The following is a 110,694-nucleotide window of genomic DNA, read 5'->3' as shown; positions in this document are numbered from 1 at the left end:
TCGCTCTGTCGCGTGCAGGCGAGAGTGGACCAATCGAGTCCGGCAAGTTGAGAAATAGACGGTTAAGGTAAATCTCATCCTCATGTTGTGATCTCCATGAGTTCTACTTCTTTTCCGTGGCTAAGCGGATTGCTTCCAACCTACGAAAATCTGGCTTGGCGCGGGAGACTTCTTCAATAGTCCCGTCTGGGTACTTGAGTGTTACAAAATTCCCTTTCTTTTTTCTTTCGGACCAATTGAGTAAGCTATAAATCCTGAATGTGATTCCGGTTCAAACGAGATTATTTGCGCGCTTGGTGCCTGATACATTAAATAATAATCGTATCCTTCTCCGAGCAGCCTGATATCTCTTTTGTGCCCGCCAATGAATCCCTCGTAGAGTCAAGGATAATAACTCTCCTTAATAGTTAAATTTCCATTTATTTTTATGTTCGCCCCCCCACGGGGAGATGCGTTGTCATCAAAGATCACGACGATCCCGCCGCCGGCACCGAAGGCAACATGCTCCCCAAAGCGCTCAGGCTCCCGGTAGGTAACGCCAAAGGTCACATTGCTCAGACGCCACTCACAGGCGCCACCGCCATCCTTGGGCAACTTGGCTTCATAGATATCGCTTTGGCCCTGTTGTACAGGTTCGATCTCCATGTGCTGATAGCCGTCACGCTGGTAGGGATCTCCATAAGCGCTATGGTCGGTGAACGTGCACAGAGTTGAGCGGTATATGACCTTCACGGTTTCCGCTTTCAATTCCGGGGGGACCGTGATTCGGACAGTGACCTGCTCACTGTTCGCGGGTGGGGCCAGGCTCTGATCGGTGGCGCAACCGATCAGGCTGGTCAGCATGGCGAATAGAGCGACGCAGATGCGCTGCGGTATGCGGACTTGCTTATGCTCAGCCATGGGTCATCTCCACATAGAGGTTGTCTTCGGCCACTGCTTCGAAGCGTTCCAAGGCTTGACACCCGAAATCTGCCGGATGGTTGAGGGGGAAATGCCCTTGACGACAAGATAGGATATCAAGGGCTCCGTCGAGATCAGACAGCCCATGGTTATTTCTGTTTTTCTGCCGCTAAACGAATGGCTTCCAGTTTTGAAAAACTAGGATCCCGATTAGTAGCAACTGCTGCTTTCTCGCCGGGATAGGTAAATATTTCTGAGTTATCATCCCCCTTTGCCCTTGGTCCGGCTGAATAAAGAACATAGCTGCTGTGAACAATGGGCTGGAAGTAAATCTGCTTGGCCTGTAGTGCTTGGTACATTAGGTAGATATCATGCTTTCCGAACAGGCTGGCCGTTTTCTTATATTCACCTAGGAACTCTTCATCTACCCAGGGGTAATACTGCTCCTTGATGATGAGGTCGCCATCAACTTTTAAGTTGGCTCCGCCGCGGGGGGATGCGTTGTCGTCAAAAATCACAATGACCCCCCCCCCAGCACCGTATCTAATATTTTCTCCCAAACGAGTTGGGTCTCGGTACATAACCCCAAAGGTTACGTTGCTCAACCGCCATTGGCATTCACCGCCACCATCCTTGGGCAGCTTGGCTTCGTATATATCGCTTTGGCCCTGACGTATAGGTTCGATCTCCATATGTTGGTAACCATCGCGCTGGTAAGGCTCGCCGTAGGCAGTGCGATCAGTAAAAGTGCACAGCGTTGAGCGATACATGACCTTCATCGTTCTCGCCTTAAGTTCATCTGGTACCTTGACTTGGACTGTGACCTGCTCACTGTTTGCGGGGGGAGCCAGGCTCTGATCGGTGGCGCAGCCGGTCAGGCTGGTCAGCATGGCGAATAGAGCGACGGAGATGCGCTGCGGTATGCGGACTTGCTTTTGCTCAGCCATGGGTCATCTCCACATAGAGGTTGTCTTCAGCCACTGCTTCGAAGCGCTCCAGTGCTTCTGGACCACCTTCGCTCTGTCGCGTGCAGGCCAGGGTGGTGCCTACCAAACTCTGCAAGCTGAGAAATAGACGATCACGTACTAACTCGTCATCCGTAGCCATCGGCATGATCTCTACTTCTTTTCCGTGGCTAAACGGATGGCCTCTAACTTCTGAAATCTTGGTTCGTAATCTCCATTTTCTAACGTACTCCCGTCGGGGTAAGTGAATTTGGTAGAGACACCTTTTTTCTTAACTCTTGGTCCTGCTGAGATAACTATATATGCTGAGTGGAATTCGGGTTCGAAGTATATGAGTTTGGCTGTTTTTGCCTCGTACAACAAATATATGCCGCCAGGCCCCGTCAGGTTTATGCTTTTTTTGTACTGTCCAATAAACTCCTCGTCGACCCAAGGGTAATAGCTCTCCTTGATCGCTAAATCTCCATCGACTTTTATGTTTGCTCCCCCAAGGGGGGAGGCGTTGTCATCAAAAATCACCACAACCCCGCCGCCGCTGCCGTAGACAACGTTCTCCCCAAAGCGCTCAGGCTCCCGGTAGGTAACGCCAAAGGTCACATTGCTCAGACGCCACTCACAGGCGCCACCGCCATCCTTGGGCAACTTTGCTTCATAGATATCGCTTCGGCCCTGTTGTACAGGTTCGATCTCCATGTGCTGGTAGCCGTCGCGTTGGTAGGGATCACCGTAGGCGCTATGGTCGGTGAATGTGCACAGGGTTGAGCGGTACATGACCTTCACGGTTTCCGCTTTCAATTCCGGGGGGGCCTTGATTCGGACAGTGACCTGCTCGCTGTTCGCGGTGGGAGCCAGACTCTGATCGGTGGCGCAGCCGGTCAGGCTGGTCAGCATGGCGAATAGAGCGACGGAGATGCGATGCGGTATGCGGACTTGCTTGTGCTCAGCCATGGGTCATCTCCACATAGAGGTTGTCTTCAGCCACTGCTTCGAAGCGCTCCAGTGCTTCTGGACCACCTTCGCTCTGTCGCGTGCAGGCCAGGGTGGTGCCTACCAAACTCTGCAAGCTGAGAAATAGACGGTCCCGGACCAACTCGTCGTCAGGCATTTTGTCGCCGTACTTGACCATCTGTGCTTCCAACTGGCGGCGGGCTTCCTGGCGCTCCTGCATGCGTGAGGGGTTGATGGACTCAACCAGTTGGCCATAGATGTAGGGCTGGTATTTACCCATGAAGTGGTTGCGTATCCCCAGCACGTTGCCGCGCTTGACATTGCGCCCTCTGGGGAAGTAACGATCCCGAGCTTCAGGTGTGAGGGAGGCGGTGTAGCGCTGTTGTGCGGCGCGGGCCTGTTCGCTGTCCGTTTCATTCAGACTCGGCACCAGGAACAGCTTGGCCTTCACCCGCAAAGTACGGCTGATGGTGGTGTGGTAGGGCGCGCCCAGTCCCTCGCGCATCTTGAGGAAGGGGTTGTCGGAGCCCCGCACCTGCATATGTTGGTTCGTCTGGTAGAAGGCGACGATTTCACCATGGTGATAGAACGGGTCCTGCCCCTTGATGAGTGGATCGGTCAGAAGCTGGCCGACTGACCAGGCAGTACCCAGGGTCGTGCCCAGCGGCCCGTAGAGCTTGTACAGCGAGTTCTCCAGGTCGGCTTCGGGCGGTACTTCGGGAATCAGGTCGGTATCGTTAACATGGCGGAAATGCCGTACGCCCTCCAGGCAGGCCACCGCTTGCAGGGTGAAGGTGCGCGGCATGCCGTAGGTATATAGGATCGGATTCAAATCCTTCAGGGAGGCCGCATGGATCAGTCCTAGTGCGCCCCCCAGGCTATGGCCGCAGATGAATAGCTCCCGGTCACGAGCTGCGCCCCCAACTCTGCCTCCCAGAACCGTAGAAAAACGCCTTCGAGCGATCTCATACGCATCACGGAACCCGAGATGCACACTCCCTCTTGGGGTCAGCTCGGCGCACGGCACCTTAGGCTCACAATTGGCCTGTACCTCCGGCCTTACTGGACGGAAGGTGACGTCGGTGGCCAGATCAGGGAAGGGGAAATTCATTTCAGTACCACGCCACCCTACCAGCACTTGCGAAGCACTGATCGCATAGAACAATTGCGTGTTGCCTTCGGGAGCCACTCCTTCGGCGGTATCCAGAGGTCTGGCATTGGTGTAACGCTCATTGAAAGGTACATCAGTCACGACACAGGGCGGATTCGTATACCCATCTCTAACCCGAGGTGTGCGCGATAGGTCCAGGCACTGCTGCTCGAAGAACTCTTGTACAGAGCCGTATTCCTTCGGCTTATAGGTGCTGTAGGCCAATACGCTCATCAGCCCCAGGTTGTAGGCCGTGACCAGGCTGTAGTCGCGTTGGTGGTGCAGTACCAGCGACCAGGCGCGGAACGGGCAGACCTCCAGTACGTGGCGGCGATCCAGTCGCTCATAGGGCTGGCGATAACCCACGTCGCTGCCCAGGGTGTACCCACCGAATTTTTCGTCGGGGAAGTGATAGGCCGGTAGTGGCTCCCCTTTGGGCAGCGGTGGGTCGAGCCGGGGCAGCTTGTCGCAGAGTTGACCGATGCGCACGTGGTGATAGTCATGCCCCGCCGCGAGGGCCTGCGCTTCGATGGGGGAGTACCCCTTGCGCTGCGGACCGTGCAGCGGAGTGGGATCACCGATGATGGGCCGCTTGGGTTCCGCGCGCTTGGCGCGCAAGCGGCGGGTTTGTAACACTTCGGCGAGTGGGTCGGCGTCTATGAACAGGGTGAGGGGGATCGGATGCAACCCCTCTATTCGGATCACGCCCTCGGCGTTGGTCTGGCCTCGGTACTCGGGCACGACACCTGCTCGTGTGGCGTCGTTCCGCGCTCGATAGGGAAGGTTGGGCAGCGCTTCGCCGTGTTCGTCCAACAGTTGTATTTCGACCCAATGCTGTATTTGCGGACAACCCAAGACGTCCTTGTTGGGGCATAGCGTATCCGTGCGGTGCGTTGTGTCGTTTCTGTCCATCGCCCTATCCCTTTGCTGGTTGCCATAGCAGCGGTGCTTCGAGCCGATAACGGTCGAGCACCGACCGAAGGGCGATGGGAACAGCCTGCTCAGCGGATGTCTGTCGGACTTGTCTGGAAATTCGAGGTGACTTGGCGTCGGACTGGAGGGGCTGTCTTTCCCAGCACAGAAAAGCTCGCGCAGGTGCATGGCTGACGCCGGAATAGGCTGCGCGAATCGATCTTCAGAACTTGGCGGCGAACGAGGGTGGACGGCGACGCTTCAGTCCAGCCGTTCGGCGTAGGTGGTGACGAGGTAGGCGACGGCCTCGCTGTCCGCCGGGTTGCGGTAGCTGTGCGGCTGGTCGGCGTAGAACAGGATGGAGTCGCCGGTGCCGAGCAGGAAGCGTTCTTCGTTGACGCTGATTTCCAGCACGCCCTGGGCGACCACCAGGTTTTCCTGGGTGCCGGGGGCGTGGCCGGTGGAGTGTTCGGTGGCCAGGCCCTTCAGGCGCAGTTCGTAGAATTCCACCTGGCGCGAGACGTCGAAGGGGAACAGCGCGCGGCTGACGAAGGCTCCGTCGCTGCTGACCAGGCGCTTGCTGTCGCGCGCCGGCAGCACGGCCACGCCGTCGAAGGCGCGGTCGTCGAGGAAGGCGGCGACCGAGACCTTGAGACCCTGGGCGATCTTGCTCAGCACCTTGATCGACGGCACGCTGCGGCCGGACTCTATCTGCGCGAGCATGGTACGGCTGACGCCGCAGAGGCGAGCGAGGCCGTCGAGAGAGAGGTTGCGCTTGGCGCGCAGGCGCAGCAGGTTGCTGGCGACGCGTTCGCCGATGGGATCGTCCGGCGCGCCGGGCGTGTTTTGCTCAGCGTCGAACGCCACGGCGGGCAGGTCCGTGGCGAGCGGCAGGCCCATGGATCAGGCCTCGCGGCGGCCGCTGTCGCGGCTCTGCTGGACAATCTGGAAGGCATCGTAGCCGGCGCGCTGGGCATACAGCATCCACATCAGCTCGGCCTGGCGACGGGCCTGGCGGCGCGTGCGGTGGCGGGCGAGATCGATGATGTTGTCGGTGCGGTCCATGGCGGCTCCAGAAGGCTTGCAAGCAAGCCGGTTGCGGTGAGTTGGAGCTACCTTAGCCGTGATCCTGTTAGAACCAGAAATACTGAATTAGTATTTGGTAATTACTTAATAAGCTATAACGGACGTGAAGGGAAATCCGCCTGGACCGCCACGGACACCGCGTCCGGCCGCCAGAATTCCTGGTCGAACTCCACCAGCAAGCCGTCTTCGGCGTAGTTCAGCCGCTCCAGCACCAGGTTGCTGGCGCCGGACGCCAGTTGCAGCAGTTCGGCGTGGTCGTCGTTCACCGTGCCCAGACGCAGATTGAGCGTGCAGCGCGTCTGTACCTTGCCGAAGCGTTCGCGCAGCACGGTGGTCAGCGAACGGTCCAGGCGCGCGTCGAGCAGGTCCGGGCACCAGCTGGCGAGGAGGGTGTTGATCTCCACCAGCACCGGGCGGCCGTCGATCAGCCGGCGACGGTGCAGGCGGAACACCGGTTCGTCCGGCGATGGCAGGTTCATCCGCGCGGCAAGCCAGGCCCCGGCGCGGCGGCGCTCGGCGCTCAGGCATTCGGTGTGTGGCTCGCGGCCCTGCAGACGCACATAGTCCATGAAGCTGACCAGCCGGGTCGGATCGTAGTCGATGCGCGGCGGGCTGAGGTACCAGCCGCGACGGTTCTCGCGGTAGATCAGCCCCTCGGTTTCCAGTTGCTGCAGGGCCTGGCGCAAGGTCACGCGGGTGCACTCGAAGTGCTCGGCGAGGTCGCGCTCGGGTGGCAGCTTCTGCCCGGCGAGGAAGCGCCCCTGGGCAATGTCCGCGGCCAGCTGGTCGCGGATGCGCGCGTAGTGCGGCGGGATGGCCTGGTAAAGCATGGCGAGCCTCAGGAATGCCCGGCGGCGAGTGCCGGCGGTTCGTCATGCAGTTCCCGCTGCCAGGCCAGCAGACCGTAGATCGCCAGCACCACGAAGCCGGCGTAGAGCCCGGCGGTGAGGTACAGCGCCTTGTAGAAGAATACGCCGGTGTAGAGCACATCGAGGATGATCCACAGCCACCAGCTGGCGACGTATTTGCGCGCGGCCCAGAAGCTCGCCACCAGGCTGAAGGCGGTGAGTGCGGCGTCCATCCAGGGCAGGGCGGCGTCGGTGTGGGTGTGCATCGCCCAGCCCAGGGCGAGCGCACCGACAGCGCCGGCCAGGCAACTGTAGAAAGCCGTTGTCAGGGGCAGGCGTTCCACGCGCACCTTGCCGTGGTCGCTGCCGCCCTTGCTCCATTGCCACCAGCCGTAGAACTGCAGGACCACGAAGACCAGTTGCAGGAGCATGTCGGAGTAGAGCTTCACGCTGAAGAATATCCACGCGTAGAGCAGCACCGCCACTACGTTCACCGGCCAGCACCAGCGGATGCGCCGGGCGGTGAGCCAGACGCCGAGCACGTTGACGATCACCGCAATGATTTCCAGAGCAGACATTGCCGCTTACCTCAGAAGTTGACGCTCGCCGTCAGGCGAGCCGTACGCGGCGCACCCTGGAACAGGTAGCCGTCGCCGAAATATTCACCGACATCGCGCCAGTAGCGCTTGTCGAACAGGTTGTCGACGCTTAGCCGCAGCGTGGTCGGGTAGTCACCGATCCGTGTGCTGAAGCGTGCGCCGGCGTCGTAGACGGTGTAGCCGCCGACCTCCACTGCGCCGTCGCGGTCGGCGTACTTGGCGCCGCTGTAGCGTGCCGCGCCGAGCAGCGACAGCCCCGGCACTTCGGCCAGCGCGTAGTCGGCCTGCAGGCTGGCGCGCAGGCGCGGGACGTTGATCGCCTGGTGGCCTTCGTAGTCGTCCGTGCCGCTATTGACCACTCGTGAGCGGATGGCCGCAACGCTGCCGCTCAATTGCAGCGCGGAGGTTACCCGGCCACTGGCGGACAACTCCAGCCCGCTGTTCTTCTGCTGGCCCTGCTGCACGTAAGTGAAGGTGCCATCGCCGTTGGGACGGGCGAACTGATAGGCCTGGTGGATCTGGAACAGCGCGGCGCTCCAGTCGAAGCCGGGCAGTTCCTGCTTGATGCCGAACTCGACCTGGCGCGACGAGGTGGGCGCCAGGGTGTCGCCGGCGTTGCTGGCGAACCAGGGGGCCTCGCCGCCCAGCGACAGGCCCTTGCTGTAGCTGCCGTAGATCGAGATATCCGCGCGTGGCTTGAAGATCACCGCGCCATTGGGCAGGAACTCCGAGCGGCGGGTATGCCGGGTGGTGTCGCCTTCGCTGTCGAAGGTGCGTTCGTCCAGGCGGACCTGGCGACCGCCCAGCACGACTTGCCACTGGTCATTCAGAGAGACACGGTCGCTGGCGAACAGGCCGTACTGGCGGCTGTCGAGGTGGCGGTAGCTGTGGCCGGGCTCGCCATCGAACGGCTCCACCGCACCGATGCCGCTGTAGATATTGCCGGTGCCGACCCACTCGTTGAGCTCCGGGCGGCTGTCCAGCACCCGGCGGAAGGCCGAGGTGCCGACGGTCAGCTCGTGACGCAGCCAGCCGGTGGCGAACTGGCCGTGCAGGGCGGCTTCCAGCTCGTCGTTGCGGCGGGTGTCGTCCGGGCTGCGGAAGTCGTAGAGGTCGTAGTCGCCTTCCGGACTGAAGTAGTTGGGCACTGCCGAATCGGCGCAACTGGCGGCGCCGTAGCAGCCCCAGGGGAAGGCGCTGTAGTCGTCGATCACCACCTTGCTGCGCGAGGCGCTGAGGGTGCCGGTCCAGGCTTCGTCGAATCGGTACTCGAAGCGCGTGTTGAGGTTCAGCGATTCGATGCGTACCGGGTCGGCCCAGCTCTGGTAGCCGATGCGGTCGTGCGGGCCGATGCCGTGGGGCAGCTCGCTGCCGCCGAGCAACTGGTAGCCCGGCGCCGAGGGCTGGCGACGGTTCTGGTACTCGGCGTCGAACTGCCAGAGGGCGTTGGGCGAGAGGTTCCAGTCCAGGGCCAGGGAGGCAAAGTCGCGATTGCCGTCGGTGTGGTCGATGTAGGAGCGCAAATCTTCATGAGCCAGGTTCACCCGCACGCCGACGGTCTGCTCGCTGTCCAGCCAGGCGCCGACGTCGGTGGCCAGGTAGCGGCCGCCTTCGGCGTCAGTGCCGAGGGTCACCGAACGCACGTCCTGTGGCCGCTTGGTGACGTAGTTGATCACCCCGCCGGGTTCGGACACGCCGCTCTGCAGGCCGGACAACCCTTTGAGCACCTCGACCTGCTCCTTGTTCTCCAACGCTACGTTCTGCTCGCCGGTGATGGTCCGGCCGTTGATCTTGTAGCTGCTCGCGGCATTGAGCGAGTAGCCGCGGATCTCGAAGTTTTCGTAGTAGCCCACCGGCGCGTAGGCCTCGCCGGTGGAGGCGTCGTTCTTCAGCACGTCGCTGAGCAGGCGTGCCTGCTGGTCCTTGAGCAGTGCCTGGTTGAAGACCGAGATGGAGGCGGGCGTGTCCAGCAGTGGGGCTTCGCCGAAGCCGCCCACCGAGGCGCGATTGCTCGCGTAACTCTCGGTGTCATGGCCGATCACCGTGACGGTGTCCAGGGTGGTTTCCTCGGCCTGGCCCGGGCCGCTGGCCAGCAGCACGGCCAGGGTCAGCAGGCTGAGGGGAAATCGTGTGCGCGCAGGGCGCGGCAGGTACTGCATGGAACGCTCCTGAATATCGCCGGGGCGTGCGCCGGGAATGCACGGGGCCGAGCCCCTCCCGCGCGAAACGGATGGCCTTGGATGTGAGACGTGATTGCCCGTGAACGAGCTGTCAGGCCGGAGCTGCTCCGGTGGTCAATGGCAGGGAAGGCTCTGCGGCCCACTCCTGCAGCGAGCCGTCGTAGATGGCGACGCGCGTTTCCCCGGCCAGTGTCAGCGCCAGGGCGAGGGCGGCGGCGGAGATGCCGCCGCCGCAGTACAGCAGTAAGGGCGGTTCGGCCTGACGCAGCCCGGCGATGGCTTGTTCCAGTGCCGCGCCGCGCCGGTAGCAGCCATCGTCGTCGAACAGATTGCGCGCCGGCAGGTTGCGGCTGCCGGGGATGTGCCCTCGGCGGGCGTAACGGGTGACGGCGCTGCCGTCGAACAGGGCGGCGGACAGGGCGCAGACCAGCGTGCCGTCCGCTTTGCCGGCCACGACTTCTTCCACGCCGTGACGGTCGATCCAGAAGCCTTCCCGGTACTTCGCCGGGGTCGACAAAGTGCCGCTTTCCGCCTCGGCGGATTCGCCTTGTTGCAGCGAAAAACCGACAGCGATCCAGGCGCGCAGACCGCCATCCAGCACGGCTGCATCGATGCCCAGGCTGCGCAACATCCACCACAGGCGCGCCGCCCAGAAGCCGTCGCTGCGGTCATAGATCACGATCAGCGAATCGTCGTGAAGGCCCAGCTTCCGCAGGGCGTCCTTCGCCCGTTGCGGATCAGGCAGGGCGAAACTGAAGGGCGCTTGCGGATCGGCCAGCTCGCTGAGCAGGTCGGCATGGCGTGCGCCGCGGATGTGCCCTGCGAGCCAGCCGGCGTGGCCGCTCTCGACTCGGTAGTCGCCGTCGAACCCGGGTGCGGCCAGCTCCACACTGGCGTCCAGCAGGCACAGGCGCGGGTCGTCCAGCAAGGCGGCGAGCCCGTTGGCGCTGATCAGGGGTTCGCTCATCTCAATCCACCTTCGCCGCCAACTGGCGAACATGGTCCAGCAGGCGTTGGCCTTCGCGGCCGAGGAACCAGCGGGTGTGGCCGATCAGGTAGTTGTCGTAGGCCAGCGAGGCGCTCTCGGCCGAGCCGAGGATGCCGTGGAAGTAGATGACTTCGGACAGCGCGAAGTCCGCATGCACCAGTGGCAGCAGCGCGGCCAGCGCGAGCCGGTCGTCACGGCTCAGCGGGCGAACGCTGGCGTAGCCCACCAGCAGCGCGTCGAGGGCGTCGAGATCGGCTTCGGCGGCGCGGCCCTGGTCCAGTTCAAGCCAGGGCACCAGGTTGCGCTCGATGGCGGTGGCCAGGTCGAACAGCGCGAAGCTGCGATCGCTCAGACCGAAGTCCAGCACCGAGACAACCTGCGCGTGCGGGCCCTCTTCGCTCCAGAGCAGGTTGGAGGCGTGCCAGTCGTTGTGTGTCCACAGTGCTGGCTGGCGTTGCAGGTAGGGCAGCAGTTCACGTTGCAGCGGCAGGTGCAGTTCGCGGAGGGATTCCTTCCATGGGCGCGCATGCAGGTACTCGGCGAGGGCGGGAGTCCGCTCGAGCGCTGCTTCGATGGCCGCCAGCGGGTCCGGCGCACCGAACAGGTTCAGGTTGCTCAGCAGCACGCCGGCACTGCGCGAGGGCGCGTCGAAACCTTCGGCGGCGCGGTGCAGTTTCGCCAGCGCGGCGCCGGCAGCGAAGGCGTGGGCGTTGTGCTGGAACGGCGTCCAGGACAGCGCGTCGCGGTACAGGTCCAGGCCTTGGGCCTTCTCGTGGACTTCATAGGTCCAGCCGTCGCGTTCGATAGCGCTGCGGCCCTGCCGATCACGCAGTACCTGCGCCACTGGCGCACCGCGTCGGGCCAGGTGATCGAGGAAGGCGTGTTCCTCCGCCAGCCATGCCGCCGTGCGCACGCGGGGCGAGTGACGTTTGACGAACAGCGTGCCGCTGGGGGACTCCACCAGCGCGGCGGCGGAGAAGGGCCGGGGGCTGTGCCAGGTCAGACGCGCCTCGTCGCCGGCGGCGGGAAAGTCAGCGAGCAGCGCGCGCACTTCCGCAGCGGTCAGCGCCGGCCAGTCGGGCTCCACCGGGTCCAGGCCCATGCCGTGGCTCAGGCGTTTCGTCATGCTGGGTTCTCCACTTGCCAGGCATTGCTGGTGGCGCCGCGCCAGATTTCCGGATCGCGCAGCACACCATAGTCATGCAGCCACTGGGCGTAGGGCTGCAGCAGTTCTTCGCGCTGCTCGCCCCAGCGGCCGTGATGCAGCCAGCTGGGCGCGATGCGCCGCAGGGATTCTGCCAGCATCTCGCGGGGAAAGTAGGGAATGGTGCGTTCATAGACCGGCAGCGCAGCCTCGGGCTCGGCCGCCGCCGCGAGGAATCCGCGTGCAGTGACGGCGAGGAAGCGCCGGGCAATGTCGGCATTGGCGTCCAGCCAGTCTTCACGGGCGCCCAGCAGATAGCTGTGGTAGGGCGGCGCGCCGATCTCGTCCACCGGCAGCACCACGCGGCGCTCCTCGGCGATGGGGCTGGGCAACAGCGCTTCCCAGGCCCAGTAGCCGCCGAAGCTGGCGTCGGCGAGGCCGGCGGCCAGGTCCTCCGGGCGCAGCTCGCGGAAGCCGGCATCGACCAGTTCCACTGCATCCGGGTCGCCGCCATCGCGGGACACCAGGTGGCGCACCATGGCCAGGCCGCGTGGCGTGGGGTTGAGTGCCAGGCGCTTGCCCTGCAGGTCTCGGGGGCGGCGGATGCCGCTGTCGGTGAGGGTCTGGATCGATTCCAGACCGCGATGGTTGATCGCCGCCACGCCGATCAGTGGCTGGCCCAGTTCGCGACGCACCAGCAGACGATTGCTGGGGAACACGCCGAACGCGGCGGCGCCACGCACCAGGTGCTCCAGGGTGTCGCCGTGGTAGGGGTCGTGCACCACCAGCTCCACGTCCAGCCCCGCGTCGCGGTACCAGCCGCGCTCACGGGCGAGGTAGAAGCCGGCCGAATTGGGCCAGGGGTGGAAGTATTCGAGCATGACCCGCAAGGCAAACATGGAACCTTTCTCCGATACGGCCAGCGGCCGGCGACTGCGATGGGGCGTATTGAAGGGTAGCGCAATTGGTATATACCAATATGAATTTCACTGGTTTTTATAATTGGATGGAATAACAGGGTCGTTGGCAGATGGTGCGGGTGCCGTGGGAGACGACAACCCGGTGATTTGTACCAATCGCTCTGGCACGGGCGTCGCGGGTTATGACCTCATGCGATTTAGATATTTATGGTTATAAGAAGTCGGCGATAAAGTAACGCCTTCATCTAAGGCAGTCCGCAAGCAGGACCTCATGAGCCAATCCCCCTGGGGCGCGACGCCCGTACTGACCTTGCCCCAGGGCGAGAAGCAGCCGCTGTCCATTCGCGCCAAGGCGCTGGTGTTCTCCGATCCGCGTTCGCGCCAGCTGCTGGAGTTCCTCGACCGTGTCGGCCCCAGTGAGGTGCCGGTGCTGATCAATGGTGAGACCGGCACCGGCAAGGAGTTGGTGGCGCGCTACATCCACAGCGTCAGCGGTCGCAAGGGCGCTTTCGTCGCGGTGAACTGCGGCGCGATCAACGAGAACCTCGCCGAGAGCGAGCTGTTCGGCCATGAGGCCGGCGCCTTCTCCGGTGCCACGGGCCGACGTGCCGGCTGGTTCGAAGAGGCCGACGGCGGCACCCTGTTCCTCGACGAGATCGGCGACCTGCCGATGCCGCTGCAGGTCAAGCTGCTGCGTGCCCTGCAGGAGCAGGAGATCGTCCGTGTCGGTTCGCGCAAGCCGATCAAGGTGGATATCCGCCTGGTCACTGCCACCAACGTTGACCTGGAACAGGCGGTGGACGCCGGCAATTTCCGCCTCGACCTGTTCTACCGCATCAACGTTGCCCAGGCCCGCGTGCTGCCGCTGCGCGAGCGCCCGCTGGATATCATGCCGCTGGTGGAGCACTTCCGCCGGCTCTACGCCCAGCGCCTGAAGATTGCCGAGCCGATGTTCTCCGAAGCCGCCGTCAGTGCGCTGCTGGACTATGCCTGGCCGGGCAACATCCGCGAACTGGAGAACGTCGTGCACCTGGCGCTGCTGGTAGCGGGGGAGAAGGTGGTGCGGCCCGAGCACCTGAAGTTCTCCGCCGCACTCTCGGGCCAGCGGATCGGTGCGGGCGCGCCGACCGGTCTGCCGCAGGAGATCATTCGCGACCAACTGCAGCGCCTGTTCGACGTGCCGGGTGAAACCCTGCTGCACGACCTCGAAGACCTGATCGTTCGCGAGTCCTTCGCCCACTGCGGCTTCAACCAGCTGCGCACCGCCGCGCTGCTGGGCATCAGCCGCAACGCCATGCGCACGCTGCTGGTCAACCACGGCCTGCTCAAGGGCCGCGCCAAGGCCTGATCAGTCGCGACGGCGCTGGCGCGCGCTGGCCGCGGCAGCATCCCGGCGCAGCAGCGGCAGCAGTTCTTCGCCCAGGTGGATCGCCTCTTCCAGGTGCGGGTAGCCGGAGAGGATGAAGGTGTCGACGCCCAACTGGTGATACTCCTCGATGCGCTCGGCGACTTCCTCGTAGCTCCCCACCAGCGCCGTGCCCGCGCCACCCCGTACCAGGCCGACACCCGCCCAGAGATTCGGCGAGACCTCCAGGTCGCGCACGCCGTGCGCACGGCCCTGGGTCAGGCTGATCTGCCGCGATTGCCCCACCGACTCATAGGCTGCCAGCTGTTGCTGGGCTCGCTCGATGGCATCGCGGGGAATCTCGTCGAGCAGGCGCCCGACATGGGCCCAGGCCTGGCACGAATCCGCGGCGGCGAACACGTGCAGGCGCAGGCCGAAGCGCAGCTCGCGGCCATGGCCGGCGGCCAGTTCGCGCATGCGCAGGATGCGCTCGCGGATCATCGCTGGCGGCTCGCCCCACATCAGGTAGCTCTGCGCATGGCTGGCGGCGATACGCTCGGCTACCTCCGAGGCCCCGCCGAAACAGATGGGCGGTAGCGTGGCTTCGCGGGCGATCGGCACCGGGCTGCCGGTGCGGTAGTGCCGACCATGGTGCTCGCGGCCGGCCCAGGTGGCGCGGAACACGTCGAGGAATTCGGCACTGCGGGCGTAGCGCTCGTCGTGTTCGAGGAAGTCGCCCAGGGCGCGCTGCTCGAAACGGCTGGAGCCGCTGACCAGGTGCAGCAGCAGGCGGTTGTCGCTGAGCTGTTGCAGGGTGGCGGCCTTGTGCGCGGTGTAGGCGGGCAGTTCGACGCCGGGACGCAGGGTCAGGAGGAACTTCAGCCGGCGGACTTCCTGGACCATCAGCGCGACGATCAGCCAGGGATCTTCGAAGCCGCTGGCGGTCGGCACCATGATGCCGTCGAAGGCCGCCTGCTCGGCGGCGCGCACCACCTGACGCAGGTAGTCGAGGGTCGGCGCGCGCTCGCCCTGCTGGAACAGCCCGACCTTGGGCAGGCCGCTGCTGGTGAGGTGGTGCCCGTCGCCGTTGGTAGGCAGGAACCAGTCGATCTCGATGCGTCGGCGTTTGGGTTCAGCGGCCAATCCGGGTGTCCTTTTCAGCTTCGTGGCGCAGCAGCGGCAGGACCCGTTCGCCGAAGCGCAGGACCTCGCGCACCGCGTTGGGTGCCTGCAGGATGATCTGGTGGAGGCCGGCGCCGTGCAGTTCGCACAGGCGGCTGGCGACCTGGGCGTAGCTACCCACCAGTACGGGCGGTTCGCCTGGTGCGGGCAGCCACAGGTTCAGGTGGATCTCGCTGCGCCGGGCGGGGTGCTCGGCGCGCTCGGCCAGCAGCTCGACCACCGTGGCATCGGCGCGGCGGCGTTTGCCCCGGGGCGGGGCGGCGAACGCCAGGGCCTGGCGGGCAGCCTCGTCCCACGCCTGCTCCTCGCTGTCGCGGGCGATGATCCCGAAGCTGGCGATGTGGCCCAGTGTGCGGCCGGCAACCTGTGCCGCGTGGTTCAGGCGGGCGATGGCGTCGCCCAGCTGCGCGACGCCGCTGCCCTGGAGGAAACAGAAGTCCGCGCGGCTGGCGATGCGCTCGGCACCGAGGCTTTCGTCCAGCAGGAGCGGCGTGGGAGGCAGGTCGCGCAGGCCGAGTCCCGCGTTCTCCAGGTGGAAGTAGCGGCCGTTGTGGTCCAGCGGCGTGGCGTGCGCATGCAGCAGGTGCTGCAGGATGTCGAGGAACTCGTCGATGCGTTCATGCCGCTGGTCGCGGTTGAGTACCTCGCCGAAGGCCCGGCGCAGGCTGCCGCGATCACTGTCGGGCAGGTGCAGGCGCACGCGCCCGGCGGATAGCGATTGCAGGCTTTGCAGCGTCGCCGCCAATGCTGCCGGGAGCATGGCCTCGGCCGGCAGGCTCAGGGTCAGGCCGAGCTGCCGGGTGTGTGCGCACAGCGCTGCAGCGACCATCAGGCTGTCCGGCTGGCTGGGCCCGCCGGGCAGGTAGAGGTCGTCGACGCCGGCGTATTCCACGGCCTGGGCCAGTTGCACCCATTCCGACGGTTGCGCCTGCCAGTCCAGACCGCGCCGGGTGCCGCTGGCGCAGAGCTTCCAGGCGAAGCGCAGGCTCATCCGGCGACCGCCAGGCGTTCGCTGGCGCTCGTCCAGCCCAGCGCCGGGGCGATGTCCCGCGCCAGTTGCTCCAGGCGTCGCAACACCTGGGCCTGGCTGGAGCTTTCCGACTGCACCACGGCAATGAAGTAGTCCGCGTAGGGCAGCAGCGACGGGTCGTTGCGCACGCTGGCGATCACCTCCTCGGGATGGCCGTGGTGGACGTTGAGCAGGTGCAGGTGGCTGTCCAGGTCGGCGGCTTCGTCGATCAGGCCCTCACGGATGAGGCGGGGCACGTGCAACTCGATGTCCGCTGCGAGTTCCGCGCGGGACTGAGCCTTGTCGTCAGCGGGAAACACCGCGCGGACCACACCGATGCGCGGCCGCCGGGTTTCGTCCTGCCAGGCGCCGAGATAGGCGTCAGCCAATGGCTTCTGCACGGTCAGTGGGTCATGGGTGGCGGTGCCGAGCAGCAGGCCGTTACCTTGCTCGGCGGCGTACACCGCGCCGGCCTCGCTGCCGTGGGAATGCCAGAGCCGTTCCCGCAGCGCGGCCGCCGGTGGATGCAGGCGAAGCTGCGCCTCGCCGGGCAGCGGCGCGCCGAGCAGGGCGGCCTGCAGCGCACGTTGAGAGTGCTGGAAGTCGTCCTGGCGGCGCTGCGCATCGCGGCCGAAGGCGTTGAACATGTCCAGGTTGGCGCCGCCGCTGCCCAGGCCAAGTTGTACGCGCCCGCCCGACAGCGCGTCGAGCACGGCGGCATCCTCGGCCAGGCGCAGGGAGTCCTCCAGCGGCAGGGTAACCACGGCGGTACCCAGCTCGATGCGCCGCGTGCGTGCGGCAATGGCGGCGAACAGCAGCAGCGGCGAGGGCAACTGGCCGAAGCCGCCGCTCAGGTGGTGCTGGGCGATCCAGCCGCCGTCGAAGCCCAGTGCTTCGGCGAACTCGAACTGCTCCTGCAGGTCGCGGTAGACCTGGCGCGGATCATTGCCGAAGGCATGGGTGAGGAAGCCGAGCTTGAACGGCTTCCGCGGTTTCAGTGCGCTCATGCCGGTATCTCCTGTGCGAGTGCGCGCTGCTGGCGCGGTTGCCAGCCCAGCGCGGGGGCGATGTCGCGGGCGACGGTTTCCAGGTGGCGCAGGGCTTCGGCGAAGCCGGTCGAGGTGGTCTGCACCTGGACGATCAGTTGGTCATCGGCGCCCAGCGGTGCATCCGCACGCAGCTGCTCGGCGATCTTCGCCGGGTCGCCGTGCAGCACGCCGAGGGCGTCGAGCACCGCTTCGAAGCCCTGTGCCGGGTCGGCGTGGCCGATGCCGATGCGGCGCTGGCGTTCGACGTAGGTGAGGATGTCCTGGCGCAGGGTCGAGCCCGCTGCCGCGGCGTCGGCACCGGGGAACACGGCGCGCACGAGGGCGACCCGGGGCGTTCCGGCGTGGGCGGGATTCCAGGCCTGGCGGTAGCGTTCGACCACCTGCGAACGCGGCTCCGCACCGGCGTTAGGGTTGGGCGCGAGGATCAGCCCATTGCCGCGGGCGGCGACCTGTTCGACGCGGGACGTCGCCTCCCACAGGCGTTGTTCCAGGCCATTGGCGGCGGGGCGCAGCACGCGCCCTTCGGCATTCAGCGGCTCGCCGGCCAGCGCCTGGCGCAGGCGCTCCAGGCGCTGGTCGTACTGCGCGTGGCGGCCCTCCAGGCGCTGGCCGAAGGCGGCGAAACTGTCCGGGTCGAAGCCGGCGCCCAGGCCCAGTTGCAGGCGGCCCTGGCTGATCAGGTCGAGCACCGAGGCGTCTTCGGCCAGGCGCAGGGCATTCTCCTGGTTGAGCACGACGATGCCGGTGCCCAGCTGGATGTGCCGGGTTCGCTCGGCTGCCGCGCTGAGCAGCACCAGCGGGGAGGGCAGGCGGCCGTTCTCGCTGGCGAAATGGTGCTGGGCCAGCCAGCCGCTGTCGAAGCCCAGCGCTTCGGCGGCCTCGAACAGTTCCAGGGTCTGCTGGTACAGGCGCGGCTCGAACTGCGGGGCGTACACGCGGTTGAGGAAGCCCAGGCGGAAGCGGCTGCGGAGAGTGTGGCGGCTCATGGTTGGCGCTCCTGGTCGATCTGCCCGAGCAGCGGGGTCAGCGCAGCGCCAAGGCTTTCGCTGGCAGCCGGTGCACCGGGCAGGGCGTTGAACGGGCTGAGGGTGAGGTAGCCCTTGGCGACCCATACCGCTTCGTCCTCGGCGTTGTTCGCGCCCGGCGGCGGCGACCAGGCGAAACCGATGCCCGGCTTGCCGGCCAGCTTCGCGTCGAGCTTGCCGAGGTCTTCGGTGTAGAGGGCGTGGAAGGGCACGTAGCTGCCGATGCGGGTCAGTCGCGCGCCCTGGAGTTTTTCCAGCGGCGGCAGGTTGAGGTTCAGGCCCACGCCTTTGGGCAGCAGCGCACCGTCGGCTGGTCGGTGCTTGTCCAGCGCGTCCACCAGGCGGGTGACAATGGCGGCGATGCGCAGGCTGTCCTGTTCCTTCAGGTCGGCGCTGACCGCCAGGGCGGGCACGCCGGAGAGCACTGCGACGCTGGCGGCGTTGAAGGTGCCCGAGGCGCTGTTGAGGGCGCCGAGGTTGTTGCCGGGATTGGGCCCGACGATGACCAGGTCGGGGTGCGGCAGGACATTCTCCAGCCCCAGCAGCACGGCCATGACCGGCGTGCCGCTGATGCGGATGTCCACCTGCTGGCCGGAGCAGCTCGCGGTTTCGCAGAGGCCCTTTTCGGTGGTGGTGAGGTAGTAGCTGTCGGGATAGGCCGGGTCGTCGTCACGGCCGACTTGTGTCTCGCGCCCGAAAAAGAAGGCACCGCCCCGCGCGCTCTGGTCGCTGTAGGGCGCGGCGATGCGCACGGTGTGCCCGTCGGCCTTGAGCGCGGTGTACAGCGCGCGGATGTTCGGGTGGCGGTAGCCGTCGTCGTTGCTGAGCAGAATGTTCAGCGCGAACGCCGGCTGCGCGAGGGCGCAGCCGGCAGCCAGCAGCAGGGGCGCGAACCTCATGCCGCACTCCCGGCGAAACGGTTGGCCGGGCGCACCAGGCCGAGGTTCTCGCGCAGGGTCGTGCCTTCGTACTCGCGGCGCAGCAGCCCGCGTTCCTGCAGCAGCGGCACCACCTCGTCGACGAAAACCTCGATGCCGCCTGGCAGGTAGGGGAAGAACACGTTGAAACCATCGCAGGCGCGAGCCTGGAACCAGGCATCGAAGGTGTCGGCGATGTCCTCGGCGGTGCCGATCACCGGGTTGCCGCCGGCCAGGCGCAGGTACAGCTGGCGGATCGTCAGGCCCTCGTTGCGCGCCAGTTCCAGCACCTTGTCGCGGCGGCTGCCGCGCTGGCCGGCCGGGGTTTCCGGCAGCGGGCCGTCGAGGTCGTGGGCGGAGAGGTCGATGTCCTCACCGAGGGTGTCGGCCAGCAGGCGCAGGCCGAGCACCGGGTCCACCAGGCTCTGGAATTCCTCGAACAGCGCGCGGGCTTCCTCACGGGTGCGGCCGATGAAGGGGGTGACGCCGGGGAGGATCTTGATGCCGTCCGGGTCGCGGCCCAGCGCGGCGGCGCGCTGCTTCACGTCGGTGTAGAACGCCTGGGCGGCGGGGATGGTCTCGGCCATCGCGAAGATGACTTCCGCCACGCGGGCAGCCAGCGCCTTGCCAGCATCCGAGGCGCCGGCCTGTACCAGCACCGGGTGGCCCTGCGGTGGGCGTGCCACGTTGAGCGGGCCGCGCACCGAGAAGTACTCGCCCTTGTGGTCGAGCACGTGCAGCTTGGCCGGGTCGAAGTACTGCCCGCTGGCCTTGTCCCGCAGGAAGGCGTCGTCTTCCCAGCTGTCCCACAGGCCCTTGACCACGTCGTGGAACTCCTCCGCGCGGCGGTAGCGTTCGGCGTGGTCGATGTGCGCCTCGCGGCCGAAGTTCCAGGCTTCGTCCGAGACCACCGAGGTCACCAGGTTCCACGCGGCGCGGCCCTTGGACAGGTAGTCGAGCGAGGCGAACTTGCGGGCGATGTGGTACGGCTCGTTGTAGCTGGTGGTGGCGGTGGCGATCAGGCCGATGCGGCTGGTGACGGCGGCCAGCGCGGCCATCAGGGTCAGCGGCTCGAAGTGCTCGCCGCGCGCGGTGCGGCTCAGGGCGTCGAGGTGGTGGCCCCAGAGGGCGACCACGTCGGCGACGAACAGCGCATCGAAACGGCCGCGCTCGGCGGTCTGCGCCACCTGCTTGAAGTAGTCGAAATCCAGGCTGGCGTCGGCCTGGGCCTTGGGGTGGCGCCAGGCGGCGACGTGGTGGCCGCTGTTGGCGAGGAAGGCGCCGAGCTTGAGCTGGTCGGTACGGCGGGTCATGTCTTGTCTCCCGTTCGGGCGGGCGCCGCCGGGGCGCCCGCTGGCTTGCGCCGGGTCAGAAGTTGTAGGCCAGGCCCGTGTACCAGTAGCCGCCGGTGGTGCCGTAGGGCGAGAAGTTGCCGTACGGGAAGGCGCCGGAGCTGCTGGGCAGGTGGGTGCGCTCGGGGTAGACGTTGAACAGGTTGTTCGCCCCGGCGGTGAGGGTCAGGTTGCGAGTCAGGTGGTAGTCGACGTTGAGGTCGGTGATCCACTGCGGGTCGAAGGTGCGGTCGTAGACTTCGGCGGTGCCGTACTGGGTGTACTCGCCGTAGCGGGTCAGGTTCAGGCTCACGTCGAACTGGCCGATGCTCCAGTCGGCGCCCAGCAGCAGGCGCGATTCGGGCTGGCCATGCTTGAGGTTGCCCTGGCGCTGGCGGTCGTAGCCGCCGTCCGGGCCGAGGGCGGACTGGGCCACGGAGGAGGCGTGGATCTTGTCGATCTCGGTGGTGTTCCAGTTGAAGCCGGCGTTGTAGCGGATGCTGCCGTAGGCGCCCAGCTCCTGGCGGTAGTCGCCGACGATGTCGACGCCACGGGTGGTGGTGTCCAGCGCGTTGGTGAAGTAGGTGACGTACTGGTTGGGGTTGAGGCCGGCGTCCACCAGGATGTTGCGGATGGCGTCGGTGCCGCCCAGGTAGCCGGTCTGGGCGATGCGGTCGCGGATCTTGATCTGGTAGGCGTCGATGGTCAGGCTGCTGGCCGGGGTCGGTTGCAGGGTCAGGCCGACGCTGTAGTTGGTGGATTTTTCCGGTTTGAGCGTGGACGCGCCCAGGGCCTTGGCGACGTCCGAATCCACCGCCACGTTGCGGTAGTCCAGCAGGTTGCCGTTGACGCTGCTCTGCGAGGTCGAGCTGTAGATCTGCTGGGCCAGCGATGGCGCGCGGAAACCGGTGCTGGCGGTGCCGCGCACGGCCAGGATCGGGGTCAGCTGGTAGCGGGTGGAGAGCTTGCCGTTGGTGGTGACGCCCGAACCGTCGTTGTAGTGCTCGTAGCGCCCGGCGAGGTCGACGTGCCACTTGTCGGTGAAGTCCTGGCCGATCTCGCCGTAGCCGGCATAGCTGGTGCGGCCCTTGGAGGCAGCGTCAGCCGGGGTGGTGCCGGCGCCGGAGATGGTGCCGGGGGCGACCAGCGCGCCGTTGGCGCCGTACTGGTAGTCGCCATAGCCGTAGGAGGCGTACTCGCCCTTGCCGATCTTGTAGTTCTCGTAGCGGTGCTCCAGGCCCCAGGAAACCTGCGTCGGCTTTGCCAGGCCGAGGTCGAAGGCGCGGGTCAGGTCGAGGTTGCTGGTCCACTGGCTGAAGGTCTTCACGCCGGTGTCGACGTTGGTCGGCGAATCCGCGCCGTAGCTGAGGTTGTAGGTGTCGGTCAGCGTGGCGCGGGCGTGGTCCTGGCCGTAGGTGGTGGACAGGTCGTAGTCCCAGCCGGCTGCTTCGCCCTTGCCGCCGAAGGCGAACTGGAAGTCGTTCTCGATGAACCGCAGGTTGTCCTCGATGCCCTCGGGGTAGGGCGTCGGGATGCCGTTGAAGCTCGCCGGCTGGTGGAACGCCAGGGGCTTGGACGACTCGCGGTTGGTGTAGGTGGAGAAGGAGTACAGGGTCAGCGCGTCGTTCACCGGCAGCTCGGCGTTGTAGCCGAGGCTGAAGTTCTCCACCTTCGGCAGGCCGGTGCCGTAGTAGGTGTGCTTCTGGCTGGTGTTGCCGGCGGAGTCGGTATAGGGCGCGTTGTCGGAGCGGTCGGAGACGTTCTGGTGCTTGTAGTCCAGGGCGAAGTTGACGAAGCCCTCGTTGCCCAGCTCGAAGCCGATGTTGCCGCTCTGGCGGGCGGTCTCGCCGTCGCCATTCTCGTAGTTCTGGCCGTAGGTGGTGGCCAGGCGGCCGCCGTGGTCGGTCTGTTTGAGTACCACGTTGATGACCCCGCCAATGGCGTCGGAGCCGTACTGCGCGGAGGCGCCGTCACGCAGGACTTCGACGTGGTCCACCAGGGCGGTGGGGATCATGTCGAGGTCGACCGGTTGCGAGCCGGAGTTCAGGTAGGTGCCGTTGTTGAGCAGGGCGCTGTTGTGCCGGCGCTTGCCGTTGACCAGCACCAGCACCTGGTCGCCGTTGAGGCCGCGCAGGCTGATCGGGCGGACCACCGAGGTGGAGCCGAAGCCGGACGAGGCCGGCAGGTTCAGCGACGGCAGCACGCGGCTCAGGGCGCGGGTCAGGTCGCCCTGGCCGGTGGCTTCCAGCTGCTTGCTGGAAATGACGTCCACCGGCGCCGGGCTGTCGGCCAGGGTGCGCGCCTGGCCGCGGTTGCCGACCACCACCACGGTGCTCAGGCGGTTGTCGGTGGTGCTGCCGCTGGTGTCAGCCTCGGCGGCGAGCGCCGGCAGGGCCTGGGTGACGGCGAGGAACAGAAGGCTGTGGGTGAACAGCGTGCGGGCGGTCGATGCGCTCCGGGCACGGGTGACTCGGTTCATGGGTACGCTCCAATGGTGGCTCCCGGCTGGCGCCCGTCTGGGTGGCCGCTGCGGGTTATCGTGTCGACGGCGGTGTGCCGTGTTGGCGAACGGCTTGTTGCTGGGAGGGACTGGTCGCGTTCAGTCGGAAGGCAGGCTCAAGCTCATGGCGCTGACAAGGCAAGCGCTGTGCCATCCTGGAAAGGCCTTGTGTTTCATGGGCTTGCGCGGCGTGTCGGAAATTCCCTGCTGGGTTTGCAGCAGCGCCGCTCCAGGCTGTTGCTTTTCTCCCAGCCGGTGGCGCGGTGGTGATGCTCGTCGGCGCGATGCTGCATTTGCAGCAAGGGGCGCGCAGGCTGGATCGGGCGTCGGGCGGAGCGCTGGCACAGGCCTTGCTCTGTCGCTGCTTTCCCTTGTTCGCCTTAATTGCCTGGAGAGACAGACGCATGCCCGGACCTGGCCCGCGCAACCTGATTACCGATATCCCCGGCCTGTTGGTCGGCCATGCCACCGATGAGCGCGTGCAGAGCGGCGTCACCGTCCTGCGCCCCGACGGGGTGTGGACCGCCAGCGTGGACATCCGCGGTGGCGGTCCTGGCGGCCGCGAGTCCGCCGCACTGGAACCGGAGAACATGGTGGGGCAGCTGCATGCACTGGTGTTTTCCGGCGGCTCGGTGTTCGGCCTGGGCGCGGCCGACGGGGTGAGCGCGGAGCTGTCCGCGCGCCAGATCGGCCTGCACCTGAAGGCCGGTGCGCCGGCTATTCCCATCGTGCCGGCAGCCGTCCTGCACGACCTCGCCAATGGCGGTGACAAGGGCTGGGGCATCGATCCGCCGTACCGCGAGCTGGGCCGCGAGGCGCTGGCCAACCTGGATGTGGAGTTCGCCCTGGGCGCGGTGGGTGCCGGGCGCGGTGCGATGGCCGGGGTGCTGCCTGGTGGCCTGGGTTCGGCCTCGCTGGACCTGGGCGATGGCCTGCTGGTGGGCGCACTGGTGGTGGCCAATCCCATCGGCAGCGTCTACATGCCCGACGGCGAGACTTTCTGGGCCTGGCCCTGGGAGCAGGGCGGCGAGTTCGGTGGGCGCCTGCCGGCACAGCGGATGGACTGCAGCGAGCCGATGCCGGAACTCTCACGGCTCGACTCCATGGGACGCCTGCAGGCCGGGGCCAACACCACCCTGGCCGTGGTGGCCTGCAATGCGCGGTTGACCACCGCCGAGTGCAAGCGGCTGGCAATCATGGCGCAGGACGGGATCGCCCGCGCGGTTCGTCCGGCGCACCTGCCGTTCGATGGCGACAGCCTGTTCGCCATGGCGTCGGGTGACATCGAACTGGTGGACGGACAGCGTCGTCAGGTGGAGCTGTCGCGCATCGGCTCGGCCGCGGCCGATTGCGTCGCGCGCGCCATCGCCCGCGGCGTGTACCTGGCCCGTTCGGGACGCTGATTCCAGACTGTCCCGGCGGGGGCGGGCCAGGCCCGCGATCGCGCCCATGGGGCGCTCCTGCCGGGGCGGTCAGTGGTCGGACAGGTACGGATTCTCGGCCAGCGCACGCTCCACCCGACGGGCCGCGCGCGCGGCTTCCTGGGGCAGTCCGAGGGCGCTGTAGACCCGCTGCAGATGGCGGTTGCCGGGCACGTCCTGGGCGTCGTAGCGGCGCCGCAGCTCCAGTGCCTGCTGCGCTGGCAGCCATTCCCCCGCGCGCAGCTGGGCATCCAGCTCGATCAGTGCAAAGAGATCGCGCTGGGCATGGCTGCCGCCGATTTCGCCCAGGCGCGGCAACGCCTGCCCCAGCCGCCGCGCCGCCAGCGCGTACTCGCCACGGGCATGGGCGTACAGGCCTTCGGCGGCGGGCAGGGTCACGTCGGCCCAGGCCGCCCGGCTGAAGTCCGGCGCCTGGCGTGCCTGCTGGCGTAGCGCCTCGAGCAATTCTCCGGCTTCTTCCTGCCCGGCGCGGGCCAGGCCGTAGAGGTACTGCAGGCTGAGGAAGGGCTGCACGACATCCGCCCGGCGTTCACGCAGGTAAGGCAGCAGTGCTTCCCAGCGCGGGCCGACATCGATGCCGGCGAACTCCAGGCGGGCCAGCAGCGAGACGGCGCCGATCTGGTCCTGGGAGTACTCCGGGAAGATGCCCCAGACATGCCGGTCGTAGATGTCCAGCACGCGCTGCGGGTTGCCGCGCGCCAGGTGGAACAGCGCCAGGTGCCACCAGTTGTGCGTGTACATGAAGGAGTTGAGCCCCTGCCAGCCGGCACTGGCTTCTTCGAGAAACTGGGTGCCTTCCTCGATGCGCCCACGGGTCAGCAGCACGTGGGCGAGGGCGTGTTGTGCCCAGGGTTCCTCGGGCAGCAGTTGCAGGGCATAGCGCGCCGCCGCTTCGGCTTCCTCCAGCAGGTGGCACTGTTCGTAGGCGAAGGCCAGCATGCCGTAGGCCTGGGGTACCTCGTCCGCGCCTTTTACGGCCTTCAGGGCGATTCGCAGCATCGCCGGGGCGTTGCCACGGTTGAATTCGAAGTACTGGTTGAGCTTGGCCGCCAGCAGGTCGCGCGGGTGCTCGTCGAGCAGCAGTTCGCTCAGGCGTAGCGCCTCGGGCAGATCGTCCGCGCTCCAGGCCGCGAGCAGCGCGGTGTAGCGCTCGGCGCGGGGAATGCCGGGGCCCGCTGCCCAGGCCCGTTGCAGGTAACGCGCGGCAAGGCGGGGTGCCTGCGGCGATTCGGCAAACATCATCAGCAGGCCGGCGAAGGCGTTGGCCAGTACCGAGGCGGGGTCGCCGTCGGCGCCGGCGAGGATGTTTTCCGCGCGGGTCTGGTAGGCGAGCACGCCGCCAGTGAAGTCGTCGATGGCCCGTCGGGTGTCGTCGCGCTCGCTGTCGATGGGGTTGCCGAGATAGTCCTGAGTCATGCGCTGCTGCTCCACGGTAGAAGATGCAGGCTAGTCGCAAAGCCTGTGCCAGTCGCGCAGGCCGCGCGGGACGTGGAGCGGCGGGCAGCGACTGCTGCTTTTCGGGCAATGCGCCGGTCGCACTGTGTGATTTGCACCAGCGGCCTGCCGCCGGAGCGCCGCAAGCCCCGCAGCGGCGGGCCTGTGGGGCCATGGCACAGCGCTTGCTCAAGCCCCTGGCAAAGCCGAATCGCGGCGATGATCCTGCAGGAGCTTCCATGTCCAGTCCCACTCTCCGCCTCGCGCCACGGCGCCCCCGTCACGCCCGGCTGCTGGCCGGCCTGCTGGCGGCCGGCCTGGCCATGGCGGGTGCCGCCGCGGCGGAGCCGACCCGTGGCGGCCAGCTTGACCTGGTGGCGCAGCCCGAGCCGCCGTCGCTGTCCCACGCGGTGGTCAGCCACGTCGCGACCCAGTACGTCGGCGGCAAGATCCTCGAAGGGCTGATCACCTTCGACACCGACCTCAAGCCGCAGCCGGTGCTGGCCCGCAGCTGGACGGTATCGCCGGACGGCCTGACCTACACCTTCGACCTGCAGCCGGGCGTGAAATGGCATGACGGCCAGCCGTTCAGCGCCGACGACGTGGTGTTCAGCTTCCAGGACTTCTACCCGGAAGTGGACAAGCGCATGGCGAGTATCTTCGGCGAGTACGTGCAGAGCGTGCAGGCCAAGGGCGCCGAGCAGGTGGTGTTCCAGCTGAAGAAGCCCTTCTCGCCACTGCTGTCGGCGCTGGGCAGCGGCCTGCGGCCCATCGTGCCCAGGCACCTGTATGCCGGCACCGACTTCCGCAGCAACCCTTACAACCTCAAGCCTGTCGGAACCGGCCCGTTCGTCTTCCAGGAGTGGAAGCGCGGCGCCTACATCCGCCTGGCGCGCAACCCGGACTACTGGCACAAGGGCCTGCCGTACCTCGACGGCATCGTCTACCACGTCATCCCCGATGCCGCCGCCCGCGCGGCGGCCTTCGAGCGCGGCGAGGTGCAGGTGTTGCGCAGCGGCGATGCCGATTACGCCGACCTCAAGCGCCTGTCGCAGTTGCCGGGCGTGGCGGCGTCGGAGAAGGGCTACGAGCTGTATCCGGGGCTGGCCTTCCTGCAGATCAACACGCGCAAGCCGGGCCTGGACAACCCCAAGGTGCGCCAGGCGATCCTGTATTCGCTGAACCGTCAGTTCATCGTCGACAACATCTTCTTCGGCACCGGTCACGTGGCAGCCGGGCCGTTCCTCGGCGCGTTCCACGACCCGAAGCTGCGGCAGTACGACTATGACCTGGCCAGGGCCAAGGCGCTGATCGCCGAATCCGGCGTGGACGTCAGCACGCTGCGCGTGCGCCTGCTCAACGGCGAGAAGGGGGGCGCCTGGGAGCGCCTGGCGGAGTACACCAAGCAGGCGTTGCAGCCGCTGGGCATCAAGGTGCAGGTGGCGACCTCCGACGCCGCCACCTGGTATCAGCGCGCCAGCGACTGGGACTTCGACCTGACCTACAACTTCATCTTCCAGATCGGCGATCCCTACCTGACCACCGCCTACCTGTACCGCACCGACTACATCCTCAAGACCTCGCCCTTCGCCAACATCACCGGCTACAGCGACGCCGCCGCCGATGCGCTCTGGCAGCGCATCGCCAACACGCCCGAGGGCCCGGAGCGCCAGACCGTGTATGGCGAGCTGGAGCGCAAGCTGAACGATGACCTGCCGATTGCGCCGATCTTCGAGATGCGCTTCCCGACGCTCTACCAGCAGCGCGTGCACAACCTGATCCGCAGCGCCACCAGCCTCAACGACAGCTACGCCGAGGTCTACCTGGAGCCTGCCAAGCCATGAATGGGTTGCTGTACGCCGGCGCTCGCCTGGGGCGGGCGCTGGCACTGATCGTCGCGGTGCTGGTGGGCGCCTTCCTGCTGCTGCGTCTCGCGCCCGGCGATCCCGCGCTGCTGATGGCCGGCGAGGCGGGCAGCGATGACGCCGACTACATCGCCCGGCTGCGCGGCGAGATGGGCCTGGACCTGCCGCTGCCCGTGCAGTTGTGGCGCTACCTTGCGCAGATTGCCCACCTTGACCTGGGCTACTCCTACCGCAACCAGGAGAGCGTCTGGCAACTGATCGCCGAGCGCCTGCCGGCCACCTTGCTGCTGATGGGGTCGGCCTTTGCCGTGTCACTGACGTTGGGTGTTGCCCTCGGCGTGCTCGCCGCGCGCAGTCAGCAGGGCAGCGGCCGGCTCGACCGCTTCATCGGCCGCGCCGTCTGGGTGCTGTTCGCCACACCGCCGTTCTGGCTGGCGCTGCTGCTGGTGCTGCTGTTCTCGGTGCAGTTGGGCTGGCTGCCGGCCTTCGGCATGCAGAGCGTTGGCGCGGACCTGAGCGGCTGGGCCTGGTGGGCGGATCGCCTCGGGCACCTGCTGCTGCCGTGCCTGTCGCTGAGCTTCCTGTCGCTGGCGATGTACGTCCACCTGACCCGCAGCGCCATGCTCGACATCCTGCCCCAGGAGCACGTGCGCCTGGCCCGCGCCAAGGGGCTGTGCGAAGGACGCATCCTGCTCGCCCATGTGCTGCGCAATGCGCTGGTGCCGGTGGTGACCTTCGCCGGTCTGCAACTCGGTCAGCTCGCCAGCGGCGCACTGCTGATCGAGGTGGTCTACGCCTGGCCGGGCATTGGCCGGCTGCTCTATGACGCGCTCAGCCAGCGTGACTACGCACTGCTGCTGGGGGTGTTCCTGGTGATCTCCTGCCTGGTGGTGGCGTTCAACTTCCTCACCGATCTGCTCTGCCGCCTGCTGGACCCGCGCATCGGCGCGGCGGGGGAGGTGCGATGAACGCCCTGCTGCGTCCCGGCGCCATACTCGCCGCCGGTTTCCTGATTCTGCTGGCCGTTTCGGCCCTGCTGGCGCCTTGGCTTTGCTCGGCCTCGCCCTGGGAAATGCTGGCGCGCCCGCTGATCCCTCCCTTCAGTAATGCCAGCCACTGGCTGGGCACCGACATGCTCGGCCGCGACATCGCCACCGGCCTGCTCTATGGCGCGCGCACGTCGCTGACCGTCGGGCTGCTGGCGACGCTGGCGACGTTGTTGCCGGCGCTGCTGGTCGGCGCCACCGCCGGCTACTTCGGCGGCTGGATCGACGAGCTGCTGATGCGTGTTGCCGAGTGCTTCCAGATCATCCCGCAACTGGTCCTGGCGGTGGTGCTGGTGGCTTTGATGGAGCCCTCGGTGGGCTCGGTCGTGCTCGCCCTGGCGCTGGTGGCCTGGCCGCCGGTGGCGCGGCTGGTACGCAGTGAATTCCAGAGCCTGCGCCAGCGCGAATTCGTCCAGGCGGCTCTGGTGCTGGGGCAGACGCCGGCGCGCATCGTCTTCGTGCAGATCCTGCCGAACGCGCTCTCGCCGCTGCTGGTGAGCCTGACCTTCATCCTTGCCGCCGCAATCCTCACCGAAGCGGCACTGGCCTTCCTCGGCCTGGGTGATCCGGAGGCGATGAGCTGGGGCTACATGATCAACGCTTCGCGCAACCTGCTGCGCGAAGCACCCTCGATGAGCCTGCTGCCGGGCGTGGCGATCCTGCTCACGGTGCTGTCCGTGCAGCGTGTCGGCGAGGCGCTGCGCGAAGCCGTGCAGGCACCTGGAAGCCAGGGAGGACGCCCATGAGTGGCAATCTGCTGGAGGTGCGCGACCTGCGCATCGACCTGCCCGCAGGCGGCGACCGTGCCAGTGCGGTCAGCGATCTGTCCGTCGACCTGGCCGCCGGTGACGTGCTCTGCGTGGTCGGCGAGTCCGGCTCGGGCAAATCGATGCTGGCCAACGCCATCCTGCGCTTGCTGCCGGCCCACCTGAAACCGGTGCGAGGCAGCATCCGCTTTCGCGGCGAAGACCTCGCCGCGCGCAGCGAGGCGGGCATGCGCGAGCTGCGCGGCAAGGACATCGCCATGGTCTTCCAGGAACCCATGAGTGCGCTCAACCCGCTGATGAGCATCGGCCGACAGATCGACGAAAGCCTGCGTGCCCATGGCGTTGCGCAGGCCGCGAAGCGGCGCGAGCGGGTGCTCGACCTGCTCGGCTATGTCGGCCTTCCCGAACCGGAGAATCTTTATCACGCCTATCCCTTCCAGCTCTCCGGCGGCCAGCGCCAGCGGGTGGTGATCGCCATTGCCCTGGCGCTCGAGCCGGCGCTGCTGATTGCCGACGAGCCGACCTCGGCGCTGGACGTCAGCACCCAGGCGCAGGTCCTCGAATTGCTGCGGCGCATCCGTCGCGAGAAAGGCATGGCGGTGCTGCTGATCACCCACGACTTCGCCGTGGTGGAGGCCATCGCCGACCGCGTGCTGGTGATGGAACAGGGCCGCGTCGTCGAGCAGGGCGCACTGCGCGAGGTGCTGGATGCACCGCAGCATCCGTATACCCGGCAGTTGCTGGCGGCGCTGCATCACGGCCCGCGCGGCCCGCGTCGCTTCGATGCGGATGCCGAGCCGTTGCTGGAAGTGGCTGGCCTGCACAAGCACTACGACAGCCGCCAGGGCTTCTGGCGCCGGCGTCGCGTTACCGCATTGGCCGACGCCTCGTTCAGCCTGCGTCCGGGCGAGTGCCTGGGTATCGTCGGCGAGTCCGGCTCGGGCAAGACCACCCTGGGCCGCGCGCTGGTGCGCCTGCTGCGCCCGGACGGCGGGCAGATCCTGCTGCGTGGCCGGGACCTGGCGTCGCTGTCCCAGCGCCGCCTGCGTCCGCTGCGCCAACAGGTGCAGATGGTCTTCCAGGATCCGTTCGCCTCGCTCAATCCGCGCCAGCGTGTCGGTCGGCAGATCATGGCCGGGCCGCTGGCCCATGGTGTTTCCGCCGCCGAGGCGGAACGCCGCGCGCGGGAGCTGCTGGGGCAGGTCGGCCTGCCGGAAACCGCCTTCGAACGCTATCCACGGGATTTCTCCGGCGGGCAGCGCCAGCGCATCGGCATCGCCCGCGCACTGGCCCTGCAGCCCAGGGTGCTGGTGGCTGACGAATGCGTGTCGGCGCTGGATGCGCTGGTGCAGCAGCAGGTGCTGGAGCTGCTGGAAAAGCTGCAGCGTGAGCTGGGCCTGAGCCTGGTCTTCATCACCCATGACCTGCAGGTGGCCGCGCGCCTGTGCGATCGCATCGCGGTCATGCAGGGCGGTCGCATCGTCGAGTTGGGCGAGGCGCAGCAGGTGCTGCACACGCCGCAACATGACTACACGCGCCGGCTGCTGGCCGCGCATCCGTTGCGCCACGTGGAGGAACCCGCATGACGGCGCCGCGACAGATGGCGCTGGGCGCTTTCCTCATGGCCACCGGGCACCACCTGGCTGGCTGGCGACACCCGCATGCGCATGCCGGCGGAGGGCTGGACGTGGCGCACTACCAAGCGCTGGCGCGCACCGCCGAGCGTGGCTGTTTCGATGCGATCTTCCTGTCCGACACCCTTGCCATGCTGCCCGGAAAGCTCGATGCGCTGAGCCGCATGGCGCGCACCGAGCACTTCGAGCCGCTGACGCTGCTGGCGCATCTTGCCGTCAGCACCCGGCACATCGGGCTGGTGGCCACCGTCACGTCCTCGTACAACGATGCGGCGAACGTGGCGGACACCTTCGCCACCCTGGAATCCCTCAGCGGTGGCCGCAGCGGCTGGAACCTGGTGACCTCAAGCAACGCCGAGGAAGCCGGCAACTTCGGTCGCGACCGCCACTTCGAGCACGCCTGCCGCTACCGCATGGCGGAGGACTTTCTCCTGCGCGTGCGTGAGCGCTGGGCCGCCCGTGGTGTCGCGCCGGTGCAGGTGCTTGCAGGGGCGTCGGAGGCTGGCCGGGAATTGGCGGCACGACAGGCCGACGTGCTGTTCACCGCGCAGCCGGAACTGGACGATGCCCAGGCGTTCTACCGGGACATCAAGCAGCGGGTGGCGCGCCATGGCCGTGACCCGGCTGCGCTGAAGGTGATGCCCGGCGTGCTGCCGATCCTCGGTGCCAGCCGCGCGGAGGCCGAGGAGCGCCGTGCGCAGTTGCGTGAGCTGGTGCAGCCGGTGGTCGGGCTGTCGCTGCTATCGGATGTGGCCGGCGGTTTCGATCTTTCGCACGTGCCGCTGGACGCCCCGTTGCCGGCGTTGCCGCCGACCGAATCCGGTGTCAGCCGCCAGCACCTGCTGCTGGAGCTGGCGCACCGTGAAGGCCTGAGTATCCGCCAGCTCTACCAGCGTATCGCCGATGCCCGTGGCCACCGTGTGGTCGCCGGCACCGCCGTGGACGTCGCCGATCAGTTGCAGGCGTGGTTCGAGTCCGCTGCGGCGGACGGTTTCAACATCATGCCGCCTTACCTGCCCGGCGGTCTGAATGATTTCGTCGCGCAGGTGGTGCCCCAACTGCAGCGTCGCGGCTTGCTCCGCCGGCGCTACAGCGGCAATACCTTGCGTGATCACCTGGGCCTGGCCCCTTCGAAGGAGATTGCCTTGCATGGCTGAACACTGGACCCAGCAACTGCCCCGCGTGCGCGGCGAGCAGGTCGAAATCCGCCCCGGCCGGCGTATCAGCCTGGCGCACAGCCTGGGCCACCGGTATCCGCGCACCGTGGTGTTCTTCGCCCACGGCGGTGGCGGCAACAAGGACCAGTGGCGCGAGCAGTGGCGCGAGCTGGAAACCGAGGGCTACAGCCTGGTGGCCTGGGATCTGCTGGGCCACGGCGCCAGCGACAAGCCGCGGCGCACGGCGGAGTACGCCTGGAACGAACTGGTCGCCGACCAGGTGGCGGTACTGCGGCGCTATGCCGGTGAGCGCAATGTTCTCGCCGCGCACTCCTTCGGTACCGGACTGAGCGTTAGCAGTCTGCTGGCGTTGCAGGCCGAAGGGCAGGGCGCGCTGATCGATTCGGCGTTGCTGCTGGGCACCCAGCTCAGTCGTCCGCTGGGGCGTGGCGGTCTGCTGTCGCTGCCGGCGTGGCTGCTGGAATGGTTCCGTCCCGTCCTGTCGAAGGGCTTTCGTGAGCGCGCCTGGCACGCTGACGCCGATCCCGAACTGGTGGACTACGAGGAACGGCTGACCCGCGACAACCGCCTCGATGTGTTCAAGGCGCTGATCAGCCAGGCTTCCTGGCTACCGGAGGCGGAACTGGATCGCCTGCTGCTGCCGGTGCGGATCGTTTCCGGCGACAGCGATGGTCTGACACCCGCCGAGCGCGCCCAGGCCTTGCACCAGCGGCTACCCAATTCTCAGTTCGAGGTACTGGAGAACTGTGGCCACCAACTGATGCTGGAGAAGCCGCAGATCGTCAACCGCCACTTGCGCGAACTGCTCGCCACCCCCTGATCCGGACCTTGTTGAAATGACCGAGACACGCTCGCAACTCACCCGGCAGATCATCGACGCCGGGCGTTTTCTCTACGCCCGCGGCTGGTCGCCGGCCACCAGCAGCAACTACTCGGCGCGCCTGGCGGCCGACCGCGCATTGCTCACCATTTCGGGCAAGCACAAGGGCCAGCTCGGCGAGGACGACGTGCTGGAAACCGACCTGGCCGGCAACAGCCTGGAGCCGGGCAAGAAGCCTTCGGCGGAAACCCTGCTGCACACCCAGCTGTACGCCTGGCGCGCGGAGATCGGCGCCGTGCTGCACACCCACTCGGTCAATGCCACCGTGCTCTCGCGCCTGACCGCCGGCGACCGCCTGGCGCTGGAAGACTACGAGTTGCAGAAGGCCTTCAGTGGCGTCACCACCCACGAAGGCCGGGTTACCGTGCCGATCTTCGACAACGACCAGGACATCGCCCGCCTGGCGGCCAAGGTGCAGCCCTGGCTCGAGGCCCACCCGGATTGTCCTGGCTATCTGATTCGCGGCCATGGCCTGTACACCTGGGGGGCGCGCATGGGCGATGCGCTGCGCCAGGTGGAGGCGTTCGAGTTTCTCTTCGAGTGTGAGCTGAAGGTGCTGAGTCTGCGCCGAGGGCGAGGCTAGGAGGCTTCGACGGTGGCGGGACGGAAGCCCACCACCCGATTGCGCCCGCCGTTCTTCGCCTGGTACAGCGCGCTGTCGGCGGATTGCAGCAGTTCGGCCCAGCTGGCCGGGCTGAACTGCGATGTGCTGGCCACGCCGATGCTCAGGGTCAGCACGCCCAGCGGGCCGTGTTCGTGCGGGACTGCGAGGGCCTGCAGAGCGGTGCGGATATGTTCGGCCAGCGCCAGGGCGTCGGTTTCGTCGCTGTCGCCCAGCAGCACGACGAACTCCTCGCCGCCGAAGCGTGCCGCACAGTCGCCCGGACGCCGCGCCCAGTCGGCGATCACCCGTGCGACGGTCTTCAGTGCCGCGTCACCGGCGGGGTGGCCGTAGTGGTCGTTGTAGGCCTTGAACTTGTCGATATCCATCAGCATCACGGCCAGCGAAGCACCGCTGCGCTGGTAGCGTGACCACTCGTGGCTGGCGCGCAGGTCGAAGGCGCGGCGGTTGTTCAGGCCGGTCAGCGGGTCGGTGCTGGCGGCCTCCCGCAATTCGGCTTCCTGGCGGTCGCGCTCACGCATCTGGCGCAGGGCGAGCAGCGCCAGGCCGATCACCGCGCCGATCAGGGAAATGCCCAGCAGGCCGATCAGACTGGCCCGCCAGTACCAGTCTTCGTAGATCTCGCGGGACGGCAGGGCAACGCTGAAGACCAGCGGGTAGCCGTCCACCGGGCGGAAGTCGTGCCAGCGTTCCTGCCCGTCGCTGCTGGTGTCGAAGAAGTTCTCCTGTCCGTTGCTGCGGTAACGGTCGAAGGATTCGGTCAGCGTCGCGACGGGCTCCGTATCCGGCCAATGCGCCAGCAGTGTGCCGTCGCGCATGTGCAGGCTGACCGTGCCACCATCGCCCAGGTTGAGGTCGCTGAACAGTTCGCGGAAGTAGGCCAGTTCCAGGTTCGCACCGACCACGCCGGCGAAGCTGCCGTCTTCGCGCTCCAGGCGGCGGCTCAGGGCGATGCTGTTGCTCGCGTTGCTGGAGTAGGGAATGTACGGGTGACTGAGGAAGGGCGCATCGGTACGCGAAATGCGCAGCGCCTGGAAGTACTCGCGGCCGGAGAGGTCGATGCGCGCTGGCACTTCCTTGCCGAAGCTGTAGGTGGCGATACCGTCGGCGTTGGTCAGAAAAACCGTTCCCATGCCGCGGGTCGGTGCGGTGTAGGCCCGGAGCAGCAGGTTGCGGGTGTCCATGGACAGACCGCGTATCTCGGGCTGCGCGTGGGCGCGGACCACCGCCTGCAGCGTCATGTCGTAGAGGTCGAGGTTGCGCTGGATGTCGCGCTGCACCAGCAGGGCGATGTTGTGGCCGTTGGCGCTGGCGACTTCCAGGGCGTCGTGGCGCATTTCCAGAATGGCCCAGGTTGACAGCGCGCCGATCGCGCCGGTCAGGCCCAGGCTGGCGAGAAGCAGGGTACTCGAACGGCGGATCGGCATGCCGGTATCCATACAAAGGCGCAAGTGGAGGCGGCCGCACATCGGTGCGTGCCTCAAGGCATATAGCAGCAATCGGCCGGGTTGTCCGGTATTCCCCGGTCGGAGCGCAGCATGCGCGCGATCGCGGGGATGGCCCTCTCCAGCCACTGTTTCCGGGTTTGCGGGCAAAAAATGCTGCCCGGGTGGGCTGCCGCAAGTACCCGCCTTGCGCAGTGCACGGCGCCTCGGTCAGCATGCCGACCGCCTTTCGCCAAAAAAGACTGTCGCCTTATGCGCCGCCTGCCTTCGCTCACCGCCCTGCGGACCTTCGAATCTGCTGCCCGTCACGCGCACTTCGGCCGCGCTGCCGCCGAGCTGTGCGTTACCGACAGCGCGGTCAGCCACCAGATTCGGCAACTGGAAGAGCAACTGGGGGTGACGCTGTTCGAGCGCCAGGGTCGCCAGGTGCAGCCCACCGCCCAGGCGCGGCGCCTGCTGCGCAGCCTGCAGCAGGCGTTCGAGTTGATCGGCACGGCGTGCGACGAACTGCGTGATCCGGGCTCGCAGGCGCAGTTGCACATCGCGGTGACGGTCGAACTGGCGCAGAAGTGGTTGGTCGGCCGGCTGGCGGACTTCGCCGAGCGATACCCGGAGATCGTCCTGCACCTGCACGAGCAACCGCTGGAGGCGCCGGGCCCGGCCGCCGAGATGGACCTGGCGATCACCTACGGCACCGGCCCGGCCGACGCCAGCACCTACTTCGTGCGGCCGCTGCCGACCCTGCAGTTCTTCCCGGTGTGCAGCCCCGGCCTGTTCAACCAGTCACCGCTCAAGCACCCGCGCGACCTGGCCCGCCACTGCCTGTTGCACGACGATCAGGATGGCAAGTCCTGGACTGCCTGGCTGACCACCCACGCCAGCGACATCCGCCCCAGTCGTCATGTCTATCTCGGTCATGCCGGGCTGACCATGGAAGCGGCGGTGCGCGGGCAGGGTGTCGCCATCGGTGACAACCTCACCAGCGCCGAGGACCTGGCCAGCGGCCGGCTGGTGCGCCCGTTCGCTGCGCAGATCACCTCGTTGGGGCAGTACGCGCTGGTCTGCGAGCGCCTGCGCCTGGAGAAGCCGGCGGTGGCGGGTTTCATCGGTTGGTTCACCGAGCAGCTGGCCGACTCCTGAGGCGGGTGGGCTTTGCGTAGGGCGCATAACGCCTGGGGCGTTAGCCGCCGTATTGGCGGATAACCCGTGCGGGTTGTTCGCCCAACGGGTGCTGGCGCTCCCGGCGCAGCGACGGCCCTTTTCATCGCACGGAACACCCCTGTAGGAAAGGGCCACGCCCGCGATCGCGGACAAAGTCCGCTCGCCCTGGGCGCACGCCTGAACCACCGTGAGCCCTGCTCACGGATCGCGGGCATGGCCCGTTCCTACAATGTTTTCATCATTCCGCTGGATAAATGATGAATTGAATTCAGCTATTCCGCGATATTCGTCATTGGTGTCTGCCGCTGTGGGGCGGCAACCTTGCGATCATTCCTGTCCCCGATTCCGGAGTACCGCCGATGTCCCGCACTCACTCGACCCTGCCCAAGGCTGACGGTTTCCGCCTGCCCGGCGAATTCGAACCCAAGGCCCGCTGCTGGCTCGGCTGGCCGGAGCGCACCGATGTCTGGCGCAACGGCGGCAAGCCGGCGCAGAAAATCTGGGTCGACGTGGTGACGGCGATTGCCAGCAGCGAGCCAGTGACTGTCTGCGCCTCCGCCGCGCAATACGCCAATGCCCGCCGCATGCTGCCCGAGCCAGTGCGTGTGGTGGAAATGACCTGCAACGACACCTGGTTCCGCGACAGCGGCCCGGCTTTCCTGGTGAATGACGCCACCGGCGAGATGCGCGGCGTGGACTTCCAGTTCAACGCCTACGGGGGCCTCGATGGTGGCCTCTACTACCCCTGGGATAAGGACGATCAGATTGCACAGAAGATCCTCGAGATAGAGGGCTTCGACCGCTATCGTGCGTCGATCATCGCCGAGATGGGCAGCATCCGCAGTGACGGCCTGGGCACCTTGCTGACCACTGAGCAATGCTTGCTCAACCGCAACCGCAACGCCCATCTGGGCAAGCAAGAGGTCACTCGCCGGCTCTGCGACTACCTGGGTGCCGAGCACGTGATCTGGCTGCCGCGTGGCTGCAAGTTCGACGAAACCGACGGCCATGTCGACGATCTGGCCTGCTTCGTACGGCCGGGCGTGGTGGTGATGCAATGGACGGACGATCGCAGCGATCCGCAGTGGGAGATCTACCAGGAGGCCTACGACGTGCTGCGCAGTGCCAAGGACTCCCGAGGCAACGCGCTGGAGGTACACAAGCTGCCGCAGCCCCGCGTGCTGGAGTGGACCGCCGCCGAAGCCGAAGGACTGGACCAGGTGGATGGCAGCTTCGATCGCCAGGAAGGCACGAAGATCTGTGCTTCCTACATCAACTTCTATACCGGCAACTCGGCCATCGTCATGCCGTTCTTCAATGATCCCAACGACCGCATCGCCCAGGGCGTGCTGGCCGAGCTGTTCCCGGAGAAGCGCGTGATCGGCATCGACAACTCGCGGGAAATCCTCCTGGGTGGTGGCAACATCGGCTGCATCACCATGCCCCAGTACGCGGCGCCGGCGCGGCGCGGCTAAGGTTCAGGCCGGCCCGCCGGGCGCGGGCCCTTCCTCGGGGGATCCGGCTGTATCAACCCAGCCGCAACGGATCGCCACCGGCAACCGTGCGATCCGTCAGGCGAATGCTGTCGCGGCCGCCGCGCTTGGATTCATAGAGCGCTGCGTCGCCTTGCTCGATCAGTGCGGCGAGGCTGGCCGGCGGCTGGTCGAACAGGTTGGCGCCGATGCTCAGGGTCACGGCCTGGGGCGTGGTGAAGTTCTGCGTGGCGGTGCTGTGGAACTGCTCGCGCAGCTTGCCGGCCAGCTCCAGCACCTGCTCGCCGCGGACATCGCTCAGCAGGATGACGAACTCGTCACCACCCAGGCGCGCAGCGACGGCGCGTTCGGGCAACGCCGCGCGGATCATCTCGCTCAGCGCCACCAGCAGGCGGTCACCGGCAGTGTGGCCGTGCAGGTCGTTGACCTGCTTGAAGTTGTCGATATCGATCAGCAGCAGCGCGCCGGGGCGCTCCGCAGAGACGTCTTCGAACACGCGGGGTGCACGGACTTCCAGCGCACGGCGGTTGTACAGGGCCGTCAGCGGGTCCCGCGCGGCAAGGCGTGCAATGCGCTTTTCGCGGCGGTAGCGCTCGGTGCCGGTCATCGACAGGGCAATCAGCATGATCGCCATGGCGCCCTCGACCAGGGAGATCTGGATGATCTCGCCGCGGAAGGCGGCCAGGTCGATCAGCGTGCCGGGGATGATCACCGTCGCGCCCTTGGCGAGGTAGAAGGCGCCGTGCACCAGCAGCACGTAGCGCAGTTGCACCGCGCCCACGCTCAGGGACTTGCCGTGGGGCCGCAGCAGGTAGCTGGCGCGCAGGGACAGCAGGGCGACCAGCCAGGAGTTGGCCAGCAGCATCAGCTTGGACCACAGCGGGCCGCCGTCGGGCAGCGCCAGCAGGGCGATCCAGGTAAGCGGGACGAGCAGCCAGCGGCGTGACAGACGCGCCTCGGTGAACTTCGCCACGCCATGGAGGAAGAACCAGTGCGCGAGCACCAGCAGACCGTTGGCGAACCAGATGCCCACCAGCAGGTAGCCGCTCATGCGCAACAGCGCGAGGGTGGAGCCGATGGTGATGGTGGCGAAGCCTGCGCTCCAGAACAGCAGCGAGCGTTCGCGAACGCTGCGCCACTCTATGGTCAGGTACAGCGCTGCAGCCGCGGCGAGGGCGACCGTGATGGTCAACATGGTGGGTGGATCGAGCGCCATTTTCGGACCGTACTGCACTTGCGGTTAAAAAACGTGATTGTAAGCGCCCTTGCTGGCCTTTCGGTATGCCGGTCGGCCTCATCCGGTCGGGTTGGCGTCGGTCCTGTCGCCTGCCTGGTGGGGCTGGCCGGCACCTCTCCAGCTCAGGTCGGATTGCCAGGCCGGCCAATGGCCATCAGACTGCTCGGGTTTTCGAGCGTTCGCTGTGGGGCTGGGAGGCCCGAAACCGTGGAGAAGCCACCGCGCAGGCACTGGAGCCCGCTCTGGTTCCTGATTGTCGTCGCCAGTTACCTGATCGCGATCCTGTTCACCGTGGCCCTGGCTGGGCTCGGCTGGATCCTGTTCTCCGGCGGCCTGGACCTGACTGTCGTGAAGGAGCGCCGCTACCTGCTGCTGGGCAGCGGTGGCCTGATGCTGGCGGTGTCGGCCTACATCCTGCTGATGTCGATCCCGACCAGCTTCCTCTCCACCGTGCGGCGCGACCGTTCCTGACGCTGCCCGCAGCAGGTCCGTGCAGAGCGCCGGGGAGCGCCCGCGCGGGGCATGCGGCCTCTGCTGCCGGCGAACTTCCTTGATCCCGCTCAGGAGGCGCGTAACGTGGGGGGTGTATCGTGCGGCGGCGACTCGCAGCGACAGACTGCCAGCGCCTCAGGAGCCCGTGTCATGCCCGAATCGATGAGTTTCAACCGCGCGCTGGTGGAGAAGTACGACCGTCCCGGCCCGCGCTACACCTCTTATCCCACTGCGCCGCAATTCCACGGGGCCTTCGCCGCCGACGACTACCGCGCGGCGGCCCAGCGCAGCAACCATCCTGGTGACGAGCGCGGGGCCAAACCCCTCTCGGTGTATATCCATATCCCGTTCTGCAAGAGCCTCTGCTACTACTGCGCCTGCAACAAGATCATCACCCAGAAGACCCACCGTGCCGTGGAGTACCTGGACTACCTCAAGCGCGAGATCGCCATGCAGGCCGCGCTGTTCGACGACAGCCGCAAGCTGACCCAGCTGCACCTGGGCGGCGGCACGCCCACCTACCTGACCAGCGAGCAGCTGGGCGACCTGATGGACAGCCTGCGCGAGCATTTCAACCTCGACGAAAGCGACGCCCACGAATTCTCCATCGAGGTCGACCCGCGCACCATCAGCCGCGAGCGTATCGCCGAGCTGCGTGCCCAGGGCTTCAACCGCCTGAGCTTCGGCGTGCAGGATTTCGACGAGCAGGTGCAGGAAGCGGTCAACCGCGTGCAGAGCGAGCAGCAGGTCTTCGATCTGGTCGCTGCTGCCCGCGAGGCGGCGTTCAAGTCGGTTTCGGTGGACCTGATCTACGGCCTGCCGCTGCAGTCCGTGGCGAGCTTCGACACGACGTTGGCCAAGATCATCGCCCTGCGCCCCGACCGCATCGCCGCCTACAGTTATGCGCACCTGCCCGAGCGGGTGCGTGCGCAGCGGCTGATTCGTCGCGAGGACATGCCGCCGCCGGAGCGCAAGCTGGAGCTGCTGGAGCTGACCATCCAGCGACTGACCGAGGCGGGCTACGTCTACATCGGCATGGACCACTTCGCCCTGCCGGATGACGAGCTCACCGTGGCCCGCAGCAACGGCACGCTGCAGCGCAACTTCCAGGGCTATTCGACCCACGCCGACTGCGACCTGATCGCCCTGGGCGTGTCGTCCATCAGCAAGGTCGGCGATACCTACGGGCAGAACGTGAAGGAGCTGTCGCAGTACTACGCGCGGATCAACGAAGGGCTGCTGCCGGTGCACAAGGGCTATCGCCTGACCGACGACGACTGCCTGCGCCGCGAGGTGATCAGCGCGCTGATGTGCCATGGCCGCGTGGACTATGCCCCGCTGGAGGCACGCCACGGCATTCGATTCGGCGAGTACTTCGAGGGATCGCTGCGGCAACTGCAGGAGCAGGCTGGCGACGGGCTGATCGAGCTGCATGACGACGCCCTGGTGCTGTTGCCCCAGGGCCAGCTGATGATGCGCAGCGTGGCGATGGCCTTCGATGCCTACCTGGGCGGCGGGCAGCAGGAGCGTTTCTCCCGCACCATCTGACGCTGGCGACCGCGGCACGAAGGCCCACCTTTCAGGTGGGCCTTTGCGTTTTCAGCGCTTAACGGCGGTCGACCCAGACGGTCTGCGCGTTGCAGAACTCGCGCACGCCGAAGTGCGACAGCTCGCGACCGAAGCCGCTTTTCTTCACGCCGCCGAAGCCGACGCGCGCATCGCTCGCACTGTAGCCGTTGATGAACACGCCGCCGACATCCAGCTCGGCGGTCATCTGCCGGGCGCGGGCGAGGTCGGCGGTGAAGACCGTGGCGGTCAGGCCGAAGTCGCTGTCGTTGGCCAGTTCCAGTGCGTGACGGGCATCCTTCGCCCGGATGATCGAGGCCACCGGGCCGAACAGTTCTTCGCGGAACGAGGTCATCGCCGGGGTGACGTCCGCCAGCACGGTGGGCTGGTAGAAGTTGCCGGTGCCTTCGACCTTGCCGCCGCCCAGCAGCAGGGTGGCGCCTTCGGCCAGGGTGCGCTGCACCTGGTCGTCCAGCTCGTCGCGCAGGTCGAAGCGGGCCATGGGGCCGATGTAGGTCTGCGCCTGGGTCGGGTCGCCCATCACCAGTTCGCGGGTCGCGGCGACGAAGCGCTCGGTGAAGGCGTCGGCGATGCTGTCTTCGATGATGAAGCGCTTGGCCGCGGCACAGACCTGCCCGGCGTTCTGGAAGCGTCCGGCGACGGCCGCCTTGACGGCCACGTCGAGGTCAGCGTCGGCGAGCACGATGAAGGCGTCGGAGCCGCCCAGTTCCAGCACGCATTTCTTCAGCGCGGCGCCGGCCTGGGAACCGATGGCGGAGCCGGCGCGCACGCTGCCGGTGACGGTGACGGCGGCGATGCGGTCGTCGCGGATGGCCTGGGAGACCAGGTCGTTACCGACGTTGATCACTTCGAACACACCGGCCGGGAAGTCCGCCTGCTGGAAGGCCTGCAGCATCAGGTAGGCGCTGCCCATGACGTTCGGCGCGTGCTTGAGCACATAGGTGTTGCCCGCCAGCAGCGCCGGCACCGCGCCGCGCAGTACCTGCCAGATCGGGAAGTTCCACGGCATCACCGCGAGGATCGGACCCAGCGGGCGGTACTCGATCCAGGCGCGCTCGTGTTCCACGCTGGTGGGTTCCGGGGCGAGCATCTGCGGGCCATTGGCGGCGTACCAGTCGCATAGCCCGGCGCACTTTTCCACTTCGCCACGGGCCTGGGTGGTGGGCTTGCCCATCTCGGCGGTGATGGTGGCGGCAAGGGCATCGGCGTTGGCGCGCAGGGCCTGTCCGAGGCGAACCAGGGCGGCAGCGCGCTGTTCCAGTGGGGTGCGCTTCCAGGTGGCATAGCCCTGGGCCGCGCGGGCCAGGGAGTGCTCCAGCGCCTCGGCCGACTCGAAGGCGTAGCTGTCGATCACCACGCCAGTGGCGGGGTTGCGGGAGATCGCGTGGGTCTGCGGGGTGATGCTCATGGCTCGCTCCGGGAAGGTGGGGGGGAGTGAGTCCAGTGTCGCGTTGAATCATGCTTATGAAAACTGAATAATAATGATGATTACGCTCTCGTTTGGAGAATGATATGGACCTGGTCCAGCTGGAAATCTTCTGCGCCGTGGCGGCTCACAAGAGCATCGCCGCCGCTGCCCAGGCCATGCACCGTGTGCCGTCCAATCTCACGACACGGATCAAGCAGTTGGAAGCTGACCTGGGCGCGGACCTGTTCATCCGCGAGAACAACCGCCTGCGCCTGTCCCTCGCCGGGCATGATTTCCTCGTCTACGCCACGCGCATCCTGGGTCTGGTGGAAGAGGCGCGGGTGGTGGTATCCGGCAAGGAGCCCACCGGGCGCTTCCCCATCGGTTCGCTCGAAAGTACGGCGGCGGTGCGCATTCCGCGCCTGCTGGCGCGCTACCATCAGCAGTACCCGAAGGTGGAGCTGGATCTCTCCACCGGGCCGTCCGGCGAGATGATCGACGGGGTGATCGCGGGCGAGTTGATCGCCGCCTTCGTCGACGGGCCGATCAAGCACCCGGCGCTGGAAGGTGTACCGGTGTTCGACGAGGACATGCTGGTGGTCGCGCCGTCACACCATGCAGCTATCCGTCGTGGCCGGGATGCGGATGGCGAGATGATCTATGTCTTCCGCGACAACTGCTCCTATCGCCACCACTTCGAACGCTGGTTCGCCGCCGATGGCGCGGCGCCGGGCGCCATTCGCGAGCTGGAGTCCTACCACAGCATGCTCGCCTGCGTGAGCGCCGGCGGTGGCCTGGCGGTGATGCCGCGCAGCATGCTGAGCAACATGCCCGGCAGCGCCTCGGTCAGCGCCTGGCCCATGGCCGGCGACTTCGCCCGCCTGAACACCTGGCTGATCTGGCGCAGCGACTCGCGTTCGCGGTCGCTGGAACTGTTCCGTCAACTGGTCGACGAGCAGGCCGCAGCGCTGGACATGGCCGGAGGCGTGGCCGCCCAGGCTTAGTGCCGCGGCAACTGGGTAAAGGTGCGTCGAGAGTCCACCGGGCCGATGCGCTCCAGGGTCCGGCGCCCCAGCAGCAGCGGGTAGAGCATGTCCTTGCGATCGCGCAGGGAGAACTCCTCGACCAGCATCTGCTCGCCGATTCGCACCTCCATCGTCACCACCGGACGATGATCGACCCCGCCGGCGCCGCGCAGCCTCACCCGGCGCACCAGCGGGCGTTCGAATTCCTGGCTGAAGGGTTCGCCGGTCTCACGATCCCGGCCGACCACGCGAAACCGTACCCATTGCTGTGTGCCCCGGCGGAAATAACGGATGTCCCGGGCGTCCATCGACGAGGTGAGTGCGCCGGTGTCCAGCTTGGCCTTCAACGGGATCGCGCCGGGATAAATCCGCGCCTCCTCGATCCAGCCGTTCACGGGGCGGTGCTCGGAGCGGGCCTTCAGCGAGGCAACGAAGGTCAGGACCAGCATGGCGAGCGAGAGAGAATTCAACTCCATGGTCATTCTCCAGGGTATCGCGTGGTGGACGATTCCATGGTTGAGCCCGGAACGTTATGGTCGCGTTAAATCCAGGTCGTGGAACCATCAGTCAAATGGCTCATGGCCATCGTTCCGATGAGTGGTCTGCGACGGTGTCGGCGTGCAGAAGTGCCTATGCTGTTTGGCCAGTGAGATGGACTTCGGACGAGGCAGGGTGGCTATGGCCAGGGTTTTGCTCGCGGATTCGACACCGATAGTGCGCGATGCCTTGCGCACGCTGCTGGAGGAAATGGGGCACGCGGTGCTGGGGGAAGCTGTCGACGTGCCCACGGCGTTGAGCCGGGCGCGCGAGGAGCAGCCGGACCTGGTGATCCTTGAGCTGAGCCTGCCCGGTCCTGGCGGACTGGACCTGCTGCGCCGTCTGCGCGCCCGCGATGCGCGGCAGAAGGTGCTGGTCTACAGCCGGCAGAACCCTGCGCACTTCGCGCCGCTGTGCTTCCAGGCCGGGGCCAGCGGGTTCGTCAGCAAGGGCGAGGACACCTCACTGCTGCGCAAGGCCATCGTCGATGTGCTGGCCGGGCGCGGTCACTTCTCCCGCGAGCACATGCAGCCCGGCGGCGGGGACGTGCTGGCCAGCCTGACCCCGCGCGAGCTGTCGGTGCTGCAGCTGATCGCCGAAGGGCATTCGAACGTGCGCATCGCCGAGCAGTTGCGGATCAACTTCAAGACGGTCAGCACCTACAAGGCGCACCTGCTGGACAAGCTGCACGTCGGCTCCAGCGTGGAGCTGGCCGAGATCGCCCGGCGCAACGGGCTGGTGGGTGGTTATCCGCCCGGTGCCACGGTGGCTGATGCCTTGCCGGCGGAGATCAGCCTGCTGCGTGAACTGGTCGACGCGGCGCCAAACCCGATGTTCGTGCGCGGTGTCGACAGTCGCCTGCTGTTCTGCAACCAGCGCTTCCTCGACTTTCATCAGGTCAGCGCTGACGAAGCCCTTGGCACGGCGCTGGCCGACAGCCCCTGGTTGTCGCCGGAGTACCGGGCGACGGTGCCCGATAAGTTCCAGGATTTGGTCGAGAAAGGCGTCCCGGTCAACGCGACCCTGCGTATCGCGTTTTCCGGCCGCCACCGTGTCGTGCATGCCTGGATGGTGCCCTGTCGCAATGCCAGCGGCCAGCCTACTGGCGTGCTGGGGGGCCTGCAGGACATCACCGACAGCGAGGGCGAGCTGCTCGAATGGCGCGACCGTGCCCTGGCTGCCGAGGCACAGCTGCACCGCGTTCGTGAGATCGACACGGCGATGCTGGAAGAGCTGGGCATGCGCTTCTCGGGCCTCGAGTTGCACCCCGCCACCCCGGGCCTGGCTGGCGTCTTCGAGACGCTGCGACGGCTCAAGAGTACGGTCAATCCACGTGAGGACCGTCCTGTGCCGGCGCTGTTCCCCTGTGATCTGAAATCGGTCATCGAACGCTGCCTTGCGGCGTATCCCGCGTGCCGTTTCGACAACCGCTGCAGCGAGCCCTTGCGAGGTTGGCTGGACGCTGAACTGTTTACCCACTGGATCATTGCCGCCCTGGAAATGCTCGGCGAGCCGGAGCAGGTCACGCTGGCTGCGCGAGCGGTGCGTCAGGGGCAATTGCTGGTACGTCTGGAGCTGGACGGGCAGGGCGGTGCCAACAGCCTCATCCTCCAGCAGTACGCCCTGCGTCTGGCGCTGCGAATGAATGCCCGGATGGGCGTTGAGCGGAACGCAGAGCGCCTGGCCATCGACCTGGAACTGGAGCTGGCCCTGGCGGCCGCCACCTGAGTGGCGAAAAACTCTGATGCGCAGGCGGGAAGGACTCTGAGTTCGCTCCGCGACGACCCTTCCTAGCATGACGGCAACTCGAACCTCTACAGGAGTTGCCACCATGAGCCTTCCTCCGAAAACCCTCGCTACACCTCCGTTGCGCCTGCTCTCGAGTATCGCGCTGGCCCTGCTGGTCGCCAGCGGCTCGGCCTTGGCCGGTCCGGCGCAAACACCCGCACGGGGCGTCTCCCAGCCGTTGGTGCTGCTGGCGCACCAGCAACTGCTCGAAGGCGACCTCGCGTCGGCCCAGGCTCTGTTGCGTGAAGCCGGCGCACAGGGGCAGGGCGGTACTCGCGCCCTTGCCGAACAGGGCTTCATCGAGGACGCCGCCGGCCGCCACATGCGTGCCCGGCAGTTCTACGACGCCCTCAAGGGCAGCGACCAGGCCGCGGTGATCGCCGTGCCGTCGGCGGTCAATCTTGCCGCGCTGGCCCGCTTCGAGCAGGCCGGCAAGGCCTTTGCCCAGCTGCAGAAACACTCGCCCAATCCCCAGCTGCAGGCCTATGCCGGCTTCTGGAACCTCTGGCTGAGCGCTCGTCAAGCCAGCGACAGCGGGGCCAAACCGGCCGCCATCAAGGCTCGGGTGGAAAAGCTCGCCCGTGACATCAAGCCGGTAGACGAACACCAGCGTGCCCTGCTCGCGCTGTTCCAGGGCAAGACCGACAGCTCAGCGGTATTCGCCGAGATCGATGGCCAGCAGGCACCGGATGCGGTCAAGCGCGACCTGCGCACCGAGGCCGGGTTGTTCGCCGGCGGCTACCTCGACTACGTCCGCCAGGACCATGCCGGCGCCCTGCGTCTCTACGAGCGTGCGCTGCAGCAGTCGCGCCCGGCGGCCATGGAACGCCCGCAACTGATCCAGTCCAGCCGCGCCCTGCAGCTGTCCTCCCGTTGATTTCCCCTTGCTGAGTCCAGGGGCAGGTCCCCTGGAAGGAGCTTTTCATGAACAGGATTTATCGTCTGGTGTGGAGCACCACGCGTCATGCGTGGATCGCTGCTTCCGAATTCGCCACGGCGCACCGCAAGTCCGGTCGCAGTGCCCTGGTGGGCGCCGTGGCTGCATCGTTGGTGTGCGCACCCGTGATGCCGGCCTTCGCGGCGACGCCCTACAAGAACGGCTCTGCCTTCGAAAAAACCGTTTCCGGCAATCCCGGCCTCTACGTCAATGACGCCAGCAACGATTCGGGCTGCATCTTCGTCCACGACACCGGGGATACCGGCAGCACCGGCTGGAAATACGACAGCAACAACACCAACTGCCTGACCAGCGACAAGGCCAGTCAGACTGCCCGTGTTCTCTTCTATGGCTCTGGCACCCGCACCGACGGCACTGACTCGCTGACGCTGGGCAACGAGCTGTACGTCAACGGTGGCCGCATCGGCCTGAACAACAAGTTCGGCACCAATCCCACCAACTCCATGGCCATCGGTAACATCGGTACCGATGCCAGCGGCAATCCTACCGGCACTCGCGCCACCGCACAGGACTCGGTCGCCATCGGCAACGATGCCGTTGCCAGCCAGCAGAACGCCATGGCCCTGGGCACCGGTGCACAGGCCAACGTCACCGGTGGTGTGGCCCTGGGTTCGGGCTCGGTGGCCGGCACCGTTGCCGGTCAGCCGGGCTACCTGCCCAACGGCGTGAGCCCGGCCCAGGCCGCGGCCATCAACGCCACCACCAGCACCGTGGGCGCCATTGCCGTGGGTGATGCCGCGACCGGCAAGTTCCGGCAGATCACCGGCCTGGCTGCCGGCACCCTGGACAGCGATGCGGTGAACGTTGCGCAACTCAAAGGACTGGTCGGCAATGCCACCGCCGATGCGGTGATGTATGACAACGCTACCCATAACCAGGTGACCCTGGGGGGCGACTCCTACGACAACAGTACCCACCTGGGCGGCACCACCGTCACCAACGTCGCCAACGGCGTAGGCGATAGCGATGCGGTCAACGTTTCGCAGCTACACGACCTGGCCAATACGCCGATCACCTTCGTCGGCAATGCCGGCGCGGTACAGAAGCGGCTCGGCGAGGCGATCGCCATCGAAGGCGCCGCCAGCACGCCCGGCAGCTATTCGGGGAGCAACCTGAGAACCGAGGTGGACGCCAACGGCAACCTGCAACTGCAGATGGCCGACAGCCCTGTGTTCGATTCCGTGACCACCGGCAATACCTTCATCGACAGCAACGGCCTGACCATCGCGGGTGGCCCCAGCGTGACCAGCGGTGGAATCGATGCGGGCAATCAGCGCATCGTCAATGTCGCGCCGGGACAGATCAGCGACGGCTCCTCCGACGCTGTCAACGGCTCGCAGCTGCACGCGACCAACCAGCAGGTGGATCAGAACACCACGAACATCAGTAACCTGAACACGAACATCCAGAACGGCACGGTCGGACCGGTGCAGCGCACCGGCACGGATACCCTGTCGCTGATCGCTGCCGGAGGTGACGCCTACGCGCCGGGTAGCGCGCAAGTGCTGACCAATGTCGCTGCCGGTTCGATCAGCCCCACTTCCACCGACGCGATCAACGGCTCGCAGTTGCATGAGACCAACCAGAACGTCACTAACGTCGACAATCGGGTAGCCAACGTCGACAACCGCGTCAGCAACGTATTCGGTGATGACAGTGACGCCAACGTCGCCGAGAACGGCCGCGGCATCCGCTATGTGCGCACCAACGACAAGGGCCTGCCGGTGGACGATGCCTATGCCAAGGGGCAGGGCTCCACGGCGGTCGGCTATCAGGCCCAGGCGACCGGCGACAGCGCGCTGGCGCTGGGCCGCAATGCCAACGCCAGCGCCGACAACAGCGTGGCGCTGGGGGCCGGCAGCACCACTACGGCCAACCTTGGCCATCCGGCCTATCGGGCGGGTGGATACCCGGTGATGGGCAACCCCACCGGCGAGGTCTCGGTCGGTTCTGCAGGCGCCGAGCGTCGTGTGACCAACGTCGCTGCCGGCGCTGACGAAACCGATGCGGTGAACGTCTCGCAACTCAGGGGAGTCGCCGATCGAACCGACCAGCTGGCCCAGGACGCCCTGCTCTGGGACCCGACTGCCAACGGCGGCAACGGTGCCTACAACGCCAGCCATGGCGGGCGCGGTCCGAGCAGGATCACCAATGTCGCGGCCGGCGATATCAACGCCAGTTCCACCGATGCCGTGAACGGCTCTCAGCTCTACGAAGTGACCACCCAGATCAACAACATCACTCTGGGGGGCTTCAAGTACTTCCACGCCAGCTCGCAGAAACCCGACTCGGTCGCCAGCGGCGCCGACTCGATCGCTGTCGGCCCGGCGGCTCTGGCTTCCGGCACCTCATCCCTGGCCATGGGCGACGGCGCCAATGCCAGCGCCAGCAACGCCAGCGCGATCGGCAGCAACGCCGCTGCCAGCGGTGCAAACGCCACGGCGGTTGGCACGGGCTCCAGTGCGACTGGCGGCTCCTCGGTGGCCCTGGGGAATGGTGCCTCGGCCAGCGGCGAGCGCAGCTCGGCGATCGGCGCCGGCGCCAGTGCCGAGGCTGCCAACAGCGTGGCCCTGGGCGCCGACTCGGTGGCCGACCGCGACAACAGCGTCTCCGTGGGCAGCGTCGGCAATGAACGGCAGATCACCAACGTCAAGGCCGGTGAGGCTGACACCGACGCAGTCAACGTTTCGCAACTGCGCGAACACGGCGATGCGATCAACAGCACCATCACCAACGTCGACAACCGCGTGACCCAGGCGAAGACCGACATCACCCAGCTGCAGAACGGCACCGATGGCATGTTCCAGGTGAACAACAGCAGCGACCTGCCCAAGCCACGTCCCACGGGCACCGATGCGGTGGCCGGGGGGGCCGGCGCCGAGGCATCGGGCAGCAACAGTGCCGCCATCGGCACCCGCGCACGGGCCAGTGGCGCCAGCGCCACGGCCTTGGGCAACGGTTCCAGCGCCCAGGCGCAGAACTCGGTGGCACTGGGTGCCAACTCGGTGGCCGACCGCGCGAACAGCGTCTCGGTGGGCAGCGCCGGGAGCGAACGGCAGATCACCAACGTCGCCGCCGGTACCGCGCCGACCGACGCGGTGAACGTCAGCCAGCTGCAGCAGAGCATGGGTGACATCTCCAACCAGTTCTACGACTACACCGACTCCCGCTACAACGCGCTGCGCCACGACCTGAAGAAACAGGACGACATCCTCAGCGCCGGCATCGCCGGGGCCATGGCCATGGCGACCCTGCCGCAGCCGCATTCGGCCGGGGCCAGCATGGCCACCGTCGGCTTGGGCAACTACCGCGGCCAGGGTGCCCTGGCGATCGGCGTATCGCGCATCTCCGACAACGGCAAGTGGGTCACCAAGCTGCAGGGCAGCACCAGCAGCCAGGGTGATCCCGGCGTTGCCGTCGGTATCGGTTACCAGTGGTAAGTCATTGCTTCGCGGCCCGGCTCCGGTCGGGCCGCGCAAAGGAGATCAAGATGAACACGTTCACTATCCGCAACCTGTGCACCCTGGCCTTGGCCTTTAGCGGCCTGCTGTTGGCGGCCTGCGGCAGCCACAGCGTGGTTGACGCCCAGGGCCACAGTGCCGATCCGAAATTCCCTGCGATCAGCGACTCCTACCGCCCGCAGGGCAGCTACGTGAACCTGGAGAACCTGGGCAAGGTGCAGCCGGGCATGAGCAAGGCCCAGCTCTACGAGCTGCTCGGTACTCCGCACTTCAACGAAGGGATGTTCGGCGTGCACGAGTGGGACTACGTCCTGCGCTTCCGCCGCGCCGGCCGCGAGGATCTGGTCTGCCAGTACAAGGTGCTGTTCGACAAGGACTTGCAGGCGCAGACCTTCCTGTTCTCGCCGGCCGATTGTCTGGACCAGGCCCGGCCCGTGCCAGAACAGTCCCCGGTGACAACGTCGGTTCCTCTTCCGACACAGCGCGTCACTCTCGGCGGTGATGCCACCTTCGCTTTCGACAGCGCCGAACTCAGCCCTGCCGGCCGCGCCAGCCTGGCCCGTCTGGCCGAGCAACTGAAAGCGCAGCAGCCGTCGCACATCAGCATCACCGGGCACTCCGACCGTCTCGGCTCGCCGGCCTACAACCTTGACCTGTCCCGGCGCCGCGCCGAAGCGGTGCGCGACTACCTGGCCGCCGCCGGCGTGCCGTCTGCCTCGATGCGTGTGCGCGGTGCGGGGGCGGCCGAGCCGGTCGCCGATTGCCCGAGCCTGCCACGCGCCCAACTGATCCATTGCCTGGCGGCCGACCGCCGGGTCGTCATCGAATCCAGCGCCGTTGCGGCGCGTGCCCAAGAGTGAGGACCACACCATGAACATCCCGAGCAAATGGCTGACCGCGATGCTGATTCCCGCCTGCCTGCTGGCCGGCTGCAACGGTTCCGAACAGGCTGCCGCGACCACCGCTGACAGCCATGCATCCACCGCCCAGCAGAGCCTGGGCACCCTGGAGTACCCGGCGCTGCCGGTGATCCGCAACGCGATCTTCAGCATGAGTCCGCTGGTGGACGGCAAGCGCAACCCTGCCGTGATGCAACAGGTCTGCGGCCTGGCCCGTGACGAAACCACCCAGGCCGAGGTCGACCGCTTCGTCGCCGCCAGCGGTGAGACGGCGCAGCACCTGAACGAGACGGGCGGTGTGGCCGCGCTGCTGGTCAGCGGCAATCACACGGGCCAGCAGATCGCCTGCGCCGCCTACCTGGCCACCGCGCCGCTGATCCAGGTCGACGGCAACGAATTCATCGCCCCGAACAAGGGCGCCGATGGCAAGTTGCAGGTCGACCAGGCCCGCCTGGGCGAGGTCATGGCCGTGCGCATGGCGCTGGCGCGCACCGATGCCGAGTACTTCAACCTGATCGCTGAGAAGCTGCAGCAGACGCCGGGTCTCTCCGATTTCCAGTACCAGGCACGCACCCGTGAGCTGTTCTCCGAACTGGCGCCGGCCTACCTCAAGCGCGTGAAGGAAATGATGCCGCCGGCCGGCACCCGTTTCGACCTCAAGCAGATGGATGACCAGCGCTTCGCCTTCGCCACCTCCAACGGCGGCGAGTACGAATACACCAGCGACGGCATGACCCTGCGCCAGGACAACATCACCTGGTACGGTGACGGCCAACTGATGGGCCAGCCGCGCCTGCTGAAGATCGCCTACTACCCGAAGGTGGTGACACAAAACCTGCAACACTGACAGGTGCGTAGAGACGGCGCCGGCCGGGCATCCGACCGGCGCCTCGTGACGTGTGGCCATGGCTTGATCCTGCGTTCCGGCAGCCGGCACGGCCCACGGACCAGCCACTGGCCAACGAACCCTGCGCCAGGAACAACGTACCGAGGGATCGGCCGGGTGCGCCAGCACCGGACAGGATGATCACCGCTTGCCGCTGCGCAGGCGCATGCACTGGCCCGTATGCAGGTTCAGCTGCATCTCGTCCAGCAGCGCCTCGGCATAGGAGCGTGCGAGTGCCGTGTCCTGCTCGGGTGAGCCATCGGCACGGGAGAAGTCGTCGATGCGCAGGCCCTCGGGCATCGGTGGCGCCTCCACCAGCGTCCAGTCCAGGCCGCTCACTTCCAGGCTGCGGGCAAGGCCGGCGCCGAGTTGTTCGTGATGCGCATCGGCGGGTTCCACCAGCCAGCCCCAGTGGCCGACCAGTAGCAGGCGCGGCACTTCTGCACGCAGGCAGCCGTCAATCAGGGCGCCGCATTGCGGCGGGAGGAATTGCGCCGGCTCGTCGAGGAAGGCGAATACCACATCCAGCCCCGACACGGCTTCGCTGACCACCAGCGATGATTCCAGGCTGCCCAGCTTGCAGCGCAGGCCGGGGCGGGCGCGCAGACGGTTGAGGTCCTCCAGCAGCACCGTGACTTCGTACTGGCGATGCAGCGCGCCGGCGATCAGTGCCTGGCCAAAGCTGTTCGACGGCTCGAACACGCCCAGCTTCAGGGTAGGGGTTTCCAGGTTGTGCATGGGGGCTCCTTCGGTGAGGGCGACATAGGCATATCGAAGGAGCTGGGCGGTGAGGGTTCAGTCGATCTGCGCGAACGGCGCTAGGCGCCGCCGGCGCAGTCGGTCGTCGCCTGGTAGCTGCTGGGAGCGACGCCCAGGCTGCGGCGGAACATGCTGGAGAACGCGCTCGGGCTGTCATAGCCCAGCTCCAGCGCCACGCGGGTGACGGGTGTGCCGGCAGAGAGGCGGGTGACGGCGGCGAGCAGACAGGCCTGCTGGCGCCAGGCGCCGAAGGAGAGGCCGGTCTGCTGGCGGAACAGACGGCTGAAGGTGCGCGTGCTGCAATGCAGCTCGGCCGCCCAGAGTTCCGCCGTGACGCCGATATCCGGCGTGCGCAGGAAGTCCCGGCACAGCTCTGCCAGGCGCGGGTGCGCAGGCAGCGGGGCGAACAGCGGCAGGCTCGGCGCCTGGCGCAGTTCGTGGAGCAGCAGGCGGATCAGATCGCCGTCGCGGCCATTTTCATCATGCAGCGCCGGCACCTCGACGCTGGCCAGCAGCAGGTGATGCAACAGCGGCGAGACCGTCAGTGCCTGGCACAGCAGGGTATCGCGCACCGCTACCTGCGGGTCGATGTACAGGCTGCGCGTGCTGACCCCGCGCATCAATACCCGATGCCGCTTGCCGGCGGGAATCCACACGCCGCTGTAAGGCGGGATCACCCAGGCGCCATCCTCGGTCTCCACTTCCATCAGCCCGCTCATGCCGTAGAGGAACTGCGCGCGGCGGTGGGCGTGGGGCTTGAGCAGCGTGCCGAGCGGGTAGTCGGTGCCGATGGCGAGCACGGCGCGGTCGACGTCGTCGACACTGGCGAGCGGGATGTTGAGCATGGTGGTGAGTATGGCTGAGTCGCGATGATTATTCGTCAATCGGCGCAAAATGGCCAATCACCGTGCGACCGACTGGCGCGGCGCGCCTTGTGTAGGGCGATTTGCCGTAGGATCGGTCCGTCACGACTTGCCAGGAGGCGACCATGGGTATCCGCGGAAACGACCGTCAGATCGACAACATCGAGTTCAACGTCAGCGACATCGCGCGCAGCAAGGCGTTCTACGGCAGCGCCTTCGGCTGGACCTTCACCGACTACGGCCCGACCTACACCGAGTTCAGCGATGGTCGCCTCACCGGCGGTTTTACCACCGGCGAGCCGGTTCGCCCCGGCGGTCCGCTGGTGATCCTCTATGCCAATGACCTGGCGCAGACCCAGGCGCGCCTCGAAGCGGCGGGCGCCACCATCACCCGCGCGATTTTCGCGTTCCCCGGTGGACAGCGCTTCCACTTCGTCGATCCGGACGGCTACGAGTTGGCGGTGTGGTCGGCGCAGTGACAACCGGCAGGCTGACGCCTCGCTGAAACGGCCGTTTGTCTGCTCCCCACATCAGGCCGCGCGGTTGCCGGAACTGTCGCTTACCCACTCGGGTCAGGACATCAGAGGGGGTCGCGTGGTGCGACTCGCCCTGACGTCCAGAAAAGCACAGGCCAGCCGCGGCCAAGGGGGAGAACCGCATGCAGCAGTCAGTCGAGCCGGCGTTCATGGCGCCCAGTGAATACCTGACGTCCACCGGCATCGCCGTGTTGATGTCGCCCCGTTACATTGCCCCCGGCAAGGTGGGCGAAGTGCTGCTGTCGCTGGCGAAGGTGCCGGCGGGCGTGTCGCCGCTGGACGTGGTGATCGGACCCTGGGAGTCCCACGAGGAAGCCTTCCAGGCCTCCCACGACGCCGCCGAGCGCTGGGTCGTGCGTCTCGACGACGACGCCTGATACCCGAGGCGCTGCGCCCCGGCCTTGCCCTCGCTGTGGCGCTCAGCGGTAGCGCTGGCGATCGGCCTCGTTGATCGGCCGGATCACCCGTGCCGGGTTGCCGGCGGCCAGCACGCCGTGGGGGATGTCGCGCACCACCACGGCCCCGGCGCCGATCACGCTGTTCGCGCCGATGCGCACGCCGGGCAGGATATTCACGCCCGCACCGATCCACACGTTGTCGCCGATGCTCACCGGGTGCGCGTACTCCAGCCCCCGGTTGCGCCGTTCCGCGTCCAGCGGATGGCCGGCGGTGTAGATGCCGACATTGGGGGCGATGAACACGTTGTCGCCGATGGTGACCCTGGCGCCATCGAGGATCACCAGGTTGACGTTGGCGTAGAAGCGCGCGCCGATCTCGATGTTGAAACCGTAGTCGCAATGCAGCGGGCCCTCGATCACGAAGCCTTCGCCGATGCGGGCGAACAACCCCTTGAGGATTGCGTCGCGGCGCTCGCCGTCATCCGGGTGGCTGCGGTTGAACTCGAACAGCTTCGCCTTTGCCGCGGCGCGCAGACGCAGCACCTGCGGGTCGTGGTTGGCGTCGTAGAGCAGGCCGGCGGCGGCTTTTTCCAGTTCGGTCATCGAGGCAGTTCCTGGTTGCGTTGAAAGGCGTTCGACGTGCGCGGGGCGGGCCGGTTCCCTTCCAGGAAAACAGCCGCCGGGGCTCTACGCCGCGGACAGGACGAGTCCGTCCGTGATTTGTAGTGAATGCTACAAAAAATACGTATTGAAAGTTTCTGGAGCGCATTATACAAATGGGGCCATAACAAGAGGCGCCCCCATGCTCACACTCAAAGATCGCCTGAACACCCCGGAAGTCGAGCTCACCAAGGCCGAGCGCAAGGTCCTGCGCGCCTTGCTCGACGACTACCCGCGCGCCGGCCTCGGGCCGATGTCGCGCCTCGCGCGCCAGGCCGGCGTCAGTGATCCCAGTATCCTGCGCCTGGTGAAGAAGCTCGGCTTCAGCGGTTACAGCGATTTCCAGAACGCGCTGATGGCCGAGGTGGACGACCGCCTGCGCTCGCCGCGCACCTTGCTCGCCGGGCGCCGCGAAGGCATGAGCCGCGATGACGTCTGGTCGAACTACCTGAACGATGCCAGCGAAGGCATCCAGCGCACCCTGGCGCTGACCCAGGCCGACGACGTGCGCCTGCTCGGCGACTGGCTGCTCGACCCGAAGCTGCGCGTGCTCTGCCACGGCGGCCGCTTCAGCCGCTTCCTCGCCGGTTACCTGGTAGCGCACCTGCGCATGCTGCGCGGCGGCTGCCTGCTGCTGGACGACGGCGCTGCGCTGCCCGACCAGTTGGGCGACATCGATCGCCAGACCCTGGTGGTGGTGTTCGACTACCGCCGCTACCAGGCCCAGGCGCTGGGCGTGACCCGCGCGGCCAAGGCACGCGGCGCCCGCGTGGTGCTGTTCACCGATATCTACGACTCGCCGCTGCGCGAGTTTGCCGACCTGATTATCAGCGCCCCGGTGGAATCCCCATCGCCCTTCGACACCCTGGTGCCGACCATGGCCCAGGTCGAGGCGCTGATCGCCAGCCTGGTAGCGCGCATGGACGGCCAGCTCGACGAACGCCTGGAAGGCATCGACCACCTGAGAGCTGCTTTCGGCAGCCACATCCTCGAGGAATGACCGTGTTCAGCTTGCCCCACCAATCGCCCCGTGATCTTCCGTTCACCCGCGGCCAGACGGCCATCCTGTTCGTCGACATGCAGAACGCCTGGGTCATTCCCGGCCGCGATGCCCACGTCGATCCGACGACGCACCGCTACTTCTACGACCGCGTCGAGGCGAGCGTGATTCCCAACCAGCAGCGCCTGCTGGCGGCCATGCGCGAGGTCGGCGGGGAAGTGCTGCACACCATCATCGAGAGCCTCACCGCCGATGGCCGCGACCGCTCGCTGGACCACAAGCTGTCCGATATGCACCTGCCCAAGGGCAGCCCGGACGCGCAGGTGATCGACGCCCTGGCGCCGCGCGAGAACGAAATCGTGCTGCCGAAGACGTCCTCGGGTGTCTTCAACTCCACCGCCATCGACTACGTGCTGCGCAACCTCGATACCCGCCACCTGATCATCTGCGGCGTAGTCACGGACCAGTGCGTGGACATGGCCGTGCGCGACGCCGCCGACCGCGGCTACCTCGTCACCCTGGTCGAAGACGCCTGTGCCACCCACACCGCCGAACGCCACCAGGCCTGCCTGGAAGCGATCAAGGGCTACTGCTGGATTGCCGACACCGACAGCGTGCTGGCCCGCATCGCCGCGCTGGCCTGAGGCCGGGAGAACGTCATGAGTCAGAACAACAACAATCCCGCTCCGATGCGCCTGACCAGCTTCGTCACCACCGACCTCTGCGGCATCACCCGCGGCCGCTCGCTTCCCGAATCCGAAGTCGCCGATCAACTCGCCACCGGTTGCGGCTGGGTGCCCGCCAACAGCGCACTGACGCCCCAGGACATCATTGCCGACGACAACCCCTGGGGCAGCCATGGCGACCTGCGCCTGCTGCCCGACCCGAGCAGCCGGGTGCGTCTTGAAAACGGCCCGGACGCCCAGGCCGCGCCGCTGGATTACTTGCACGGCGACCTGGTGACGACCACTGGTGCGCCCTGGCCGGTGTGCCCGCGCACGCTGCTGCGCGAGGAGATCGCCCGTTACCGCGAGCTGGACCTGCAGGTCACCGCCGCCTTCGAACACGAATTCAATCTGCTCGGCCTGCCGGACGAACACGCCGCCGCCTTCTCCCTGCAAGCCCAGCGGCAGACCGGCAACTTCGGCGGCTGGCTGATGAGTGCGCTGGAGCAGATCGGCGCCGAGCCGGAAATGTTCCTGCCCGAGTACGGCCGCAACCAGTACGAAGTCACCTGCCGGCCGACCCAGGGCGTCGCCGCCGCCGACCGCGCGGTGAACGTCCGCGAAGCCACCCGCGAGATTGCCCGCCAGTTCGGCTGGCGCAGCAGCTTCACGCCGCTGCTGGCGCCCGGCGCCGTGACCAACGGCGTGCACCTGCACCTGAGCCTGCAACGCCTGGACGGCACCCCGGTGTTCTATGACGAGGCCGCGCCGGGCAACCTGTCCAGGCTTGCCGAGCACTGGGCCGCTGGCGTGCTGCGCCACCTGCCGGCGCTGTGTGCGCTCACCGCGCCGACGGCGGTGTCCTACCTGCGGCTGAAACCGCATCACTGGAGCGCCGCCTACGCCTGCCTGGGCTTGCGCAACCGGGAAGCCGCGCTGCGCATCTGCCCGGTGGTTGAGATCGGCGGCAAGCCCAAGGCCCGCCAGTTCAACCTGGAGTTCCGCCCGATGGACGCCACCGCCAGCCCGCACCTGGCCATGGCCGCCGTGCTGATCGCCGGGCGCCTGGGCATGCAGCAGGCGCTGCCGCTGTCCGCCGTCACTGACGTCGACCCGCACAGCCTGAGCGACGCCCAGCGCGACGAGCTGGGCATCCAGCCGCTCCCGGGCTCGCTGGAGGAGGCCCAGCGCCTGTTGCTGGCCGACACCGAACTGTGCGCCCAACTGCCGCCGGAACTGCTGCAGACCTACGCCGCCATGAAGCGCCAGGAGCTGGCCCTGACCCGCGAACTCAGCGAGGAGCAACTCTGTGAGTCCTATGCCACCTTCTACTGAGGCCGGCCTGTACCGGCGCCCGCCGTTCGAGATCGTCAATCCGGGCGGCAAGAGCCCGGTGCTGCTGGTCTGCGAGCACGCCAGCCGCTACATCCCCGAGGAACTGGCCCAGCTGGGCCTGGACGACGCGGCCGCCGCCGAGCACATCGCCTGGGACATCGGCGCGCTGGACCTGGCCCGCGCGTTGTCGCTGCGCCTGGACGCCACGCTGCTGGTGGCCAACTACTCGCGCCTGCTGATCGACCTCAACCGTCCGCTGTCGGCGCCGGATGCGATTCCCGAGCACAGCGAGATCTATCCGATCCCCGGTAACCGCAACCTGAGCGCGGCGGCCCGGCAGGAGAGGGTGGCGAGCCTGTTCGAGCCCTTCCACCAGCAACTGACCGCGCTGCTCGACGAGCGCCTGGCCGCCGCCCGGCCGACCCGGCTGGTCGGCGTACACAGCTTCACCCCGCGCTATCGCGGCGAGCCTCGCCCGTGGGTTGCCGGGGTGCTCTATGCCAAGGCCGAAGCCTATGCCCAGCGCATGGTCGCCGGGCTGCGCCAGGGCGGGGAAGCGATCGGTGCCAACCAACCCTATGTGATCGACCCGCTGGAGGACATGACCGTCCCGGTGCATGGCGACGAGCGCGGCGTGGACGCCGTGCTGATCGAAATCCGCAATGACGGACTGCGGACCCCGCAAGGGGTGGAAGCCTGGGCGGAACGCCTGGCTCCCTGGCTCTGAGAGCCTGTTTACGACCTGCTGCGCGTCGGCCGTAGGGCGTTGAAAAGCGCCCTCAGATGCTCATTTACGGCTCGTAAACTCCGCTCTCCGGGCGCTTTTCGCCTACTACGGCTCTAGCTCGCGAGGTCGTAAGCAGGCTCTGAGGACCCAAGCCCGACCCGATGTGCTGGAGCGGCCGGGCAGGTTCTGAAAACAACAACAATTCAGCGCATGAGCGCCGAACCCTAAAAGCTGCCGTTCCCAGAGGAAGTGCCCCGTGGCTATCGAACAGTTCGGATACAAGCAACAACTCCGCCGCAGCCTGACGCTCGGCGACCTGGTGATCTACGGGATGATCTTCATGATCCCGATCGCTCCCTTCGGCGTGTACGGCTGGGTGCATGCCGACGCCCACGGCATGGTGCCCATGGCCTACCTGGTGGGCATGGTGGCGATGCTGTTCACGGCGCTGAGCTATGGCGCGATGTCCCGCGCGTTTCCCATCGCAGGCTCGGTGTACTCCTACGCCCAACGCGGCATCCACCCCAATGTCGGCTTCATCGCCGGCTGGGTCCTGCTGCTGGACTACCTGCTGATCCCGCCGCTGCTCTACGTGTTCAGCGCGCTGGCGCTGAACCACCTGTTTCCGGCGATCCCCAAGCTGGTCTTCATGCTGATCTTCCTGGTGTCCGCCACGCTCATCAACCTGCGTGGCATCACCCTGGCGGCGCGCTTCAACCTGCTGTTCCTGATCGCCGAACTGGTGGTGCTGGCGATCTTCCTGGCGGTGGGTTACCACGCCCTGGAGGGCGGCCTGGGCAACGGTCGCCTGACGCTCGAACCGCTGCTGCAGCCCGAGCATTTCAACCTCGGCCTGGTGATGAAGGCGGTGTCCATCGCGGTGCTGTCGTTCCTCGGGTTCGACGCGATCTCCACCCTCGCCGAAGAGGTCAAGGGCGACCCGGCCAAGCAGATCGGCCGCGCCTCGCTGATCGCGTTGTTCGTCATGGGCGCCATTTTCATCGTGCAGACCTGGCTGGCCACTGACCTGGCTGCCGGCATGACCTTCAAATCGGCCGACACCGCCTTCTACGAGATCGCCGAAGCGGCCGGCGGCAGCTGGCTGTCGACGCTGACTGCGGTGTCCACCGCGCTGGCGTGGGGCGTGACCGTGTCGATCACCTCGCAAGCCGCCGTCTCGCGCCTGCTGTACTCCATGGCACGCGACGGCAAGCTGCCGCGCGTGCTGGCCAAGGTGCACCCGACGTACCAGACCCCGCACATCAGCCTGTACCTGGTGGGCGTGCTGTCGCTGGGCATCGGCATCTACTTCCTCGACTCCCCGGACGTGCTCACCTCGCTGGTCAACTTCGGCGCGCTGACCGGCTTCTGCCTGCTGCACATCGCGGTGATCAACCACTACTTCATCCGCCAGAAGAGCGGCCGGGTGCTGCGCCACCTGCTGTTCCCGCTGGTCGGCCTGGTGATCATCGCCTACGTGCTGTTCAGCATGAGCCGAGAGGCGCAGGAACTGGGCGCGGGCTGGATCGCCATCGGCCTGGTGTACCTCGCGGTGCTCAGTCGTCGCGGCAACGGCAGCGAGCTGGCACGGGAAATCTGACCGGGTGCGCCGTGCTGTCGCAGAGGGCACGGCGCGCTTTGACAGACGGCAGGGCTTGCCCCATAAAGATCCGGGCCGGTGGGAGCCAGTGCTTTCACCGGCTTTTTCGCCGGGGCCGGGACGCCGGCACGACTCAAGAACCGTCACGAACCAGCGCGAAGCATCATGAGCAGGAAAGATCAGGACAGCACCACGCCCTTCACCCTGGACCGCATCGACGAGGAGATCATCCGCATCCTCCGTCACCAGGGCCGCATCACCTACGGCAAGCTGTCCGCCCTGGTCCATCTCACCCCGCGTCCCTGCCAGGAGCGCGTCCGCAAGCTGGAGCGGCTCGGCATCATCCGTGGCTACGGCGCTGTCATCGACGAGCAGAAGATCGCCTCGGGACTGTCGCTGCTGGTACTGGTCGCGCTGTCCAACCAGAGTGGCCGCACCGCGCAGAGGGCCTTCGAGGCGCGGGTCGTTGCCTGCCCGGAAGTGCTGCACTGCCAACTGATCAGCGGCACCTTCGACTACAGCGTGCGCATGCGCTGCCGGGACATGGAGCACTACCGCGCGCTGACCGAAACCTGGCTGAACGATGAGAGCCTGCACATCGACAAGCTGGTCGCCCACCCCGAGCTGACGACCATCAAGGAGTCCGCCAGCTAGCGCGGCGGACTCGCTTTTCGCCTGCTTTTTTCACCCATGATATTCCCCCGCCAGCGGCCGTCTTGAGCACAGCCGAATCGGCTGTCGTGACCCTCCAATACAGCCGGATCGGCCGGCGAAGCCCTTCATTACAGCCGGGTTTTCTCCGGGGGCGATGGGAGAATCGTGTTGCCCCTCTCCTGAACTGCAGACCTGATCCAGGGCCTCTGCGACGTTGTTGTGCCCGCTGTTCGAGGCATGGTGGAGCGGGGCGGTGCCGTTCGTATACACCGACAGAACAGTCCAATCACAACAATCGGAGGTCCCATCATGACTCGCTTCGTCGACGTCCCCACGATGTCCCAACTGGTCCAGCAGATCGGTGTCGCCCGCTTCATCGGCGAACTTGCCGACACCATCGCCCAGGATTTCGTGCGCTGGGAGTCCTTCGACAAATCCGCCCGCGTCGCCAACCACTCCGAGATCGGCGTGATCGAGCTCATGCCGGTTTCCGATACCGCGCGCTACGCCTTCAAGTACGTCAACGGCCACCCGCAGAACACCCAGCGCGGCCTGTTCACCGTCATGGCCTTCGGCGTGCTGGCCGACGTCGAGACGGGGTATCCGGTGCTGCTCTCGGAGCTGACCGTCGCCACCGCGCTGCGCACCTGCGCCACCTCACTGATGGCCGCCCGTGCACTGGCACGCCCGGATTCGCGACGCATGGCGCTGATCGGCAACGGCGCGCAGAGCGAGTTCCAGGCCCTGGCCTTCCATCACCACCTGGGCATCGAGGAAATCGCTGTCTACGACATCGACCCGCAGGCCACGGAAAAACTGATCCGTAACCTGTCCGACGTCCCCAACCTGAAGATCATCCGCGCCGGCTCCACCGCCGACGCGGTGCGCGGCGCCGACATCGTCACCACGGTGACCGCCGACAAGGCCTACGCGACCATCCTCACCCCGGAGATGATCGAACCGGGCATGCACATCAACGGCGTGGGCGGCGACTGCCCGGGCAAGACCGAACTGCACGCCGACGTCCTGCGCGCCGGCAAGGTGTTCGTCGAGTACGAGCCGCAGTCGCGCGTCGAGGGTGAGATCCAGCAGATGCCGGCGGACTTCCCGGTGACCGACCTGTGGCGCGTGCTGGCCGGCCAACTGGCCGGGCGCGACAGCGCCGAGCAGGTGACCATCTTCGACTCGGTCGGCTTCGCCCTCGAGGACTACTCCGCGTTGCGTTACGTGAACGAACAGGCCAGCCGCCTGGGGCTCGGCGAGCGCATCGACCTGGTGCCGTGGAGCGAGGAGGAGGACAACGATCCCAAGGACCTGTTCCGCTACACCCGCTCCGCCAAGGCGCGCAAAGGGCTGCGCCGCATCGCCTGACGTTCAGCGTGTCAGCTCCGCCTCCGGTGAAATCTCCAGCGGGGGGCGGCTGAGGTCACTGGCGCTCTGCGTGGTGGCAGCGACACGGGCCTTCAGCCACTCGCTGAAGGCCTTCACCACCGCACGTTCGGCCTTCACCGGATCGGTCACCAGGAAGTAGCCGCGGCTGGACTGAATGGTGATGTCGAACGGGCGCACCAGCAGACCACGGGCGAGGGCGTCGCCGCTGAGCAGGTTGTCGCCGATGGCCACGCCCTGGGCGGCAATGCAGGCGGCGATGGTGCAGGGCGCATCGGCGAACAGCACGCCGGAGCGGTGATCGATGACGCTGGCGCCCACCGCGCCGAGCCACAGGCGCCAGTCGGCGAAGTCGTTCATGTGCAGCAGCGTGTAGTGAGCCAGGTCCGCCGGCTGTTGCAGACCGCCGCGCGAGTGGATCAGGCGCGGGCTGCAGACCGGGAAGAAGTGCAGCGCCACCAGTTGCTCCACCCTCTGGTTCGGCCAGTCGCCGTTGCCGTAGGCGATGAACAGGTCGGCGTCGCTGGCGCTGGTGTCCTGCGGCACGCGCGGCGTCACCACGTGCAATTGCACCTGCGGGTACTGCGCCAGGAAGTCACCCAGGTGCTGGCACAGCCAGTAGGTGGCGAAGCCGGGGTTGCAGCTCACGCACAGCGGCCCGCTGACCTGCTGCTCGTCGAAGCTGGCGCCGGCCAGTTGTACCTCCGCGAGGATGCGCCGCACGTCGCGGGCATAGCGCTCTCCCCGATAGGTCAGGCGGATGCCGCGCCCGGTGCGCTCGGTCAGGGCGAAGCCCAGGCGTTCCTCCAGCGTGGCGATACGGTGACTGACCGCGCTGCGGGTGAGGTTCAGCTCCGTTGCGGCGGCAGACACGCTGCCCAGCCGGGCCACGGCGTCCAGCGCCCGCAGGGCGGTCATCGAGGGAAAGTGCATGGGGCGCTCGTTGCTCAATTGGTGAAACTATCCAGACATGGGGTGGCGAAATCCTGCGCTTGTTGCAAATTCCGCTTCACCAATACTAGGCCACACGACATAACAACAGGCAACGATGAGGAAGCCGCCATGTCGAAATTCAAGGCCTACGTCCAGCAGTGGATCGACGAGCACCGCCAGCAGCTGTCCGACTGGCACCAGGTGATCTGGCATTTCGCCGAGCCGGCGTTCCGCGAGTACAAGTCCTGCGCCTGGTACGTGGAGCTGCTGCGCCAGGAAGGCTTCACCGTGGAGGAGGGCAGCGGCGGCATGCCCACTGCCTTCGTCGCGACCTTCACCAATGGCGACGGGCCGACCCTCGCCACCTATGCCGAATACGATGCCGTGCCCGGCAACTGCCAGGCAGCGGCGACCCGGCCGATGCCGCGCGAAGGCCTGTCGAAGTACGCACCGGGCCATACCGACCCGCATTCGGCCCTGGGCATCAGCGCCCTGGGCGGCCTGCTGGCGGCCAAGGCGGCGATGCTGGAATTCGGCATCCAGGGCACCCTCAAATGCTTCGGCGAGCCGGCGGAAAAGCTGCGCGCCTCCAAACCGGTGCACGCCGCCAAGGGCTACTACGACGACCTCGACGCCGCCGTCAGCTTCCATCCCACCTACATGCTGCCGCTGAACAACACCACCACCTGGGACACCCACTGCGGCATCGCCTACTCGTACATCTACACCTTTACCTGCGAAGACCCGCAGAACTGGATCGCCGCCGACCGCTACAGTCCGATACCGCAGAACCACCTGGCGGCTCGTGCTCCTGGCGCGAACGATGCGCTGGTGCACTTCTACACGCTGAACGAAAGCCTGCGTCGCTCGACCCTGCCGTTCACCGGGCTGTGGAGCTTCAACGAAGCCATCCTCACCGCCGGCCAGGCCACTGCCGACAACCTGCCGCCGCACATCTCGCAGATCCAGTACCTGCTGCGCTGCGACTCCATCGAGCAGGCCGAGACCATCTCCACGGTGATGGACAACAACGCCGCTGCCGCGGCCATGGCCACTGGCTGCCAGTGGAAGAAGACCTGGGTCTGCAAGTCCCGTGGTGGGCTGGCCAACCACGCGCTGGCCCAGGCCTGCTACGACAACCTCGCCGCCATCGGTGCGCCGAGCTGGGGAGAGCAGGCCATCGCCGTGGCGCGGGAAATCCAGGCGAACCTGGGCCTTGCGCCCATGGACGAGCCCTTCCTGCCGGCCACCCAGGCGCTGATCGAACCGCAGGAGTGCGAGCGGCAGCTGCGTCTGCAGATGCCGGCCTGGCAGAAGTACCTGACCTCCGACGACTACCCTGAATACACCTGGCACTGCCCGACCGTGCGCCTCTACGTGGCCCGGCCGATGCTCAGCGCGCCCGCCGGCTTCACCTACCCGGACTGGGTGTCGAACGCCCTGGGCGGCATCCGCGAGACCATCGACCCGATGATCGACGTGGCGGCCAAGACCATCGGCTGCACGCTGATCGAGCTGTTCACCGATGCCGACCTGCTGGCCGAGGCAACCCGTGAATTCAACGAGCGCACCGGTGGCGGCATCGGCGGGGAACACTGGCAGGCGCCGTTGCTGCCCAGGGACTTCAAGGTGCCGCACCGTTTCCGCTGGCCGGAGTACATCCGCACGGTGCGCGGCGAGGAGTGGTGGATTCCGGCGCGGGAAGACGAGTGAGCAAGGCGCTTTCGCGCGCGTGACGGCGTCGGCGGGAATTGTGAACGTAGGATGGGTGGGGCCTGCGATACCCATCCTACGTTTGTGCTCCGCCATGCCTCGACAAGCCGCGCTTGAGCCAGCGCACCAGCGCCGCACCGAGTTCCACGGCGCGCGAGCGCGACGGGCAGCCCGGCGTCGAGATCAACTGTGGCAGGAGGAAGCCGACTTCCGCCTCGTTCGGCCCGCAGAAACCCGGTTCGGCTGGTTCGACGAATGCCTCGTCCCACCGCGGGAAGCGTTCGCTCCCGCTTTCGAATGCAGTCGGTGCGTTCATGATCGATTCGCCTCCCTAGAGCTCCAGCACCAGCGGTTGCACGCCGCCATCGTCCTGCGCCGGGATGGCGCAGCAGATCAGTACGCTGCCGGCATCGGGCAGTTCCGCCGGCGGGTTGGGGTAGTGCACCTGGCCGCTGACGATCTTGGTTCTGCAGGTCCCGCAGGAGCCGCCGCGGCAGCTGAAGTCAGGCGCCAGGCCTCGGGCCTCGGCCAGGTCCAGCAGGGTGCCGCTCTCGGGCTTCCAGCGTGCCTCCTTGGCCGAGCCGGCGAAGTACACCGGCACCGGTTCGGTGGCGGCGGGCGGCTGCACCAGCGCCGGTGCCTGGCCGTCGCCCTGGCGCTTGAGTGTCGAGGGGCCGAAGGTCTCGGCGTGGATGCGCGTATCGGCGATATTCAGGCCACGCAGGCCGTCGTAGATCGCCTGGGTGAATTCGCCGGGGCCACAGACGTAGAATTCGTAATCGTCCAGCGGCAGCCGTGTCTTGATCGTCTCGATATCCAGGCGCCCGATCTGTTCGAAGTCGCGGCCGGGCAGAGCATCCGGTTCCGGGCGGCTGAGTGCACGGTGAATCTGCAGTTGCGGCGCGCGCTGGCGCAGCTCGGCGATCTCGCGCTGGAACGGCAGCTGGCCCAGCGTCCGCGCGGACTGGAACAGATACACGCGCCGCGTCGGGCCCGCCGCCAGTTCACGCAGCATCGACAGCAGCGGGGTGATGCCCACGCCCGCGCCGATCAGTACCACCGGCCGCCCGCTGTCGCTCTTCAGGGTGAAGCTGCCCATGGGCGTGCGGACCTGCAGGTGATCGCCCTTGCGGACCTGCTCATGCAGGTGGCGGGAAGCCGGTCCCTGGGCTTTCACGCTGATGCGCAGCTCGCCGTCGGACGGTGCGCTGGAGAGGCTGTAGGTGCGGATCAGCACCTGTTCGTCCACGGACAGGCGCACGGGCAGGTGCTGCCCCGGAGCGAAGTTCACGGCGGCGCCGGCCGGCGGCTTCAAGTAGAACGAGCGAATGTCCTCGCTTTCCGGCTCCACGCACAGCACCTGCCAGTCCTGCCACTGCAGGCGCTGCTCGCGCTCCTGCAGCTTGGCGTCGGCCTCGGCCCAGGTGCCGGTCATCAGGCTGGTCGGCGAGTACTCGCGGAAGCTCCAGCGGATCGCCAGGGCGCGGCGGCGCAGCACGGCATGCTGCACGTCCAGGGTCCACAGGCGTTCGGCGCCTTCGAAGGCCGTCAGCAACGGACTGTCGAAGAGGATTTCGGTACGGCCGTGGAGCTGCAGCACGTCGCCGCTCACGAAGTCGACGAAGAGCAGTCCGGCCTGCGGATTGGCCTGCAGGTTGCCGAGGGTGTTGAAGTGCAGGTTGCCGGCGTAATCGGGGATGGTCAGGCGGTTGCCGTCGACCCGGACGAAGCCGGGGCGGCCGCCGCGATGGGAGACGTCCACCGAGCGGTCGCCGTCCTCGTGCTGCACGTAGCTGGCGACGAAGAAGGTGTCGGCATGGCGGATGATCGTCGCCACTTCCTCGTTCAGCGCGCTGAAGTCCTCGCGCGGGGCGCGCTGGCTGTAGCGCTGCTCGTCGCGGCTCCAGTCGCGCTTCTGGATGTACTGCGGGCAGTTGCCGAAGGCGTGCTCGACGGCCACGGTCAGCAGGCCGCCGTCGACCTCGCGGAGGAGGCCGTTCATGCGATTGCGTCGGCGGGTATGCAACTCGATGCCCAGCAGGCCGATGGCATGACCGGCTTGCAGGCCGCTGGCGGCAGGGTCCTGGCTGTCGGGCACGCTGTCGAGCAGCAGGCTTTTCGGATCGGGCGAGGTGACGAAGCCTTCCGCGCCTTCGAGCAGGGTCGCCCAGGGCCGGCCCTGATCATCCACCGCACCGGCGATGATGAAGGGCAGTTGCTGGTAGAACGCGCGGTGCTGGTCGGGCATGTAGTCGCGGATGACTTTCTGGCCATGGACTTCCATGCGCTCGGCGACGCCGACGCGCTCCTGGATCACCTTCTCGCCGGCGTGCCAGGGGGAGGTACGGTGTTTGGGCAACTGGAACATGGCGGGCACCTCGCGACGAAGGGGCTGCCGGGTCAACCCGGCAGCCAGGGTTGCATCAGGCTTGCAGGCCGATGGCGGTGCGCTGCATCGGCACGAAGTGGGGCAGGGCCTCCACGCGGGCCAGCCAGGCGCGCAGATTGGGGTAGTCCTGCAGGGAAACGTTGCCCTCCGGCGCGTGGGAGATGTAGGAGTAGTTGGACACATCGGCGATGGTCGCCTCGGTGCCGGCCAGGAAGGGCGTCCTGGCCAGCTCGCGCTCCATCACCTGGAACAGGGTGTGGGCGCGGGTGATCACTTCCTCGGGGTTGAAGGCGGCGCCGAACACCGTAACCAGCCGGGCGGCAGCGGGGCCGAAGGCGACCTGCCCGGCAGCCACCGATAGCCAGCGCTGCACGCGGGCGGCGCCCACCGGGTCTTCCGGCAGCCAGCGGCCGTTGCCGTACTTCTTCGCCAGGTAGACCAGAATGGCGTTGGAGTCGGCGACGATGACGCCTTCGTCGTCGATCACCGGCACCTGGCCGAAGGGGTTCAGGGCGAGGAAGTCCGGGTGCTTGTGCGCGCCCTTGGCAAGGTCTACCGAGATCAGTTCGGTGGGCAGTTGCAGCAGGGAGAGCATCAGCTCGACGCGGTGGGCGTGGCCGGACAGCGGGTGGCGGAAGAGTTTGATGGTGCGTGACATGTGGGTGACTCCGTTGGCGTGAGGGGGCATGCAGCGCGAGTCGTGCCGTGGCGGTTGCTCGAGCTGATGGGTGAATGCTGCGCCCGATGGTTGACGCGCAGAATCACCAGCGCGGGCAATCCAGCGTTTCAGAATGCGGAAGAATCGGAGTCGTGGTTCCAAGCTGGTGACGATTGCGAGCGGTGAAGGCGCCGACCCTGTCGGCGGATCGCGGGCGTGGCCCGCTCCTGCAGGGAGTGCAGGGGGTTGGCCTGTAGGAGCTGGCCACGCCTGCGACAGCCCAGCACCGTCGCCGTCCGATCGAGGCTCGGACTTACCCGCGCAGCGCCGGGTGCGCCCGCAAGCGCGGCACCACGAAATCGAGGAAAGTCCGCACCCGCGCCGCCGCGCGGCGACCTTCGCGGTAGATCAGTTGCACCGGCAGCCCTGGCGCTGCGTAGTCCTGCAACACCATCTGCAGGCGGCCGCTGCTCAGCTCGGCATGCGCCTCGTGGCTCATGCAGCGGGTCAGCCCGAGCCCCAGGCTGGCGGCGCGGATCGCCGCGTTGGTGGTGCTGCACACCAGACGCGGTAGCAGGCGCACCGAGCGCGGCGCGTCCTGGTGGCGGAAACGCCATTCGCTGACCGCGCCCTGGCTGCCGGAGACAATGATGCCATGCGCCTTGAGGTCCTCCGGCGCTTGCGGCACGCCATGGCGTGCGAGGTAGCCGGGCGATGCGCAGATCACCGGCCGCACTGTGCCCACCGGCAGGGCGAAGCCGGTGGAGTCGGGCAGGGCGCCTATCACCAGGGCGACATCGATGCCGTCTTCCAGCAGGCGCGGCAGGTCCTCCCGGTGGCGGCTGCGCAGGCGCACGTCGGGGAAGGCCGCCAGGTAGTCCAGGGCGATGGGCGCGAAGATGCGGTCGGCCATCAGCAGCGGCAGCGTGATGTCCAGTTGCCCGGCCGGATGCGCCTGCAGGCCGTCGAGCGAGCCTTCCGCCTCGTCGATGCCCTGGAGAATCTGCCGGCAGCTGGCGGCGAAGGCTTCGCCGCTGGCGCTCAAGGAGATGCCGCGTGGGCCGCGTTCCAGCAGCTGGCACTGCAGGCGCGATTCCAGCGCGGCGACCAGGCGCATCACCGTCGCTGTGGACAGCGCCAGCTGTCGGGCGCCGGCGGCGAGGCTGCCGGAGCACGCCACGGCGTCGAACGCCTGCATCTCGCGATAGCGGCTCACGGCTTCGCGGCGTGCAGGGCCGGGTCGGCGCGCAGGCGTTCCGCGCAATGCATGACGAAGCTGCGAACCTTCGCCGGCAGCCGTGCGCCGTCCTGGTAGAGCAGGTGGATCGGCAGTGGCGCCGTGGAGAATTCGTCGAGGACGATCTCCAACTCGCCGCGCGCCACGGCCTCGGCCGCCTGGTACGACAGCACGCGTGTGAAACCGCCACCCAGGCGTGCGGCGTGGATCGCCGCGTTGTTCGAGCTGACCGCGAAGCGCGACGGCGGGCGCAGGGTCAGCGGCCCATCCGGGGTGATGAACTGCCAGTCGGTGAGCAGCACGCTGGTGGCGGCCATCACCACTGGCGCGTCGAGCAGGTCGTTCGGGTGCTGCGGGCGGCCGTGACGGTCGAGGAAGGCGGGGGCGGCGCAGACCACCGGCCGAATGTCGCCGACCTTCAGCGCGGTCAGGCTGCCCTCGGGCAACTGGCCGATGCGCACCGCAACGTCGATGCCCTCGTCGAGCATGTGCACCACGCGATCCACCAGCAGCGCGTTGACCGTCACCTCGGCGTGGGCGTCCAGGTAACTGGCGATCAGCGGAATCAGGTACAGCTCGCCGAACAGCACCGGGGCCGTCACCGTGAGGTTGCCGCGCGGGCGCAGGGCGCTGCCGGAGGCCAACTCCTCGGCGTCCTCCAGCTCCTGGAGGATGCGTCGGCAGTCCTCGACATAGCGCTGGCCGGCCTCGGTCAGCCGCACGCTGCGGGTGCTGCGGGCCAGCAGCAGGGTGCCCAGGCGCTGCTCCAGCGCGGCGATCGCGCGGGTCACACTGGGGGGCGACAGGCCCAGCTGCTTCGCACCCGCGGCAAAACTGCCGGCTTCGGCCACGGCCAGCAGCACTGTCATTTCCTGAAAGCGGTCCATGGGTCACCGTTGTCGCCTTGAGCGGGTCGCCAGACTGTAGTGGGAAGCCGCGGCGGATAGAAGAGCCGGCGGCTTGCGGGCGACATCGGCGTGCTCGCCAGCGCCGTGTGGCTTGACCGCGCCGGGCCTGCTCCGGCACAAGCGCTGGAGGCGCCCGCAGCGAGGCCGCCACCGCCGACGAGCCTTCCTCCATGACCAGCAAGTCCACGGCCACCGCGCTGGCCGCTGCCAACAACCCCCGCCTGGGCATCGCCCTGTGCCTGCTGTCGATGCTCATCTTCGCCTGCCAGGACGGCATCACCAAGGTGCTGGTCCGCCACCTGCCGGTGGCCGAGTTGGTGATGGTGCGCTACTGGGTATTCGTGCTGTTCGCGCTCATCGTCTGCCGCTCCCAGGGCGGCGTTCGCGCGGCCAGCCGCAGTGCCAGTCCCTGGCAGCAGGTGGTCCGCGCCTTGCTGGGCGTGGGCGAGATCGCCCTCTTCGGCCTGGCCCTGCGCTACCTCGGGCTGGCCGAGACCCACGCGCTCTACGCGGTCTTCCCGCTGATGACGCTGGGCCTGGCGCGGCTGTTCCTCGGCGAGCGGATGGTCGGTCGGCAATGGCTGGCGGCGGCGGTTGGCTTCGGCGGCACGCTGCTGATCCTGCGTCCCGGCATGGGCGTGTTCGAGCCCGCTGCGCTGATCCCGCTGGCGGCGGCGCTGACCTTCGCCTTCTTCAACATCCTCTCGCGGCGCATCAGCCAGACCGACTCCTTCGCCACCACCACGCTGTACATGGCCGTGGTCGGCGCCGTGGCGGCCACCGCCGCCGGGCTGCCCGCCTGGGTCACGCCAACGCCACACGAGGCGATGCTGATGTCGATCGTCGCCGTCTCCGGGGTGATCGCCCAGTTGCTGCTGATCCAGGCGCTGAAGTACGCCCAGGCCTCGACACTGCAGCCGTTCAACTATTCGCTGCTGGCCTTCGCCACGCTGATCGGTCTCGTCGTCTTTGGCGAGGCACCGACGCTCTGGACGATCACCGGCGCGCTGCTGATCCTGCTGGCGGGGTTGTATTCGATCCGGCCGAAGGGTTAGCCCCTGACGCCTCTGCGCTGGGCTGTCGCAGGCATGGCCAGCTCCCACACCAGCCTCGTACGCCGTGCCCCCCGGGCCGTACCCGCGAACGGCGGACAACGTCCGCCGTCAACCAGGCGCACCAGCCTCCCGATAGACACCATGGTGCACTGTCCGCCTCCCATCCGGCGTGGTGTCATTCCCGGCAAGGGCAAGCCGGCCAGCGTTCCGGGAGCCCCGCAGCCTGAACGTGCGTGGCCCAGCCGCCGCACGCTCATCCCACCAGGCGAACCCGTCGAACCGTGAGGTCTCCATGCTCCTACCCCTTTGCACCTGGTCCGAAATCGAGCAGTTCCTTGGCCGCAGCCGGACCATCGTCATTCCCATCGGCTCCAACGAGCAGCATGGCCCCATCGGCCTGCTGGGGACCGACTGGATGTGCCCGGAAATCATCGCCCACGAAGCGCAGAAGTCGGCGGATATCCTTATCGCGCCGACCTTCAATATCGGCATGGCGCAGCATCACCTGGGCTTCCCCGGTACCATCACGCTGCGCCCCTCGACCTTCATCGCTGCCATCTGCGACTGGGTGAGTTCCCTGACGGCCCACGGCTTCGAGAAGATCCTCTTCCTCAATGGTCACGGCGGCAACGTCGCTTCCATCGAGGCGGCCTTCTCCGAGCTCTACGCCCAGGCCAGTTTCGCCCGGCGCCCGGCCGGCTTCGCCCTGAAGCTGTGCAACTGGTGGGACCTGGAAGGTGTCGGCGAACTGGCCAACCGGCAGTTCCCGAAAGGCCACGGCATCCACGCGACGCCGTCGGAGATCGCCGTCACCCAGTGGGCCTACCCGCAGTACATCAAGTCGGCCGAGTACTCGCCACCGATCGCCAACTGGGGCCCGATCCGCGAGGCGGCGGACTTCCGCGCACGTCATCCGGATGGCCGCATGGGCTCCGATCCGGGCCTGGCCTCGCCGGAGAAAGGTCGCGAACTGGTGCTGCTGGCCGCCCAGGGACTGGTGCAGGCGGTCGAGGCGTTCAGCGGGGAAACGTCGCCGTTCTGAGCAGCGCCTGACCCCGCCTTACTCCCCGGAAACCCGAGCCTCGCTCGGGTTTCTGCTTTCTGCGGAACGCTCCAGACGTGCGGCTAACAAGAGCTAACAGCAGATAACTCGCCTGATTGCGCCGGCCTTGTCACGCTGGCAATCGGGTGTCATTGGCTAATCAGGGAGGCCTCCATGACCAAGCATGATGGCTGCATGAATCTGGCGGGGCGGCGCAGCAATGCAGAGTTCGGCGCGTTGATCCACGGGTCCGGCGAGCCCGGGGAGACGGTATCGCGGCAGTTGTACATGGCGGTGCTGCCGCTGCTCATCGCCTTCTTCGAGGGCCAGGCACAGGCCGGCCGCATCGATCAGGGAGACATGGGCGACCTGTTGCGCGCCACCCTTCGGCAGGTGGACCGACAGCGCGCCAGCTACGATCCGGCGACACCCTTTCGCGCGTGGCTGCTGGAACTGGCCCGGCATGCGCTGAGCGCCCACCGGCTCGCGGCGCCAGTCGGACTGCCCGCAGGTTGCGAGCCGACCAGAACACCTCGGCGCAGGCGTACCGCCGCCGCCCACTGAGTCCACGTTTTCAGGAAGTACCGATGCAGTCGATCGAGAAGGTTCTCTATACCGCCCGAGTCCATACCCGTGGCGGTCGTGATGGTGAAGCACGCAGTGATGATGGTCGGTTGCAGGTCCGGTTGACCCCGCCGGGGGCGCCGGGGCAAGGCAGCAATCCCGAGCAGTTGTTCGCCGCCGGCTGGTCAGCCTGCTTCATCGGCGCGCTGCGTCATGCCGCCAATGCGCGCAAGCAGGAACTCCCGGCAGACACGACGGTGGACGCGGAGGTGGAGCTGATGCATGGCGAGAATGGCTTCTTCCTGCGCGCGCGCCTGGCGATCCAGCTGCCGGGCCTGGACCCCGAGCTGGCGCAACGGCTGGTGAATGCCGCGCACCAGAGCTGTCCGTACTCCAAGGCGCTGCGCAACAACGTCGACGTCACCCTGACCCTGCGCTGAGCCGTCGCCGACGGCCTGTTAGCGTGACATCCCGCATAAAAGGCCGCGCTCAAGGCTTGATCCAGCGCTCGAAACTCCTATCCTGCAAGGACTTGCGGGCCAGCCTCGCGCCCACTTCCCTTTTCGAAGAGACGCCCTGTGGAGTCCGCAGCGGACGAGATGTCCCCCTCGCTGAAAGCGCCGATCGAATTCGGCCCGTTCCGGGTCGTGCCCGGCAAGCGCCTGCTTACCCGTGATTCGCAGCCGATGGATATCGGCGGACGCGCGTTCGACCTGCTCCTCGCCCTGCTGGAAAAGCCCGGTCGCGTGCTCTCCAAGCGCGAGCTGCTCAAGCGCGTGTGGCCCGACATGGTGGTGGAAGAGGGCAGCCTGCGCTTCCACATGACCGGCCTGCGCCGCGCCTTGGGCGACGGCGAAGACGGCGCGCGCTATATCGCCACCCAGGTCGGCGTCGGCTATGCCTTCGTCGCGCCGGTGAACCGGGGCAGCGATGCACCGCCTGCGCTGCCGATGGTGACCATGGGGGAAGGCGTTGGCACCTTGCCGCCACGGGTGAAACTGATCGGTCGCGAGGCCGATGTGCAATTGATCCTGCAGCGCCTGCGCGAGCCAAGGCTGTTCACCATCGTTGGCACCGGCGGCGTCGGCAAGACCAGCCTGGCCAATGAGGTCGGCCACCGCCTGGCTGCCGAACGCCGGCAGGTCGTGCGCTTCATCGACCTTGCCCAGGTGGAGGACGCGCAGCTGGTGGCTTCTGCCCTGGCCGCTTCGGTGGGCGTACCGGTGCAGGCCGAGGACCCGCTGGCGGTGCTGCTGGCGCACCTCAGGGGACAGGACCTGCTGCTGATCGTCGACAACTGCGAGCACGTGGTGGATGTGATGTCCGCGCTGGCCGAGCGTATCCGTGAGGCGGCTCCCGGCGTCGGGCTGCTTGCCACCAGCCGTGAACCGCTGCGCGCGCGGGACGAGGAGGCGCACTGGCTGGGCCCGCTGGACTTCCCCGAAGAGCCGGCCGGCCTGCCGGTCGAGACGCTGCTGGAGTTCCCCGCCGTGCGGTTGTTCGTCGAGCGCGCCAGGGCTGCCAACGCCTCCCTGCAACTGCAGGACGGCGACCCAGGGCTGATCGCCGACATGTGCCGGCGCCTGGGCGGGATGGCCTTGCCCATCGAACTGGCGGCCGTACGCGTGGCGATCCATGGCGTGAAAGCCACCCATGCGCTACTGGGCGAGCGGTTTTCCCTGGGCTGGTCCGGCCGGCGCACGGCGCAGCCGCGTCACCAGACGCTGCGCGCCATGCTCGACTGGAGCTATGGCCTGCTGTCGGGGAGTGAGCGCCTGGTGTTCGATCGCCTGTCGGTCTTCGTCGGGCCCTTTTCTCAGGAGGCGGCCGCGCAGGTCGTCGCCGATGCGCGGATCGACGCGCTGGAAGCAGCCTCCATTCTCGATGAGCTGACATCCAAGGGGTTGGTGGCGGTGGATCGCCGCGACGCCGCGACAGCCTATCGCCTGCTGGAGATGACCCGCGCCTTCGCCCGCGAAAAGGCGGCTTCCCACGGCCATGAGGAGGCGCACGCCCTGGCCTTCCGGCATGCCGCGTATTTCCTGTGGCTGCTGGAGCAGCTGGGTAGCGTGCCCGAGGTGATCTACGAGGGTTGCACGCGCCTGGCCAGCCAGCTGGGCAACGTTCGCAGCGCGCTGGAGTGGAGCTTCGGCCCGCAGGGCGATCCCGGCCTGGCGCTGCCGTTGGCGGCAGCCAGCGTGCCACTGTTCCTGCACTATTCGCTGCAAGTGGAGTGCCGCACCTGGTGCGCGCGCGCCATCGAGCTGCTGGAGCTGGGCTACTTCGGCACGCCCACCGAAATGGAACTGCAGGCGGCCCTCGGCCTGGTGCTGATGTTCACCCGCGGCAACAGCGAGGCCGCCGGCAAGGCACTGCTGCGGGCGCTGGAAATCGCGGTGGCGCTCGGCGACCACTGGGCCGAGCTGCGGGTGCTGGGGCGCCTGCAGATCTTCTACGAACGCATCGGCGACTTCGCCTCATCGCTGGCCTGGGCGGAACGCGCCGTGCTGGTCGGCGATACCCTGGGCGAGCCGGAAGCCGTGGCGGTAGCCGCCTCGCTCGCCGGCATCTCGCACCACCTGCTGGGCGATCAGGAGCGCGCACGTGAGGAACTGGAGAAGTCCCTGCGCAACAGCCTGCCCTCGGAGCGCAGCCGCACGCTGCACTATGGCTTCGACCACCACAACCGTACCGGCCTGGCGCTGGCTCGCACGCTCTGGCTGCTGGGTTGCGCCGATCAGTCACGGCGCTGGGCGGACCAGGTGGAAGCCGAGGCGGCGGAACTCAATCATCCGGCCACCCATTGCATCGCCCTGGTGTGGACGCTGTGCATCCATCTCTGGACCGGTGAGCTGGACAAGGCCGAGCGCAGCCTGGCGACCTTCAGTCACATCGCCGAGGCCAACGCCTTCGCGCCTTACCAGGCCGCGACTCCGGGGTTGCGCGCAGCCATCGCCATTCGCCGCGAACAACCAGGCGATGCGGTGCGCCAGCTGGAAGAGAGCCTCACGCGACTGCATGGCATGCGCTACGAGCTGCTGACCACTTCCTTCGAAATTGCCCTGGCAGAAGGCTTGATCCTCGCTGGCGAACACCGCCGTGCGCTGGGTGTGGCGCGGCGCTGCATCGCGCACTGCCGCAGCAGCGGCGATGCCTATGCGCTGCCGGAGTTGATGCGCATCGAGGCGCAGATCATCGGCGCGGTGGACCAGGACGCTGATCAGGCGGTGGAGCGTGTGCTGCAGGATTCGCTGGCGATGGCGCGCGAGCAGGGAGCCCGCGCCTGGGTGTTGCGTTCCAGCCTGGACCTGGCGCGGTTGCGTGTGGAGCAGGGGAATCGCGTGGAGGCACTGGCGCTGCTGGACGCCTGTGCGCTCGACGAAGGCCTCGACACGCTGGATGTGCGTCAGCTGGAAGCGCTGCGGCGGGCCCTGGGCGAGAGCGCCTGAGGCGAGCTCAGCGCCCGTCGGCCGGTGTGATGCCGAGTAGTGCCGCCATGTTCACCAGGTCCGGCAGCGTGCGTGCCTGCATCTTGCGCATGACTCGGCCACGGTGCGCCTTCACGGTGATCTCGCTGATCCCCAGGTCGGCCGCAACCTGCTTGTTCAGGCGCCCGGCCACCACCATTGCCAGTACTTCCCGTTCGCGGCTGGTGAGCAGGGCGTAGGCCTGGCGCAGGGCGTCGAGCCGGGATTGCTGGCCGAGCGCGGCGCGGCTGTGTTCCAGGGCGTCGGTGATGGCCTGCAGCAGCGTGTCGCTGTCGAACGGCTTGGTGAGGAACTCCGCCGCGCCGGCCTTCATCGCGCGCACGGTAAGCGGCACGTCGCCATAACCGGTGATGAAGATGATCGGCATCGCCGGGCGGTCGCCGGCCACGCTGCGCTGCAGGTCAAGCCCGTTGAGGTCCGGCAGGTTCATGTCCAGCACCAGGCAACTGGGTACGTGGCTCGGCGGCTCGTCGAGGAAGGCGCTGGCGGCGTCGAACAGCACGGGTCGCCAGCCGGCGGAGCGGACCAGCAGTTCCAGTGATTCACGCACCGAGATGTCGTCGTCGACCACGTAGACGATGGGTGTCGCGTTGGACATCGGCAGGGCTTCCGTTCGCTGGGCTGGGATGGGGTTGAACATGCCATGTCCTCCGAGGGGCGTCGACCGGGCTGTCAGCCGACCGGCAGGGCGGCGCTGAGCGCCTTGAGCAATTCCGCTTCGCTGAACGGCTTGAGCAGGCAGGCCACCGCGCCCTGGGCGATCAGGCGTGGGCAGGTCGTCGCGTCGCTGTAGGCGGTGATGAAGATGATCGGCACAGGGATGGCGCGCAGGGCCAGTTCCTTCTGCAGTTCCGGCCCGCTCATGCCCGGCATGGACACGTCGAGGATCAGGCAGCGGGTGCGTTGCAGGGCGTCCGAGGCAAGAAAGTCTTCTGCCGAGGAGAATGCGCTGACCTCGAAGCCGAACTCGCGCAGCAGGTCCGGCAGGGATTCGCGCACCGATTCGTCGTCATCGACCACCGACACGAGCAGGGGCGTGGCCATCAGCGATTCTCCGTCGGTTGGTCTGGGGTGTCCTGGGCGTGCGACAGCGCCGACGCCTGCGGCAGGGCGAAGATGAAGGTGGAGCCCGGTCCGTCATGCGTGGTGGCCCAGACCCGGCCAGCGTGGTGCTCGATGATCGAGCGGCTGACCCACAGGCCGATGCCCATGCCCGATCGCTTGGTGCTGAAGAAGGCGTCGAACAGGCGGCCGGCGTCCTCCGGCGCGAAGCCTGCGCCGTTGTCGCGCACCGCCAGGAAGATGCTTGCGTCCAGGTCGTGGCCGGTGCTGACGCGCAGTTGCCGCGGGCGGTCATGCACGTCGCCCAGGGCGTCGATGGCGTTGAGGATGAGGTTGAGGATGACCTGTTGCAGCTGCACGCGGTCGCCGCTCACCGTGGGCAGTTCATCGTGCAGCGCGGGTAGCACGGTCACGCCGTGGCGCTGCAACTCGTTGTGCAGCATGGCGATCACTTCCCGCGTGGCCTCGTTGAGGTCGACCTGCTCGCTCACCGCCTCGTGACGGGCGAACAGGGCACGCAGGCGCTTGATGACATCCGCCGCGCGGTTGCCGTCGCGGATGGTGCGCCGCGCGGTTTCCCGCGCGCCCTCCAGGTTGGGCGTTGGCGCGCCGAGCATGCGCAGGCAGGTGCTGGCGTTGGTGATGATGCCCGACAGCGGCTGGTTGACTTCGTGGGCGATGGACGCGGTCAGCGCACCCAGGCTGGCTACGCGGGCGACATGGGCCAGCTCGGCGCGGGTCCTGTTCAGGGTTTCCTCGGCGAGGCGGCGCTGGGTGACGTCCTGCGCCGTGGCGATGTACAGCAGCGCGCCGTCGGCTTCGCGGGTGGCCTGGGCGACCAGGTGGACGTGGCGCACGACGCCGCCGGGGAGCAGCAGCCGGTGTTCGTGCTCGAAGTCACGGCCGTCGCGGCGCTGACGCTTGAGGATCTCTTCCACCAGGGCACGATCATCCGGATGGATGCGCGAGAAGATCAGTTCGAAGCTCGGCACCAGCCCCGGCTGCAGGTCGAGGAGCCGGTAGATTTCCTCGGACCAGGCGATTTCGTCGTTGTCGACGCGCCAGGAGAAGGTACCGGTCAGGCTGATGCGCTGGGCCTTGGCCAGGAAGGCTTCGCTCTGGCGCAGGGCGGCTTCGCTGCGGGCGCGGTCGATAGCGATGCTGGCCAGATGGGTGAACTGCGCGATCAGTGCGCGCTGGTTTTCCTCCATTGCCACCGGCTGGGTGAAATACACCGAGAGAATGCCGCTCACCTCGCCGCCGGAGGAGACCACCGGCGTCGCCGTCAGGGCGCGCAGGCCGTGCGCCTGTACCTGTCGCCGCCAGATCGGCCAGCGGGTTTCTTCGTTCAGGTCGTCGACCTGTAGCGACGCGTTTTCCAGCGCGGCCTGTGCTTGCGGGCTACCGAGCGGGTCCGCCGGTTGGCCGTCGGCCCCGCCGCCCAGCGGCGCCGGCAGATGAGGGGCGGCGCCGGTCTGCAGGCGCAATGTAGTTTCCGGCACGCGGCCATGGCGGGGCGCGACCAGGGTGATGGCGCAGCGGCTGCCGTCGAGGTTGGCTTCTACCAGCTCGCAGAGGGTTTCCAGCACCTGCGGCAGGGCGCAGCCGCTGGCCATCAGGCCGAGCAGGCGTTTCTCGCCGGCGAGCAGCAGTTCGGCGCGCTTGCGTACATGGATATCGGTGTTGCCGCCGTACCATTTCAGGACGCGGCCGGCAGCATCGAGCTGGGGCACCGCACGGATGAGGAACCAGCGGTAGCTGCCGTCGAAGCGGCGCAGGCGCGCTTCGAACTCGCCCGCGCTGCCCGCTTCCAGCAGGCCTTGCCAGTAGACGCCCAGCGCGGACGCATCCTCGGGGTGGAGGGCGGTCATCCAGCCGACGCCAGCGGCGTCCTCGGGCGTCATGCCGGTGTAGTCGAACCAGCGCTGGTTGAGGAACTCCACGCTGCCATCCGGGCCGGTGCGCCAGACGAAGCCCGGCACGGCGTCGATCAGGGTACGCAGGCGGTCTTCGGATGCACTGACTTCCTCCAGCGCACTGGCCAGCGATGTCTGCGCCTGGGCGATCAGTGCCTGGTCGCGCTTCTGCTCGTCGATGTCGACCTTCAGCACGAACCAGCGCTGGATGCGCCCCTCGCTGTCGCGATGGGGCAGTGCGCGCACATGGAACCAGCGGTAGAGGCCGTCGGCGCCGCGCACCCGCTGCTGGACGTTGTATGGCTCGCCGCTGGCCACCGAGTGCTTCCAGGCGGCCAGCGCATGGGGCAGGTCGTCAGGGTGGATGGTGTCGGAGCTGGTCCAGCGGCGCAGTTCGTCGAAGCTGGCGCCCAGGTAGTCGCTGTTGTGTCGGTTGACGCACTCCAACTCGCCGTCGGGTGTCATCAGCGAGATCAGTGCGGGAATGCTGTCGATGAGCTCCTGGGTTTCCCAGGTGACCGCCAAAGACGGGGCGGACAGCAGGTCATCGATGTCGATGTTCTGCCCGCACCAGCCGGCAAGCTCGCCGAGGGCGTTGGTCACCGGGCGGGCGCGCAGCAGGAAGCGACGGTACACACCGTCATGTCGGCGCAGGCGGGCCTGAAGGTCATGGGCAGCGCCGGACTGGCGGATAGCGTTCCAGCCGTGCTGCAGCGCCGACAGGTCAGCGGGGTGCACCAGCGCCTGCCAGGCATGCTCGGCGTGCGGGTCGAGGTCCCGGCCGGCGTAGGTGCGCCAGGCCTGGTTGACGCTCTCCAGGCGGCCGTCGACGGTGGCGGTCCACGCCATGTCGGGCAGCTTGTCGACGACTTCGTTGTGCATACCGGTCCTCTCCCGGCGCTAGCCGTGGGGCGAGCATGCGCCTTGCTGGCGGGGCTGCCAATGATACCTAGGTGTCGGCTCCGATACCGCAGGCGCGTGGGCGGGGAGCGCTGATACCAAGGTATCGACCGACACCATGGTGCAATCGCCGCGCCTCCCGGGCTTTGTTGAGATCGCTGCAGGTCGCCGATCCGTCGGCCAGTGAATCAGGGAGATCGACCATGCCAGCCGCCACGCTATCGCCCCACCTTCGCCGCCGCTTCAGCCGCACGCTCATGGCCTCCGCCGTGGGCCTGTTCCTGCTCGGTGACGGGCAGCACCACTTGCTGCAACAGACCTTTGCCGCAACCACTAGCGCCAGCAGCGCCGCACCTGCCGATGACAGCGTGCGGCCATTCCGCATTCAGGTGCCGCAGGAGCAACTGGACGACTTGCGCCGGCGCATCGCCGCGACACGCTGGCCGGACCGCGAGACGGTGAGCGATGCCTCCCAGGGCATCCAGCTGGAGAAGGTCCGCGCGCTGGTCGAGTACTGGGGCAAGGACTACGACTGGCGCCGTGCGGAGGCCAGGCTCAATGCGCTGCCGCAGTTCGTCACCCGCATCGATGGCGTGGACATCCAGTTCATCCACGTGCGCTCGAAGGAGCCGCACGCCATGCCGCTGATCCTCACCCACGGCTGGCCCGGTTCGCCACTGGAGTTCCTCAAGACCATCGGTCCGCTGACCGATCCGGTCGCCTATGGCGGGCGTGCGGAAGACGCCTTCGATGTGGTGATCCCGGCGATTCCCGGCCACGGTTTTTCCGGCAAGCCGACCGTCACCGGCTGGGGCCCGGACCGGGTGGCTCGTGCCTGGGACGTGCTGATGAAGCGCCTGGGCTATCGCCACTACGTGTCCCAGGGCGGCGACCACGGTTCGGTGATCTCCGATGCCCTCGGACGCCTGGCCCCGGCCGGCCTGCTCGGCATCCACCTGAACATGCCGGCGACGGTGCCGCCGGAACTGGTCGGGCCGATCAACAGTGGCGCGCCGGCGCCCGCCGGGCTGGGCGCCGACGAGCGCCGCGCCTTCGACGCGCTGAGTACCTTCTTCGGCCGCAATGCCGCCTACGGCGCGATGATGGTGACCCGCCCGCAGACCATCGGCTACTCCCTGGCGGATTCTCCCGCCGGCATGGCCGCGTGGATGTACGAGAAGTTCGCCGCCTGGACCGACAGCGGCGGCGAGCCCGAACGCGTGCTGAGCCGTGACGAGATGCTCGACGATATCTCGCTCTACTGGCTGACCAACACCGGGGCGTCCTCCTCGCGCTTCTACTGGGAAAACAACAACAACAACTTCAGCGCCGCCGCGCAGAAGACCGCGCAGATCACGGTGCCGGTGGCGATTACCGTGTTCCCCGGCGAGATCTACCGCGCGCCGAAGAGCTGGGCGCAGCGCGCCTATCCCTCGCTGGATTACTTCCACGCGGTGGACAAGGGCGGCCACTTCGCCGCCTGGGAACAGCCGCAACTGTTCAGCGAGGAACTGCGCGAGGCGTTCCGCCCGCTGCGAGCTAGCCTCACCAGCCACTGAATCCCGCCGAATGCCGGCAACCACCGTGCAGGCCACGTGCCTGCCCTGGAGACCCTGATGACCCTGTTCAAGCACTCGATCCTCGGCGCCTCGGCGCTGGCCATCGCTCTCGCGCAATTCACCTCCTGCTCGGTGGCGCAGGCCGCTACCGCGCCGTCGACTGACCCGGCTTTCGGCCCGCTCAAGCACGTCGATGCCGGCCTGCTCAATGTCGCCTACGCCGAAGCCGGCCCGGCCGATGGCCCGGTGGTGATCCTGCTGCACGGCTGGCCGTACGACATCCATAGCTACACCGACGTCGCGCCCCAGTTGGCCGCCAAGGGCTATCACGTGCTGATTCCCTACGCCCGTGGCTACGGCGAAACACGCTTCCTCTCCGCCGCGACTCGGCGCAACGGCGAGCCGGCCGCATTGGCGGTGGACGTCATCGACTTCATGGACGCACTGAAGATCAAGCGTGCCGTACTGGCCGGCTACGACTGGGGTGCGCGCTCGGCGGACATCGTCGCGGCGCTCTGGCCCGAGCGGGTGAAGGCGCTGGTGTCGGTGAGCGGTTACCTGATCGGCAGCCAGGAAGCGGGCAAGGCACCGCTGCCGCCCGCCGCCGAGCTGCAGTGGTGGTACCAGTTCTACTTCGCCACCGAGCGCGGCAAGGCCGGCTACGACAAGTACCGCCACGAATTTGCCAGGCTGATCTGGCAACTGGCTTCGCCGAAGTGGCAGTTCGATGACGCCACCTTCGAGCGTAGCGCCAAGGCTCTGGACAATCCCGACCACGGCGCGATCTCCATCCACAACTACCGCTGGCGCCTGAACCTCGCCGAAGGCGAGCCGCGCTACGCCGAGCTGGAGCAGAAGCTCGCGACCTTCCCGACCATCAAGGTGCCGACCATCACCCTCGAAGGCGACGCCAACGGCGCCCCGCACCCGCCGGCCGAGGCCTACGCCAAGCGCTTCAGCGGCAAGTACGAGTACCGCCTGATCAGCGGCGGTATCGGCCACAACCTGCCGCAGGAGGCGCCGGACGCCTTCGTCAAGGCAGTCGTCGACGCCGACCATCTGTGAGCCGGAGAACCGCCATGCGCATCACCGGAACTGTGCTGCGGCGCATCGCACTGGCCGGGCTCACCCTGCTGGTGACGACAGGCGCCAGGGCCGACGGCGATGCGTCGCCGATCTACGGCGTACGCCTGCCCGAGGGCTACCGCAACTGGCAGTTGGTGGCGCCCGCCCAGGAGGCGGCGCCGCTGAGCGAACTGCGCGCCGTGCTGGGCAACGACATCGCCATGAAGGCCTACCGCGCCGGCACCTTGCCATTCCCCGACGGCAGCGTGCTGGCCAAGCTCGCCTGGAAGCACGTGCAGTCGCCGGAATTCGAGCCGGCGTCGATCCCCGGCGCCGCGACCACCGTGCAGTTCATGGTCAAGGACTCGAAAAAATACGCGGCCACCGGCGGTTGGGGCTTCGCCCGTTTCATCGACGGCAAGCCCGCCGACGAGGCGCAGCACCAGACCTGTTTCGCTTGCCACCAGGCGCGGGTGAAGGAACACGACCTGGTCTTCACCCGTTACGCCCCCTGATAGCGGCACCTTGAGCGCTATCCCTTGAGAGACGTGGAGGTTCCCATGAACCAACGATGGCTGATCACCGGTTGCTCCCGCGGGCTGGGCCGGGCGCTGGCCGAGGCTGTGCTGCAGGCCGGGCACCGCCTGCTGGCCACCGCCCGCGACCTGGATGGGCTGGCGGACCTCGCCCGGCGCTATCCGCAGACGCTGCGCCTGGCGCCGCTGGACGTCACCGACCCGGCCGCCGCGCAGGACGCCGTGGCGCAGATGGTCGAGGAATTCGGCGGGCTCGACGTGCTGGTCAACAACGCCGGCTACGGCAACGTCAATTCGGTCGAAGACACGCCGCTGGAGGAATTCCGACGGCAGATCGAGACCAACCTGTTCGGCACCATCATCGTCACCAAGGCAGCGATTCCACTCCTGCGCCGGCAGCGCAGCGGCCACATCATCCAGCTGTCGTCGGTAGGTGGGCGCATTGGCGCGCCAGGGCGCGCGCCCTATTCGGCAGCGAAGTGGGGCGTGGAAGGCTTCTCCGAAGTGCTGGCGCGCGAGATGGCGCAAGTCGGTGTGCGGGTGACGATCATCGAACCCGGCGGCCTGCGCACCGATTTTGCCGGCGCCTCGACGACGCTCAGCGAAGGGCGCTTCGAATACGACGCAGTAGTCGGCGCCGTGGCGCGCCGCCAGCGGGCCTACGACGGCAAGCAGCCGGGCGACCCGCAGCGCGCCGCGCAGGCAATTCTTGCCGTGGCCTGGATGGATCGCCCGCCGCTGCGCCTGGCCCTGGGCAGCGACGCGGTGCTGGCCATCGAGAGCGCCGACAAGGCCCGCCTGGCGGAGCTGCGCCTGTGGCGCGAGCTGAGCCAGTCCAGCGATTTTCCCCGCTCGGCATGAGCGTTCCCCGCACGGTCCGACATTCCCCCGAGCCGCCGTGCGGGGCTTTTTATTCCCCACATCCTCAGCAAGGAGTTCCACCATGAAGAAGACCCTGACCGCCCTGGCGCTCGCCAGCGGCCTGCTGGCCGGCGGCGCTTTCGCGGCGCCGGTGAAACCGACGGTAGTGCTGGTGCATGGCGCCTTCGCCGATGCCTCCAGCTGGAACGGCGTGACCCGCATCCTGGAGAAGGACGGCTACAGCGTGATCGCCGCCGCCAACCCGCTGCGCGGCGTGGCCAGCGATGGCGCCTACATCGGCAACATCGTCGGCAGCGTCAAGGGGCCGGTGGTACTGGTGGGGCACTCCTACGGCGGCAACGTGATCAGCGCGGCGGCCAGCGACCGGGCCAACGTCAAGGCACTGGTCTATGTCGCCGCGTTCGCCCCGCAGAAGGGCGAGAGCGCCGCCGACCTGGCCGGCAAGTTCCCCGGCAGCACCCTCGGCCCGACCCTGGCCGCGCCGGTGGCGCTGGCTGATGGCGGCAAGGATCTGTACATCCAGCAGGACAAGTTCCACGACCAGTTCGCCGCCGATGTGCCCGCGGGCGACGCTGCGCTGATGGCGGCGGCGCAGCGGCCGGTCACCGAGGCCGCGCTGAACGAGAAGGCCGGCGCGGCTGCCTGGACGGCCATTCCGTCGTGGTTCGTCTATGGCGATGCTGACCGTAACATCCCGCCGCAGGCCCTGGCCTTCATGGCGCAACGTGCCCATGCCAGGGACGTCGAGGTGGTCAGCGGGGCTTCCCATGTGGTGATGGTCTCGCACCCGGAGGCGGTGGCGCGTTCCATCGAGAAGGCGGCTGTGGGCTACTGACCAGACGCCAGCGCCGGAAGGCGACTTCCGGCTCTTTCGTCACGCCTGCTGCGCGGCAATCGGCAGATCGAACTGCTGCAGGTCGTGGCGCAGTTGTTCGGCGTTGATGAACTGGACGGCGCGCAACCCCTGCGCCGTCGCGGCGTCGACGTTCTTGCGGACGTCATCGATGAACAGCGTGCGCGAAGGTGTCAGGCCGTAGCGCTGGATGAGCAACTGGAAGATTTCCGGTTCCGGCTTCATCAGGCCTTCGCGGCCGGAGACGAGCACACCCTCGAACTTCCCAAGGAATTCGAAGCGTTCTTCCGCCACCGAAAAGGTTTCCGCCGACCAGTTCGTCAGCGCCAGCAGACGCACGCCGTTCTGGTGCAGGTCGTTCAGTACCTGCACGGTTTCTTCCAGGGCACCGTTGAGCATCTCTTCCCACCGCTCGCGGTACGCCCGGATATTCGGTTCATGCGAAGGATGCTGCGCCACAGCCTCGGCGATGGCCTCTGCCCAGGGGCGGCCGCGATCCTGGCGCTCGTTCCAGGTGGTGTTGCAGACGTTCGCCAGGAACGCCTCCATCGCCGCTTCGTCGCCGTCGAAGAGCTTTCGATAGAGGTACCGGGGATTCCAGTCGACCAGCACGCCGCCGAGGTCGAAAACCACTGTGTCTACGCTGTTGCTGTCGTTCTGCACTGGGTGCGTCTCCCGAGCTGATGCTCATGCTGGAGTGATCGGTTGGCCCCTGACCTTATCGAAGACAGTTTTCGCGTCAACCTTTGATCACCGCGGAGGAGGGCAGAAAGGCGGCGCCCGCCGACACCGGTGGTAGACTCCTTCACTTCGCCTGCCTTCAGCTGCCCAGGAGCTTTTCCCATGTTCGGAGTGACCGATTACGGCGCCTTCCTGATTGCCTTCGTGGTGCTCCTGGCCATCCCCGGCCCCGGCAACTTCGCGCTGATCACCGCGACCGGCAAGGGTGGGATTCGCGCCGGGCTGGCGGCGACGTGCGGGGTGATCCTGGGGGACCAGGTCCTGCTGTGGATGGCGGTGGCCGGCGTGGCGACGCTGCTTGCGACGTACCCGGCGGCATTCCATGCGGTGCAGTGGCTCGGTGCGGCCTACCTGGCCTGGTTGGGCCTGCGCATGCTGATGAGCAAGCCCGGCGAAGCGCCGCGGCACAGTCGCATGGACAACGGGCACTACCTGCGCCAGACGATGCTGATCACCTTGCTCAACCCCAAGGCCATCGTGTTCTACATGGCTTTCCTGCCGCTGTTCGTCGACCCGGTGAAGCACCAGGGGCTGGTGACCTTCGCCTTCATGGCGGCGACCGTCGCGGTGGTGACCTTCCTCTACGGGCTGGTGGCCGTCGTGCTGACCCACAAGCTGGCCGAGCGCATGCGCGCCAATCCGCGCGTGGCCAATCTGCTGGAGCGCCTGGCCGGAGCCTGCCTGCTGGGCTTCGGCATCAAGCTGGCGGCGATGCGCTAGGGCGCGACGCAACATCCGTTGGCGCGAAGGGCCGGATCGGAAGACCGGCCCTTCGTTTTTTGCAGCCCGCATTGTCAACGCGGCGAGCGAGCTGCTTTGATACGCTCATCCCCCCATTTCGATAGCGGCGCATGGCAACCATGGTCAACGAATCTCCTGCACCCCAGGCAGTCGACAGTCCGGTCACCCGCAGCGCGATCTTCCTGGTCGCCACCCTCAAGCCGGGCCAGGACTGGAACCCGGTCCGCGCACTCTGCGCGGACGTCTCGGCGCTGGTGCGTTCCGTCGGCAAGCGGGTGCCCACGGGCAACCTGTCCTGCGTGGTGGGCTTCGGTTCGGCGGCCTGGGATGCGCTGTTCGGCGCTCCGCGCCCGGCGTCCCTGCATGCCTTCCGCGAGTTCGGCAGCGGCGAGCGGATCGCGGTGTCCACGCCGGGCGACCTGCTGCTGCACATCCGCGCCGAACAGATGGACCTCTGCTTCGAGCTTGCCACGCAACTGGTCGCGCGCCTGGGCGATGCGGTCACGGTGGTCGACGAGGTTCAGGGTTTCCGCTACTTCGACATGCGCAGCATCATCGGTTTCGTCGACGGCACCGAGAACCCGGAAGGCCGCGAAGTCCCGCACTTCACCCTGATCGGCGACGAGGACGCGGCGTTCGCCGGCGGCAGTTATGTGCTGGTGCAGAAGTACCTGCATGACATGACCGGCTGGAACCAGCTTTCCACCGAAGCCCAGGAGCGCATCATCGGCCGCACCAAGCTGGCCGACATCGAACTGGGCGACGACGTGAAGCCGAGCTGTTCGCACAGCTCGCTGACCACCCTGGAGAAGGACGGCCAGGAAGTGAAGATCCTGCGCGACAACATGCCGTTCGGCCGTCCCGGAGCAGGCGAGTTCGGTACGTACTTCATCGGCTACGCCCGTTCGCCGGCGCCGGTGGAGGAGATGCTGGAGAATATGTTCGTCGGCCGCCCGGCCGGCAACTACGACCGCCTGCTGGACTACAGCAAGGCGGTGACCGGCAGCCTGTTCTTCGTGCCGTCCGCCGACCTGCTCGACGCCTTGGCCGACAAGCAGCCCTGAGTGCTCAGCCGGCGACCTTCGCCGGGAAGCATTCCACCAGCCAGTCGATGAATACCCGCAGACGATGCGTGACGTAACGGTTCTGCGGGTAAACGACGTGGAAGGGGTAGGGCGCCGGGCGCCAGTCCGCGAGGATCTCCACCAGTGCGCCATCGCGCAGGGCGGCGCCGGCGGCGTAGGAGAAGGTCTGGATGATGCCCAGGCCGGCCATGCAGGCGGCCAGGTGCGCGTTGCTTTCGTTGACGCCGATGCGGTGCTCGAGCTTCAGCTCGTTGCGCTCGTCGTTGCGTTCGAAGCGAAAGGGCACCGCGCGGCCATTCTGCGGCGACAGGTAGCTGACCAACCGGTGGCCATTGCGCAACTCTTCCGGATAGGCGGGGATGCCGTTGTGGCGCAGGTACTCGGGTGACGCGCAGGTGACCATGGTCGCCTGGCCGATGCCGCGGGCCACCAGTGAAGAGGCATCCAGCGTGCCGCCGCGGATCACGCAGTCGACGTTGTCGCCGATGAGGTCCACCGAGCGGTCGGATACGCCCAGGTCGATACGGATATCCGGATAGCGCGCGAGAAAGTCCGGCAGCAACGGCACCAGCACGTCCCGTGCGGTCGAGCCGCCGACGTCGATGCGCAGGTGCCCGCGAGGCTTGCTGCGGGCAATGTTGAAGGATGAATCGATGTCTTCCAGGTCGCGCAGCACGCGGGTGGCCTTGGCGTAGTAGTCCTGGCCTTCCGGCGTCACCGTGACGCGCCGCGTGGTGCGCTGCAGCAGGCGCACGCCCAGGTGCGCCTCCAGCTCCTGCACCAGCTTGCTCAGGGTGGCGTTGGGCATGTCCAGCGAGTCGGCGGCGCGGGTGAAGTTGCCGGCTTCCACCACGCGGGCGAAAGCGCGGATGGCCTGGAGCTGATCCATGGGAATTCCTCGGAAAGGATCGCCTGATTATCCATGTATATGGATAGTCATTCCATTGTATGCGCTTTTTCCATCAATCGACGAGCCCTAGAGTAGCGCCATGCCTCACCGCAACGCCGCGCCAGATGCCGGCCAGAGAGGCAGAACCCTACATCCTGAACATCCTGGAGCTCATCATGAACAAGTCCCTCACTGGTAAAGTTGCACTGGTCACCGGCGGCAGCAGCGGCATCGGCCTCGGCGCCGCACAGGAACTCGCCGCGCAAGGCGCCCGGGTGTTCATCACCGGTCGCCGCCAGGCCGAACTGGACGCCGCCGTGGAAGCCATCGGCCCGGCCGCCACGGCGATCCGCGCGGACGCCTCGGTGCTCGCCGATCTCGATGCGGTCTATGCGCAGATCGCCAAGACTGCCGGCCGCCTGGACATCCTCTTCGCCAACGCCGGTGGCGGCGACATGCTGCCGCTGGGCGCGATCACCGAGGAGCACTTCGACCGCATCTTCGGCACCAACGTGCGCGGCGTGCTGTTCACCGTGCAGAAGGCGCTGCCGCTGCTGACCGATGGCGCATCGGTAATCCTCACCTCGTCCACCACCTCGATCCAGGGCACCGCCAACTTCAGCGTCTACAGCGCGAGCAAGGCCGCCGTGCGCAACTTCGCCCGCTCCTGGGCACTGGACCTGAAGGACCGCGGCATCCGCGTCAATGTCGTCAGCCCGGGGCCGGTGCGCACTCCCGGCCTCGGCGACCTGGTGCCCGAGGAAGCCCGCCAGGGCCTGTTCGACGCGCTGGCCAGCCAGGTGCCGCTGGGCCGTCTCGGCGAGCCGCGGGAGATCGGCAAGGTAGTGGCCTTCCTGGCTTCGGACTCGGCCAGCTTCATCAACGGCATCGAACTGTTCGTCGACGGCGGCATGGCGCAGATCTGATCACACTGCGGGCCGGGCAGGGCGCAGGTCCTGTGCCGGTCCGCTTGGCGCTGGTCTGCGCACCCGTTGCCCATTACATTCACGCCAAGCGAGTCATCAAGACAGGAGCCGCCGGCCATGAATCCCCCATCCGCCGACCTGCGCAACTGGTTCGATCAGGGCGGGCAAGCCTACGCGCGCTTCCGTCCCCAATACCCGATGGAGCTTGCCTCTTACCTGGCCTCGATTGCGCCCGACCGAGCGTTGGCGGTCGATGTCGGCTGTGGAAATGGCCAGCTGACCCGGCAACTGGCCGAGCATTTCAAGGCGGTGGTGGGCCTGGATCCCAGTGAGGACCAGATCGCGCACACGACACCGCAGGAAAACGTCACCTACGCCTGCGCGCCAGCGGAGGACCTGCCGCTGCACGACCATAGCGCCAGCCTGATCACCGCCGCCCAGGCCGCGCACTGGTTCGACTTGCCGAGGTTCTACGCCGAGGTGCGACAGGTCGCCGAGCCCAATGCGATCCTGGCGCTGATCAGCTATGGCGTGCTGCGCCTGGACGGCGTGCTGGGCGAACGCTTCGAACAGTTCTACTGGAACGGGATCGGCCCCTACTGGCCTGCCGAACGCAAGCTGGTGGACAGCGGCTACGCCACCCTCGATTTTCCTTTCAGCGAATTTCCGGGCCCGGAGATCGCCATTCGCCTGGAGTGGAACCTCGAGGAGTTCCTCGGCTACGTCTCCACCTGGTCGGCCGTGCGCCGCGCCCGCGAGGCAGGGCGCGAAGACCTGCTGCAGCGCTTTGCCACGGACATGGCCGAGCACTGGGGCGACCCTGCCGCGCGGCTTCCGGTCGGATGGCCGATCACCATGCGGGTCGGGCGGGTGTGACACGGCGGGCACTCGTTGTCGGTTTTCCCGACCTCGTGGAGCGACAGGCCAGGTTTACCGGTTGCCGTGTTCAGCCTGCGCTCCTGCAATCCTCGGACGGCTGTTGTCCTGGCTTGGCCTGGCGCGCTTCCGTCCTGGCTCCTGACAACCGCGACACCCCGAACAGCACCAGTGCCAGTCCGGCGATCTGATAGACCGAGACTGTTTCGCCCAACAGTGCCCACGACGCGAACACGGTGAGTACCGGGCCGAGGTTGCCGAACGCGGCAGCATGGGTGGCGCCCATGCGCTGGATCGCCAGCGCCATCCAGTAGATCGGCAGCACGGTGGAGATCAGTGCCATCAGCGAACCGTGGAGCCATACCGCGCCGGGCAGTGTTGCGAGTTGCTGCACATCACCGCTCACGGCGTAGTGGATCAGCACCATCACCGACGACGCTCCACCAGCCAGCCCCGCGAGGCGCATCGAGCCGATGCGCCGCACCATCGCGCCGGTGCCCATGTAATACAGCGCATAGGTGACGGCGCTGGCGAACACCCAGATGGCGCCCAGCAGGATCTGCCCGTCGCCGCCTTCCACGCGGATGTCATGCACCAGCGCGATGCCCAGGCCGAGGTAGCACAAGCCCATGGCGGTCAGGGTACGAGAGCTCGGACGTTCGCGGGCCACGACCATCTGCAGGAGCAGCACCAGGGTCGGGTAGGTGAACAGGATCAGGCGCTCCAGCCCGGCGCTGATGTACTGCAGGCCGTAGAAGTCGAACAGGCTGGACAGGTAGTAGCCGAACAGGCCGAGCAGCAGGATGCGTACACCATCGGCCAGCGAGAGACGCGCCTGCTCCGGGCTCCGGCTCAGCCAGATCAGCCAGAGGAACAGCGGCAACGCCAGGCCCATGCGGATCGCCAGCACCGTCACGGCATCCACCGGGGCTGCGGCGTAGGACAGTTTCACGAAGACGGCCTTGAGGCTGAAGCCGGTGGCGGACAACACGGCGAACAACACGCCGCTGCGCAGGCTGCGCTGGTAGAGAGAGGTCAGGCTATTCATGGCGGCACGAGCGCAAGGCAGGGGAAAGGCTTTATTCTAAGGAGAAGGCTGATTCATCAGAATCGGTCGTTGACGAACGTAGTATTCGCTTTTGGAGAAAGCTACATGCACTTCGATCTGGCCGATCTGCGCCTGATTGCGGCCATCGCCAGTACCGGCAGCCTGAGCAAGGCGGCGGCCTCTGTGCCGGTGGCAGTCTCGGCGGCGAGCAACCGTCTGCGCCTGTTCGAGGAACGCTGCGGTCTTTCCCTGTTCGCCCGGCACAGCGACGGCATGACGCTGACGCCCAGCGGCCGCCTGGTGCTGGAGGCGAGCCAGCGGGTGCTCAAGGAGGCGCGGCAACTCAAGGACACCCTGCAGGAGCTGAGCGGAGAGCGGCGCATCACGCTGCGCCTGGCGGCCTCCACCGTGGCCAACAGCACCTTCCTGCCGACCGCGCTGGGGCCTTTCCTGGCGGACTACCCGGAGGTGGACCTGCAGCTGATCGAGCAGAACAGCAAGGATGTGCTGCGCGCGGTGCAGGACGGGGCGATCGACATCGGCGTCTACGACGGCAACCTGCCCACCGCCGGGCTGCTGTCGCTGCCGTTCCGCAACGACAAGCTGGTGCTGCTGGTGCCGCAGGATCACCCGCTGGCCAGCCAGCAGCTGCCCAGCCTGCGCGATGCGCTGAGCTTCCCGTTCGTCTGCCTGCCCGCAGAGCGTGCCATGCAACGTTTCGTCGAGGCGATGGCGGTGCGCAACGCAATGCCGCTGAAGGTGCGCGTGCGAGCACCGAGTTTCGACGCCATCGCCCAGCTGGTCGCGCAGCGGGTAGGCGTCGCCATGTTGCCCGAGGCCGCCGCCACGCGGATGGCGCAGGAGCTGCCGGTATCGGTGGTGGCCCTGGAGGATGCCTGGGCGACCCGCGAACTGCGCTTGTGCGTCTCCGACTGGGATGCCTTGTCGTCCCACGCGCGGCAGTTGCTGACCTACCTGATGCGCGAGGGGGCCGCCTCTCGCTGAATGGCGTCTCAGCGCGCCGTTGGGCGACCGGCCAGCCTGCCGACGGTGCGACACCGGAGGCTGGCGCAGGGGGTTCACGCGCTGGTGTTCACCGAGGTCCCGCTGGTGCTGGTGCCGGACTCGGTCAGCGCTTCGGAGTAGGCGGCGGTGGCTGCGGCGACCGCTGCCGACGCGGCCGATACACGTGCTTGAGCGGCTTGTGCGGCGACCTGCTGGGCCTGTTTTTCCTCGTCTGTCTGGCCGCCGCTCTGGTTGGCCTTGGCCAGTTCCTGTTCGGCCTCTTGCAGTTCCTTCTGCGCCTGCTCCATCGCCTGCTTGAGCTTCTCCAGCGTGGTGTCGGAACTGCTGCTGTCGGAGCTGCTGTCGGCCCCGCCGGCCGCTCCGCCACCCGCGGCTCCGCCTGCCGCCTGTGCCGACGAGCTGGCCGTGGTCTGCGAGGTGCTGGTGGCGTCGTTGCTCGTGGTGGTGGTCGATGCGGCCGACGTCGAGGCGGTGGAATAGCGAACGTTGGTGGCGCTGACGGCGCTGATGGTGGTCATGGTCGGGCTTCCTCTGAGGATGGTTATCCGCAGTGGCGGCCGTCGCGCAGAGAAATTTAGAGGGGTTTGTTATCGACTTGGTATCAACCGTGGTACGTCGAGCTGGACGGGTCAGGGCGTCTCCAGCAAGCGGGGCGTCTGCGAGCCGCCCAGCGACAGGTGGATCACGCCAGCGCGGCTGGGGAAGTTCGGCGAGTCGTCGTCGCTGTTCTCCATCACCGGGATGTCGATCAGGGTGTGCTTGCCCGTCGGGTCGCTGACCAGCCGGGCGTCCAGCTTCTCGATCGACCGCCAGCTGTCGCCACCGATCTGCATCGCATCGAGCAGGCTGTAATGCTCCTGGCCTTCCTCGTTCGGGGTGGAGGAGAAGACCGCGAGGTACTGGCTGTAGTTGTTGCCCATGTCGAACCCTTCGATGGTGAAGACGGCGAGGGTGAGTTCGCTGTCCTTGCCGGTCTTCAGGGTCTGTACGCGGGTCGCTTCGGGATAGCCGGTGGCGAAGCTGTCCTTGTACAGCTCGACCAGTCGGCTGACCTGTTCTTCGAGGGGCTTGGAGAGTGCCGGCTGTTCGGCGGCATGGGACAGGGTGCAGGCGAGCAGCAGGCCGGCGGGTAGCAAACACAGTTTCATGGGCATCCTTGAACAGGGAGATTCGGTCAGCATCGTCGATGCCGACCGTCGCGGGATCATTGCACGGCGTTGGGCATCGTCCCGTTCTGCAGGACCCAGTCCCCGACCGCCGAACAGGAATAGGTGTTGGAGTAGTTGTAGTAGCGCTGCAGGGGCGCGCCGTTCTCGTAGGTGGCGCACTGATAGACCGACGTGCCCTTCTGCAGGATCAGGAAGTGGATCTGGGTGATCCGGCCCGGTGCTACGTAGGCCGCCTTGACCTCATAGCCGCTGCGTAGCAGCTCCGTCACCTTGACCTCTTCCGCAGAGGCCGGGGAACCGATGGCCAGGAGGCCGAGCAGAGTGAGCGTCGCTTGCGCCAGATAATTCGTCCTTGGCATGGGTTCGTCTCGTCCTTGTTGAGGAAAAAAGGGGGTCAGGCTTCCGGCCGCAGCGGTATGCCGCCGCAATTGCCGCGGGTCAGCAGGTAGTCCACTTGCCGGGCGCGGTTGATCGCCACGCGGATCTCGCAACTGGCCGAGTGGACCACGTCGCCCCAGTACTCGGTGTGCACCAGCTGGCCATTCTGCGGGCCGGTGTAGGTGCCCAGCGCTTCCCGCGAGGTGTACGAGGTGTCGCGGCGATAGATCAGCACGACCCAGTCGTTCTCCGGTGCCAGGGCTATATCGCTGGGCGCGCCGAAGTGGTCGATGGCATCGCCTGCCGGGCGGCCCTTCCAGTAGCTGCGGGCCTGCGCTTCGGGCAGGGTGGGAATGGCGGAGCAGCCGCCGAGCAGGATGGCGATCATCCCCAGCGCGAAGAGTCCTTTCATTGCACGCCCTCCTTGGCGGGTACGTTCTTGACGGGCATCTGCTCGAAGCCCTTGTCGACCATCTGCAGGATCAGGTCCTTGGCGTGCTCGCGGTTGCGCAGCTGGAACAGGCCGGGAGCGGCGGATACCAGTTGCGTCATGGGCATCTTGCCCAGCGGGTACATCTTCTGCTCGACGTGTGCATCCGGCTTGCAGAGGAAGTCGCGACTCTGGGCGATCCACGCCTCAGGCTTCTTCTTCCATTCCTTGGAAACCTTCTTCGGACGGATGTCGTTGTAGAACTTGTCGTAGTTCTGCGCGCCGTTGAGGCGCACGCGGTTCTTCGCGCAGTCGACCTCGACGTCATAGGCGGTAAAGGTCGGCTTGGCGCCTTCCTCGTAGAACTGATAGACGCCCAGCGAGCGCACGCCGTTCTTGCGGTCGTAGATGTTGGCGGCGTCGCCATCGATGATGAAGATTTCGTTCTTGTAGAGGCTGCCTTGCTGGTGAATCAGCCAGAAATCGCCAGAGGGACCTTCCGCTTGCGCGGCGAGAGGGCTGCAAAGCAGCAGGGCAGGCAGCCAGGGCCTGAGGGGCTTGAACATACCGGACATTCCTTTGCCGTTGGTATCGCCAGGGCACAGCGCACCCCGGCGAAGGAAGGGTAGGAATCTAGAGGTGCAGGTTTTGATGGTCAACCTGCGTGTAGGAATTCTGTGACAGACGGCAGTGAAGTTTCTGCGTTGATACAGCGCGAAGTGCTGAAGGCCTGGGGCGATGCCGGGCTGCGCGCGGAGCGATTCATTTCGTTGATGGCGGGGCACTGATCGACAGTCTTTCGGCAGGTACCGGCGATAAACCGCTGCATGAGCAGTGTGTCGCTGTGGGTGCCTGAAGCCGCCAACTGTCCCGCACGAGGGCCGCGGCCTTTGTATAATTCCGGTCGACAACAGGCGGTTCGTGCATGCTTCCGGATGGCGCCGCCAACAAGAAGATGCAGAGGTCGACAGCGGTGGAAAGAAGACAGTTCAGTGAGTCCATGCAGGGGCAGAACCTGCGGTTCGTCGGGGATCGCAAGGCCGATCCGCAGCGGCCGCGCAAAGTCGGTTTCGTGCTGCTGGAGAACTTCTCGCTGCCGGCCTTCACCCAGGCGCTGGATACCCTGGTGACCGCCAACCTGATCCAGGAGGGCGCCTTCTCCACGCGCACCTTCAGCCTCGACGGCGAGTCGGTCACCAGCGACCTCGGGCTGGTGATCTGCCCGGCGTCCGCGCTGGAAAGCCGGTACCTGGACATGGATCTGCTGGTGGTCTGCGGCGGCCTGCGCACGCCCCTCAAGGACCTGCCTGGCCTGAACCGCCTGCTTCAGCAGGCCGACGAGCGCGGCATCGCCCTGGCCGGGCTGTGGAATGGCGCGTGGTTCCTCGGCCGGGCCGGTTTGCTGGATGGCTACCAGTGCGCGGTGCACCCGGAGAACCGCGCCTCACTGGCGGAGGTCGCGCGCAACAGCGTGGTCACCGCCGAGAGCTACATCGTCGACCGTAATCGCCTCACCGCTGGCAGCCCCACCGGCGCGTTCAACCTGGTGCTGGAGTGGATCCATGACCTTTACGGCCGCGAGCTGGTGGAGGGTATCGTCGACATCCTCGCCTTCGAGGAATCGCGCTATCGCCGTACCCGCCCGGCGCTGCACGAGAAGATGACCCAGCCGCTGCGCGACGTGCTCAACCTGATGAGCGCGAACATCGAGGAGCCGTTGAGCCCGGACCAGCTGTCCGAGTGCGTCGGCCGCTCCAAGCGGCAGCTGGAGCGCCTGTTCCAGGAGCAACTGGGCACCTCGCCGGTGCGCTATTACCTGGAACTGCGCATCACCGAGAGCCGGCGTCTGCTGCAGCATTCCGATTTGTCCCTGGTGGAAGTCGCGCTGGCCTGTGGCTTTGTCTCGCCCAGTCATTTCAGCAAGTGCTACACGTCGTTCTTCGGCCATTCGCCCTCCAGGGAAGTGCGCTTCGGCTGCGTGCGCTCCACCAGGTAGCGAGGCCCGCAAGCGGTGCGTCGGTCTGCGGGCACGCAGTGCCTTGCTGGCGGTGTTCCTCGCCGTGGCCGGCTGGTTAACTGCCCGGACGTGCGAACAACAAGAGCGAGGAACAGGACGTGATCTTTCTTTACAACGCCGAACCCGAACACGCCGAAAAATGGCGAGCTCTGCTGGCCGACCAGGTACCTGACCTGGCGTTCGTCGCAGGCCTCGAGGCGGCCGATCCGGCGCGTGTCACCTACCTGCTGACCTGGAAGGCGGTCGACGATATCGAGCGCTACACCAGCCTGCGCGTGCTGTTCGCGGCGGGCGCCGGGGTGGATCAGTTCGATCTGTCGAAGATCCCCGAGTCGGTGGCGCTGGTGCGCATGGTCGATGAGTCCCTGGCCGACATCATGGCCGAGTTCGTGGTGATGTCGGCGCTGGCGCTGCACCGCGAGATGCCTGCCTACCGCGTGCAGCAGGCCGCGCAGGTGTGGGAGCCACTGAGTATCCTGCCGGCGGCGACCAGCCGTGTCGGTGTGATGGGCCTCGGCCAGCTGGGCCAGGCGTGCCTCGCGCAACTGCGCCACCTGAAATTCCAGCTGCTCGGCTGGAACCGCTCCGAGCGGCAGATCGACGGGGTAGCGACCTATACCGGCCCCGAACAACTGGCGAGTTTCCTGTCCCAGTGCGACATCCTGGTCAACCTGCTGCCGCTGACCGACAGCACCCGCGGCATCCTCGACCGCGAAACGTTGGCGCAGTTGCCCAGGGGAGCGGGACTGATCAACGTTGGCAGGGGCGAGCACGTGGTGGAGGCCGATCTGGTTGCCGCGCTGGATGCGGGGCAGGTCGGCGCGGCGATCCTCGATGTGTTCCACGAAGAGCCGCTGCCGGCGGATCATCCGCTGTGGTCGCACCCGCACGTCTGGGTCACGCCGCACATCGCCAGCACCATGCAGGTGGAAGGCGGCGCAGCGGCGGTGGCGAAGAACATCCTGCGCGACCTGGCCGGCGACGAGCTACTGCACACGGTGAACCGCCAGGCGGGCTACTGAGGCGTTTCGCTTATCACTGAAATAGCCGGCGCAAGCTGTTTCTCGGGAACGGCACTTTCGATACTGGCGGCTCCCAACCGCCACCCAGGACGTGCCGTTCATGGACCACGAACCGATCGAAGCCCGCGACTTCGCCTTCATCCACCTTGCCGCTGTCATGCTCTGCGGCTCGCTGATCGTCGCGCTGGCCTTGTTCCTCGCGCGCCTGGGCGTGCTCCTGCATTGAGCCTCAGTGGGCGATGGCCTCACTGAGCGTGTTGATCAGCGCGCGGGTCTGGGTGTCGCGATGGGCGCTATAGAGCACCACATCGCGGGGCGGTAGCTCCGGGAGAGCGAAACGCTCGCGCACGTCCCTGCAGCCCGCCGGCGCCATGCGCTCGACCATGGCGCCGATCCCGATCCCCGCCGACACCGCCGCACCGATGGCAAGAATCCCCGAGCCGACGAAGGCTTCGCTCCAACTGCGGTTCTGCGCCTGCAACGCGCTGGTAACCATGCTGCGCATGCCGCAGGGCGCCGGCTGGATCGCCAGTGGCAGGGGCGCTGCGTCGTCCAGTTCGAAAGCCTCGGCGGCCATCCAGCCGAAGCGTTCGCTGCCGATCACCTCGCCATCCTGGCGACGGTTGTCGTGGCGCAGGATCAGCGCGACATCCAGCGCACCTTCCTCGTAGCGTTCCAGCATCTGCCGCGACGTACCCAGGCTGAAGGCGACGATCACCTCCGGATCGGCCTGCGTCAGTCGTCGCAGCCAATGGCTCAGGTCCGCGCCGAGGATGTGGTGGCTCACACCGATGCGCAGGGTGCGGCGGGGCGTGTCGAAGCAGCGTAGCGTCTCGTCGTAGCTGGCCAGCAGGCGGCGGGCGTTGGCGAGGAATACCGCGCCGTGGGCGGACAGGGTGACTCGCCGTGGCGTGCGTTCCAGCAGCGAGCGGCCGAGGGATTCCTCCAGGCGCTTGATCTTCAGGCTGATGGCCGCCTGGGTGGTGCCGGTGACCTCGGCGGCGCGGGTGAAGCTTTTCAGGTCGGCGACCAGCAGGAAGGCGCGGATGGCTTCTATATCGGGGGTTTTCATGGCGGCGAATCGTCCTTGGGGCTGGCAACAGTCTGGCAGTTGGACTGGCGCAACCCAAGCCCCGGATGCGCTAGAGTGCCGCCTTCGCCTTCAACGGCCGCTGACGAGGAGTTGCGATGCTGAGCCAGGCCTTCGCCTACAAATGCTGGTCGGACCGCCGTGTGCTGGATGCCATCGCCCGGATCGACGCAATACGCTTCCCCGAGGAGCATGCCTTCGCGCTCCAGCAACTCAACCACATGGCCATCGTCGAGGACCTCTTCCGCGCGCGCCTGAACGGCGAGGCGGACCCGCACCCGGCCACCAATACCGTGGCGGTGCCCGGTTATGACGAACTGCGCGAGCGCCTGCTGACCTCTGGCCAGTGGTACGTCGACCAGCTTGCCGTGCTGACCCCGGCGCGTGCCCGGGAGATCATCCATTTCCGCTTCACCGACGGCCGCAGCGGCAGCCTGACCCGCGAGGAGATGTTCTTCCACATCCTCAACCACGCCACCTACCACCGTGGCTCCATCGCCCGCGCGCTGGACCAGGCCGGCGTGGCGCACCCGGCCGATACCTACACGGTGTTCGTGCATGCCACCCAGCCCGAGCGCCGCGAGGGCTGAGGGGTCAGCAGGCCACTTCGTCGATGATGATCTGCAGCGTCTGCCGCGAGCAGCGCTCGACCCGCGCCTGCACGCCGTACACCTCGTCGAACAGTTGCGGCGTGAGGATGCTTTCGGCGTCGCCGGCGGCCACCAGCCGGCCCTGGTGCAGCACCGCCAGTTGATCGGCGTAGCGCGCGGCGAGGCCGATGTCATGGAGCACGGCAATGGCGATCAGGCCGTGGCGGCGCACTTCCTCCTGTACGCACTGCATGACCCGCAGCTGGTAGTTCAGGTCCAGCGCGCTGGTGGGCTCGTCCAGCAGCAGCACCTGCGGGCGTTGCGCCAGTAGCTGGGCCAGGCTGACCATCTGCCGCTGGCCGCCGGAGAGGCGGTCCAGGCGCTGGTCGCGCAGGTGCAGGATGCCGACCCGGCGCAGCGCTTCGAGGGCCGCGGCCAGCGGATCGGCGCGGCGCAGTTCGGTGTCGAAGGGGTTGACCCGCAGGCTGGCGAGCAGTGCGTCCAGGACACTGAGGGCGATGCCGCCGGGCAGGTTCTGCGGCATGTAGGCGATACGCCGGCTGCGCTCGCCTACCGAGAGCGCGGCGAGCGACTGGCCGTCGAGGCTCAGGTCGCCGCGTACGCGCTCAAGGCCCGCCAGGCCGCGCAGCAGGGTGGACTTGCCCGCACCGTTGGGGCCGATCAGGGCGGTGAGGGTGCCGCGTTCGAGTTCCGGCAGCGTCACGTCATGGACCACGGCGTGGCGGCGGTAGGCGACCGTCAGGTTCTGCGCGAACAGGCTCATGCGTTGCGTCCTCCCCGGCAGATCAGGGCGACGAACACCGGTACGCCGACCAGCGCGGTGACGATGCCCACGGGCACGATCAGCCCCGGCATCAGCAGCTTGCTGGCCACCGACGACAGCGACAGCAGCAGCGCGCCGACCAGGGCGCTGGCCGGCAGGTAGAAGCGCTGGTCCTCGCCGATCAGCATCCGCGCGATGTGCGGGCCGACCAGACCGATGAAGCCGATGGTCCCGACAAAGGCCACCGCGCACGCCGACAGCAGGCAGATACGCAGCAGGGCAAAGCGGCGCAGGCGGCGCACATCCACACCCAGGCTACGGGCGCGGTCCTCGCCCATGCGCAGCACGGTCAGTCTCGATGCGGCGGCCTGGGAGAAGGGCAGGCAGAGCGCGAGCACCAGGGCCAGCGCGCCAGCCTTGTGCCAGTCGGCGCGGGCGAGGCTGCCGAGGGTCCAGAACACCAGTTGCTGCAGCACGTCCTCGCTGGCCATCATCTGCAGCAGCGCCACCGCCGCGTTACAGCTGAACACCAGGGCGATACCGAACAGCACCAGGCTTTCCACACCGCCGCCGCGCAGGCGCGAGAGCCCTTGCAGCAATACCAGCGACAGGCAGGCGAAGACGAAGGCCGCCAGCGACACCGCCGCGTTGGCCGACAGCCAGGCATTGCCCAGGTGGAAGAAGATCGCCAGCGAGGCACCCAGCGCGGCGGACGACGACACGCCGAGGGTAAAGGGGCTGGCCAGCGGGTTGTCGAGGATGGTCTGCATCTCCGCACCGGCCAGGGCCAGTGCGCCGCCCACCAGTAGCGCCATCACCGCGTAGGGCAGGCGCACGTTCCAGATGATCACTCGCTGGCTGGGCTCCAGTTCACCCGGGTGCAGCAGGCCGTGGAACAGCGCGCCAGGCGTCAGTCCGGACGGCCCGCTGAGCAGGTCCCAGGCCATCGAACCCAGCAGCAGGGCGAGCAGGACCACCAGCACCGCCCCACGGCGGCGCAGTTGCAGCCGGCGCTCGTGGCGCGCCTGCTGCAGGTCGGTAGCGTCTGTGGCGACGTTCATTCAGGCTTGCCGGCGTCGATCCAGTAGGTGCCGTCCAGGCCGATGCGCAGGAAGTCCTGGTTGATCTGCGCCTGGGTCTGCGCCGGGTCGAGACCTTCGAAGCGTTCCGGGTGGACCCAGCGGGCCATGGCCTCGATGGCGAGGATGTTGAACGGCGAGTTGTAGAAGTCGTGCCAGAGGCCGTGGGCCTTGCCGTTGCGGATGGCGTCGAGGGTGGCGAACTCGGGGCGCTGGAGGACGTTCTGCAAGCTCTCGCGGGCCTGCTGCTGGCTGACGCCGGCGCCGAGGATCAGCCCAGGATGACGGTTGCCGGTGGCGATGTAGATATCCGGTTTGGCCGACAGCGCGTACTCCACGCTGATATCGCCCAGCGCACCAGGCACCACACCCGCGGCGATGTTACGGCCGCCGACCGCGTCGATGACGCTGCCCAGGCCACTCTTGCCGGTGGTGTGGCCCGGTGCCTGCCAGACGCCGGCCAGCAGTTCGAGGAATACGCTCGGCTTGTGCGCGTCATCCAGGCCGGCCACGCCCTCGCGGATGTGCTGCAGGTGGGCGTCGTAGAACTTCAGGTACTGCTCTGCCTCGGCCTGGCGACCGAGCGCCGCGCCCAGTGCGGTAAGGCTGGTGCGCACGCCCTCGATGGGGTGGACGCGGAAGTCGACGAACACCACCGGCACGCCGGCGGCGGCGAGGATGTCGGCGATCGGGCTGTGCTGGGTCGGGCCTTCGCCGGCGATGCTGAACACCGCGAGGTCCGGCTTCAGGGCGAGGATCTGCTCGGCACTGACGCTCTGCTCGGAGGCCTGGCCGATCAGCGGGATCTGCTTCACCTGGGGGAAGCGCTGGGCATAGACATCGAAGGTGTGCGGGTCGAGCAGGCGTACGTCGTTCTGCCAGCCGACCACGCGCTGGAAGGGGTTGTCACGGTCGAGCAGGGCCAGGGCGAAGAACAGCCGGCCTTCACCCAGCACCACGCGCTGCGCGTTGCCGCTGACCTCGACCTTGCGCCCGAGCACGTCGGTGACGGTGAGCGCCTGGGCGGGCAGGGCGAGGCCGAACCAGCCGAGGCATAGCAGGGCGAGGGTGGCAAGGGTGTGGGGCAGACGGGAGCGGGAAGCGCGGGACGACAGGAAGGGCATGCGGAACGACCTGGGCATGAAGTAGAATTAATCGCATTTGCAATCCACTCTACCGCTGCTGTCGCGGGCGAGCCGGGCGGCTTTGTATTGGCGGCGCGCGAAATCCCGCGCCACAACATTCCATTACATTTGCGCCGTGCAGCCCCCGTCGATAGCCGGAACCCTAGCGACCCGCCGCGAGTTTCCCGATGTCCAGGCCAGACCACATCCTCGTCGTCGACGACGACCCCGAGATCCGCCAGCTGTTGGCCGACTACCTCAAGGGCATGGGCTACCAGGTGTCCACCGCCGCCGATGGCCGCGAGATGCAGCGCCAGCTGGAAGTACAGCCGGTGGACCTGGTCGTGCTCGACCTGATGCTGCCCGGCGAGGACGGCCTGACCCTGTGCCGCGACCTGCGCGCGCGCAGCGACGTACCGGTGATCATGCTCACCGCGCGGGGCACGCTGATCGACCGCATCATCGGCCTGGAGATGGGCGCCGACGACTACCTGCCCAAACCTTTCGACCCGCGCGAGCTGCTGGCGCGGATCAAGGTGGTGCTGCGCCGGGTGCAGAGCTTCCCCCAGCGCGCCCAGGTGGATGAGGCGGCAACCTTGCGCTTCGCCGGCTGGGAACTGGACACCCGCGCGCGCCACCTGCGCTCACCGGCTGGCCTGAGCATCGCCCTGGCCGGTTCCGATTTCCGCCTGTTGCGCCTGCTGTTGCAGCACCCCAATCGGCCGCTGGGTCGCGACTTTCTGCTGCGCCAGGTGTTCGACAAGGAGCGCCTGCCGTTCGACCGCGCCATCGACGTCTGCGTCAGTCGTCTGCGCCAGCACCTGGAAGACGATCCGAAGTCGCCCAGGCTGATCCGCACCGTGCGCAACCAGGGCTACATGCTGACCGCCGAAGACGTGGTCAGCGCCTGATGCGCCTGTGGCCGCGCACGCTGTTCGGGCGGTTGGTGGTGATCCTGGTGGGCGGGATGATCGCCGCCCAGGTGCTCACCGGCAGCATCTGGTACGACGTGCGCCACACCCAGGCACTGGAGATTCCGCTGCGTCTCGCGGCCGCGCGCTTGACCGACCTGCAGCACCTGCACCAGCAACAGCCACAGGATTTCATGCAGGCGCTGAGCGCGCTCGATCGACCGGGATTCGAGGCGCGTCTGGTCGATTCGGCGGACGAGCCCGACGGCGCCTTCGATCCGGCGGCCGAGCGCCTGCTGCGCCGCGCGGTGCATGACCAGGGCGGTGATGCTCAGGGCCTGCGCCTGTTGCGCGTGGAGTTGCGTGATGGCGCCGGCGAGCGCAGCGGGCTGACCGGCCTGTTCACCGGCAATGGCGCCAAGGCGCACCTGCTGCTGGAGGCCCCCCTGGGGGCCGGGGCCTGGCTGCGTATCGCGATGGTCGAAGGGCAGGGCTGGAGCAGCCAGTCGACCCTCGACGTGGCGCTGGATTATCTGCTGCGCCTGTACCTGCTGCGCATCCTCGTCGTCGTGCTGATCGCGCTGCTCGCGGTACGCCTGGCCATCGGCCCGCTGGACAAGCTGGCCCGCGCCGCCGAAAGCCTGGGCAAGGACATCCAGCGCCCGCCGCTGACCGAGGAGGGCCCGCTGGAAGTGCGTCGCGCCGCCCGTGCCTTCAACGCCATGCAGCAACGGCTGATCCACAACCTTGGCGAGCGCATGCGTTTTCTTGCGGCCGTGTCCCATGACCTGCGTTCGCCCATCACCCGCCTGCGCCTGCGCACCGAAATGCTCGACGACGAAACTGCGCGGCAGAAGATGCGCAAGGACCTCGACGACATGGAAGGCATGGTGACTGCGACCCTGGATTTCATCAGCGGCAGCGATCTCGACGAGGCGCGTCAGAACCTCGATGTGAACGCATTGCTGCAGAGCCTGCAGGCGGATTTCGAAGAGCAGGGGGAGCGGGTATCGCTGTCCGGTCGCGCGTTGCAACCGCTGGCCGGTTATCCGCTGAGCCTGCAGCGGGCGCTGCTCAACCTGTTGGAGAACGCCATCCGGTATGCCGGTGGTGCTGATATCGAGGTCGAGGACAGCGAGCAGGCCCTGTGCATCCGCGTGCTGGATCGCGGACCGGGCATTCCAGCGAAACAACTGGAGCGGGTGACCGAGCCGTTCTACCGCCTGGAGCAGTCGCGCAATCGCTCCACGGGCGGCTATGGGCTGGGGTTGAGCATCGCCCAGACCATCGCAGCGGCGCACCACGGGCGGCTGGAACTGCGCAACCGCGAGGGCGGTGGACTGGAAGCGACGTTGATCTTCGATCGCGGCACCTGAACGCCAGCCCCTTTGTAGATGCACGCTCGCACCTGCAAATGAAGATCGGCGCGGGAAGTGGGTCGCGAACCTGCCCATCGGGTTTCCGGGGAGGGAGTCCTGATGACGGACAGGTTCGCGGTTGAGAGGGCTTGCCGGCCGGCACGGCATTGCCCGTGCCGGCCTTCGCTCAGAACGAGTAGTCCGCGCTCAGCACCACGCCACGGCTGGCGCCGGGCACGCCGTAGCCACGGCCGTTGTATTGGCTCCAGTAGTGCTTGTCGAACAGGTTGTTGACGTTCAGGCGCAGCTGCACGTCCTGGGTCGCCTGCCAGCTGAGCATGGCGTCATGCACCACGTAGCCGGGCACGGTGGTCTGGCCGGCGCGGGTCATGGTCGAGCCCAGGCCCGGGTAGATCTTCACGTCGTCCACGTAGCGCACGCCGTAGCTCAGGGCCAGGTTGTCCGGCAACTGCCAGGTGCTCCACAGGCTCAGGGCGTTCTGCGGGGTGTTGGCCAGTTGCACGCCCTTGTCCGAACCGTTGTAGGGCTTCACCAGCTTGCTGTTCTGGTGCACGTAGGCGGCGTATACCGACCAGTTGCGGGTGATGTTGCCGCTGGCGGACAGCTCGATGCCGCGCACGCGTTCCTCGCCGCCGGTGTAGGCCGACAGCTCTTCATCGTCGATATAGGTCAGCTGGCGCTTGGTCTCGAACACGTCACCGTTGAGCGCCAGCTGGCCGTCGAGCAGTTCCCATTTGGTGCCCACTTCATAGGTCTTGCCGCGGTCGCCCTTGGTCGAGGCGATGCTGCCGGTCTGTGCCACGGCGAGGACGCCGGAGGGCTGCCTGGCGTTGGCGTAGCTGACGTAGAGGCTGCCGTTCTCCACCGGCTTGTAGGTCAGCGCGGTGTGCACGCTGGTGAGCTTCTCGTTCTGCGAGGAGCTGCCCTTGTCGACCCAGGCGGCGCTCGGGCTGGCGCGGGTTTCGCTGTCCAGCACGCGGGTATCGAAGTGATCCTGGCGCGCGGCCAGGTGCAGCTGCCAGTGCTCGTCGAATTTCAGGGTGTCGAGCAGGTAGAAGGCCTTGTCGATCTGCTCCACCGACTGCTTGGCCGAGGTGTAGGTGTCCAGCGCGTAGGGATACTTCGACCAGTCGTTGCTGACCACCGGCAGGTTGCCCATGACGGTGCGGCTGGCGGCGGTCAGGGCGCCAGTCTTCGAGTCGAGCGTCTGCTTGCTCAGGTCGAAGCCGCCGACCAGGGTGTGGCCGATGCCGAAGGTGTCGACACGCCAGGTCAGGCTGGTCTGGTTGCTGTAGGTGTCGTTGGTCTGCTCGCGCAGCGGCGTGTTGATGTTGCGCCGGTAGATGCCCTTGCCGGCCTGGATGCCGGGCGCGCCGGCGTTCGGGTCGCCGCCGGGGGTGGTGACGAAGAAGTCGTGATCCAGGTGGAACCAGGTGAAGCGGCTGTCCAGGCTCAGGGCGTCGTTGAAGTCGTGGGCGAACTTCAGGTTCACGCGGTGCGATTCGTTGTTCTCGTAGTCGAGGTTGCGCCAGCCCCAGTAGCTGCTCCAGCTGGCGCCGCCGGCGCGGTGCGGCGCGCTGCCGTTGCTGCCGTTGACCGTGGGAATGCCGTAGTCGGGCGTAGCGTTGTCGTGCAGGTATTCGTAGGCCAGGGTGACGCGGGTGTCGGTGCCCAGGCCCAGTGCCAGGGACGGAGCGAAGCCGTAGCGCTCGTCGCCGACCCAGTCGCGGCCGTCGGTGCCGGTGTTGGCGCCCATCACGTTGACGCGGAAGGCCGCACCGTCGCCGAGGCCGTCGATGCGGTGGTTCACGTCCAGCGTGCCGCGCGTGAAGTTGGCGGTACCAACGCCGCCGCTGAGCAGGTTGAAGTCGTCCAGCTGTGGCGTCTTGGTCACCAGGTTGACCGCGCCGCCAACGGCGCCGACGCCCCAGGCCGCGGTGCTGGAGCCCTTGAAGACTTCGACGCCCTCGGTGTTGAAGAAGTCGTCGCGCGAGTACTTGGCCGGGTCGCGCACGCCATCGCGGTAGATGTTGCCGTCCGCGTTGAAGCCCCGGATGGTCAGGCTGTCGCCCACGCCACCGCCGCCTTCGCCGGAGTTGAAGGTGATCCCCGGCACGTTGCGCAGGGCGTCCTTCAGGCTCTGGGCGTTCTGCTCCTTGAGCAGCGTCTCGGAGAGCACGGTGACGCTCTGCGGGGTATCGCGCAGTGGTTCGGTGTTCTTCGCCGAGCTGGCGCGGTCGACCTTGTAGGGCGACTCCTGGGTGGCCTGTACGGTGCTGTCGGGTAGCGCCAGGGCCTCCTGGTCATCGACGGCTGGTGGGGTATCGGCCCAGGCCGACAGCGGGATCGCCATGAAGGTGGCGAGGCCGACGACGGGGGCGAGGGTAAGGGATGCCTCGGAACGGGTGATGGGTGTGAGGTTCAAGCGGGACGACATGGACGGAAATCTCTCCGGCAAATGCGAGTTATTTGCATTGCGGAAAGGCTAACAGCGATGGCCTTGGGCCCAGGCGGTGCAAATGTATCGCCGTCGACGCGCAGGTCGCTTTACAACAATCCATTACATTTGCCCGGGCACGAACGGCCGGACGAGAGGTCCGCCGCCGGCAAAGGCCGGCGGCAGGGAGGGTCACGCTTTTTTCTTCGTGGACGGCAGCAGGATGGTCAGGCAGCCCAGCAGTGGCAGGTAGGAGCACAGCGTGTAGACGTACTCGATGCCGTGGATGTCGGCCAGGTGGCCGAGGAAGGCGGCGCCGATGCCGCCGAAGCCGAACATCAGGCCGAAGAACACACCGGCGATCATGCCGACGTTACCCGGCACCAGTTCCTGGGCGTAGACCACGATGGCGGAGAATGCAGAGGCGAGGATGAAGCCGATCACCAGACTGAGGATGCTGGTCCAGAACAGGTCGACATAGGGCAGCGCCAGGGTGAAGGGCGTGACGCCGAGGATGGAGAACCAGATCACCGCCTTGCGGCCGATGCGGTCGCCCACCGGGCCGCCGAAGAAGGTGCCGGCCGCCACCGCGCCGAGGAAGCCGAACAGGTAGAGCTGCGAGCTGGCCACCGAGAGGTCGAACTTCTCGATCAGGTAGAAGGTGTAGTAGCTGGTGAAGCTGGCCATGTAGAAGTACTTGGAGAACACCAGCAGCGCGAGCACCACCAGCGAGGCGGTGACACGGCCCTTGGACAGCCCGTGGGTGGCCACGCCGCCGGCTTTCAGCTTGAACAGGTTCAGGTGGTGGCTGTACCAGCGGCTCAGGCCCCAGAGCACGCCGACGAGGAACACCGCGAACAGGCCGAAGTACGCCACGTTGCCCTGGCCATACGGAATGATGATGGCTGCAGCCAATAGCGGGCCGAAGGCGCTGCCGGCGTTGCCGCCGACCTGGAAGGTCGACTGCGCCAGGCCGTAGCGTCCGCCGGAGGCCAGGCGTGCGATCCGCGAGGTTTCCGGGTGGAAGGTCGAGGAGCCGATACCCACCAGCGCCGAGGCCAGCAGGATCGCATGGAAGCTGCCGACGAAGGCCAGCATGAGAATGCCGATCAGCGTGCAGACACTGCCCAGCGGCGCCAGCCAGGGCTTGGGATGACGGTCGGTGTGGTAGCCGACCCAGGGCTGCAGCAGCGAGGCGGTCAACTGGAAGGTCAGGGTGATCAGGCCGACCTGGGTGAAACTCAGGCCGTAGTTGGCCTTGAGCACCGGGTAGATCGACGGCAGCACGGCCTGGATCAGGTCGTTGGTCAGGTGGGCGAGGGCGCAGGCGCCGATCACGCGCATGACCAGCGGGCTGGCCTGGCTGGCCACGGAGGGCGTGGCCAGGGGGGAAGCAGTGGTAGACATGGGACTCCGGGGCAGCAAGGTGTGGCGCAGGCAGGGCGCGCCGGGTTTTTCGATTGTGGGCGGCCTATGCTAGGCGTGCGCTCCGTGGCTGTCTCACGCGATCCGGACGACGAATATCGCGAAACGGCCAAATCGGTTCGCCGCGCGCCGGATCGGCTATGCTCGCAGCCCCGCTTGAGTTCCGTCCCGCAAGGTCTGCTGCATGTCGTCGCCCATCGCTTTCCGTGTTCCCTTCGAGGGGCGTGAGCTTCACGCCGATACCCTGAGCGGCGACTCGCCGCTGCATCTGTTCGGCATCCACGGTGGTGGCGCCAGCAATCGATCGGTGTGGAGCGGCCTGCGCCAATCGTTGTGGGAGCGTGGCGTTGGTTCGACTGCGCTGGATTGCATCGGGCATGGGCTGACCGGTGGTGTCTTTGCCGACTCCTCGCTTGAGCGGCGCAGTCACCAGGCGCAGTCGGTGATCGAGCATGTCGGGATTCGTCCCACGGCGCTGGCCGGTATCAGCATGGGCGCCTACAACGCGCTTCGCCTCAGCGAGGCAATGGCGGTGCAGGCGCTGATCCTCATCGTGCCCGGCATCTATACCCCCGAGGCTAACGCGGTGCGCTTCGGTCCGGAGTTCTCGACGATCATCCGCCGGCCTCGCAGCTGGATCGACAGTGACGCCTGGGACATCCTCGCGCGCTTTCGTGGCCGGTTGCTGGTGATTGCCGGCGAGCGGGACAACGTGATTCCCCTGGAGATCCCCGAGCGCCTCTACGCAGCTGCCAGCCAGGCCCGTCATCGCGAGTTGCTGGTAGTACCGGATGCAGGTCACAGTGGGTTGCTGCCGGTGTTGCTGGACAACCCGGCGTGGCGTGCGTCGCTGCTGGCGTGCGTTGGTCTGGAGCGCTGAGCCACGGCAGATGAGCTGCTAGGGTGTCAGGGTCACCTGACAGACGAGGAGTTTCGGTATGCAAACAGTCACTGGCGGCTGCCTGTGCGGTGAGCTGCGGATCGAGGCCATCGGCCAGCCTTATCGAGTCGGCATCTGCCATTGCCTGGACTGCCGCAAGCACCATGGTGCGCTGTTCCACTCGTCGGCGATCTTCCCTGAGCGCGCCGTGCGCATCGAGGGCGACACCCGCGAGTACGCCGGACGCTGCTTCTGCCCACGTTGCGGCTCCTCGGTGTTCGGCCGCAGCGGCGACGAAATCGAGGTGAGCCTCGGCGCGCTGGACGAGCCAGACCGCTTCCAGCCTACCTACGAGCTCTGGACATGCCGCCGTGAAGCCTGGCTGCCGGCCTTCCCGATGCGCCATCGCTACGAGCGCGACCGTGAGACATCGACGCGCCGCGAAGACTAACGCCACGGACAGAAAACGCAGTCCACGGACAGATCGCGCGCCCATTTGCTCCGGGCGCGGAACTGTCACATTCAGGTCCCGCCCGCCACCGATAGTAGCCCCGCCAACACGCTCAAAGAGGCTACATCGTGTTTCATCGTGCTCTGCTTTCCGCTTCCACCGTCGGCCTGTCCCTGCTCAGTCTGTCCATCGCCTGCGCCAACGCGGCCGAAACCTACACCCTGGACACGCCGCACCTGATCGGCATCGACAACTTCCGTGACATCGCCGGCACCACCACCGCCTACACCACGTCCAACGACGGGGTGATGCGTTCTGGGGTGTTCTACCGCTCCAATGCGCTGACGCCCAAGGGTAGCGACCTGGCGGTCCTGAACAGCCTGGGCATCAGCGACGTGTTCGACCTGCGCACCCCGAGCGAAATCGCCGGTACGCCGGACACCCTGCCGGCTGGCGCGACCTACCAGAACATCGACATCATCGGCAGCACCACCTCCGGCGCCAACGTCACCAACATCTCCTTCACCAGCGCCGCCCAGGCCATCCAGATGATGGAGGATACCAACCGCGCCTTCGTCAGCGACGCCGGCATGCGCGGCCAGTTCGC

Annotated in this window: 104 protein-coding genes (1 of these 104 cut by a window edge); 53 read left to right on the top strand and 51 right to left on the bottom strand. The window is 67.1% G+C overall.

Annotated features, from left to right (window positions below):
• Positions 1–381 precede the first annotated feature (381 nt).
• The 13 genes from AC1ZV1_RS18440 to AC1ZV1_RS18380 form a co-directional block, all read right to left on the bottom strand.
• Positions 382–900, bottom strand: coding sequence for a hypothetical protein (locus tag AC1ZV1_RS18440; protein ID WP_484293001.1), 519 nt, complete (start codon positions 898–900; stop codon positions 382–384).
• A gap of 149 nt (positions 901–1,049) precedes the next feature.
• A complete protein-coding gene (locus AC1ZV1_RS18435; RefSeq protein WP_484293000.1) occupies positions 1,050–1,847 on the bottom strand; it encodes a hypothetical protein in 798 nt (265 codons plus the stop codon).
• A complete protein-coding gene (locus tag AC1ZV1_RS18430) occupies positions 1,840–1,962 on the bottom strand; it encodes a hypothetical protein (RefSeq protein ID WP_484292999.1) in 123 nt (40 codons plus the stop codon). Before AC1ZV1_RS18430 ends, AC1ZV1_RS18435 begins: the two co-directional genes overlap by 8 nt.
• Before the next feature lie 56 nt (positions 1,963–2,018).
• Complete coding sequence (locus tag AC1ZV1_RS18425; RefSeq protein WP_484292998.1) at positions 2,019–2,813, bottom strand: hypothetical protein; 795 nt, start codon at positions 2,811–2,813, stop codon at positions 2,019–2,021.
• Positions 2,806–4,875 carry a lipase family protein gene (locus AC1ZV1_RS18420; RefSeq protein WP_484292997.1) on the bottom strand — a complete coding sequence of 690 codons (2,070 nt, stop codon included), beginning with the start codon at positions 4,873–4,875 and terminating at the stop codon, positions 2,806–2,808. The genes AC1ZV1_RS18425 and AC1ZV1_RS18420 overlap by 8 nt, the downstream gene beginning before the upstream one ends.
• 261 nt (positions 4,876–5,136) lie before the next feature.
• A complete protein-coding gene (locus AC1ZV1_RS18415) occupies positions 5,137–5,775 on the bottom strand; it encodes a helix-turn-helix domain-containing protein (protein WP_484292996.1) in 639 nt (212 codons plus the stop codon).
• Positions 5,776–5,778: 3 nt separating this feature from the next.
• Positions 5,779–5,940, bottom strand: coding sequence for a hypothetical protein (locus AC1ZV1_RS18410; RefSeq protein WP_017519129.1), 162 nt, complete (start codon positions 5,938–5,940; stop codon positions 5,779–5,781).
• A 113-nt stretch (positions 5,941–6,053) separates the two neighbouring features.
• A complete protein-coding gene (locus AC1ZV1_RS18405; RefSeq protein WP_484292995.1) occupies positions 6,054–6,791 on the bottom strand; it encodes a UTRA domain-containing protein in 738 nt (245 codons plus the stop codon).
• 8 nt (positions 6,792–6,799) lie between these two features.
• Positions 6,800–7,387, bottom strand: coding sequence for a nicotinamide riboside transporter PnuC (gene pnuC, locus AC1ZV1_RS18400; RefSeq protein ID WP_484292994.1), 588 nt, complete (start codon positions 7,385–7,387; stop codon positions 6,800–6,802).
• 11 nt (positions 7,388–7,398) lie between these two features.
• On the bottom strand, positions 7,399–9,567 hold the full coding sequence (locus AC1ZV1_RS18395) for a TonB-dependent siderophore receptor (RefSeq protein ID WP_484292993.1): 2,169 nt from the start codon (positions 9,565–9,567) through the stop codon (positions 7,399–7,401).
• Between the two features lie 112 nt (positions 9,568–9,679).
• Positions 9,680–10,555, bottom strand: coding sequence for a sulfurtransferase (locus tag AC1ZV1_RS18390; protein WP_484292992.1), 876 nt, complete (start codon positions 10,553–10,555; stop codon positions 9,680–9,682).
• A gap of 1 nt (position 10,556) precedes the next feature.
• The gene (locus AC1ZV1_RS18385) at positions 10,557–11,702 is read right to left on the bottom strand and encodes a phosphotransferase enzyme family protein (protein ID WP_484292991.1); all 1,146 of its coding nucleotides are present in this window, start codon (positions 11,700–11,702) and stop codon (positions 10,557–10,559) included.
• Positions 11,699–12,619 (bottom strand): ABC transporter substrate-binding protein, encoded by a 921-nt coding sequence (locus AC1ZV1_RS18380; RefSeq protein WP_484292990.1) that lies wholly within the window; start codon positions 12,617–12,619, stop codon positions 11,699–11,701. The genes AC1ZV1_RS18385 and AC1ZV1_RS18380 overlap by 4 nt, the downstream gene beginning before the upstream one ends.
• 292 nt (positions 12,620–12,911) lie before the next feature.
• Between AC1ZV1_RS18380 and AC1ZV1_RS18375 the strand changes: the two genes are divergently transcribed.
• On the top strand, positions 12,912–13,988 hold the full coding sequence (locus AC1ZV1_RS18375; protein WP_484292989.1) for a sigma-54 interaction domain-containing protein: 1,077 nt from the start codon (positions 12,912–12,914) through the stop codon (positions 13,986–13,988).
• On the opposite strand, the gene AC1ZV1_RS18370 is transcribed toward AC1ZV1_RS18375, so the two are convergent.
• Genes AC1ZV1_RS18370 through AC1ZV1_RS18340 form a run of 7 tightly spaced genes read right to left on the bottom strand, consistent with a single transcriptional unit; the run spans position 13,989 to position 22,977 of the window.
• A complete protein-coding gene (locus AC1ZV1_RS18370) occupies positions 13,989–15,128 on the bottom strand; it encodes an LLM class flavin-dependent oxidoreductase (protein WP_484292988.1) in 1,140 nt (379 codons plus the stop codon).
• Positions 15,118–16,158: an LLM class flavin-dependent oxidoreductase gene (locus AC1ZV1_RS18365; RefSeq protein ID WP_484292987.1), complete on the bottom strand. Its 1,041-nt coding sequence runs from the start codon at positions 16,156–16,158 to the stop codon at positions 15,118–15,120. Before AC1ZV1_RS18365 ends, AC1ZV1_RS18370 begins: the two co-directional genes overlap by 11 nt.
• Positions 16,155–17,183 carry an LLM class flavin-dependent oxidoreductase gene (locus AC1ZV1_RS18360; RefSeq protein WP_484292986.1) on the bottom strand — a complete coding sequence of 343 codons (1,029 nt, stop codon included), beginning with the start codon at positions 17,181–17,183 and terminating at the stop codon, positions 16,155–16,157. Before AC1ZV1_RS18360 ends, AC1ZV1_RS18365 begins: the two co-directional genes overlap by 4 nt.
• The gene (locus AC1ZV1_RS18355; RefSeq protein WP_484292985.1) at positions 17,180–18,211 is read right to left on the bottom strand and encodes an LLM class flavin-dependent oxidoreductase; all 1,032 of its coding nucleotides are present in this window, start codon (positions 18,209–18,211) and stop codon (positions 17,180–17,182) included. Before AC1ZV1_RS18355 ends, AC1ZV1_RS18360 begins: the two co-directional genes overlap by 4 nt.
• Positions 18,208–19,149, bottom strand: coding sequence for a 5'/3'-nucleotidase SurE (locus AC1ZV1_RS18350; protein WP_484292984.1), 942 nt, complete (start codon positions 19,147–19,149; stop codon positions 18,208–18,210). Before AC1ZV1_RS18350 ends, AC1ZV1_RS18355 begins: the two co-directional genes overlap by 4 nt.
• Positions 19,146–20,480: an LLM class flavin-dependent oxidoreductase gene (locus AC1ZV1_RS18345; RefSeq protein ID WP_484292983.1), complete on the bottom strand. Its 1,335-nt coding sequence runs from the start codon at positions 20,478–20,480 to the stop codon at positions 19,146–19,148. Before AC1ZV1_RS18345 ends, AC1ZV1_RS18350 begins: the two co-directional genes overlap by 4 nt.
• 55 nt (positions 20,481–20,535) lie before the next feature.
• Positions 20,536–22,977, bottom strand: coding sequence for a TonB-dependent receptor plug domain-containing protein (locus AC1ZV1_RS18340; protein ID WP_484292982.1), 2,442 nt, complete (start codon positions 22,975–22,977; stop codon positions 20,536–20,538).
• A gap of 425 nt (positions 22,978–23,402) precedes the next feature.
• Between AC1ZV1_RS18340 and AC1ZV1_RS18335 the strand changes: the two genes are divergently transcribed.
• The gene (locus tag AC1ZV1_RS18335; protein WP_484292981.1) at positions 23,403–24,401 is read left to right on the top strand and encodes a P1 family peptidase; all 999 of its coding nucleotides are present in this window, start codon (positions 23,403–23,405) and stop codon (positions 24,399–24,401) included.
• A 69-nt stretch (positions 24,402–24,470) separates the two neighbouring features.
• On the opposite strand, the gene AC1ZV1_RS18330 is transcribed toward AC1ZV1_RS18335, so the two are convergent.
• Positions 24,471–25,856, bottom strand: coding sequence for a tetratricopeptide repeat protein (locus AC1ZV1_RS18330; protein WP_484292980.1), 1,386 nt, complete (start codon positions 25,854–25,856; stop codon positions 24,471–24,473).
• 341 nt (positions 25,857–26,197) lie between these two features.
• Between AC1ZV1_RS18330 and AC1ZV1_RS18325 the strand changes: the two genes are divergently transcribed.
• The 7 genes from AC1ZV1_RS18325 to AC1ZV1_RS18295 are packed head-to-tail and all read left to right on the top strand — an operon-like array spanning position 26,198 to position 33,827.
• Positions 26,198–27,718, top strand: coding sequence for an ABC transporter substrate-binding protein (locus tag AC1ZV1_RS18325; protein ID WP_484297588.1), 1,521 nt, complete (start codon positions 26,198–26,200; stop codon positions 27,716–27,718).
• Positions 27,715–28,707, top strand: a complete 993-nt coding sequence (locus AC1ZV1_RS18320) for an ABC transporter permease (protein WP_484292979.1) — start codon at positions 27,715–27,717, stop codon at positions 28,705–28,707. Before AC1ZV1_RS18325 ends, AC1ZV1_RS18320 begins: the two co-directional genes overlap by 4 nt.
• Positions 28,704–29,531: an ABC transporter permease gene (locus tag AC1ZV1_RS18315; RefSeq protein WP_484292978.1), complete on the top strand. Its 828-nt coding sequence runs from the start codon at positions 28,704–28,706 to the stop codon at positions 29,529–29,531. Before AC1ZV1_RS18320 ends, AC1ZV1_RS18315 begins: the two co-directional genes overlap by 4 nt.
• Positions 29,528–31,138, top strand: coding sequence for an ABC transporter ATP-binding protein (locus AC1ZV1_RS18310; protein WP_484292977.1), 1,611 nt, complete (start codon positions 29,528–29,530; stop codon positions 31,136–31,138). The genes AC1ZV1_RS18315 and AC1ZV1_RS18310 overlap by 4 nt, the downstream gene beginning before the upstream one ends.
• Positions 31,135–32,343 (top strand): LLM class flavin-dependent oxidoreductase, encoded by a 1,209-nt coding sequence (locus tag AC1ZV1_RS18305; RefSeq protein WP_484292976.1) that lies wholly within the window; start codon positions 31,135–31,137, stop codon positions 32,341–32,343. Before AC1ZV1_RS18310 ends, AC1ZV1_RS18305 begins: the two co-directional genes overlap by 4 nt.
• The gene (locus AC1ZV1_RS18300; protein ID WP_484292975.1) at positions 32,336–33,184 is read left to right on the top strand and encodes an alpha/beta fold hydrolase; all 849 of its coding nucleotides are present in this window, start codon (positions 32,336–32,338) and stop codon (positions 33,182–33,184) included. The genes AC1ZV1_RS18305 and AC1ZV1_RS18300 overlap by 8 nt, the downstream gene beginning before the upstream one ends.
• 16 nt (positions 33,185–33,200) lie before the next feature.
• Positions 33,201–33,827 carry a methylthioribulose 1-phosphate dehydratase gene (locus tag AC1ZV1_RS18295; protein ID WP_484292974.1) on the top strand — a complete coding sequence of 209 codons (627 nt, stop codon included), beginning with the start codon at positions 33,201–33,203 and terminating at the stop codon, positions 33,825–33,827.
• Here AC1ZV1_RS18295 and AC1ZV1_RS18290 read toward each other — a convergent pair.
• Positions 33,824–35,293 carry a sensor domain-containing diguanylate cyclase gene (locus AC1ZV1_RS18290; RefSeq protein WP_484292973.1) on the bottom strand — a complete coding sequence of 490 codons (1,470 nt, stop codon included), beginning with the start codon at positions 35,291–35,293 and terminating at the stop codon, positions 33,824–33,826. The two genes, AC1ZV1_RS18295 and AC1ZV1_RS18290, sit on opposite strands and share 4 nt — an antisense overlap.
• A 270-nt stretch (positions 35,294–35,563) precedes the next feature.
• Between AC1ZV1_RS18290 and AC1ZV1_RS18285 the strand changes: the two genes are divergently transcribed.
• Both AC1ZV1_RS18285 and aguA read left to right on the top strand, forming a co-directional pair.
• Positions 35,564–36,451, top strand: a complete 888-nt coding sequence (locus AC1ZV1_RS18285) for a LysR substrate-binding domain-containing protein (RefSeq protein ID WP_484292972.1) — start codon at positions 35,564–35,566, stop codon at positions 36,449–36,451.
• 380 nt (positions 36,452–36,831) lie between these two features.
• Positions 36,832–37,947, top strand: coding sequence for an agmatine deiminase (gene aguA / locus AC1ZV1_RS18280; RefSeq protein ID WP_484292971.1), 1,116 nt, complete (start codon positions 36,832–36,834; stop codon positions 37,945–37,947).
• Between the two features lie 52 nt (positions 37,948–37,999).
• On the opposite strand, the gene AC1ZV1_RS18275 is transcribed toward aguA, so the two are convergent.
• Positions 38,000–39,181, bottom strand: a complete 1,182-nt coding sequence (locus AC1ZV1_RS18275) for a GGDEF domain-containing protein (protein ID WP_484292970.1) — start codon at positions 39,179–39,181, stop codon at positions 38,000–38,002.
• Between the two features lie 228 nt (positions 39,182–39,409).
• Here AC1ZV1_RS18275 and AC1ZV1_RS18270 point away from each other — a divergent pair, with 228 nt between their 5' ends.
• Positions 39,410–39,673, top strand: a complete 264-nt coding sequence (locus tag AC1ZV1_RS18270; RefSeq protein WP_484292969.1) for a hypothetical protein — start codon at positions 39,410–39,412, stop codon at positions 39,671–39,673.
• Positions 39,674–39,844: 171 nt separating this feature from the next.
• Complete coding sequence (gene hemN / locus AC1ZV1_RS18265; RefSeq protein ID WP_484292968.1) at positions 39,845–41,242, top strand: oxygen-independent coproporphyrinogen III oxidase; 1,398 nt, start codon at positions 39,845–39,847, stop codon at positions 41,240–41,242.
• 58 nt (positions 41,243–41,300) lie between these two features.
• On the opposite strand, the gene AC1ZV1_RS18260 is transcribed toward hemN, so the two are convergent.
• Positions 41,301–42,689, bottom strand: a complete 1,389-nt coding sequence (locus AC1ZV1_RS18260; protein WP_484292967.1) for an aldehyde dehydrogenase family protein — start codon at positions 42,687–42,689, stop codon at positions 41,301–41,303.
• A 104-nt stretch (positions 42,690–42,793) separates the two neighbouring features.
• Between AC1ZV1_RS18260 and ptrR the strand changes: the two genes are divergently transcribed.
• Entirely contained in the window at positions 42,794–43,693 is a 900-nt protein-coding gene (gene ptrR / locus AC1ZV1_RS18255) for a putrescine utilization regulator PtrR (RefSeq protein ID WP_484292966.1), read from the top strand.
• Here the strand turns inward: ptrR and AC1ZV1_RS18250 are convergent.
• Positions 43,690–44,190, bottom strand: coding sequence for an ATP-dependent zinc protease family protein (locus AC1ZV1_RS18250; RefSeq protein ID WP_484292965.1), 501 nt, complete (start codon positions 44,188–44,190; stop codon positions 43,690–43,692). The two genes, ptrR and AC1ZV1_RS18250, sit on opposite strands and share 4 nt — an antisense overlap.
• A 202-nt stretch (positions 44,191–44,392) precedes the next feature.
• Between AC1ZV1_RS18250 and AC1ZV1_RS18245 the strand changes: the two genes are divergently transcribed.
• The 5 genes from AC1ZV1_RS18245 to AC1ZV1_RS18225 all read left to right on the top strand — a co-directional run bounded on the left by AC1ZV1_RS18245 (position 44,393) and on the right by AC1ZV1_RS18225 (position 52,204).
• A complete protein-coding gene (locus AC1ZV1_RS18245; RefSeq protein ID WP_484292964.1) occupies positions 44,393–45,979 on the top strand; it encodes a response regulator in 1,587 nt (528 codons plus the stop codon).
• A 103-nt stretch (positions 45,980–46,082) separates the two neighbouring features.
• Positions 46,083–46,916: a hypothetical protein gene (locus tag AC1ZV1_RS18240; RefSeq protein WP_484292963.1), complete on the top strand. Its 834-nt coding sequence runs from the start codon at positions 46,083–46,085 to the stop codon at positions 46,914–46,916.
• Between the two features lie 47 nt (positions 46,917–46,963).
• Entirely contained in the window at positions 46,964–50,437 is a 3,474-nt protein-coding gene (locus AC1ZV1_RS18235; protein ID WP_484292962.1) for a YadA-like family protein, read from the top strand.
• A 50-nt stretch (positions 50,438–50,487) separates the two neighbouring features.
• The gene (locus AC1ZV1_RS18230; protein WP_484292961.1) at positions 50,488–51,318 is read left to right on the top strand and encodes an OmpA family protein; all 831 of its coding nucleotides are present in this window, start codon (positions 50,488–50,490) and stop codon (positions 51,316–51,318) included.
• 10 nt (positions 51,319–51,328) lie between these two features.
• Positions 51,329–52,204, top strand: a complete 876-nt coding sequence (locus AC1ZV1_RS18225) for a hypothetical protein (RefSeq protein ID WP_484292960.1) — start codon at positions 51,329–51,331, stop codon at positions 52,202–52,204.
• Positions 52,205–52,384: 180 nt separating this feature from the next.
• Here the strand turns inward: AC1ZV1_RS18225 and AC1ZV1_RS18220 are convergent, their stop codons facing one another.
• Together AC1ZV1_RS18220 and AC1ZV1_RS18215 are read right to left on the bottom strand one after the other, a co-directional pair.
• Positions 52,385–52,981, bottom strand: a complete 597-nt coding sequence (locus tag AC1ZV1_RS18220; RefSeq protein ID WP_484292959.1) for an NAD(P)H-binding protein — start codon at positions 52,979–52,981, stop codon at positions 52,385–52,387.
• Between the two features lie 80 nt (positions 52,982–53,061).
• On the bottom strand, positions 53,062–53,847 hold the full coding sequence (locus AC1ZV1_RS18215) for an AraC family transcriptional regulator (RefSeq protein WP_484292958.1): 786 nt from the start codon (positions 53,845–53,847) through the stop codon (positions 53,062–53,064).
• Between the two features lie 143 nt (positions 53,848–53,990).
• Between AC1ZV1_RS18215 and AC1ZV1_RS18210 the strand changes: the two genes are divergently transcribed.
• The gene (locus AC1ZV1_RS18210) at positions 53,991–54,344 is read left to right on the top strand and encodes a VOC family protein (protein WP_484292957.1); all 354 of its coding nucleotides are present in this window, start codon (positions 53,991–53,993) and stop codon (positions 54,342–54,344) included.
• A gap of 179 nt (positions 54,345–54,523) precedes the next feature.
• The gene (locus tag AC1ZV1_RS18205) at positions 54,524–54,778 is read left to right on the top strand and encodes a hypothetical protein (protein WP_484292956.1); all 255 of its coding nucleotides are present in this window, start codon (positions 54,524–54,526) and stop codon (positions 54,776–54,778) included.
• Positions 54,779–54,820: 42 nt separating this feature from the next.
• On the opposite strand, the gene AC1ZV1_RS18200 is transcribed toward AC1ZV1_RS18205, so the two are convergent.
• Entirely contained in the window at positions 54,821–55,402 is a 582-nt protein-coding gene (locus AC1ZV1_RS18200; protein WP_484292955.1) for a sugar O-acetyltransferase, read from the bottom strand.
• Between the two features lie 199 nt (positions 55,403–55,601).
• On the opposite strand from AC1ZV1_RS18200, the gene AC1ZV1_RS18195 reads away from it, so the two are divergent.
• The 7 genes from AC1ZV1_RS18195 (at position 55,602) to AC1ZV1_RS18165 (ending at position 62,811) form a co-directional block, all read left to right on the top strand.
• Positions 55,602–56,459, top strand: coding sequence for a MurR/RpiR family transcriptional regulator (locus tag AC1ZV1_RS18195; protein WP_484292954.1), 858 nt, complete (start codon positions 55,602–55,604; stop codon positions 56,457–56,459).
• A gap of 2 nt (positions 56,460–56,461) precedes the next feature.
• On the top strand, positions 56,462–57,103 hold the full coding sequence (locus AC1ZV1_RS18190) for a cysteine hydrolase family protein (protein WP_484292953.1): 642 nt from the start codon (positions 56,462–56,464) through the stop codon (positions 57,101–57,103).
• A gap of 15 nt (positions 57,104–57,118) precedes the next feature.
• Entirely contained in the window at positions 57,119–58,459 is a 1,341-nt protein-coding gene (locus AC1ZV1_RS18185; RefSeq protein WP_484292952.1) for a type I glutamate--ammonia ligase, read from the top strand.
• On the top strand, positions 58,443–59,186 hold the full coding sequence (locus AC1ZV1_RS18180; protein WP_484292951.1) for an N-formylglutamate amidohydrolase: 744 nt from the start codon (positions 58,443–58,445) through the stop codon (positions 59,184–59,186). Before AC1ZV1_RS18185 ends, AC1ZV1_RS18180 begins: the two co-directional genes overlap by 17 nt.
• Before the next feature lie 256 nt (positions 59,187–59,442).
• On the top strand, positions 59,443–60,786 hold the full coding sequence (locus tag AC1ZV1_RS18175; protein WP_484292950.1) for an APC family permease: 1,344 nt from the start codon (positions 59,443–59,445) through the stop codon (positions 60,784–60,786).
• A gap of 165 nt (positions 60,787–60,951) precedes the next feature.
• The gene (locus AC1ZV1_RS18170; RefSeq protein ID WP_484292949.1) at positions 60,952–61,440 is read left to right on the top strand and encodes an Lrp/AsnC family transcriptional regulator; all 489 of its coding nucleotides are present in this window, start codon (positions 60,952–60,954) and stop codon (positions 61,438–61,440) included.
• 309 nt (positions 61,441–61,749) lie between these two features.
• The gene (locus AC1ZV1_RS18165) at positions 61,750–62,811 is read left to right on the top strand and encodes an ornithine cyclodeaminase (protein WP_484292948.1); all 1,062 of its coding nucleotides are present in this window, start codon (positions 61,750–61,752) and stop codon (positions 62,809–62,811) included.
• Positions 62,812–62,814: 3 nt separating this feature from the next.
• Here the strand turns inward: AC1ZV1_RS18165 and AC1ZV1_RS18160 are convergent, their stop codons facing one another.
• The gene (locus AC1ZV1_RS18160) at positions 62,815–63,762 is read right to left on the bottom strand and encodes a LysR substrate-binding domain-containing protein (RefSeq protein WP_484292947.1); all 948 of its coding nucleotides are present in this window, start codon (positions 63,760–63,762) and stop codon (positions 62,815–62,817) included.
• Between the two features lie 129 nt (positions 63,763–63,891).
• Between AC1ZV1_RS18160 and AC1ZV1_RS18155 the strand changes: the two genes are divergently transcribed.
• Entirely contained in the window at positions 63,892–65,475 is a 1,584-nt protein-coding gene (locus tag AC1ZV1_RS18155) for a zinc-binding metallopeptidase family protein (protein ID WP_484292946.1), read from the top strand.
• A 76-nt stretch (positions 65,476–65,551) separates the two neighbouring features.
• Here the strand turns inward: AC1ZV1_RS18155 and AC1ZV1_RS18150 are convergent, their stop codons facing one another.
• From AC1ZV1_RS18150 to AC1ZV1_RS18130, 5 genes are all read right to left on the bottom strand, one after another.
• Complete coding sequence (locus tag AC1ZV1_RS18150) at positions 65,552–65,791, bottom strand: hypothetical protein (protein WP_484292945.1); 240 nt, start codon at positions 65,789–65,791, stop codon at positions 65,552–65,554.
• A gap of 15 nt (positions 65,792–65,806) precedes the next feature.
• Positions 65,807–67,843, bottom strand: coding sequence for a pyridoxamine 5'-phosphate oxidase family protein (locus AC1ZV1_RS18145; protein WP_484292944.1), 2,037 nt, complete (start codon positions 67,841–67,843; stop codon positions 65,807–65,809).
• 55 nt (positions 67,844–67,898) lie between these two features.
• A complete protein-coding gene (locus AC1ZV1_RS18140; protein ID WP_484292943.1) occupies positions 67,899–68,522 on the bottom strand; it encodes a glutathione S-transferase family protein in 624 nt (207 codons plus the stop codon).
• Between the two features lie 313 nt (positions 68,523–68,835).
• Positions 68,836–69,738 (bottom strand): LysR family transcriptional regulator, encoded by a 903-nt coding sequence (locus tag AC1ZV1_RS18135; protein WP_484292942.1) that lies wholly within the window; start codon positions 69,736–69,738, stop codon positions 68,836–68,838.
• Complete coding sequence (locus AC1ZV1_RS18130) at positions 69,735–70,646, bottom strand: LysR family transcriptional regulator (protein ID WP_484292941.1); 912 nt, start codon at positions 70,644–70,646, stop codon at positions 69,735–69,737. Before AC1ZV1_RS18130 ends, AC1ZV1_RS18135 begins: the two co-directional genes overlap by 4 nt.
• A gap of 191 nt (positions 70,647–70,837) precedes the next feature.
• Between AC1ZV1_RS18130 and AC1ZV1_RS18125 the strand changes: the two genes are divergently transcribed.
• The 5 genes from AC1ZV1_RS18125 (at position 70,838) to AC1ZV1_RS18105 (ending at position 76,777) form a co-directional block, all read left to right on the top strand.
• Positions 70,838–71,722 carry a DMT family transporter gene (locus AC1ZV1_RS18125; RefSeq protein ID WP_484292940.1) on the top strand — a complete coding sequence of 295 codons (885 nt, stop codon included), beginning with the start codon at positions 70,838–70,840 and terminating at the stop codon, positions 71,720–71,722.
• A gap of 292 nt (positions 71,723–72,014) precedes the next feature.
• Positions 72,015–72,764 carry a creatininase family protein gene (locus AC1ZV1_RS18120; protein WP_484292939.1) on the top strand — a complete coding sequence of 250 codons (750 nt, stop codon included), beginning with the start codon at positions 72,015–72,017 and terminating at the stop codon, positions 72,762–72,764.
• A gap of 174 nt (positions 72,765–72,938) precedes the next feature.
• Positions 72,939–73,328 (top strand): sigma-70 RNA polymerase sigma factor region 4 domain-containing protein, encoded by a 390-nt coding sequence (locus AC1ZV1_RS18115; RefSeq protein ID WP_484292938.1) that lies wholly within the window; start codon positions 72,939–72,941, stop codon positions 73,326–73,328.
• 23 nt (positions 73,329–73,351) lie between these two features.
• The gene (locus tag AC1ZV1_RS18110; protein ID WP_484292937.1) at positions 73,352–73,768 is read left to right on the top strand and encodes an organic hydroperoxide resistance protein; all 417 of its coding nucleotides are present in this window, start codon (positions 73,352–73,354) and stop codon (positions 73,766–73,768) included.
• 138 nt (positions 73,769–73,906) lie between these two features.
• Entirely contained in the window at positions 73,907–76,777 is a 2,871-nt protein-coding gene (locus AC1ZV1_RS18105; protein WP_484292936.1) for an ATP-binding protein, read from the top strand.
• Positions 76,778–76,784: 7 nt separating this feature from the next.
• On the opposite strand, the gene AC1ZV1_RS18100 is transcribed toward AC1ZV1_RS18105, so the two are convergent.
• The 3 genes from AC1ZV1_RS18100 to AC1ZV1_RS18090 are packed head-to-tail and all read right to left on the bottom strand — an operon-like array spanning position 76,785 to position 80,676.
• Positions 76,785–77,456: a response regulator transcription factor gene (locus AC1ZV1_RS18100; protein ID WP_484292935.1), complete on the bottom strand. Its 672-nt coding sequence runs from the start codon at positions 77,454–77,456 to the stop codon at positions 76,785–76,787.
• A 32-nt stretch (positions 77,457–77,488) separates the two neighbouring features.
• Complete coding sequence (locus AC1ZV1_RS18095) at positions 77,489–77,860, bottom strand: response regulator transcription factor (protein ID WP_484292934.1); 372 nt, start codon at positions 77,858–77,860, stop codon at positions 77,489–77,491.
• Complete coding sequence (locus AC1ZV1_RS18090; protein ID WP_484292933.1) at positions 77,860–80,676, bottom strand: PAS domain-containing protein; 2,817 nt, start codon at positions 80,674–80,676, stop codon at positions 77,860–77,862. Before AC1ZV1_RS18090 ends, AC1ZV1_RS18095 begins: the two co-directional genes overlap by 1 nt.
• 275 nt (positions 80,677–80,951) lie before the next feature.
• Here AC1ZV1_RS18090 and AC1ZV1_RS18085 point away from each other — a divergent pair, with 275 nt between their 5' ends.
• From AC1ZV1_RS18085 to AC1ZV1_RS18065, 5 genes are all read left to right on the top strand, one after another.
• Positions 80,952–82,253 carry an epoxide hydrolase family protein gene (locus AC1ZV1_RS18085; RefSeq protein ID WP_484297587.1) on the top strand — a complete coding sequence of 434 codons (1,302 nt, stop codon included), beginning with the start codon at positions 80,952–80,954 and terminating at the stop codon, positions 82,251–82,253.
• 57 nt (positions 82,254–82,310) lie between these two features.
• Positions 82,311–83,318 carry an alpha/beta fold hydrolase gene (locus tag AC1ZV1_RS18080; protein ID WP_484292932.1) on the top strand — a complete coding sequence of 336 codons (1,008 nt, stop codon included), beginning with the start codon at positions 82,311–82,313 and terminating at the stop codon, positions 83,316–83,318.
• A 14-nt stretch (positions 83,319–83,332) separates the two neighbouring features.
• On the top strand, positions 83,333–83,833 hold the full coding sequence (locus AC1ZV1_RS18075) for a cytochrome P460 family protein (RefSeq protein ID WP_484292931.1): 501 nt from the start codon (positions 83,333–83,335) through the stop codon (positions 83,831–83,833).
• A 45-nt stretch (positions 83,834–83,878) separates the two neighbouring features.
• Complete coding sequence (locus tag AC1ZV1_RS18070) at positions 83,879–84,715, top strand: oxidoreductase (protein ID WP_484292930.1); 837 nt, start codon at positions 83,879–83,881, stop codon at positions 84,713–84,715.
• Between the two features lie 82 nt (positions 84,716–84,797).
• Complete coding sequence (locus tag AC1ZV1_RS18065) at positions 84,798–85,571, top strand: alpha/beta fold hydrolase (RefSeq protein WP_484292929.1); 774 nt, start codon at positions 84,798–84,800, stop codon at positions 85,569–85,571.
• 39 nt (positions 85,572–85,610) lie between these two features.
• On the opposite strand, the gene AC1ZV1_RS18060 is transcribed toward AC1ZV1_RS18065, so the two are convergent.
• Positions 85,611–86,252, bottom strand: a complete 642-nt coding sequence (locus tag AC1ZV1_RS18060) for an HAD family hydrolase (RefSeq protein WP_484292928.1) — start codon at positions 86,250–86,252, stop codon at positions 85,611–85,613.
• Between the two features lie 180 nt (positions 86,253–86,432).
• On the opposite strand from AC1ZV1_RS18060, the gene AC1ZV1_RS18055 reads away from it, so the two are divergent.
• Both AC1ZV1_RS18055 and AC1ZV1_RS18050 read left to right on the top strand, forming a co-directional pair.
• A complete protein-coding gene (locus tag AC1ZV1_RS18055) occupies positions 86,433–87,050 on the top strand; it encodes a LysE family transporter (RefSeq protein WP_484292927.1) in 618 nt (205 codons plus the stop codon).
• 140 nt (positions 87,051–87,190) lie between these two features.
• Positions 87,191–88,135 carry a Dyp-type peroxidase gene (locus AC1ZV1_RS18050; protein WP_484297586.1) on the top strand — a complete coding sequence of 315 codons (945 nt, stop codon included), beginning with the start codon at positions 87,191–87,193 and terminating at the stop codon, positions 88,133–88,135.
• A gap of 4 nt (positions 88,136–88,139) precedes the next feature.
• Here the strand turns inward: AC1ZV1_RS18050 and AC1ZV1_RS18045 are convergent, their stop codons facing one another.
• Positions 88,140–89,045, bottom strand: coding sequence for a LysR family transcriptional regulator (locus AC1ZV1_RS18045; protein WP_484292926.1), 906 nt, complete (start codon positions 89,043–89,045; stop codon positions 88,140–88,142).
• 176 nt (positions 89,046–89,221) lie between these two features.
• Between AC1ZV1_RS18045 and AC1ZV1_RS18040 the strand changes: the two genes are divergently transcribed.
• Positions 89,222–89,971 (top strand): SDR family NAD(P)-dependent oxidoreductase, encoded by a 750-nt coding sequence (locus AC1ZV1_RS18040; RefSeq protein WP_484292925.1) that lies wholly within the window; start codon positions 89,222–89,224, stop codon positions 89,969–89,971.
• Between the two features lie 117 nt (positions 89,972–90,088).
• A complete protein-coding gene (locus tag AC1ZV1_RS18035) occupies positions 90,089–90,847 on the top strand; it encodes a class I SAM-dependent methyltransferase (RefSeq protein WP_484292924.1) in 759 nt (252 codons plus the stop codon).
• 70 nt (positions 90,848–90,917) lie between these two features.
• On the opposite strand, the gene AC1ZV1_RS18030 is transcribed toward AC1ZV1_RS18035, so the two are convergent.
• On the bottom strand, positions 90,918–91,895 hold the full coding sequence (locus AC1ZV1_RS18030) for a DMT family transporter (RefSeq protein ID WP_484292923.1): 978 nt from the start codon (positions 91,893–91,895) through the stop codon (positions 90,918–90,920).
• A gap of 105 nt (positions 91,896–92,000) precedes the next feature.
• Here AC1ZV1_RS18030 and AC1ZV1_RS18025 point away from each other — a divergent pair, with 105 nt between their 5' ends.
• Entirely contained in the window at positions 92,001–92,900 is a 900-nt protein-coding gene (locus AC1ZV1_RS18025) for a LysR family transcriptional regulator (protein WP_484292922.1), read from the top strand.
• A 74-nt stretch (positions 92,901–92,974) separates the two neighbouring features.
• On the opposite strand, the gene AC1ZV1_RS18020 is transcribed toward AC1ZV1_RS18025, so the two are convergent.
• The 5 genes from AC1ZV1_RS18020 to AC1ZV1_RS18000 form a co-directional block, all read right to left on the bottom strand.
• Positions 92,975–93,439, bottom strand: coding sequence for a hypothetical protein (locus AC1ZV1_RS18020; RefSeq protein WP_484292921.1), 465 nt, complete (start codon positions 93,437–93,439; stop codon positions 92,975–92,977).
• Between the two features lie 111 nt (positions 93,440–93,550).
• The gene (locus tag AC1ZV1_RS18015) at positions 93,551–94,069 is read right to left on the bottom strand and encodes a hypothetical protein (protein WP_484292920.1); all 519 of its coding nucleotides are present in this window, start codon (positions 94,067–94,069) and stop codon (positions 93,551–93,553) included.
• A gap of 56 nt (positions 94,070–94,125) precedes the next feature.
• The gene (locus AC1ZV1_RS18010; RefSeq protein WP_484292919.1) at positions 94,126–94,449 is read right to left on the bottom strand and encodes a hypothetical protein; all 324 of its coding nucleotides are present in this window, start codon (positions 94,447–94,449) and stop codon (positions 94,126–94,128) included.
• 35 nt (positions 94,450–94,484) lie between these two features.
• Complete coding sequence (locus AC1ZV1_RS18005) at positions 94,485–94,880, bottom strand: hypothetical protein (protein WP_259755447.1); 396 nt, start codon at positions 94,878–94,880, stop codon at positions 94,485–94,487.
• On the bottom strand, positions 94,877–95,464 hold the full coding sequence (locus AC1ZV1_RS18000; RefSeq protein ID WP_484292918.1) for a hypothetical protein: 588 nt from the start codon (positions 95,462–95,464) through the stop codon (positions 94,877–94,879). The genes AC1ZV1_RS18005 and AC1ZV1_RS18000 overlap by 4 nt, the downstream gene beginning before the upstream one ends.
• A gap of 407 nt (positions 95,465–95,871) precedes the next feature.
• Here AC1ZV1_RS18000 and AC1ZV1_RS17995 point away from each other — a divergent pair, with 407 nt between their 5' ends.
• From AC1ZV1_RS17995 to AC1ZV1_RS17985, 3 genes are all read left to right on the top strand, one after another.
• Positions 95,872–96,894 carry a GlxA family transcriptional regulator gene (locus tag AC1ZV1_RS17995; protein WP_484292917.1) on the top strand — a complete coding sequence of 341 codons (1,023 nt, stop codon included), beginning with the start codon at positions 95,872–95,874 and terminating at the stop codon, positions 96,892–96,894.
• Positions 96,895–97,013: 119 nt separating this feature from the next.
• Complete coding sequence (locus AC1ZV1_RS17990) at positions 97,014–97,937, top strand: 2-hydroxyacid dehydrogenase (protein WP_484292916.1); 924 nt, start codon at positions 97,014–97,016, stop codon at positions 97,935–97,937.
• 100 nt (positions 97,938–98,037) lie between these two features.
• The gene (locus tag AC1ZV1_RS17985; RefSeq protein WP_280954503.1) at positions 98,038–98,163 is read left to right on the top strand and encodes a hypothetical protein; all 126 of its coding nucleotides are present in this window, start codon (positions 98,038–98,040) and stop codon (positions 98,161–98,163) included.
• Between the two features lie 3 nt (positions 98,164–98,166).
• Here the strand turns inward: AC1ZV1_RS17985 and AC1ZV1_RS17980 are convergent, their stop codons facing one another.
• Complete coding sequence (locus tag AC1ZV1_RS17980) at positions 98,167–99,009, bottom strand: LysR family transcriptional regulator (RefSeq protein ID WP_484292915.1); 843 nt, start codon at positions 99,007–99,009, stop codon at positions 98,167–98,169.
• Between the two features lie 116 nt (positions 99,010–99,125).
• Here AC1ZV1_RS17980 and AC1ZV1_RS17975 point away from each other — a divergent pair, with 116 nt between their 5' ends.
• Positions 99,126–99,617, top strand: coding sequence for a DinB family protein (locus AC1ZV1_RS17975; protein WP_484292914.1), 492 nt, complete (start codon positions 99,126–99,128; stop codon positions 99,615–99,617).
• 4 nt (positions 99,618–99,621) lie between these two features.
• On the opposite strand, the gene AC1ZV1_RS17970 is transcribed toward AC1ZV1_RS17975, so the two are convergent.
• Genes AC1ZV1_RS17970 through AC1ZV1_RS17960 form a run of 3 tightly spaced genes read right to left on the bottom strand, consistent with a single transcriptional unit; the run spans position 99,622 to position 102,604 of the window.
• Entirely contained in the window at positions 99,622–100,401 is a 780-nt protein-coding gene (locus AC1ZV1_RS17970; RefSeq protein ID WP_484292913.1) for an ABC transporter ATP-binding protein, read from the bottom strand.
• Entirely contained in the window at positions 100,398–101,462 is a 1,065-nt protein-coding gene (locus AC1ZV1_RS17965; RefSeq protein WP_484292912.1) for a FecCD family ABC transporter permease, read from the bottom strand. The genes AC1ZV1_RS17970 and AC1ZV1_RS17965 overlap by 4 nt, the downstream gene beginning before the upstream one ends.
• Positions 101,459–102,604, bottom strand: a complete 1,146-nt coding sequence (locus tag AC1ZV1_RS17960) for an ABC transporter substrate-binding protein (RefSeq protein WP_484292911.1) — start codon at positions 102,602–102,604, stop codon at positions 101,459–101,461. Before AC1ZV1_RS17960 ends, AC1ZV1_RS17965 begins: the two co-directional genes overlap by 4 nt.
• Positions 102,605–102,792: 188 nt before the next feature.
• Between AC1ZV1_RS17960 and AC1ZV1_RS17955 the strand changes: the two genes are divergently transcribed.
• Both AC1ZV1_RS17955 and AC1ZV1_RS17950 read left to right on the top strand, forming a co-directional pair.
• Positions 102,793–103,515, top strand: a complete 723-nt coding sequence (locus tag AC1ZV1_RS17955; RefSeq protein WP_484292910.1) for a response regulator — start codon at positions 102,793–102,795, stop codon at positions 103,513–103,515.
• Entirely contained in the window at positions 103,515–104,891 is a 1,377-nt protein-coding gene (locus AC1ZV1_RS17950) for an ATP-binding protein (RefSeq protein ID WP_484292909.1), read from the top strand. Before AC1ZV1_RS17955 ends, AC1ZV1_RS17950 begins: the two co-directional genes overlap by 1 nt.
• A gap of 169 nt (positions 104,892–105,060) precedes the next feature.
• On the opposite strand, the gene AC1ZV1_RS17945 is transcribed toward AC1ZV1_RS17950, so the two are convergent.
• Positions 105,061–107,331, bottom strand: coding sequence for a TonB-dependent receptor (locus AC1ZV1_RS17945; RefSeq protein ID WP_484292908.1), 2,271 nt, complete (start codon positions 107,329–107,331; stop codon positions 105,061–105,063).
• Positions 107,332–107,523: 192 nt separating this feature from the next.
• Positions 107,524–108,738 carry an MFS transporter gene (locus tag AC1ZV1_RS17940; protein ID WP_484292907.1) on the bottom strand — a complete coding sequence of 405 codons (1,215 nt, stop codon included), beginning with the start codon at positions 108,736–108,738 and terminating at the stop codon, positions 107,524–107,526.
• A gap of 202 nt (positions 108,739–108,940) precedes the next feature.
• On the opposite strand from AC1ZV1_RS17940, the gene AC1ZV1_RS17935 reads away from it, so the two are divergent.
• The 3 genes from AC1ZV1_RS17935 to AC1ZV1_RS17925 all read left to right on the top strand — a co-directional run.
• Positions 108,941–109,636 (top strand): alpha/beta fold hydrolase, encoded by a 696-nt coding sequence (locus tag AC1ZV1_RS17935; protein WP_484292906.1) that lies wholly within the window; start codon positions 108,941–108,943, stop codon positions 109,634–109,636.
• Between the two features lie 58 nt (positions 109,637–109,694).
• The gene (locus AC1ZV1_RS17930) at positions 109,695–110,087 is read left to right on the top strand and encodes a GFA family protein (RefSeq protein WP_484292905.1); all 393 of its coding nucleotides are present in this window, start codon (positions 109,695–109,697) and stop codon (positions 110,085–110,087) included.
• Positions 110,088–110,215: 128 nt separating this feature from the next.
• On the top strand, positions 110,216–110,694 hold the 5' end (the start) of the coding sequence (locus AC1ZV1_RS17925; RefSeq protein WP_484292904.1) for a tyrosine-protein phosphatase. The gene runs 1,459 nt beyond the window's last position; 479 of the gene's 1,938 nt are visible here — the first part of the coding sequence; it begins with the start codon at positions 110,216–110,218; its stop codon lies beyond the right edge, outside the window.

Source organism: Pseudomonas sp. BB438, from assembly GCF_057180225.1.
Note: the sequence above shows the minus strand (reverse complement) of the source record. Positions and strands in the feature narration are given on the sequence as shown.

Coding starts and splice junctions, on each gene's coding strand:
- AC1ZV1_RS18380 (WP_484292990.1), bottom strand. CDS start 12,619: ATGTTTGCCTTGCGGGTCATGCTCGAATACTTCCACCCCTGGCCCAAT.
- AC1ZV1_RS18300 (WP_484292975.1), top strand. CDS start 32,336: ATGGCTGAACACTGGACCCAGCAACTGCCCCGCGTGCGCGGCGAGCAG.
- AC1ZV1_RS18425 (WP_484292998.1), bottom strand. CDS start 2,813: ATGGCTGAGCACAAGCAAGTCCGCATACCGCATCGCATCTCCGTCGCT.
- AC1ZV1_RS18055 (WP_484292927.1), top strand. CDS start 86,433: ATGTTCGGAGTGACCGATTACGGCGCCTTCCTGATTGCCTTCGTGGTG.
- AC1ZV1_RS18325 (WP_484297588.1), top strand. CDS start 26,198: ATGGCGGGTGCCGCCGCGGCGGAGCCGACCCGTGGCGGCCAGCTTGAC.
- AC1ZV1_RS18390 (WP_484292992.1), bottom strand. CDS start 10,555: ATGAGCGAACCCCTGATCAGCGCCAACGGGCTCGCCGCCTTGCTGGAC.
- AC1ZV1_RS18020 (WP_484292921.1), bottom strand. CDS start 93,439: ATGACCACCATCAGCGCCGTCAGCGCCACCAACGTTCGCTATTCCACC.
- AC1ZV1_RS18170 (WP_484292949.1), top strand. CDS start 60,952: ATGAGCAGGAAAGATCAGGACAGCACCACGCCCTTCACCCTGGACCGC.
- AC1ZV1_RS18235 (WP_484292962.1), top strand. CDS start 46,964: ATGAACAGGATTTATCGTCTGGTGTGGAGCACCACGCGTCATGCGTGG.
- hemN (WP_484292968.1), top strand. CDS start 39,845: ATGCCCGAATCGATGAGTTTCAACCGCGCGCTGGTGGAGAAGTACGAC.
- AC1ZV1_RS18160 (WP_484292947.1), bottom strand. CDS start 63,762: ATGCACTTTCCCTCGATGACCGCCCTGCGGGCGCTGGACGCCGTGGCC.
- AC1ZV1_RS18015 (WP_484292920.1), bottom strand. CDS start 94,069: ATGAAACTGTGTTTGCTACCCGCCGGCCTGCTGCTCGCCTGCACCCTG.
- AC1ZV1_RS18195 (WP_484292954.1), top strand. CDS start 55,602: ATGCTCACACTCAAAGATCGCCTGAACACCCCGGAAGTCGAGCTCACC.
- AC1ZV1_RS18225 (WP_484292960.1), top strand. CDS start 51,329: ATGAACATCCCGAGCAAATGGCTGACCGCGATGCTGATTCCCGCCTGC.
- AC1ZV1_RS18435 (WP_484293000.1), bottom strand. CDS start 1,847: ATGGCTGAGCAAAAGCAAGTCCGCATACCGCAGCGCATCTCCGTCGCT.
- AC1ZV1_RS18005 (WP_259755447.1), bottom strand. CDS start 94,880: ATGAAAGGACTCTTCGCGCTGGGGATGATCGCCATCCTGCTCGGCGGC.
- AC1ZV1_RS18410 (WP_017519129.1), bottom strand. CDS start 5,940: ATGGACCGCACCGACAACATCATCGATCTCGCCCGCCACCGCACGCGC.
- AC1ZV1_RS18030 (WP_484292923.1), bottom strand. CDS start 91,895: ATGAATAGCCTGACCTCTCTCTACCAGCGCAGCCTGCGCAGCGGCGTG.
- AC1ZV1_RS18230 (WP_484292961.1), top strand. CDS start 50,488: ATGAACACGTTCACTATCCGCAACCTGTGCACCCTGGCCTTGGCCTTT.
- AC1ZV1_RS18350 (WP_484292984.1), bottom strand. CDS start 19,149: ATGAGGTTCGCGCCCCTGCTGCTGGCTGCCGGCTGCGCCCTCGCGCAG.
- AC1ZV1_RS18215 (WP_484292958.1), bottom strand. CDS start 53,847: ATGCTCAACATCCCGCTCGCCAGTGTCGACGACGTCGACCGCGCCGTG.
- AC1ZV1_RS18385 (WP_484292991.1), bottom strand. CDS start 11,702: ATGACGAAACGCCTGAGCCACGGCATGGGCCTGGACCCGGTGGAGCCC.
- AC1ZV1_RS18080 (WP_484292932.1), top strand. CDS start 82,311: ATGACCCTGTTCAAGCACTCGATCCTCGGCGCCTCGGCGCTGGCCATC.
- AC1ZV1_RS18250 (WP_484292965.1), bottom strand. CDS start 44,190: ATGGAGTTGAATTCTCTCTCGCTCGCCATGCTGGTCCTGACCTTCGTT.
- AC1ZV1_RS18245 (WP_484292964.1), top strand. CDS start 44,393: ATGGCCAGGGTTTTGCTCGCGGATTCGACACCGATAGTGCGCGATGCC.
- AC1ZV1_RS18365 (WP_484292987.1), bottom strand. CDS start 16,158: ATGAGCCTGCGCTTCGCCTGGAAGCTCTGCGCCAGCGGCACCCGGCGC.
- AC1ZV1_RS17985 (WP_280954503.1), top strand. CDS start 98,038: ATGGACCACGAACCGATCGAAGCCCGCGACTTCGCCTTCATCCACCTT.
- pnuC (WP_484292994.1), bottom strand. CDS start 7,387: ATGTCTGCTCTGGAAATCATTGCGGTGATCGTCAACGTGCTCGGCGTC.
- AC1ZV1_RS18320 (WP_484292979.1), top strand. CDS start 27,715: ATGAATGGGTTGCTGTACGCCGGCGCTCGCCTGGGGCGGGCGCTGGCA.
- AC1ZV1_RS18145 (WP_484292944.1), bottom strand. CDS start 67,843: ATGTTCCAGTTGCCCAAACACCGTACCTCCCCCTGGCACGCCGGCGAG.
- AC1ZV1_RS17980 (WP_484292915.1), bottom strand. CDS start 99,009: ATGAAAACCCCCGATATAGAAGCCATCCGCGCCTTCCTGCTGGTCGCC.
- AC1ZV1_RS18395 (WP_484292993.1), bottom strand. CDS start 9,567: ATGCAGTACCTGCCGCGCCCTGCGCGCACACGATTTCCCCTCAGCCTG.
- AC1ZV1_RS18065 (WP_484292929.1), top strand. CDS start 84,798: ATGAAGAAGACCCTGACCGCCCTGGCGCTCGCCAGCGGCCTGCTGGCC.
- AC1ZV1_RS17965 (WP_484292912.1), bottom strand. CDS start 101,462: ATGAACGTCGCCACAGACGCTACCGACCTGCAGCAGGCGCGCCACGAG.
- AC1ZV1_RS18440 (WP_484293001.1), bottom strand. CDS start 900: ATGGCTGAGCATAAGCAAGTCCGCATACCGCAGCGCATCTGCGTCGCT.
- AC1ZV1_RS18155 (WP_484292946.1), top strand. CDS start 63,892: ATGTCGAAATTCAAGGCCTACGTCCAGCAGTGGATCGACGAGCACCGC.
- AC1ZV1_RS18025 (WP_484292922.1), top strand. CDS start 92,001: ATGCACTTCGATCTGGCCGATCTGCGCCTGATTGCGGCCATCGCCAGT.
- AC1ZV1_RS18115 (WP_484292938.1), top strand. CDS start 72,939: ATGACCAAGCATGATGGCTGCATGAATCTGGCGGGGCGGCGCAGCAAT.
- AC1ZV1_RS17955 (WP_484292910.1), top strand. CDS start 102,793: ATGTCCAGGCCAGACCACATCCTCGTCGTCGACGACGACCCCGAGATC.
- AC1ZV1_RS18260 (WP_484292967.1), bottom strand. CDS start 42,689: ATGAGCATCACCCCGCAGACCCACGCGATCTCCCGCAACCCCGCCACT.
- AC1ZV1_RS18315 (WP_484292978.1), top strand. CDS start 28,704: ATGAACGCCCTGCTGCGTCCCGGCGCCATACTCGCCGCCGGTTTCCTG.
- AC1ZV1_RS18295 (WP_484292974.1), top strand. CDS start 33,201: ATGACCGAGACACGCTCGCAACTCACCCGGCAGATCATCGACGCCGGG.
- AC1ZV1_RS18345 (WP_484292983.1), bottom strand. CDS start 20,480: ATGACCCGCCGTACCGACCAGCTCAAGCTCGGCGCCTTCCTCGCCAAC.
- aguA (WP_484292971.1), top strand. CDS start 36,832: ATGTCCCGCACTCACTCGACCCTGCCCAAGGCTGACGGTTTCCGCCTG.
- AC1ZV1_RS18130 (WP_484292941.1), bottom strand. CDS start 70,646: ATGGACCGCTTTCAGGAAATGACAGTGCTGCTGGCCGTGGCCGAAGCC.
- AC1ZV1_RS18275 (WP_484292970.1), bottom strand. CDS start 39,181: ATGGCGCTCGATCCACCCACCATGTTGACCATCACGGTCGCCCTCGCC.
- AC1ZV1_RS18010 (WP_484292919.1), bottom strand. CDS start 94,449: ATGCCAAGGACGAATTATCTGGCGCAAGCGACGCTCACTCTGCTCGGC.
- AC1ZV1_RS18000 (WP_484292918.1), bottom strand. CDS start 95,464: ATGTTCAAGCCCCTCAGGCCCTGGCTGCCTGCCCTGCTGCTTTGCAGC.
- AC1ZV1_RS18140 (WP_484292943.1), bottom strand. CDS start 68,522: ATGTCACGCACCATCAAACTCTTCCGCCACCCGCTGTCCGGCCACGCC.
- AC1ZV1_RS17940 (WP_484292907.1), bottom strand. CDS start 108,738: ATGTCTACCACTGCTTCCCCCCTGGCCACGCCCTCCGTGGCCAGCCAG.
- AC1ZV1_RS18240 (WP_484292963.1), top strand. CDS start 46,083: ATGAGCCTTCCTCCGAAAACCCTCGCTACACCTCCGTTGCGCCTGCTC.
- AC1ZV1_RS18220 (WP_484292959.1), bottom strand. CDS start 52,981: ATGCACAACCTGGAAACCCCTACCCTGAAGCTGGGCGTGTTCGAGCCG.
- AC1ZV1_RS18335 (WP_484292981.1), top strand. CDS start 23,403: ATGCCCGGACCTGGCCCGCGCAACCTGATTACCGATATCCCCGGCCTG.
- AC1ZV1_RS18035 (WP_484292924.1), top strand. CDS start 90,089: ATGAATCCCCCATCCGCCGACCTGCGCAACTGGTTCGATCAGGGCGGG.
- AC1ZV1_RS18110 (WP_484292937.1), top strand. CDS start 73,352: ATGCAGTCGATCGAGAAGGTTCTCTATACCGCCCGAGTCCATACCCGT.
- AC1ZV1_RS18305 (WP_484292976.1), top strand. CDS start 31,135: ATGACGGCGCCGCGACAGATGGCGCTGGGCGCTTTCCTCATGGCCACC.
- AC1ZV1_RS18205 (WP_484292956.1), top strand. CDS start 54,524: ATGCAGCAGTCAGTCGAGCCGGCGTTCATGGCGCCCAGTGAATACCTG.
- AC1ZV1_RS18330 (WP_484292980.1), bottom strand. CDS start 25,856: ATGACTCAGGACTATCTCGGCAACCCCATCGACAGCGAGCGCGACGAC.
- ptrR (WP_484292966.1), top strand. CDS start 42,794: ATGGACCTGGTCCAGCTGGAAATCTTCTGCGCCGTGGCGGCTCACAAG.
- AC1ZV1_RS17950 (WP_484292909.1), top strand. CDS start 103,515: ATGCGCCTGTGGCCGCGCACGCTGTTCGGGCGGTTGGTGGTGATCCTG.
- AC1ZV1_RS18375 (WP_484292989.1), top strand. CDS start 12,912: ATGAGCCAATCCCCCTGGGGCGCGACGCCCGTACTGACCTTGCCCCAG.
- AC1ZV1_RS18360 (WP_484292986.1), bottom strand. CDS start 17,183: ATGAGCGCACTGAAACCGCGGAAGCCGTTCAAGCTCGGCTTCCTCACC.
- AC1ZV1_RS18420 (WP_484292997.1), bottom strand. CDS start 4,875: ATGGACAGAAACGACACAACGCACCGCACGGATACGCTATGCCCCAAC.
- AC1ZV1_RS18085 (WP_484297587.1), top strand. CDS start 80,952: ATGGCCTCCGCCGTGGGCCTGTTCCTGCTCGGTGACGGGCAGCACCAC.
- AC1ZV1_RS18095 (WP_484292934.1), bottom strand. CDS start 77,860: ATGGCCACGCCCCTGCTCGTGTCGGTGGTCGATGACGACGAATCGGTG.
- AC1ZV1_RS17930 (WP_484292905.1), top strand. CDS start 109,695: ATGCAAACAGTCACTGGCGGCTGCCTGTGCGGTGAGCTGCGGATCGAG.
- AC1ZV1_RS18075 (WP_484292931.1), top strand. CDS start 83,333: ATGCGCATCACCGGAACTGTGCTGCGGCGCATCGCACTGGCCGGGCTC.
- AC1ZV1_RS17935 (WP_484292906.1), top strand. CDS start 108,941: ATGTCGTCGCCCATCGCTTTCCGTGTTCCCTTCGAGGGGCGTGAGCTT.
- AC1ZV1_RS18210 (WP_484292957.1), top strand. CDS start 53,991: ATGGGTATCCGCGGAAACGACCGTCAGATCGACAACATCGAGTTCAAC.
- AC1ZV1_RS18285 (WP_484292972.1), top strand. CDS start 35,564: ATGCGCCGCCTGCCTTCGCTCACCGCCCTGCGGACCTTCGAATCTGCT.
- AC1ZV1_RS17960 (WP_484292911.1), bottom strand. CDS start 102,604: ATGCCCTTCCTGTCGTCCCGCGCTTCCCGCTCCCGTCTGCCCCACACC.
- AC1ZV1_RS18150 (WP_484292945.1), bottom strand. CDS start 65,791: ATGAACGCACCGACTGCATTCGAAAGCGGGAGCGAACGCTTCCCGCGG.
- AC1ZV1_RS18415 (WP_484292996.1), bottom strand. CDS start 5,775: ATGGGCCTGCCGCTCGCCACGGACCTGCCCGCCGTGGCGTTCGACGCT.
- AC1ZV1_RS18050 (WP_484297586.1), top strand. CDS start 87,191: ATGGTCAACGAATCTCCTGCACCCCAGGCAGTCGACAGTCCGGTCACC.
- AC1ZV1_RS17975 (WP_484292914.1), top strand. CDS start 99,126: ATGCTGAGCCAGGCCTTCGCCTACAAATGCTGGTCGGACCGCCGTGTG.
- AC1ZV1_RS18290 (WP_484292973.1), bottom strand. CDS start 35,293: ATGCCGATCCGCCGTTCGAGTACCCTGCTTCTCGCCAGCCTGGGCCTG.
- AC1ZV1_RS18355 (WP_484292985.1), bottom strand. CDS start 18,211: ATGAGCCGCCACACTCTCCGCAGCCGCTTCCGCCTGGGCTTCCTCAAC.
- AC1ZV1_RS18165 (WP_484292948.1), top strand. CDS start 61,750: ATGACTCGCTTCGTCGACGTCCCCACGATGTCCCAACTGGTCCAGCAG.
- AC1ZV1_RS18045 (WP_484292926.1), bottom strand. CDS start 89,045: ATGGATCAGCTCCAGGCCATCCGCGCTTTCGCCCGCGTGGTGGAAGCC.
- AC1ZV1_RS18180 (WP_484292951.1), top strand. CDS start 58,443: ATGCCACCTTCTACTGAGGCCGGCCTGTACCGGCGCCCGCCGTTCGAG.
- AC1ZV1_RS18100 (WP_484292935.1), bottom strand. CDS start 77,456: ATGTTCAACCCCATCCCAGCCCAGCGAACGGAAGCCCTGCCGATGTCC.
- AC1ZV1_RS18185 (WP_484292952.1), top strand. CDS start 57,119: ATGAGTCAGAACAACAACAATCCCGCTCCGATGCGCCTGACCAGCTTC.
- AC1ZV1_RS18200 (WP_484292955.1), bottom strand. CDS start 55,402: ATGACCGAACTGGAAAAAGCCGCCGCCGGCCTGCTCTACGACGCCAAC.
- AC1ZV1_RS18405 (WP_484292995.1), bottom strand. CDS start 6,791: ATGCTTTACCAGGCCATCCCGCCGCACTACGCGCGCATCCGCGACCAG.
- AC1ZV1_RS17970 (WP_484292913.1), bottom strand. CDS start 100,401: ATGAGCCTGTTCGCGCAGAACCTGACGGTCGCCTACCGCCGCCACGCC.
- AC1ZV1_RS18040 (WP_484292925.1), top strand. CDS start 89,222: ATGAACAAGTCCCTCACTGGTAAAGTTGCACTGGTCACCGGCGGCAGC.
- AC1ZV1_RS17945 (WP_484292908.1), bottom strand. CDS start 107,331: ATGTCGTCCCGCTTGAACCTCACACCCATCACCCGTTCCGAGGCATCC.
- AC1ZV1_RS18310 (WP_484292977.1), top strand. CDS start 29,528: ATGAGTGGCAATCTGCTGGAGGTGCGCGACCTGCGCATCGACCTGCCC.
- AC1ZV1_RS18070 (WP_484292930.1), top strand. CDS start 83,879: ATGAACCAACGATGGCTGATCACCGGTTGCTCCCGCGGGCTGGGCCGG.
- AC1ZV1_RS18090 (WP_484292933.1), bottom strand. CDS start 80,676: ATGCACAACGAAGTCGTCGACAAGCTGCCCGACATGGCGTGGACCGCC.
- AC1ZV1_RS18125 (WP_484292940.1), top strand. CDS start 70,838: ATGACCAGCAAGTCCACGGCCACCGCGCTGGCCGCTGCCAACAACCCC.
- AC1ZV1_RS18340 (WP_484292982.1), bottom strand. CDS start 22,977: ATGAACCGAGTCACCCGTGCCCGGAGCGCATCGACCGCCCGCACGCTG.
- AC1ZV1_RS18120 (WP_484292939.1), top strand. CDS start 72,015: ATGCTCCTACCCCTTTGCACCTGGTCCGAAATCGAGCAGTTCCTTGGC.